Raw genomic sequence first — 112559 nt, forward strand, 5'->3', positions numbered from 1 at the left:
GCCAGCGTGTCTTTTCAAGCCTTGACCCAGGTTCGTAACAAGCTGGTTCAAGCGTATCAAGACATCATGCAGATGCCGGTTTAAGGACGAGATTGAGTCATGGCAGAAGCAGTCGCCGATAACGTACCGGCCAAGGCCACCCCGATAGACGGTAAACCGCCGCTGTTCGGTTTGTCCTTCCTGGAAAACCTGTCCCAGATGACCATGCTGCGTCAGGTTGGCCTGTTGGTAGGCCTGGCCGCCAGCGTGGCGATCGGCTTTGCCGTGGTGCTGTGGTCCCAGCAGCCCGATTACCGGCCGCTGTACGGCAGCCTGGCCGGGATGGACGCCAAGCAAGTCATGGACACCCTGGCCTCTGCCGACATTCCTTACACCGTCGAGCCCAACTCCGGTGCCTTGCTGGTCAAGGCCGATGACCTGTCTCGTGCTCGCCTGAAACTGGCTGCCGCCGGTGTCGCGCCGGGTGACGGCAACGTCGGCTTCGAGATCCTTGATAAAGAGCAAGGCCTGGGCACCAGCCAGTTCATGGAAGCGACCCGTTATCGTCGCGGCCTGGAAGGCGAGCTGGCCCGTACCATCTCCAGCCTGAACAATGTCAAGGGCGCCCGGGTGCACCTGGCGATTCCCAAAAGCTCGGTGTTCGTGCGCGACGAGCGCAAGCCCAGTGCTTCGGTACTGGTAGAGCTGTACTCCGGCCGCTCCCTGGAGCCAGGCCAGGTCATGGCCATCGTTAACTTGGTGGCTACCAGCGTCCCCGAATTGAGCAAGTCCCAAGTCACAGTGGTCGACCAGAAGGGCAACCTGCTCTCCGATCAAGTGGAAAACTCCGCGCTGACCATGGCCGGCAAGCAGTTCGACTACAGTCGTCGCCTGGAGGGCATGCTGACCCAGCGGGTGCACAACATCCTGCAGCCAGTGCTGGGCAACGATCGTTACAAGGCTGAGGTCTCGGCGGATGTCGACTTCAGCGCCGTTGAATCCACTTCCGAACAGTTCAACCCAGACCAGCCGGCCTTGCGCAGCGAGCAGTCGGTCAACGAGCAGCGCTCCAGCAGCAATGGTCCGCAAGGCGTTCCGGGTGCTCTGAGCAACCAGCCGCCTTCGCCGGCTTCGGCGCCGCAAACCACCGGTGGCGCTACCGCCGCCGCAGGCATGGTGCAGCCAGGTCAGCCGCTGTTGGACGCCAACGGTCAGCAGATCATGGATCCGGCTACCGGCCAGCCGATGCTGGCACCGTACCCGTCGGACAAGCGTCAACAATCCACCAAGAACTTCGAACTCGATCGTTCCATCAGCCACACCAAGCAACAGCAGGGGCGTCTCAATCGCCTGTCGGTAGCGGTGGTGGTGGATGATCAGGTCAAGGTCAACCCGGCCAACGGCGAAACCAGTCGCGCTCCTTGGAGCGCCGATGAATTGGCGCGCTTCACTCGCCTGGTGCAGGACGCAGTGGGCTTCGATGCCAGCCGTGGCGACAGTGTCAGCGTAATCAACGTGCCGTTCTCCGCCGAGCGTGGGGAAGTGATCGCCGACATTCCGTTCTACTCGCAGCCGTGGTTCTGGGACATCGTCAAGCAAGTGCTGGGCGTGTTGTTCATCCTGGTGCTGGTGTTCGGCGTGCTGCGCCCGGTGCTCAACAACATCACTGGCGGCGGCAAGAACAAGGAACTGGCAGGGCTGGGCAGCGACGTCGAGCTGGGCGGCATGGGCGGCCTGGACGGCGAGCTGGCCAACGACCGCGTCAGCCTGGGCGGTCCGCAAAGCATTCTGCTGCCGAGCCCGAGCGAGGGTTATGACGCTCAGTTGAACGCAATCAAGAGTCTGGTGGCTGAAGACCCGGGTCGTGTGGCTCAGGTCGTGAAAGAGTGGATTAACGCAGATGAGTGATAACCGAGCCGCTACCGCCAAACTGACCCGGGTTGACAAAGCCGCGATTCTGCTGCTGTCCCTGGGTTCCACCGATGCCGCGCAAGTGCTGCGCCACATGGGGCCCAAAGAGGTTCAGCGTGTGGGTGTGGCCATGGCGCAAATGGGCAACGTGCACCGTGAGCAGGTCGAGCAGGTGATGAGCGAGTTCGTCGACATTGTCGGCGATCAAACCAGTCTCGGCGTCGGTTCCGATGACTACGTGCGCAAAATGCTTACCCAGGCCCTGGGCGAAGACAAGGCCAATGGCCTGATCGACCGTATCCTCCTGGGCGGCAACACCAGTGGCCTCGACAGCCTGAAGTGGATGGAACCACGGGCCGTGGCCGACGTGATCCGTTACGAGCACCCGCAGATCCAGGCCATCGTGGTGGCTTACCTCGATCCGGATCAGGCCGGTGAAGTGCTGGGCAACTTCGACCACAAGGCGCGCCTGGACATCATTCTGCGGGTTTCCTCGCTCAATACTGTGCAGCCAGCGGCCCTGAAAGAGCTGAACCAGATTCTCGAGAAGCAATTCTCCGGCAACTCCAACGCGTCCCGTACCACCTTGGGCGGTATCAAGCGCGCAGCCGACATCATGAACTTCCTCGACAGCTCGATTGAAGGCCAGCTCATGGACTCGATCCGCGAAGTCGACGAAGACCTGTCTGGTCAGATCGAAGACCTGATGTTCGTGTTCAACAACCTGGCCGATGTCGATGACCGCGGTATCCAGGCCCTGTTGCGCGAAGTGTCTTCCGATGTCCTGGTTCTGGCCCTCAAGGGGTCGGACGAAGGGGTCAAGGAAAAGATCTTCAAGAACATGTCCAAGCGTGCGGCGGAGCTGCTGCGCGACGACCTGGAAGCCAAGGGCCCGGTTCGCGTCAGCGACGTGGAAACTGCGCAGAAGGAAATCCTCACTATTGCCCGCCGTATGGCCGAAGCCGGAGAGATTGTTCTCGGTGGGAAGGGCGGCGAAGAAATGATCTAAGGTCGCTTTATGTCGTCCAGCAGTGATGAGTCCCAAAGCGAACTGATTCGTGCCCGGGACGTCGAGGGTTTTGACGTCTGGGCGCTGCCCAGTTTCGATCCCGAGCCGCCCGAGCCTGAGCCGGAGCCTGAAGAGGTGCCGGAAGAAATCGAGGAAGTGCCGCTGGAAGAAGTCCAGCCACTGACCCTGGAAGAGCTCGAGAGCATTCGCCAGGAAGCCTATAACGAAGGTTTCGCCACCGGCGAGAAGGAAGGCTTCCACAGCACCACGCTCAAGGTTCGTCAGGAGGCTGAAGTCGCCCTGGTCGCCAAGTTGCAGGCGCTCGAACAGTTGATGGTCAATTTGTTCGAGCCCATCGCCGAGCAAGATACGCAGATCGAACAAACCCTGGTGGATCTGGTCAAGCACGTCACCCGGCAGGTGATCCAGCGTGAGCTGGTGATGGATTCCAGTCAGATCGAACACGTCATGCGCGAGGCCCTCAAACTATTGCCGCTGGGGGTTGGCAATGTACGTCTTTATGTCAATCCGCAGGACTTCGAGCAGGTCAAGAGCCTGCGCGAGCGGCACGAGGAAAGCTGGCGCATCGTCGAGGACGAGGCGCTGCTGCCCGGTGGTTGCCGGGTCGAGACCGAGCACAGCCGCATCGACGCCAGCATCGAAACCCGGATCACCCAGGCCTTGGATCAACTGTCCGATCAGTTGCATGAGCAGTCGCTGCACCCGGCGGCTGCGGACCTGAGCCTGGACCTCGGCCCAAGGACTCCGTCGGCGCCGGATGTCGACGCCGCAGAGTTCAGCGTTCCAGAGCAGGCCGAGCCTGCGGAACACCCCGATGCGCCTTGAACGCACCAGTTTCGGCAAGCGCCTGGAAGGTTACGCCGAGGCCGTCAAGCTGCCAGGTCAGCCGATTCTTGAAGGCCGCCTGCTGCGCATGGTCGGCCTTACTCTTGAAGCCGAGGGCCTGCGCGCCGCCATGGGCGCCCGCTGCCTGGTGATCAACGATGACAGCTATCACCCGGTTCAGGTCGAGGCGGAAGTCATGGGTTTTTCCGGGAGCAAGGTGTTCCTGATGCCAGTCGGTAGCGTGGCCGGGATCGCTCCTGGTGCTCGGGTTGTCCCTCTGGCTGATACCGGGCGCTTGCCCATGGGTATGGGCATGCTCGGGCGTGTGCTGGATGGCGCCGGACGCGCTCTGGATGGCAAGGGCGGCATGCGTGCCGAGGACTGGGTGCCGATGGACGGTCCTACCATCAACCCCCTCAAGCGCGACCCCATCAGCCAGCCGCTGGATGTGGGCATTCGCAGTATCAACGGTTTATTGACGGTAGGTCGCGGCCAGCGCCTCGGTCTGTTCGCTGGTACCGGCGTGGGCAAGAGTGTGCTGCTGGGCATGATGACTCGCTTCACCGAGGCCGACATCATCGTGGTCGGGCTGATCGGCGAGCGGGGCCGTGAGGTCAAGGAGTTCATCGAGCACATTCTCGGTGAAGAAGGTCTCAAGCGTTCAGTGGTGGTGGCTTCGCCAGCGGACGATGCGCCGTTGATGCGTTTGCGGGCGGCGATGTACTGCACGCGGATCGCCGAGTATTTTCGCGACAAGGGCAAGAACGTCCTGTTGCTGATGGATTCCCTGACCCGTTTCGCCCAGGCCCAGCGGGAAATCGCTCTGGCCATTGGCGAGCCGCCGGCCACCAAGGGTTACCCGCCTTCGGTGTTCGCCAAGCTGCCCAAGCTGGTGGAGCGGGCCGGTAATGCCGAGGCCGGTGGTGGCTCGATTACCGCGTTCTATACCGTGCTGTCCGAGGGTGACGATCAGCAGGACCCGATCGCCGACTCGGCTCGGGGCGTGCTCGACGGGCATATCGTGCTGTCCCGGCGCCTGGCCGAAGAAGGGCATTATCCCGCCATCGATATCGAGGCCTCCATCAGCCGGGTCATGCCGGCGGTGATCAGCCCCGACAACATGGCCCGGGCGCAATACTTCAAGCAGTTGTGGTCGCGTTATCAACAGGCTCGGGACTTGATCAGCGTTGGCGCTTACGTCGCCGGTGGCGATCGCGATACCGACACCGCAATCTCCCTGCAGCCGGCGATGGTTGCCTACCTTCGCCAGGGCCTTAACGACAACGTCAGCCTGGGTCATAGCCAGACCCACCTGGAAATGCTTTTCGCTCCAGCGACGGGGGGCTAACCGGCCATGGCCGACAGCCGTGCGGCGCGTCTGGCGCCGGTGGTGGACATGGCGGAAAACGCCGAGCGTACCGCTGCCCAGCGTCTGGAGTACTTTCACGGCCAGGTGCGTGTGGCCCAGAGCAAGCTCGGGGACCTGGAGCGTTTTCGTGGCGACTACCAGGAACAGTGGGTCGAGCGCGGCAAGCTCGGCGTCAGTGGTCACTGGTTGATGAACTACCAGTATTTTCTCAGTCAGCTGGATACCGCCGTGGCCCAGCAGCGGCAAAGCCTTGCCTGGCATCAGAACAACCTTGATCGCGCGCGCGAGGCCTGGCAGCAGGCTTATGCCCGGGTGGAAGGGCTGCGCAAGCTGGTGCAGCGTTACATTGATGAGGCTCGAGCGCTTGAGGACAAGCGCGAACAGAAGCTGCTGGATGAACTTTCCCAGCGTCTGCCCCGTCAGAACCCTTATTGAGAGCGCTCATTTTTCGTCTGCAGGTTGTTCGCCGGGTCAGTGGGTGCTAAACCTTTTGAACGTCGTCAATGACAAGGAAGCAGTCACATGTCGGTCGTTACAGAAATATCCCCGGACGGACAAAAACTCACGATTTCCATCAGGGGGCGCTTCGATTTCGGACGTCACCAGGAGTTTCGTGAATCCTATGAGCGCCTGAACCGGACGCCAGAGTCCATCGTGGTGGACCTCAAGGAGGCCACCTACCTCGACAGCTCGGCCCTGGGCATGCTGTTGCTGTTGCGTGATCACGCCGGTGGCGACAATGCCGATGTCCGGGTGATCAACAGCAACTCGGATGTGCGCAAGATCCTTGCCATCTCCAATTTCGACAAGCTTTTCGACATCAGTTGAGCGGTATGCGCTCGATGACCGAGCCCCTGTGTGTGCTGATCGCCGAAGATGGCGCGGCGGACCGCTTGCTGCTGTCTGGCATTATCCGGCGCCAGGGGCATCAGGTGCTGGCGGCCAGTAATGGGGCCGAGGCCCTGGCGTTGTTCGAGCAACAGCGTCCGCACATAGTGCTGATGGACGCGATGATGCCGGTGATGGATGGCTTTGAGGCCGCGCGACGGATCAAGACCCTGGCGGGCGAGACCCTGGTGCCGATCATCTTCCTCACCTCCCTGAGTGAAGGGGAGGCGCTGGCTCGCTGTCTGGAGGCAGGTGGCGACGACTTTCTGGCCAAGCCCTATAACCCGGTGATTCTGGGGGCCAAGATCAACGCCATGGACCGTTTGCGGCGCCTGCAGGAAACCGTGCTGGCGCAGCGGGACCAGATCACTCGTCACCACGATTACTTGCTCAACGAGCAGCGGGTGGCCAAGGCGGTGTTCGACAAGGTCGCCCATTCCGGTTGCCTGGATGCGCCGAACATCCGCTACCTGCAGTCGCCTTACGCGCTGTTCAATGGCGACTTGCTGCTGGCGGCCTACACCCCGGCGGGTGACATGCATGTGCTGTTGGGGGACTTCACCGGTCATGGCTTGCCAGCGGCGGTGGGGGCCATGCCCCTGGCCGAGGTGTTTTATGGCATGACCGCCAAGGGTTACGGGCTGCCGGAAACCCTGCGGGAGATGAATGCCAAGCTCAAGCGCATCCTGCCGGTGGATATGTTCTGTTGTGCGACCCTGCTGTGCCTGAGTAACCAGCGACGGTCAGTGGAAGTGTGGAATGGCGGCATGCCCGAGGGGTATCTGTATCGTCATGCCGGCAGTGCGCGTACGCCTCTGGTGGCGCGACATCTGCCCCTCGGGGTGCTGAGTGCCGAGGCTTTCGAAGATCGCACTGAAGTGTTCCCCATGGCGCCGGGGGATCGGGTATTCCTGCTGTCCGACGGGGTGATCGACACCTGCAACACCGCCGATGAGTTGTTTGGTGTGGAGCGGTTGCACCGGGTGTTTGCCGCCAACCGCGAGCAGGAGCGACTGTTCGAGGAGATTCAGCAGGCCCTGGAGGACTTTGGTGGCAGTGCCCGGGACGATGTGAGCATGGTCGAAGTCGGCTTGCCAGAATTTCCCAGGCTGGCGCCGCCGGCCCCGGTGTACTCCGACAGCGGCCAGTCCTGTCCGCTGGATTGGTCGGTGAGCTTCGAGTTCCGCGCCGCTACCCTCAAGCGCTTCAATCCTTTGCCGTATCTGTTGCAGTTGTTGCTGGAGGTGCACGGCCTGCGCTCCCAGAGCGGGGCTCTGTACAGCGTGCTGGCCGAACTCTATTCCAATGCCTTGGAGCACGGTGTGCTCAAGCTCGACTCCCGGCTTAAACGGGATGCCGAGGGCTTCAGCCGCTATTACCGCGAGCGATCCGTGAGGCTGGCGGAGCTAGAGGATGGCTTTGTGCGGGTGCATTTGCAGGTGCAGCCCCTGGAGACGGGAGGGCGCCTGATAGTGCGGATCGAAGACAGTGGCGAGGGCTTCGATGTCGCGGCAATCCTGGCTCGGCCCAACGATACCGAGCGTTTGTCGGGGCGCGGCGTGAGCCTGATCCGACAGATGAGCCGCCAGGCCGTGTGGGCGGACGATGGGCGCAGTGTCTGCGTGGAGTTTTCCTGGGAGGCTCTGGCATAATCCTGGGGTTCTTGATCAAGGAGTGAACAAGTGGCTGAGATACATCTGGACCACACGGTGCTCAACGCATTGCAGGAAGTCATGGAGGATGAATACCCCGTCCTGCTGGACACTTTCGTCTGCGACTCCGAGGAACGAGTGCGGCTGTTGCGCAAGTCCGAGGATGCTCTGCAGCTAGTGGCGACCGCCCACAGTCTCAAGGGCAGTAGCAGCAATATGGGGGCGATCCGCCTGGCTGAGCTCTGTCATGAGCTTGAGGTGCGGGCCGGACAGTCGGCCGTTGATGGCATTCGCCAGCTGGTGGGGGAGATCGATGGCGAGTTCGCCATTGTCCGGCGCTTGTGCGAGCAGGAATTGCAGCGCTTCCACTGCTGAGAAACGACCTTTTGTCAGCAGGTTGATAAAGCTGGCTCGACCTTTGCAGTCAAGTCTCTGAACTGTACCTTTGATCCCCGTGCAGCGGAGACTGTCCCATGGCTGTTACCCCTAATTCGCTTCTTCAGGCCATAGCTCAGGCCAACGCTAAGTCCAAGACTCAAGCGGCCCCTGCCAGCCCTCTGGCAAGCGTTGCCGAGCCTGGGGACAAGGCGTCCAGCTTCGCGCAGCTCTATGCCAAGGAGTCTCAGAGCAAGCCGCAGAACAAGTCGCCGGCCCTCGCCGACAACTCGCCCAAGCCCGTACGGGACAAGAGCGTCGACAACAGTCCGAAGAAGGATGTTGCCAGCGATCAGTCTGCCGCGCCGCAGCCGACGGTTGCCGATAGCGGCAAAACCTTGCCTGCCGATAAGCCGGTGAGCAGCGACAGCAAGCCCGCCACTGCCGCCAGTGATGACAGCAAGCCGGCCGATACCACGCAGGCCGACGCCTCGGTGGATCCGGCGCCGGTGGACCCGAGTCTGTTGCCGGCGATCCAGCCGCAACCTCAGGTTGCTGAAGTGCCGCCGCCGGTAGTGGCTGCGCAACCTCAGGTGGAAGTGCCCGTGGCGCCGCCCGCTGGGGTGGCAGCAGCGGTAGTGCCGACAGTGGCGCCTGTGGCGGAGCCGCCCAAGGAGGCCTTCGATCCTGAGGCTGATCCGCTGGATGCCTTGCCAGCGCTGCGTCTGGCCATGGAGCAAGGCGGGCATGTCTCGGCTTCCAGTCAGTCTCAGCCCAAGGCTGCACCTGCGAATGCCGATGCCGACGGTCAGTTGACGTCGGTGCAGAACTTCGCCAATGGCATGGCCGGCATGCTTGAGCAGCACACCAGCAAGAACAGCACCGAGCAGGGCGGCGAAAAGGCCTTCACTGGCCTGATTGCCGACGGCCTGAAAGACCTCAAGGGGGCTTCCAGCGATACCCGGGTGGATGATTTCGCCAATCGTCTGGCGGCCCTGACTCAGGCCGCGACGCCGAAGACCGCCAATGCGGTGCCGGTCAACCAGCCGCTGGCCATGCACCAGAGCGGTTGGACCGATGAAGTGGTCAATCGGGTGATGTACCTGTCCAGCGCCAACCTCAGGTCGGCGGACATTCAGTTGCAACCTGCGGAGCTGGGACGCCTGGATATTCGCGTACACATGATTCCTGATCAGCAGACCCAGGTGACCTTCATGAGTGCCCATGCCGGTGTCCGTGAAGCCCTGGAAGGGCAGATGCACCGTATGCGAGACATGTTCAACCAGCAGGGGTTGGGGCAGGTGGACGTCAACGTTTCCGACCAGTCTCGCGGCTGGCAGGGTCAGGAACAGGCGCAGCAGGAGCAGAACCGCAGGAGTGGTTCCAGCACCAGTGGCACGCGCCTGGACGGTGGCGACGAAGAGTTGCCCCATGGCGTGGCTGAAGTGGCTGCCCCGGTGCAGACCGTGATTGGCACCAGCGCTGTGGACTATTACGCCTGATTGAGTGACAGAGGGGGCGTGGCCGAGAGAGCTCGCCATGCCCCTTGCTTCTCCTTCCCCGCTGCTTATCCCCCCATTTCGGACAAATCTGGCATAACACTTGCTCTTGCCTTGCCGTGCGACTGTGAACCCCCGAATAGTGACGGATTATTGGCATGGCGAAGAGCGAAGCAGCAGAAAAACCCACCGCAGGGAAAAGCAAACTCAAGCTTATCCTCTTGATTGTTCTGGCGTTGTTGCTGGCCATCGGCTTGTCGGTCGGCGCCACCTGGTACTTCATGCACAGTGCTCAGAGCAAGCCTGCGCCGGTTGCGGAAACCGCCAGCAACGTCAAGCCCGCAGCGATCTACGAGCCCATGGCCCCGGCCTTCGTCGTCAACTTCACGCAGAACGGTCGTCAGCGCTACATGCAGGTGAGCATTACCCTGCTGGCGCGCAACCAGGCCGACCTGGATGCGCTGAAAGTGCACATGCCGGTGATCCGCAACAACCTGGTGATGCTGTTCTCAGGACAGAGTTTCGACACCCTGGCGACTCCGGTTGGCCAGGAAATGCTCCGCCAGAAGGCCACTGCCAGCGTCCAGGAAGTGGCGCAGAAAGAGGTGGGCAAAGTGGTGGTCGAGCAGTTGCTCTTTACTAACTTCGTACTGCAGTAGGAACACGACATGGCCGTGCAGGACCTGCTGTCCCAGGATGAGATCGATGCGCTGCTCCATGGCGTCGACGACGGTCTGGTACAGACCGAACACGCTGCCGAGCCCGGCAGTGTCAAAAGCTACGACCTGACCAGCCAGGATCGCATCGTCCGCGGACGCATGCCGACCCTGGAAATGATCAACGAGCGTTTCGCCCGCTATACCCGGATCAGCATGTTCAACATGCTGCGTCGTTCCGCCGATGTGGCGGTAGGTGGCGTGCAGGTCATGAAGTTTGGTGAGTACGTGCACTCGCTGTATGTGCCCACCAGCCTCAACCTGGTGAAGATCAAGCCGCTGCGTGGCACGGCGCTGTTCATTCTCGACGCCAAGCTGGTGTTCAAACTGGTGGACAACTTCTTCGGCGGCGACGGCCGCCACGCGAAGATCGAAGGGCGTGAATTCACGCCTACCGAGCTGCGGGTGGTGCGCATGGTGCTGGAGCAGGCCTTCGTCGATCTGAAGGAAGCCTGGCAGGCGATCATGCCGGTCAACTTCGAGTACATAAACTCGGAAGTGAACCCGGCCATGGCCAACATCGTCGGCCCCAGCGAAGCCATCGTGGTGTCGACCTTCCACATCGAACTCGATGGCGGTGGCGGCGACCTGCACGTGACCATGCCGTACTCGATGATCGAGCCAATCCGCGAAATGCTCGACGCCGGCTTCCAGTCTGACCTGGATGACCAGGACGAGCGCTGGAGCAAGGCACTGCGCGAGGACGTGCTGGATGTGGCAGTGCCGCTGAGCGCCACCGTGGCCCGTCGTCAGTTGCGCCTGCGGGACATCCTGCACATGCAGCCGGGCGATGTGATCCCGGTGGAACTGCCGGAAGACATGATCATGCGTGCCAACGGCGTACCGTCGTTCAAGGTCAAGCTGGGTTCCCACAAGGGCAACCTGGCGCTGCAAGTGATCGAGCCGATCGAGCGCCGTTGAGCGGCGCTCCAACCTGTTTGCTGTTCAATGAATTTTTGCCCGTCGAGGACCCAAGATGGCTGACGAAATTAACTCCCAGGACGACCAGGCACTGGCCGATGAATGGGCTGCTGCACTGGAAGAAACCGGTGATGCCGGCCAGGCCGATATCGACGCCTTGCTGGCCGCCGATGCAGGCGCCGCATCCGGCTCCGGGCGTTTGCAGATGGAAGAGTTCGGCAGCATGCCCAAGAGCCATGAGCCGGTCACGCTAGACGGTCCCAACCTGGACGTGATTCTCGATATCCCGGTATCGATCTCCATGGAAGTGGGTAGCACCGACATCAACATCCGCAACCTGCTGCAGCTCAACCAGGGGTCGGTGATCGAGCTTGATCGCCTGGCCGGCGAGCCGCTGGATGTGCTGGTCAACGGCACCCTGATCGCCCATGGCGAGGTGGTGGTGGTCAACGAGAAGTTCGGTATTCGCCTGACTGACGTGATCAGCCCCAGCGAACGCATCAAGAAGCTGCGCTAAGTGAACAAGCTGCTTGGCGTGGTCGTGCTCGGTTTGCCCCTGGGCGCCCTGGCTGCAGAGTCGGCGGCGACAGCTGCGGCTGCAGCCCCGGCAGTGGGCAGCGTCAGTGGGCAGTTGACCCAGCTGGTGCTGGGCCTGCTGCTGGTGATCGGGCTGATTTTCTTCCTCGCCTGGCTGCTGCGCCGGGTGCAGCAGGCCGGTCCCGCCGGGAAGGGACAGGTGATCGAGTTGATCGGCTCTCGGGCCCTGGGGCCGCGCGATCGCCTGGTGCTGGTGCAAGTGGGCAGCGAGCAGATTCTACTGGGCCTGACCCCGGGCACTATCACCCCGCTGCATGTACTCAAAGAACCGGTGCAGGTGCCCAGTGCCGAGCAGGCGACGCCCGAGTTTGCCCAGCGCCTGATGGAGCTGTTGGGCAAGGATCATAAGGATAAGAAGTAATGCCGTTGCGCATCATCTTGACGTTGGCACTGATGTTGGTGGCGCCGCTGGCGCTGGCGGCCGACCCGTTGTCGATCCCGGCGATTACCCTGGGCACCAATGCCGACGGTCAGCAGGAATACTCGGTCAGCCTGCAGATCCTGCTGATCATGACCGCGCTGAGTTTCATCCCGGCGTTCGTCATGCTGATGACCAGCTTCACCCGGATCATCATCGTTTTCTCGATCCTGCGTCAGGCCCTGGGTCTGCAGCAGACGCCGTCCAACCAGATCCTCACCGGCATGGCGCTGTTCCTCACCATGTTCATCATGGCTCCGGTGTTCGACCGGGTGAACCAGGATGCCTTGCAGCCTTACCTGGCGGAAAAACTCACGTCCCAGGAGGCAGTGGCCAAGGCCCAGGTGCCGATCAAGGACTTTATGCTGGCGCAGACTCGCAGCAGTGACCTGGAGTTGTTCATGCGCCTGTCCAAGCGCACCGACATTGCCAGCCCCGACCAGGCACCGCTGACCATCCTGGTGCCGGCCTTCGTCACCTCGGAGCTCAAGACGGCCTTCCAGATCGGCTTCATGATCTTTATCCCGTTCCTGATCATCGACCTGGTGGTGGCCAGTGTGCTGATGGCCATGGGCATGATGATGCTGTCACCGCTGATCATTTCCTTGCCGTTCAAGATCATGCTGTTTGTCCTGGTGGATGGCTGGGCCCTGATCATCGGCACCTTGGCGGGCAGTTTCGGCGGTGTTTAAAACCTTGTTTGCGGATGCTCGACAATGACTCCTGAAGTCGCGGTAGACCTGTTTCGCGAAGCCCTCTGGCTGACCACCCTGATGGTGGCAGTGCTGGTGGTGCCCAGCCTGCTGGTGGGCTTGATGGTGGCCATGTTCCAGGCGGCCACTCAGATCAACGAACAGACCCTGAGCTTTCTGCCGCGCTTGCTGGTGATGCTGGTGACCCTGATTGTCGCCGGTCCCTGGCTGGTGCAAACCTTCATGGAATACATCCGTCAGTTGTACGGCAGTATTCCTCAGCTGATCGGCTGAGCCGATGTCCCTGTTGGCGCTGACCGACACTCAGATCAGTACCTGGGTGGCGAGCTTCATGTTGCCGTTGTTCCGGGTCACTTCGCTGCTGATGGTGATGCCGATATTCGGTACCACTCTGGTGCCGCGTCGCGTGCGTTTGTATTTCGCCCTGGCGATTACCGTGGTCATAGTCCCGGGCCTGCCGCCCATGCCCGAAGTGCGTGCCTTGGATCTCAGCGGCCTGCTGCTGATTGCCGAGCAGATTCTGATCGGTGCGGTGCTGGGGTTTTCCCTGCAGCTGTTCTTCCAGTCCTTTGTGATCGCCGGGCAGATCGTGGCGATCCAGATGGGCATGGGCTTCGCTTCCATGGTCGACCCTACCAACGGCGTCTCGGTGGCGGTGATCGGGCAGTTTTTCACCATGCTGGTGACCCTGCTGTTCCTGGCCATGAACGGCCATCTGGTGGTCTTTGAAGTCCTTACCGAAAGCTTCACCACCCTGCCAGTGGGCGGTGGCCTGATGGTCAACCACTACTGGGAGCTGGCGGGCAAGCTCGGTTGGGTCATGGGAGCTGCGCTGTTGCTGGTACTGCCGGCGATCACCGCGCTGCTGGTGGTCAACATCGCCTTTGGCGTGATGACCCGAGCCGCCCCGCAATTGAATATCTTCTCCATCGGCTTTCCCCTGACGCTGGTGCTCGGCATGGGCATTGTCTGGGTCAGCCTGGCTGACATTCTCAATCAGTATCAACCGCTGGCCTCCGAGGCCCTGCAGTTTTTACGCGAACTGGCAAAGGCGCGTTGAGCCATGGCAGAAAGCGAGAGCGGTCAGGACAAGACAGAAGACCCCACGGAGAAACGCAAGAAGGACTCCCGGGAAAAGGGTGAGATTGCCCGTTCCAAGGAGCTCAATACCCTGGCCGTCATGTTGGCAGGGGCGGGCGGTCTGCTGGTGTATGGCGGTGGTCTGGCCCAGGACCTGCTGGAAATCATGCGTCTGAATTTCTCCTTGCCCCGGGAGGTGCTGCTCAGCCCGGGAGCCATGGGGCAGTACCTGCTGCACTCGGGCAAGATCGCCATCCTGGCGGTGCAGCCGGTGCTGCTGACCTTGCTGCTGGCGGCCATCATCGGGCCGATTTCCCTCGGGGGCTGGTTGTTCGCGGGCAAGAGTCTGGCGCCCAAGTTCAGTCGGATGAATCCGGCGAGTGGTCTTAAGCGGATGTTTTCCACCAATGCGTTGATCGAGCTGCTCAAGGCCCTGGCCAAATTCGGCCTGGTGCTGTTCGTGGCGCTTTCGGTGCTGTCGGCGGACATTGATGATCTGCTGCGTATTGCCCACGAACCGCTTGAACTGGCGATCATCCACAGCGTCCAGGTGGTGGGCTGGAGCACGTTGTGGATGGCGTGCGGGCTGATCCTGATCGCGGCGGTGGATGTACCGGTGCAGATTTACCAGGCCCATAAGAAGTTGTTGATGACCAAGCAGGAGGTGCGTGACGAGCACAAGGACCAGGAAGGTCGTCCTGAGGTCAAGCAGCGGATTCGCCAGACCCAGCGCGAGATGTCTCAGCGGCGGATGATGGCGGCAATCCCCGAGGCTGACGTGGTGATCACTAACCCGACTCACTACGCCGTTGCCCTCAAGTATGACGCCGAGAAGGGTGGGGCTCCGGTGTTGCTGGCCAAGGGCAGCGATTTCTTGGCCCTGAAAATCCGCGAGATTGCCGTGGCCCATGAAGTGATGCTGCTGGAGTCGCCGGCTTTGGCGCGTTCCATCTATTACTCCACTGAGCTTGAAGAAGAAATCCCTGCGGGCCTGTACCTGGCGGTGGCGCAGGTCCTGGCCTACGTCTATCAGATCCGCCAGCACCGCGCGGGCAAGGGCAAGCGTCCGGACCCGCTCAAGGACTTGCCGATTCCGGCGGATCTGCGGCGCGACACTGGCGGCAAGCAATCCTCGGGCGGCCCCATCGAGCCTCTGTAGCTGCAGGCATGCAGGGCCTGGCTTGCCAACGAGTGCGTCCTGCTTTCGTCAGAAAAATGGCTAATTGCCATTATTTCGCCTTGTAACCTTGTTTCTTGCAGCTGACCCAGGGCGCTTCGCCAGCCGACAATGGTGGTCCCGCGATCTTGTCCGCCGGTAGCCCGGTTCTTCCTGGTCAAGGATGGGATTGCGCCGCTTTGGCAAAGTTGGAAGGCTTCTTGCAGTAGCAGCCCCGAGCCGCTTCAGGCGTCAAAAGTTTGCTTTACGGAACGGGGTAAATCGGTGGATCGCTCTCAGTTAATCAACACGGCTCGCAGTAACCTGGCTGACCTCGGTCGAGGCAACCTGGGTGTACCGCTGCTGCTGTTGGTCATGCTGGCCATGATGATGCTGCCAGTGCCGGCGTTCCTGCTGGATGTGTTCTTCACCTTCAACATCGCCCTTTCGATTGTGGTCCTGCTGGTCTGCGTGTACGCCCTGCGACCACTGGATTTTGCGGTATTCCCCACCATTCTGCTGGTAGCCACCTTGTTGCGGTTGGCACTCAACGTGGCCTCGACCCGGGTGGTGATGCTCCACGGTCAGGAAGGCCATGCCGCCGCTGGTAAGGTGATCCAGGCCTTTGGTGAGGTGGTGATCGGCGGTAACTATGTCGTGGGTATCGTGGTCTTCGCGATCCTCATGATCATCAACTTCGTGGTGGTGACCAAGGGTGCCGGACGGATTTCCGAGGTGAGCGCGCGCTTCACCCTGGATGCCATGCCCGGCAAACAGATGGCCATCGACGCCGACCTCAACGCCGGCCTGATCGATCAGAATCAGGCCAAGCTGCGCCGTCTGGAAGTGGCCCAGGAGGCCGAGTTCTACGGCTCCATGGACGGTGCCAGCAAGTTCGTTCGCGGCGACGCCATCGCCGGCCTGCTGATCCTCTTCATCAACCTGATCGGCGGCATTGCGGTCGGTATCTTCCAGCACAACATGACCTTTGCCGACGCCGGCAAGGTCTATGCCTTGCTGACCATCGGTGACGGTTTGGTGGCGCAACTGCCATCGCTGCTGCTGTCCACCGCGGCTGCCATCATGGTGACTCGTGCTTCGGGTTCCGAAGATATGGGCAAGCAGATCAATCGGCAGATGTTCGCTTCGCCCAAGGCGCTGGCAGTGGCAGCGGGCCTGATGGCGGTGATGGGGCTGGTGCCGGGCATGCCGCACTTCTCCTTCCTCAGCCTGGCGGCAGTGGCCGGTGGTGCGGCTTATCTGCTCTGGAAGAAGCAGAACCAAGTCAAGGTCAAGGCTCAGGAAGAAATCCAGCGTCAGCAAGACTTGCTGCCTTCACCGGCTCGGGCCATGGAGACCAAGGAGCTGGGTTGGGACGATGTGACTCCAATCGACATGATCGGCCTGGAAGTTGGCTACCGCCTGATTCCTTTGGTGGATCGCAACCAGGGCGGGCAACTGTTGGCGCGGATCAAGGGTGTGCGCAAGAAGCTCTCCCAGGACCTGGGCTTCCTTATGCCCACGGTGCATATCCGTGACAACCTGGATCTGGCCCCCAGTGCCTATCGCCTGACCCTGATGGGGGTGATCCTGGCGGAGGCCGAGATCTATCCGGATCGTGAACTGGCGATCAACCCCGGGCAGGTCTACGGCACCCTCAACGGTATCTCGGCCCGTGACCCGGCCTTTGGCCTGGAGGCGGTGTGGATCGAAATCAGCCAGCGGCCTCAGGCGCAGTCCCTGGGCTACACCGTGGTGGACGCCAGTACCGTGGTCGCCACCCACTTGAACCAGATTCTGTACAAGCACTCCAGCGAGCTGATTGGTCACGAGGAGGTGCAGCAGTTGCTGCAAGTGCTGGCCAAGAGTTCGCCGAAGCTGGCGGAGGAGTTGGTGCCGGGCGTGCTGTCGTTGTCGCAGTTGCTCAAGGTGTTGCAGGCGCTGCTGGCCGAACAGGTGCCGGTACGGGACATCCGCAGCATTGCCGAGGCGATCGCCAACAATGCCGCCAAGAGTCAAGATACTGCCGCTTTGGTTGCCGCGGTTCGGGTCGGCTTGTCTCGCGCCATCGTCCAAAGCATTGTAGGTACTGAGTCTGAGCTGCCTGTGATTACCTTGGAGCCAAGGTTGGAACAAATTTTGCTCAGCAGTTTGCAGAAGGCAGGACAAGGCCAGGAAGAAGGCGTTCTGCTGGAGCCAAGCATGGCTGAAAAGCTGCAACGTTCGCTGATCGAAGCGGCGCAGCGTCAAGAGATGCAAGGTCAACCGGTGATTCTGTTGGTAGCGGGTCCGGTCCGCGCCATGCTCTCGCGGTTCGGGCGTCTCGCCGTTCCCGGGTTGCATGTGCTGGCGTACCAGGAAATTCCCGACAACAAGCAAGTGACCATCGTTGCGACAGTAGGGCCCAACGGCTGAGGTAGTGGGTTATGCAAGTTAAGCGTTTTTTCGCCGCCGATATGCGTCAGGCCATGAAACTGGTTCGTGATGAGTTGGGCGCTGAAGCCGCCATTATCGGCAACCGGCGGATTGCCGGGGGCGTCGAGTTGACGGCTGCCCTGGATTACAAGTTGTCAGCCTTGTCGCCGCGGGTTCCGAACATGGAACTTGAAGACGAGTTGCGCAAGACCCAGTCGCGTATCGTCACCGCCCAGGCCGAACTGAGCCTGCGGGGCGAGGGCGACAGTGCCTCGATCACCAATCGCCAGTTGTTCGCCGGTCTGCCGTTGACTGCCGCCGAGCCGCTGATCGAGCCGACCCTGACCGAACGTCCGCGTCCGGCCCCGGCTCCTGTTGCTCCGGCGCCCGATAACCGGGCCTTGGACTCCATGCGTTTCGAACTCAACGGTCTGCGTGAGCTGCTGGAAGTGCAGTTGGGCTCCCTGGCCTGGAGCCAGTTGCAGGGCAGCCGCCCGGAGCAGGCCAACCTCTGGCGTCGCCTGCAGCGCATCGGCCTGTCCGGCCCGCTGGCGCGCGACCTGCTGGCACTGATCAGCGAAATCGACGAGCCCCGCCAGGCCTGGCGCATGTTGCTGGCGCACCTGGCGCGGATGATCCAGACCCCGGAAGTCGAGCCACTCGAAGAGGGGGGCGTGATTGCCATGGTCGGTCCTGCCGGCATGGGCAAGACCACCACCCTGGCCAAGCTGGCAGCGCGCTATGTACTCAAGTACGGCGCACAGAACATTGCCCTGGTGAGCATGGACAGCTTCCGTATTGGCGCCCAGGAGCAGCTCAAGACCCTGGGGCGCATCCTTAATGTGTCGGTGACCCATGTCGATCCTGGTCAGTCCCTGGCTCAAGCCCTGGACCCGCTGCTGCGCAAACGCGTGGTGTTGATCGACACCGCCGGCCTGCAAGCCAGCGACCCGGCGTTGCGCATGCAACTGGAAAGCCTGGCCGGTCGTGGGATTCGGGCGAAGAATTACCTGGTGCTGGCCACCACCAGCCAGAAGCAGGTGCTGACGGCTGCCTACCACAGCTACAAACGCTGCGGTCTGGCCGGTTGCATCCTCACGAAACTGGATGAAACAGCTAGTCTTGGCGAGGTCTTGAGCCTGGCCATCAGTCACGAATTGCCAGTGGCCTATCTCACCGATGGCCCACGGATTCCCGACGATTTGCATCTGCCTCGCCGCCACCAGTTGGTGAGTCGTGCTGTCAGTGTGCAGATGCAGGAAGAACCCAGCGAAGAAGCCATGGCCGACATGTTCGCTGACCTCTATCACAGCCCGACCAAGCGGGTCGGCTGAGGTAGACATGAATAGATTGCAGTGTATCTACATCGATGGTCTGCCATGCATTGTTCCAATGGTGAACGCGCAGCCAGTTATGTGGCCCCGTCTAAGTAAGACAAGGTAAAGAAAGAACATGGGCAGCATGCATCCCGTACAGGTGATTGCGGTGACCGGCGGCAAAGGTGGCGTCGGCAAGACTAATGTGTCAGTGAACTTGTCCCTGGCTCTGGCTGAGCTCGGTCGGCGGGTCTTGCTGCTGGACGCCGATCTGGGACTGGCCAACGTCGATGTCCTACTGGGTCTGACCCCCAAACGCACCCTGGCGGATGTCATCGAAGGGCGCTGTGAGCTGCGCGACGTGCTGCTCCAGGGGCCTGGCGGCATTCGCATCGTTCCGGCCGCCTCGGGCACCCAAAGCATGGTGCACCTGAGTCCTGCCCAGCATGCGGGCCTGATCCAGGCCTTCAGCGACATCGGCGACAATCTCGATGTGCTGGTGATTGACACCGCTGCGGGCATTGGTGACTCGGTAGTCAGTTTCGTCCGCGCTGCCCAGGAAGTGTTGCTGGTGGTCTGCGACGAACCGACCTCCATCACCGACGCCTACGCGCTGATCAAGTTGCTCAACCGCGACTACGGCATGAACCGTTTCCGGGTCTTGGCCAACATGGCCCAGAGCCCTCAGGAAGGGCGCAACCTGTTTGCAAAATTGACCAAGGTCACGGATCGTTTCCTGGACGTGGCCTTACAATACGTCGGCGCAGTTCCCTACGACGAAAGCGTACGCAAGGCCGTGCAAAAGCAGCGTGCGGTCTATGAAGCCTTTCCTCGTTCGAAGTGTGCATTGGCGTTCAAGGCCATCGCGCAAAAAGTCGATACCTGGCCGTTGCCGGCGAACCCACGCGGGCATCTGGAGTTTTTTGTCGAGCGCCTAGTGCATCAAACAGCGGGACCGGTGCTATGACTGCCAGCGGCTACAACCTCTACAAGAAGTCGGCACGTGACAGCCAATACGAACTGATCGAGCGCTATGCGCCACTGGTCAAGCGTATTGCCTATCACCTGCTGGCGCGGTTGCCGGCCAGTGTTCAGGTGGAAGACCTGATTCAGGCCGGAATGATCGGTTTGCTCGAAGTGTCGACCAAGTACGACGCGAGCAAGGGGGCGAGTTTCGAAACCTACGCGGGTATCCGTATCCGCGGGGCGATGCTCGACGAGGTTCGCAAAGGCGATTGGGCACCGCGTTCGGTGCACCGTAATACGCGCATGGTCAGTGATGCCATTCGCGCAATTGAAGCTAAAACCGGTCGTGACGCTAAAGATCACGAAGTTGCGGCCGAACTTCAATTGAGTCTCGACGATTATTACGGGATTTTGAACGACACCTTGGGCAGCCGCCTGTTCAGTTTCGACGATCTGTTGCAGGACGGCGAACATGAAGGGCTGCATGAGGATGGCGCCAGTGCTCATCTCGAGCCGTCACGGGACCTGGAGGATGAACGCTTCCAGGCTGCGTTGGCGGATGCGATTGCCAATTTGCCGGAGCGCGAGCGACTGGTGTTGGCGCTGTACTACGACGAAGAGCTGAACCTCAAGGAAATCGGTGAGGTCCTGGGGGTCAGCGAGTCGCGGGTCAGCCAGTTACACAGCCAGTGCGCAGCCCGCTTGCGGGGGCGTTTGGGGGAGTGGCGAGCGCGCTGACAGGCAGTGTGGGGACACTGCGATCAGGACCGGTGAAGCAAGCGCTGCACCGGTCTTGCAGTATGTGCTCCATGCAGTCGTTGTGTGTTATGCCGAATTGATTGAATGGCGCGTTCAGGTGCTGGATGCGTTTAAGACTGCTTGGAGGTCGAATTGGACAAGAACATGAAAATCCTCATCGTTGATGACTTTTCAACGATGCGGCGGATCATAAAAAACCTGTTGCGTGATCTGGGTTTCACCAACACGGTCGAGGCCGACGATGGCACTACCGCCATTCCGGTACTCAACAGCGGGAGCATCGACTTTCTGGTAACGGACTGGAACATGCCGGGCATGACCGGTATCGACCTGCTGCGCCACGTGCGTGCCGATGAAAAACTCAAGCACCTGCCGGTATTGATGGTGACTGCTGAAGCCAAGCGCGAGCAGATCATCGAAGCGGCCCAGGCCGGCGTAAACGGCTATGTCGTCAAACCATTCACGGCTCAGGCGTTGAAAGAGAAGATCGAAAAGATCTTCGAACGCATCGGTTGATGTACGTAGCCATTCCGCCACGGGGGAGCTATGGAGCATAACGAATCTTCACTGGGCGACTTTGAGTCGACCCTGAAAAAACATGCGCTGGAACTGGTCGAAAGCCTTGAAAAGGGCAGGTTTGGCGAAGCGGTGCAATTGATCCATGAGCTCAATCAGACCCGTGACCGCGGCCTGTATCAGGAAGTGGGCAAGCTCACCCGCGAGCTGCATAGCGCGATCGTCAATTTCCAGATTGACCCGCACATGCCGCAAGCCGAGGAAGTTTCACAGATCACGGATGCCACTGAGCGCCTGTCCTATGTGGTCCGGCTCACGGAAGCCGCCGCCAACCGCACCATGGATCTGGTAGAGATCAGCACTCCGTTGGTCAATGGCCTGAGCACTGAAGCCCAGGCCTTGAGCGCAGACTGGGGGCGCTTTATGCGGCGCGAGGTCGGCGCTGAAGAGTTTCGCGAACTGGCACGCCGGGTCGACAGTTTCCTGACGCGTAGCGAGCAGGAAACCCGCACCGTCTCGGGCCACCTCAACGACATTCTGCTGGCGCAGGATTACCAGGACCTGACCGGTCAGGTGATCAAGCGTGTGACCCAGTTGGTCACGGAAGTCGAAAGCAATCTGCTCAAACTCGTCTTGATGGCCAGTCAGGTCGATCGTTTCGCCGGCATCGAACATGACCGTGAATCGATCCTCGCTGAAAAAGATCCGCAAAAACATCTCGCCAAGGGTGAAGGTCCGCAGATTCATGCCGATAAACGGGAAGACGTTATGTCCGGTCAGGACGATGTAGACGATTTGCTTTCCAGCCTTGGATTCTAGGAGCACCCATTAATGAGCTTCGGCGCCGATGAAGAGATCCTTCAGGATTTCCTGGTTGAGGCCGGCGAGATTCTAGAGCAACTGTCCGAACAACTGGTCGAGCTGGAAAGCCGGCCAGATGATGCGGACTTGCTCAATGCAATTTTTCGCGGTTTTCACACTGTTAAAGGGGGCGCCGGCTTCCTCCAGCTCAATGAGCTGGTGGAGTGCTGTCACATCGCCGAGAACGTCTTCGACATCCTGCGCAAGGGTGAGCGGCGGGTCGACTCGGAACTGATGGACGTGGTGCTTGAGGCTCTGGACGCGGTGAACGGCATGTTTGGCCAGGTCCGTGAGCGCACCGAAATTACTGCCGCGACACCTGAGCTGCTGGCCGCCTTGGCGCGCCTGGCTGAGCCTGCCGGTGCCGAACCTGCAGCGCCGGTGGTTGAAGAAGTGGCCGAAGCCGTTGTCGAGCCTGAAGCGCAGGCTCCGTCAGGGGACATCACCGATAACGAATTCGAACTCTTGCTCGACTCGCTGAATGCCGCCAAGGCCGACGCCGAAGTCGCACCTGCTGCCGCACCGGTGGCCGAGGGCGAGCCCGCCAGCGACGAGATCACCGATGCTGAGTTTGAGTCCCTGCTGGACCAACTGCATGGCAAGGGGCAGTTCGCACCCGATGCCGTAGCCACCGCAGCGCCTCCTGCTGCCGCTGGTGCTGCCGCGGCGGGCGACGAAATCACCGATGACGAATTCGAAGCCCTGCTGGACCAGTTGCATGGCAAGGGCAACTTTGCCGTGGACGCACTGGAGTCAGCAGTGGCCGCGGTGCCTGCCGCGCCGACGCCAAGCGCCGCCGCAGCCGGCAGCGACCTGATCACCGATCACGAATTCGAATCCCTGCTCGATGAGCTGCACGGCAAGGGCAAGTTCTCTGAAGCTCCGGGTGCGGCCAAACCGGCAGCGGCTGTTGCCGCGGCGCCGGCTGCTGCAACCAGCACCGCCGTCGCCAAGCCCGTGGCGAAGAAGCCCGAAGCCAAGGCCGAGGCGCCAAAACCGGCAGCGGCTGCAGCGCCGGCACCGGCTCGTGCCGCAGCTGCGCCACCAGCGGAAAAGCCTGCCAGCGAAGCAGAAACCACGGTGCGGGTCGATACCGCGCGCCTGGACGAAATCATGAACATGGTGGGCGAGCTGGTTCTGGTGCGTAACCGTCTGGTGCGCCTGGGGCTCAACAGCGGCGACGAAGCCATGTCCAAGGCCGTGTCGAACCTGGACGTGGTGACGGCCGACCTGCAGACCGCGGTGATGAAGACCCGCATGCAGCCGATCAAGAAGGTGTTCGGGCGCTTCCCGCGTCTGGTTCGCGACTTGGCCCGACAGCTCAAGAAAGAGATCAACCTGGAGCTGGTGGGGGAAGAAACCGACCTCGACAAGAACCTGGTCGAGGCCCTGGCCGATCCGCTGGTGCACTTGGTGCGCAACGCGGTGGACCATGGCATCGAGTCGCCGGAAGAGCGCGAAGCCTCGGGCAAGGCCCGTGGCGGCAAAGTGGTGCTGGCGGCGGAGCAGGAAGGTGACCACATCCTCCTGTCGATTTCCGACGACGGCAAGGGCATGGACCCCAACGTTCTGCGAGCCATTGCCGTCAAGCGCGGCGTGATGGACAAGGACGCGGCCGACCGCCTGAGCGACACCGAGTGCTACAACCTGATCTTCGCCCCGGGCTTCTCCACCAAGACCGAGATCTCCGACGTCTCCGGCCGTGGTGTGGGCATGGACGTGGTGAAGACCAAGATTTCCCAGCTCAATGGCTCGATCAACATCTACTCGACCAAGGGCCAGGGCTCGAAGATCGTCATCAAGGTGCCGTTGACCCTGGCGATCATGCCGACCCTGATGGTGATGCTGGGCAACCAGGCGTTCGCTTTCCCTCTGGTCAACGTCAACGAGATTTTCCACCTCGATCTGTCCCGCACCAATGTGGTGGATGGCCAGGAAGTGGTGATCGTGCGTGACAAGGCATTGCCCCTGTTCTACCTCAAGCGCTGGCTGGTCAGTTCCGCCGCTCATGAAGAGCAGCGTGAAGGCCACGTAGTGATCCTTTCGGTGGGCACCCAGCGGATCGGCTTTGTCGTCGATCAACTGGTAGGCCAGGAAGAAGTGGTCATCAAGCCCTTGGGCAAAATGCTTCAGGGAACCCCGGGCATGTCCGGCGCCACCATTACCGGTGACGGCCGCATCGCTCTGATTCTCGATGTTCCGAGCATGCTCAAGCGTTACGCCGCACGGCGTATTTGATTCGGCGGGGAGGGGCGGTTGGCCTCGCCCCACCTAACGGAGTGTTTATGGCAGTCAAAGTCCTGGTGGTGGACGATTCGGGTTTTTTCCGCCGCCGCGTCTCGGAAATTCTTTCAGCGGATTCGAATATCCAGGTCGTCGGTACGGCGACCAATGGTAAAGAGGCGATCGATCAGGCCCTGGCCCTCAAGCCGGACGTGATCACCATGGACTACGAGATGCCGATGATGGATGGCATCACCGCAGTGCGGCATATCATGCAGCGCTGCCCGACGCCGGTCCTGATGTTCTCTTCCCTGACCCACGAAGGCGCTCGAGTGACCCTCGATGCGCTGGATGCCGGGGCTGTGGATTTCCTGCCGAAGAATTTCGAAGACATCTCGCGCAATCCCGAGAAGGTCAAGCAACTGCTGTGCGAGAAAGTCCACAGCATTTCGCGCAGTAATCGCCGTTTCAGCAGCTACAGCGCCCCGGCGCCGCAACCGGCTGCACCGGCTCCGGCACCGTCGAATTTTGGCGGCAGTCGTCCGGCGCCTGCGCCTGCTCCAGTCCGTGCTCCGGCACCGGCTGCCGGCCCGGCATCGCCGGCGCCCAAGCGCAAGGCCTACAAGCTGGTGGCGATCGGTACTTCCACCGGTGGCCCGGTGGCGCTGCAGCGGGTCCTGACCCAACTGCCGGCCAACTTCCCGGCACCTATCGTGCTGATTCAGCATATGCCCGCGGCCTTCACCAAGGCCTTTGCCGAGCGTTTGGACAAGCTGTGCCGGATCAGCGTCAAGGAAGCGGAGGATGGCGACATCCTGCGTCCAGGCCTGGCGCTGCTGGCGCCGGGCGGCAAGCAGATGATGATCGATGGTCGTGGCGCGGTGAAGATTCTTCCTGGCGACGAGCGCCTGAACTACAAGCCGTGCGTGGACATCACCTTCGGCTCTGCAGCCAAATCCTACAGCGACAAAGTTCTGGCGGTGGTGCTGACCGGTATGGGCGCTGACGGTCGTGAAGGCGCGCGTCTGCTCAAGCAGGGCGGCAGCGCGGTTTGGGCCCAGGATGAAGCCAGCTGCGTGATCTACGGGATGCCCATGGCCATCGTCAAAGCCAATCTGGCGGACGCGGTGTACAGCCTGGACGACATCGGCCGGCATCTGGTCGAGGCCTGTCTCTGATGGATGTGCTCAGCCTTATCGGGATCATCATGGCGTTTGTCGCCATCATTGGCGGCAACTACCTGGAAGGGGGGCACCTGTCGGCCCTGGCCAATGGCCCGGCGGCACTGATCGTGCTCGGCGGGACCATCGGCGCGGCTTTGCTGCAGTCGCCTTTGAGTGCCTTCAAGCGAGCCATGCAGATCCTGGTGTGGATTCTGTTTCCGCCTCGGGTGGACCTGCCCGGGGGCATCGATCGGGTGGTCAACTGGAGCCTGACCGCACGCAAGGAGGGCCTGCTGGGCCTGGAAGGCGTGGCGGACGCCGAGCCTGACACCTATTCGCGCAAAGGCTTGCAGCTGTTGGTCGATGGTGCCGAACCGGAAGCCATTCGCAGCATCCTTGAGGTGGACTTCTACACTCAGGAGAGCCGCGATATTGAGGCTGCCAAGGTCTTCGAAAGCATGGGCGGTTATGCGCCGACCATCGGCATCATCGGTGCGGTGATGGGCCTGATCCACGTGATGGGCAACCTGGCGGACCCGTCGCAGTTGGGCAGTGGTATCGCCGTGGCCTTCGTCGCCACCATCTACGGGGTGGCCAGCGCCAACCTGGTGCTGTTGCCGATCGCGGCCAAGCTCAAGGCCATTGCCTTGCGCCAGTCCCGTTACCGGGAAATGTTGCTCGAAGGCATTCTGTCGATTGCCGAAGGCGAAAACCCTCGCTCCATCGAGTTGAAGCTGCAAGGCTTCATGGACTGATTATGGCTCGTCGTCGCCAGCAAGAAGAACACGTCAACCACGAACGCTGGTTGGTTTCCTACGCCGACTTCATCACCTTGCTGTTCGCGTTTTTCGTGGTCATGTACTCCATCTCCTCGATCAACGAGGGCAAGTACAAGGTGATTTCCGAAGCCTTGATCGGGGTCTTCACCGACTCCGATCGCAGTCTCAAGCCGATTCCCATCGGTGACGAGCGGCCCAAGACCGTGACCCCGGCCAAGCCGCTGGTCAAGGACAGCGAACAGACCGACGCCGGCATTTCCGGTGGCAGTGACCCGCTGAAAAGCATCGCCGATGACATCAGCGCCGCTTTTGGCGACCTGATCAGCTCCAACCAGATGACTGTGCGTGGCAATGAGTTGTGGGTGGAGATCGAACTCAACTCCAGCCTGTTGTTCGGCAGCGGCGATGCCATGCCCAGCGATCAGGCGTTCACCATCATCGACAAGGTGGCGAAGATCCTCAAACCCTTCGACAACCCGATTCATGTCGAAGGCTTCACCGACAACCTGCCGATCCAGACCGCGCAATACCCGACCAACTGGGAGTTGTCTTCGGCCCGTTCGGCGAGCATCGTGCGGATGCTGGCGATGCAGGGGGTGAACCCCGCGCGAATGGCTTCGGTGGGGTATGGCGAGTTCCAGCCGGTGGCCAACAATGCCACCGCCGAAGGCCGGGCACGCAATCGCCGGGTGGTGCTGGTGGTATCGCGCAACCTGGATGTGCGTCGCAGCCTGACCGGTACCGGAACCGCCAACGCGACACCGGATGCGGCACTCAAGCGTGCTGGCACACAAACTGCACCAACCCCAGTGAAAACGCCGGTACAGGGAAGCGCCGTCAATTCTCCGTCACCCGCTTTATAACTTAGCGCTATGTCTCGCCCCGCTGTGGCCGGGCGGGAGGAACAAACCGAATGAGAGTCTGGGCAGTTGCCAATCAAAAGGGTGGTGTCGGTAAAACCACCAGTTCCATCGCTTTAGCCGGTTTGCTGGCCGAGGCGGGCAAGCGCGTGGTCGTGGTCGATCTCGACCCCCACGGTTCCATGACCAGCTACTTCGGCTATGACCCGGACAGCCTGGAGCACAGCAGCTACGACCTGTTCCTGCACAAGGGCAATGTGCCCCAGGACCTGCCGGGCCAGTTGTTGCTGGGCACCAGCCATGAGCGCATTTCACTGTTGCCGTCGAGCACCGCCCTGGCCACCCTTGAGCGTCAGTCACCGGGGCAGAGTGGTTTGGGCCTGGTGATCGCCAAGAGCCTGGCACAGCTGTGGCAGGACTTCGATTACGCGGTGATCGACAGCCCGCCGCTGCTCGGTGTGTTGATGGTCAACGCCCTGGCGGCCAGCCAGCAGTTGGTGATCCCGGTGCAGACCGAGCACTTGGCGGTCAAGGGGCTGGAGCGCATGGTCAACACCCTGGCGATGGTCAATCGCTCGCGCAAGCAGCCGCTGCCGTTCACCATTGTGCCGACCCTGTTCGACCGCCGGACCCAGGCTTCCCTGGGCACTCTGCGCATCCTGCGGGACAAGTTTCCCGACGAAATCTGGCAGGGCTATATCCCGGTGGATACCCGCTTGCGGGATGCCAGCCGGGCAGGGGTCACCCCATCTCAGTTCGATGGCAAGAGCCGCGGTGTACTGGCCTACAAGGCCTTGCTCAAGCATCTGCTGGCCCAGCAACTCGTGGCGCAGGTGGCTTGACGTGAAGCGCTATTCAAGTCACTTGACCGCTCGGCCGATAACCCCTACAGATCACTGTATCGGGGTTTTTGCGTGGGCATCCTCATGAACCGTCCTCTGGATATCAAGAGCCGGCCTCAGCTGGCGCTGCAGTCGTACCTGGACGCTTTGCTGCAGGATGCTACTGAAGAGGAACAGCTACCGGAGCCTCCGGTCCAGGTTGCTCCGCCGGTCCCGCCGGTAATGTCCCCGGCTTCCAGCGAAGTGCTGGATGAGTTCCAGGCTGCAGTGTTGGAAGAGCAGGCGCGGGACGCACAGGCCCAGCACCAGGCGGCACCTGCTGTCCGGGATGCTGCACCTGTACCTGCGGTAATGGAGGCGCCGGAACCCTTGCCGAGTTCGATCTCGCCGGTGGTGCCGATGCTCCAGGCCCTGGTGCCGCCACTGGTGGAAGTTCATCTGCCGCCGAACAATACACCGCCTCCGGTTTCCGGTAGCGACCGTCCCAGCTGGGCGGCCGAACCTTTCGAGTGCCTGTTGTTCGATGTCGCCGGCCTGACCCTGGCAGTGCCGTTGGTGTGCCTGGGGTCGATCTATTCCCTGGCGGGGCAGGAACTGACACCGCTGTTCGGCCAGCCGGAATGGTTCCTCGGCATCCTGCCGAGCCAGGCCGGTAATCTGAAAGTCCTGGATACCGCTCGCTGGGTCATGCCGGATCGCTACCGTGATGATTTTCGCCAGGGCTTGCAGTATGTGATCTCGGTCCAGGGCTACGAGTGGGGGCTGGCAGTGCATCAGGTCAGTCGCTCCCTGCGCCTGGACCCCAACGAAATCAAGTGGCGCAGTCATCGTGGCCAGCGTCCGTGGCTGGCCGGCACGGTGATTGAGCATATGTGCGCCTTGCTTGACGTTGCTGAACTGGCCGAGTTGATTGCCACCGGTGGCGCCAAGCAGATGGCTATCAGTCAAGCGGCCCACAAGCCGAAGTAAACCAACAACAGGCTACGTCCGTCGGACGTGGCCACACAGAACACACGCCGTTTTCAACGGTTTTTTGAGGGGTCAGGGTATGAATAAGTCGTCGTCTGCACAGGGTTCCGAAGATCCGATCCTGCAATGGGTCACCTTCAAGCTGGATAACGAGTCCTACGGCATCAACGTGATGCGCGTCCAGGAAGTCCTGCGCTACACCGAGATCGCTCCGGTACCGGGTGCTCCCAGCTATGTGCTGGGGATCATCAACCTGCGGGGCAATGTGGTCACCGTGATCGACACCCGTCAGCGTTTCGGCCTGGTGCCGACCGAAGTCAACGACAACACCCGGATCGTCATCATCGAAGCCGACAAGCAAGTGGTCGGGATCATGGTCGACAGCGTGGCGGAAGTGGTTTACCTGCGTCAGTCGGAAGTCGAGACCGCGCCGAATGTCGGTAACGAAGAGTCGGCCAAGTTCATTCAGGGTGTCTGCAACAAGAACGGCGAACTGCTGATTCTGGTTGAACTGGACAAGATGATGAGCGAAGAGGAATGGTCGGAACTGGAGAGTATCTGATTGATCCTCGAGGTAGCGGTGATTGTCCTGGCGATCCTTTGGGTCGCCACTGTGGCGCTATTCCTGTCGTACACCCGCAATCAGCGGCAGATCGCTGCCCAGCAGGCCGAAGGCGATGCCGTGCGCGACCAGCGGATCAAGGAGCTGGCCAAGCGCGTCGATCATTACCAGAGCGGTACGGTGCGCATGGGCGAGGATCTGCACGAGCTGCGAGCGGTGGTGGCGCCGTTGCCGGACAAACTGGCCCAACTGGAGCAGCGTGACCCCTCCAGCCTGTCCTTCGCCCAGGCCGCGCGCCTGGTGGGCATGGGCGCCAGTGTCGACGAGCTGACCCAGTCCTGCGGCCTGACCCAGGCCGAGGCGGAGCTGGTCAGCAAGCTGCACAAAGGCTAGCCACAAGTCGCAAGCTTCCCGAGGGACGCTTGCGACTTAGCGCTTACCGCGGCTTCTCTTCAATAATCGTCACCGCGCTCGGTGATGTCTTTCTCCAGTTCCACCTGATGCGGATCATGCCCGGCCGGAAACTTGCCCTTGAGGTTCCAGGCGAAGGCGATGATTTCGGCGATGGTCCGGTACAGCTCCGGTGGAATGCTCTCGCCCAACTCCAGGCGCGCCAACAGCTTCACCAGCTCGGCGTTCTCATAGATCGGCACTTCATAGTCCCGGGCGATCTTCAGGATGGCTTCGGCCAGTTCATCGTCACCCTTGGCGGTCAGGGTCGGGGCTTGCTGGCCGTCGTACTTGAGGGCAATGGCCTGGCGTGGAGGAGGTGTGTGCTTCATGCGGTTTCGTCGACCCAGCGTTGTTCCAATCGGGTTTGCGGGCCCTGGGGCGGGATGCCCAGGTGGCAGTCCAGGTCACCGACATCCAGCCCTGAAGCCAGCAGGCGTTCGCGCAGGTTGCCCAGGTGGCTTTCGATCAGGCTCGCGGTGTAGGGGCGTTCGGCCCACAGCTGGCTGGACAGCCGACCTTGAATCAGTTGAGCCTGGACCTGCAGCGGGCCCAGGGGCTCCAGGTCGAAGGCCAGATCGAGCCGCCACAAGGCCTGCTTGGATTCTCGCTCTTCACGTTTTTGTTGCGGCTCAGGTTCCGGCGCTTCTTCGCGCTGCATTTTGACCTGCAAGGGCACGATGTCCTGCAGGTTGCGCATGGGAATTTCCAGCTGCCAGGTGGTCAGTTGCCGGCCATCGTCGGTCTGGCCGCTTTGTTCCAGGCTCGCCAGTTGATGGCTCTGCAGGCGTGATACCGCAGCGGCGGCCAGGCGCAGCAAGTGTTCCAGATCGCCTTCGCCCTCCAGGCTTTGCAGCAGCCGTGCCGGCAGCGGGAAGCCGCTGGGTGAGGTCTTGGCGCTGACCTGGCCGAGGGTGCCCAGGGCGCTGCGCACGAAGCTCGGCAGCGATTGCGCCAGGGTGTTGGCGGCGATGATCGCATTGAAGCTGCTGGAGGAGGGCAGCCCCGGGGTCAACTGGGCGATCAGGCGCAGCAGGTCGCCCTTCAGGTCTGGCGTCTGACCGGGATTGGTGCCGGCCAGCAGCTTGGCTTCCAGAAACAGGCCGCTGCCCAGCAGAGCCTGGGCCACGCCGCGCGAGGTGCTCAACTGCTGATGGTCCGGCAGACCGGCCAGCAAGCGCTCCACGGCGGCCCGCAGGTCGGCGGAGGAAGTGGCCAGTTCGCTGTCGGCGGGCAGGTTCTGCAGAAGGTTGATCAGTCCATTCAGGGAACCCTGGCGGCTTTGCTGGCTGGCCAGTTGTGCGGCGATGGCCAGTTGTTCCTGGCGGTTGCCCAGAGGGACGAAGTTCAGGGTCTGTGCATCCGCGACCTGGGCGCTGAGCAGGCTGCCGATACGCAGCGGCTGCGGGCTGTCGATGCTCAAGGTGGCGCCACTTTGCGCCGTGTTGAGCAGGCTCACCAGGGAACGGTAGATCGCCGGCTGATTGCTGCCCTGGGGCAGGAGTTGGGTAGTCAGCACCTTGCCCTGGAGCAGGGTGCCGGCGGGCAGTTGGCTGGTATCCAGGCGAGTCAGGGCGGCGACGCTGGAGGCAATGGCCTGCTGCACGGTGATCGCCAGGTTGCCGGCCGAAGGCTGGATCACCGCCAGGCTGGTGCCCTGGGGCAAGGGCTGGCTGCTGGTGGCTTGCACGGTGGTTTGCCGGCCGTTGTCCAGGGTCACCTTGAGCAACAGCTGGAAGGTCTGGTCGGTCTGCTTGAGCGACAGCACTTCAGCCTTGGCGCTCTGACCGGCGGCAATCAAGCCTTCCAGTGGCGGCACCAGCTTGAGCAGTTCGCCGCTGATCGGCTGAGGGCGCGAGGGGCCGGGAGCGGGCACCTGGGGCAGTGGCAGGATGTTTATTTCGCCAGTCATTCGGACACAACCTGTGGAAATTAGCCCTCTTGAGAGTAGGGCTTCGCATGTATAATGCCGCCCGTCTTTGGGGGAGTGGGGAAAACATTGCAAATGTTTGACGCAGCTCTCTAGAACAGGCCGCCAATGCATTTATCCTGCATCCCTTTAACGGCCGCTCCACTGCCGACTTGAACCCGTAAAGGCCCACCATCCCTTGACCAGCCCTCTTCTCGAAGCCGTAGCACTCGCCTGTGAGCGCGACTGGCGGATGCTGTTTGAACACTTGGAGTTGCGTCTGACCGGCGGAGACATGGTGCAGATCAGTGGCCCCAACGGCAGTGGCAAGACCAGCCTGCTGCGTTTGCTCGCCGGCCTGATGCAACCCACCAGCGGTCAGGTGCTGCTCAATGGCCAGCCCTTGCATGCCCAGCGCGCCGAACTGGCGCGCAACCTGCTGTGGATAGGCCATGCCGCCGGAATCAAGGATGTCCTGACCCCCGAGGAAAACCTCAACTGGCTCTGTGCCTTGCACCAGCCGGCAACGCGCGACGCTATCTGGCAGGCCCTGGCGGCCGTCGGCCTGCGCGGCTTCGAGGACGTTGCCTGTCACACCCTGTCCGCCGGCCAGCAGCGTCGTGTGGCCTTGGCCCGGTTGTATCTGGACGGCCCGCCGCTGTGGATCCTCGACGAACCCTTCACCGCCCTGGACAAACAGGGGGTGGCCCAGCTCGAGGAGCACCTGGCCAATCATTGTGAACGTGGTGGCATGGTGGTCCTGACCACTCACCACACGCTGACCCGTATGCCCTCCGGCTACCGCGATCTGGATCTGGGGCGGTGGGCGGCATGAGCGTCTTTGCCCAATTGCTGGCCCGTGAAGCGCGCTTGCTGTTCCGACGCCCGGCGGAGCTGGCCAATCCCCTGGTGTTCTTCGCCATCGTCGTTGCACTGTTCCCATTGGCCGTGGGACCTGAGACAAATCTGTTGCAAACCTTGTCTCCCGGGCTGGTCTGGGTAGCGGCCTTATTGTCCGTCCTGCTCTCGCTGGACGGGCTTTTTCGCAGTGATTTCGAGGACGGATCCCTTGAACAGTGGGTCCTTTCGTCGCACCCCCTGCCTCTTCTGGTTTTGGCCAAGGTACTGGCACACTGGGCCTTTTCCGGCCTGGCACTGGTATTGCTTGCACCCTTGCTGGCCTTGATGCTCGGCTTGCCTGCCGCCTGCCTGCCGGTGTTGCTGGCTTCATTGATGCTGGGCACTCCGGTGCTGAGCCTGCTGGGCGCAGTGGGCGCAGCACTGACGGTGGGGTTGAAGCGTGGAGGCCTGCTGCTGGCGTTACTGATCCTGCCTCTGTACATCCCGGTATTGATTCTCGGCAGTGGCGCCCTGCAGGCGGCACTGCAGGGCATGCCGGCGACAGGTTATCTGCTGTGGCTTGGGAGCCTGACCGCCCTGGCAGTAACCCTTACACCCTTTGCAATAGCTGCTGGCCTGAAGATCAGCGTCGGCGAATAATGAGGTCTGGTTGTTTTTTAACCAGTAAAGACCCTGGCTGTTCGTGAAAGCGAAGAGCAACCGTGATGGAAGCAATGAATGAACTGGACTTGGTTTCATAAGCTCGGCTCGCCTAAATGGTTTTACGGCATCAGCGGCAAGCTGCTGCCCTGGCTGAGCGTCGCCGCCGTGTTGCTGATCGGTATCGGCGTGGTCTGGGGCCTGGCCTTTGCGCCACCGGATTACCAGCAGGGCAACAGCTTTCGCATCATCTATATCCATGTGCCAATGGCGATGCTGGCCCAGTCCTGCTACGTCATGTTGGCCGTGTGCGGTGTGGTCGGGCTGGTGTGGAAAATGAAACTGGCCGATGTTGCCCTGCAATGCGCGGCGCCCATCGGGCATTCGATCACCTTCCTGGCCCTGGTAACCGGGGCGATCTGGGGCAAGCCGACCTGGGGTTCCTGGTGGGTCTGGGATGCGCGACTAACGTCGATGCTGATCCTGCTGTTTCTGTACGCAGGTCTGATTGCGCTCAATGCCGCCATCAGCAATCGTGACAGCGCCGCCAAGGCCTGCGCGGTGCTGGCGATTGTCGGCGTGGTGAATATCCCGATCATCAAATACTCGGTGGAGTGGTGGAATACCCTGCACCAGGGGGCGACTTTCACCCTCACCGAAAAGCCCGCCATGCCGGTGGAAATGTGGCTGCCGCTGCTGCTGACGTCCTTGGGTTTCTATTGTTTCTTTGGCGTGCTGCTGTTGCTGCGCATGCGCCTTGAGGTGCTCAAGCGCGAAGCCCGCACCAGTTGGGTCAAGGCCGAAGTCCAACGCAGCCTGGAGACCGCACAATGAGTTTTGCATCCTTCAGCGATTTTCTCGCCATGGGCCATCACGGCCTCTACGTCTGGTCGGCCTATGGCATTTGCCTGGTCGTCCTGGCTCGTGAGCTGGTGGCGCCGATCCTGGCGCGCAAGCGTTATCTGCAACAAGAGGCGCGTCGTCTGCGCCGGGAGAACGGTAAGTGAATCCGCTGCGTAAAAAGCGTCTTTTGATCATCCTGGCGATCCTGGTGGGCGTCGGCATTGCCGTCGGCCTGGCCCTCAGCGCGCTGAAGGAAAACATCAACCTGTTCTACACCCCGACCCAAATTGCCAATGGTGAAGCACCGCTGGACACGCGGATTCGCGCTGGCGGCATGGTCGAGGCCGGCTCCCTGCAACGTTCCGCCGACTCCCTGGACGTGAAATTCGTGGTCACCGACTTCAACAAGTCAGTGACCATCACCTACCGCGGCATTCTTCCGGACCTGTTCCGCGAAGGGCAGGGCATCGTCGCCCTGGGCAAGCTCAACGCCGATGGCGTGGTGGTGGCCGATGAAGTGCTGGCCAAGCACGACGAGAAATACATGCCGCCGGAAGTCACCAAGGCGTTGCAAGACAGCGGCCAGTCGGCACCGACACCAGCGAAAGAGGGTTAAGCCATGAGTTCCGCACTGTTCGTTCCCGAACTCGGTCATCTGGCGATGATCCTCGCCCTGTGCTTTGCCCTGGTCCAGGCCGTGGTGCCATTGCTGGGCGCCTGGCGCGGCGACCGCCTGTGGATGAGCCTGGCCCAGCCGGCCGCCTGGGGCCAGTTCGCTTTCCTGGTATTCGCCTTCGGCTGCCTGACCTACGCCTTCATGAGTGACGATTTCTCGGTGGCCTATGTCGCCAGCAACTCCAACAGCGCCTTGCCCTGGTACTACAAGTTCAGCGCGGTGTGGGGCGCCCACGAAGGTTCGCTGCTGCTCTGGGCGCTGATCCTCGGGGGCTGGACCTTCGCTGTGGCGGTGTTCTCGCGCCAGTTGCCACAAGTGATGCTGGCCCGGGTGCTGGCGGTGATGGGCATGATCAGCACCGGCTTCCTGCTGTTCCTGATCATGACCTCCAACCCGTTTTCACGAATCCTGCCCCAGGTGCCGGCGGACGGTCGTGACCTCAACCCGCTGTTGCAGGACGTCGGCCTGATCGTCCACCCGCCCATGCTGTACATGGGTTACGTCGGTTTCTCGGTGGCCTTTGCCTTTGCCATCGCCGCGCTGCTGGGCGGTCGCCTGGACGCTGCCTGGGCCCGCTGGTCGCGGCCCTGGACCATCGTCGCCTGGGCCTTCCTTGGCATCGGTATCACCCTGGGCTCCTGGTGGGCCTACTACGAACTGGGCTGGGGCGGCTGGTGGTTCTGGGACCCGGTGGAAAACGCTTCCTTCATGCCCTGGCTGGTGGGCACGGCCTTGATCCACTCCCTGGCAGTAACGGAAAAGCGCGGTGTATTCAAGAGCTGGACCGTGCTGCTGGCCATTGCCGCTTTTTCCCTGAGCCTGCTGGGAACCTTCCTGGTGCGCTCCGGGGTCCTGACTTCAGTGCACGCTTTCGCCTCGGACCCTGAGCGCGGCGTGTTCATCCTGATCTTCCTGCTGTTCGTGGTGGGGGGCTCCCTGACCCTGTTTGCCTTGCGAGCGCCGGTGGTCAAGAGCCATGTGGGCTTCAACCTGTGGTCCCGGGAAACCCTGCTGTTGGGCAACAACCTGGTGCTGGTGGTGGCGTCCTCGATGATCCTGCTGGGCACCCTGTATCCGCTGGTGCTGGATGCCCTGACCGGGGCCAAACTGTCGGTGGGCCCGCCGTATTTCAATGCGCTGTTCATTCCGCTGATGGCCCTGCTGATGGTGGTGATGGCGGTGGGCGTGCTGGTGCGCTGGAAAGACACCCCGGTGAAATGGCTGCTGGGCATGCTCGGTCCGGTGCTGCTGGGCAGCGTGGCCCTGGCCGTGGTGGCCGGCATTGCCTACGGCGACTTCAACTGGGCGGTGCTGGCGACCTTCTTGCTGGCGGCCTGGGTGCTGCTGGCCGGGGTGCGTGACATCTTCGACAAGACCCGCCACAAGGGCCTGATCAAGGGCCTGCCAAGCCTGACTCGCAGTTATTGGGGCATGCAGCTGGCGCACCTGGGCATTGCGATCTGCGCCCTGGGCGTGGTGCTGTCGAGCCAGAACAGCGCCGAGCGCGACCTGCGCCTGGAGCCAGGCGAGTCCATGGAACTGGCCGGTTATCAGTTCATCTTCGAAGGCGCCAAGCATTTCGAAGGGCCGAACTTCACTTCCGACAAGGGCACTGTGCGTGTGGTGCGCAACGGCAAGGAAGTGGCGGTGCTGCACCCGGAAAAACGCCTGTACACCGTACAGAGTTCGATGATGACCGAAGCCGGCATCGATGCCGGTTTCACCCGTGACCTGTATGTCGCCCTGGGCGAATCCCTGGGTGATGGCGCCTGGGCGGTGCGGGTACACGTCAAGCCGTTCGTGCGCTGGATCTGGTTCGGCGGCCTGCTCACCGGGTTCGGTGGCTTGCTGGCGGCGATGGATCGGCGTTATCGGGTCAAGGTTAAAAGCCGCGTGCGCGAAGCGCTGGGCATGACAGGAGCCGCCGCATGAGACGCTGGATGATGATGTTGCCCCTGGCGGTGTTCCTGGTGGTGGCGGTGTTCCTCTATCGCGGGTTGTATCTGGACCCGGCCGAGCTGCCGTCGGCGATGATCGGCAAGCCGTTCCCGGAGTTCTCCCTGCCGTCGGTGCAGGGCGACAAGACCCTGACCCGCGCGGACCTGCTGGGCAAGCCGGCTTTGGTCAACGTCTGGGGCACCTGGTGCATTTCCTGCCGGGTCGAGCATCCGGTGCTGAACAAGCTGGCCGAGAAGGGCGTGGTGATCTACGGCATCAACTACAAGGACGTCAATGCCGACGCCCTGAAGTGGCTGGCCGAGTTCCACAATCCCTACCTGTTGGATGTGCGTGACGAGGAGGGCTCCCTGGGGCTGAATCTGGGTGTCTACGGCGCTCCGGAAACCTTCTTCATCGATGCCAAGGGCATCATCCGTGACAAGTTCGTCGGGGTGATCGACGAAGTGGTGTGGCGCGAACAGCTGGCGGCCAAGTACCAGGCCCTGGTCGACGAGGCCAAGCCATGAAGCGCTGGTTAGCCGCCGCCATCCTGGGCCTGAGCATCGCTGGCGTGGCCCACGCTGCCATTGATACCTACCAGTTCGCCAATGACACCGACCGCGAAAGGTTTCGCGAGCTGACCAAGGAACTGCGCTGCCCCAAGTGCCAGAACCAGGACATCGCCGATTCCAATGCACCGATTGCCGCCGACCTGCGCAAGGAGATTTTCCGCATGCTCGGCGAGGGCAAGGACAATCAGCAGATCATCGACTTCATGGTGGATCGCTACGGTGACTTCGTGCGTTACAAGCCGGCCCTGACCGGCAAGACCGCCTTGCTCTGGTTCGGTCCTGCCGGCCTGTTGCTGGGTGGGCTGGTGATCATTGCCGTGATAGTCCGGCGTCGTCGCGTCGAGCGCAGCGACAGCCCGAACACGCTTTCCGTCGAAGAGCGTCAGCGCCTCGACCAACTGCTGGATAAAACCCCCCATGATTGATTTCTGGCTTGCAGCAGGTCTGCTGCTCCTGATCGCCCTGAGTTTCCTGTTGATCCCGGTATTGCGTGAGCGTCGTGCCCAACGTGAGGAGGATCGTACCGCGCTGAACGTGGCGCTTTATGAAGAGCGCGTGGCCGAGCTGCATGGCCAGCAAGCGCAAGGCGTGCTCAGTGCCGAGCAGATGGACGCGGGGCGTGCGGAAGCGGCCCGGGAACTCTTGGCGGACACCGAAGGCAGCGGCCCAGTGCGGACCTCGCGTCTGGGCAAACCGCTGCCGCTGCTGGCGGCGCTGCTGGTGCCGGTGCTGGGCTTGGGTCTGTACCTGCATTTTGGTGCCAGCGACAAGGTCGAGCTGACCCGGGAGTTCGCCCAGGCGCCGCAGTCCATGGAAGAAATGACCCGGCGCCTGGAGCGCGCAGTGGCGGCCCAGCCGGATTCTGCCGAGGGCCTGTACTTCCTTGGGCGTACCTACATGGCCCAGGACCGTCCAGCGGACGCGGCGAAGATCTTCGAGCGTACCGTGGCTCTGGCCGGACGCCAGCCCGAGCTGTTGGGGCAGTGGGCCCAGGCGCAGTACTTCGCCGATAACAAGCAATGGTCGGACAAGGTCCAGGGCTTGACCGATGAAGCGTTGAAGGCCGATCCCAACGAAGTCACCAGTCTCGGGTTGCTGGGTATCGCCGCTTTCGAAGGCGGGCGTTTCCAGGAGGCCATCGATTACTGGAAGCGCCTGCAGGCGCAACTGCCGCCGCAGGACAATTCCCGTGCCGCGCTGCAGGGAGGCATTGATCGCGCCAGCGAGAAACTGCTGGCAGCCGGTGGCAAGGTCGCGGCCGAGCCTGCGGTCAAGGCCAAGGGCGCCTTGCTCAAGGTCCGGGTCGATCTGGCTGCGGAGCTCAAGGCCAAGGTCCAGCCGGGTGACAGCGTATTCATCTTCGCCCGTGCCACCCAGGGCCCGCCCGCGCCGTTGGCGGCCAAGCGCCTGACCGTCGCCGACCTGCCGGCCACTGTGGAGCTGGGGGATAGCGACGCGATGATGCCGCAGTTGAAACTGTCGAACTTCCCTGAAGTCCAATTGGTTGCGCGCATTTCCCGTGCCGGCCAGCCAACGGCCGGCGAGTGGATCGGGCAGAGCCAGCCCCTGCCCAGCAGCACCACGGCCGCGCAACAGCTGACCATCGACAGTCCGGATCAATAATCAGAGAAGCCGCCATGACCGCCATCGCTCGTATCACCCTGTTGTCACTGGTCCTGGGGTTGAGTGCTTGTACGGTCCACCGGCCGGCGCCGACCTCCTCTGAACCCATCCCGCCTGCGGGGCCGAGCACGCGCCCGGCCCCGTCCACGGCTCCTGCGCCAGGCAAGCCCGGGGCGCCGATTCCCGCCGCCAAGCCCCTGCCACGCACCTCCGCCAGCTTTGCTCCGCCACCCGGCGGGCACAGCCACTGGGATGCGCGGCTGGGGGTCTATGTGCTGGATAACCAGAGCAACACCTTCTATCGCCAACGCACCTATTACCGTTGGAACAACGGCTGGAGCCGCTCCATCAGCCCCGACGGTCCTTGGGAAGACACCGACATCCATGGTGTACCCGCAGGGCTGGGGCGTCAGTTCCAGTAATTTCCAACACCATTGACTGACTGTACAGGCGCGGGCCAGAGCCGGCGCCGGCCTTGCCATGGTCAGCGGATTATTTAAGCCCTGCCCAGGCTGGCCGATACAGCGGGGTGTTCCTGAGTATCAGCCGTTGAGCGCCCGATGAAGAAAGACCTGAACAAACCCTATGTCGCGCCGATGGTGTTCTGGCTGGCCGTGGTCTGCGTCCTGTTGCTGTTGTACGGCCTGGGGCCGGCGGACGTGCCGGAGCTGATCTATCTGTCCCTGGCACCGGTGTACCTGCTGGTGGCCTTCGCTTTCATGTACTACTTCTTCTGCTGGAGCCTGATCTCGGTTTTCCGCTTGGGGGAGGTCGGCTGGAAGAAAGTCGACTACGGCTGGTTGCTGCTGGCTGCCCTGGCCCTGATCAGCGCCACCCAGGCGGTGCGGGTGGACTGGTTCCAGAGTGACTACCAGCTGGCACAAAGTGCCCGGGACGCAGCGCAGCGCAGAGTGCTGGCCGAGATCGACGACATGCTCGGCAGCGCTCACTGCAAGGCGGCGCTGGAGCTGCATGAGCCCCAGGATGCCGCCCAGGTCATCAGCCTGTGCGAACGCTTTGGCACATTGGAGCGTTCTGCCGATGGGCGTCTTTCGGCTTTGGCCGTGATCAAGGTGCAGCAGGCCCTGGGCGACCTTCGTGGTGAGTATTCAGCGCCTCTGGTGCAGCAATGGCTGCAGCGTCTGGGGGACACCTTCGGTGAGCTGGAGCACCAGCGGGCCGAGGTACACCGTCTGCATGGCCTGACCGAGGCCAGTCAGACCGAGAGGCTCTATGGCTACTGCGCACCTTTGCTGCTGGTGATCGCCCTGGCGCTGCGGGCGTCCAAGGTGACCGGCGAGGTACTGCTCAAGGCGCCGCGCCGGCGCAAGCTATGGCTGATCGTCAACCGGCGGGTAGTGATCGACGGCCTGGGCTTTGTCCGCGGTGCCCGCGCGCGCCTGGACGAAGCCCTGAGGAACTGGCGTGTGGCGCAATGGGGCGTGGTGCACCTGTCCTGCCCGTTCATTGCCGGAGCCAGCCCCCAGGACACCCCGGTCCCGGTGATCCCAGGTTTCTACGAGAACGAGTTCCAGCTCGCCAGTCTTGGCGAGTTCGACAGCAGTGAGTTCGTCCAGTGGGCCGCGATCCAGACCATCGACGTCCTGTATCTGGTGGGTGAAACCGACCTGAGCCTGATCGACCGGCTGCGGCGCTGGGGTGAGGCGGCGAATATCGAAGTGCTGGTGCGCGAGCGGATCTGAGGCCGGGGTTTCACAGACGCTCCAGCAACTGCTCCACATAATCCACGAACGCCCGGGCCTTGGCACTCACCAGGCGCCCGCCGGGAAACACAGCCCACAGCTGCTGCCGGGGCAGTTGCCAATCCGTGAGCACGGCCTTGACCGCACCCTTGGCCAGCTCCGGGGCAAACATCCATTGCGAGGCCATTGCCAGCCCCTGATGGGCCAGTACCGATTCGCGCAAGCCTTCTGCGGCATTCACTCGAACCCTGCCACTGACACTTACCCGTTGCTCGTCGTCGCCTTGGGAAAAGTGCCAGAGATTGCCGGGCCCCCGGCTATAGATCACCGCTTGATGCCCGGTCAATTCACCGGGATGCTGCGGCTCGCCGTGCTCGGCGAAGTACTCGGGAGTGGCCAGCAGCAGGCGCGGGCACTCGGCGATCTGGCGGGCGATGAGAGTCGAGTCGGCGAGGCTGCCCATGCGCAGGGCGACATCGACTCCCGCCTCCACCAGATTGATGGTGTGATCATCCATCACCACGTCGATCTGCAACTCGGGGTGCTGCTCCAGAAAGGGCCCCAGGTGAGGAATGATATGCAGGCGGGCGAAGGTCACCGCCGCACAGATGCGCAAGGTGCCACGCAACTGGGAGGCCGAGCCCCGGGCGGCATTTTCCGCTTCGCTGGCTTCCTCCAGGGTGCGTTTGGCCCGTTCGAAGAAGGCCAGGCCGGCTTCGGTGGGGCTCAGGCCGCGGGTGGAGCGCAGCAACAGCCGCACCTGCAGATAGGCCTCCAGTTGGGCGATGCTTTTCGATACGGCGGGCTGACCCAGGTTCAGACGCCGGGCGGCAGCGGAGAAGGAGCCGCTTTCCACCACATGTACAAAGGTTTCCATCGCGGCCAGGCGGTCCATCGGTTGTCCTTGCTGGGTTGAGAAGGGGTGAATCGGGGAGTGTGCGCCAAAACGTTCACCGAGTCCTGGGCGCACGGCCTAGGCGCTGGCCGCGCGGCGGTTGTCCGCCACCAGCAGGAAGCGCAGCAGGGCCAGCAGTGGAAACCCACTGCCCACCAGCACCACTCCCAGCCAGCCGCCGTGTTCGTACACCGCACTGGCAATCGACGAGCCGAAGGCGCCACCGATGAAGATGCTGGTCATGTACAGCGCGTTGAGGCGACTGCGACTGTGGGCGTCCAGGGCATACACCGCCCGTTGGCCGAGCACCATGTTCATCTGCACACAGAAATCCAGGACCACCCCGGTCACTGCCAGGCCGATGACGCTATAGGCGGGATGGATCAGTGTCGGGATAAAGCTCAGGGCTGCCAGGAGCATGGCCAGCAGCGAGGCGATGCGGGTATGGCCGGCATCCGCGAGACGTCCGCTGATGGGGGCGGCGATGGCGCCGATGGCGCCCACCAGGGCAAAGATCGCGATCTGGCTTTGTGACAGGCCGTGATGCCGTGCCAGTTCCAGGGGCGCGGCGGTCCAGAACAGGCTGAAGGTGGCGAACATGCAGCCCTGGTAGAAGGCTCGCTGGCGCAGGACCGGCTGCTGGCGCAGCAGGCCGCCCAGGGAGCGCAGCAGTTGGCCGTAGGTGGCGCTGTGGGCCGGCTGGCGCTTGGGTATGGTCAGCATCAATACCAGGCTGATGGCGGCCATCAGCACGGCGGCGGCGATGAACATTGCGCGCCAGCCGAAGAGATCGGTCACCACGCTGGACACCGGGCGGGCCAGGAGAATCCCCAGCAGCAGGCCGCCCATGATGCCGCCCACCACTCGTCCTCGGGACTCCTCCGGGGCCAGGTGCGCAGCCAGGGGAATGAGGATCTGTACCGACACCGAGCTGAAGCCGATCAGCAGCGATACCAGGAGGAAGGCGTTGGGCTGCTGGGTATACGCAGCCCCCAGCAGGCTGGCGATGGCCACCAGGGTGGTGATGATCATCAACCGACGGTTTTCCAGCAGGTCTCCCAGGGGCACCAGGAAGAACAGGCCCAGGGCATAGCCGATCTGGGTCAGGGACACGATCAGGCTGGCCAGGGAGCTGGACAGGCCCAGGTCCGGGGCGATCAGCTCGATGATCGGTTGTGCGTAGTAGATGTTGGCGACGATGGCGCCGCAGCAGAAGGCGAACAGCAGCACCATGCCTCGGGTCATTGTCACGTTGCTGGCGGGCAGCACCTGGGTCGTGGAAGTCATCAGGTTTCTCTTGGCGACGAAAGGATGGAACGAGGTTAAGAGACCGCGCAGTAACGCAGTAGAGAGGGCGGGGCGATAGCATTCATTCCTGTTGGGAATAAATCTCTGAGTCATGAGGCTCTGGAGATGGCCGGGGCGTGCCGCTGCCGAGGGCCGATGATACATTTACTTACATCTTGTTCGATAGCATGCTCATGTTCTTCACGGCCCTGGGGGCAGCCTGCTCAAGGCTGGCAACCCCGCGCTGAAGCTTGCGTTGCCAAATGTTGCTGCGCTGCGCTTGCAGTGGAAGTCGCTGAGGCCTTGGTTTAGGGTTTCCGGTCGTTCAGTGCGGTGGGAGTCCCTTATGGAAAAGTCAACGTTCAACCCAGCCAGTGTGTTCAATTCCCTGCAATACGGTTTCAGCCAGGCGGTGGAGGTGCGCGGCGGTCGACGCCTGCTGCTGTCCGGTCAGGTGGGGGTGGATGAGCAGGAGCGCACCGTAGGACCGGGCCTGCGGCAGCAGACCGAGCAGGCCTTCGACAATATCGAGAAGGTCCTGGCCGAGGCGGGAGGCCAACTGGCGGATGTGGTGATGTTGCGGATCTACATCGCCGAAGCGGCGCGGGATCAGCAGGAGCACATCAGCGCGGTATTGCTCGAGCGTTTTGCCAGCCAGCCACCGGCGTCCTCATGGATCATCGTCAGCGGGCTGTCGTTGCCGGAGTGGTTGATCGAAGTCGAGGCGGAGGCGGTGCTGGATGAGCGTTATCAGGCAGCCGAAGCCGCGCAGTTCAGTTCGGCGCGGGCTCTGTGACTCCCTGATCGGCGGCATAAAAAAAGCGACCTTCACGGTCGCTTTTTTTATCGGGCTACCAGCGTCACTTGGCGTTGGTATAGATCTGGTCGAAGACCCCGCCGTCGTTGAAATGGGTCTTCTGCACGCTGCGCCAGTCGCCGAAGGTCTTCTCCACCGACAGGAAGTCGACTTTCGGGAAGCGGTCGGTGTACTTGGCCAGGACTTTCGGGTCCCGTGGGCGCAGGTAGTTGTTGGCGGCGATTTCCTGGCCTTCCGGCGACCACAGGTACTTCAGGTACTCCTCGGCCGCAGCGCGGGTGCCTTTCTTCTCCACCACTTTGTCTACCACCGACACCGGCGGCTCGGCTTCAGCGGAGACGCTTGGGTAGATCACTTCGAACTGATCGCGGCCGAATTCGCGGGCGATCATTTCCGCTTCGTTCTCGAAGGTCACCAGCACGTCGCCGATCTGGTTGGTCATGAAGGTGGTGGTGGCGGCGCGGCCACCGGTGTCCAGTACCGGGGCCTGCTTGAAGAGTTTGCCGACGAAGTCCTTGGCCTTGTTCTCGTCGCCGCCGTTCTTCAGCACGTAGCCCCAGGCCGAGAGGTAGGTGTAGCGGCCGTTACCCGAGGTCTTGGGGTTGGGCACTATCACTTGCACGCCATCCTTGAGCAGGTCTGGCCAGTCTTTCAGGGCCTTGGGGTTGCCCTTGCGGACGATGAACACGGTGGCCGAAGTGAAGGGCGCACTGTTGTTCGGCAGGCGCGTTACCCAGTTGTCCGGCACCAGTTTGCCGTTGTCCGCCAGGGCGTTGATGTCGGTGGCCATGTTCATGGTGATGACATCCGCCGGCAGGCCGTCGATCACCGAGCGCGCCTGCTTGCTGGAGCCGCCGAAGGACATCTGCAGGGTGATGTTTTCGTTGTGCTCGGCTTTCCAGTGTTTCTGGAAGGCGGTGTTGTAGTCCTTGTAGAAGTCGCGCATCACGTCGTAGGACACGTTGAGCAGGGTCGGTGCGGCCTGGGCGACGCTGCCCAGGGCCAGGCCGGCGGCCAGAAGCGAGGCGCTGAAGAGTTTTTTCACTGCGCATTCCTTTTGTTCGAGAGTGAAGGCAATTTGCCGCCGACTATAGCCGGGGCGCTATATCTCTTTAAAGATTAAAAAGTACTTTGCTTATTCCATTTTCTTGAACAGCGCGTTGCCACAGCGAGAGCAGAAGGCTGCGGCCGGTTCGTGACTGTTCTTGCGGCACACCGGGCAGTCGTGCTTGAGCTGTTCGCCGCGCATGGCGCTGGCCAGCTCCGCGGTGAAGATCCCGGTAGGCACGGCAATGATCGAGTAACCGGTGATCATCACCATGGACGAAATAATCTGGCCGATCACGGTCTTGGGCACGATATCGCCATAGCCCACGGTGGTCAGGGTGACGATGGCCCAGTAGATGCCCTTGGGGATACTGGTAAAGCCATGTTCCGGGCCTTCCACCACGTACATCAGGGTGCCGAACACCGTGACCAGGGTGCAGACGCTGAGCAGGAACACCAGGATCTTCTGCTTGCTGCCGCGCAGGGCATCGAGCAGGTAATGGGCCTGTTTCAGGTAGGGCGACAGCTTGAGCACGCGGAAGATCCGCAGCATGCGGATGATACGAATGATCAACAGGTACTGGGCGTCGCTGTAGTACAGGGCGAGGATGCCGGGGACGATCGCCAGCAGGTCCACCAGGCCATAGAAGCTGAAGGCATAGCGCAGGGGTTTGGGGGAGCAATACAGGCGCAGTCCGTACTCGATGAGGAAGATCAGGGTGAAGCCCCATTCGATGTACGCCAGGACGTCGGCGTAGTTGCTGTGCACCTCGTCGATGCTGTCGAGAATCACGATCACCAGGCTGGCGAGGATGATCAGCAGCAGGGTCGTATCGAAGCGTCTTCCGGCCACCGTATCGGTCTGGAAGATCATCACGTAGAGGCGCTGGCGCCAGTTGTCGCGGTTAACCATGGGAATCGCCTGAATCAAAGATCAGCGAAGCCTAGGGGGAGTTGCCGGGGGAGCGCAAGGTGCGTGGTCCCCAGGCGCTGGCCCCAGGACCCGGGTGGCGACATGCATCAGCCAGCAGGCCAGGACGAAGGGGGCGGTGAGGGGCGCTAGCCCCAGGGCGACGATGCCCGGGGTAATCAGCAGCGCCAGGCACATTCCTGCCAGTGGCCGCCACGGACGTCGGGCCCCTTGGCCCAGGGCCAGTGCCACCAGTGCGCAGTTGTAGCCGCCCAGGCCCAGCAGGGCCCGGCCGGGCTCATGCAGCAGCAGTGTCAAGGCCAGGCCGCTGGCGGAACCGATCAGGGCCCAGGTCGCTGCGCGGCGGTTGGCCAGCAGCAGGCCGAGGAGAATCAACAATCCGGCCAGTGGCTGACCGAGGAACATGATCTGGCCCAGGCCCTGGAACAGTCCGCTCAGCAGGCTCCACAGGGACAGGTCGGGCAGCGCCTGGGGCATGGATTGCATGGGTTCCATCAGGCTCAGCAACAGCCAGCCCAGGCCCACGAAGGGCGCGGTGTAGGCCGGCAGGCTGGCGGGGCTGCGGGCCCGTTTCAGCCATTGCTGGGTGATGATCGCGCTGAGGCCGGCGGCGGCGATGATCAGCGGCGGCAGCAGCACCGACCAGGGCAGGTACAGGCTCAGCAGCAGGCCCAGGAGCACGCCGTTATAGCTGAAGAGTCCGGCTTGCCGGTCGGCCTTGGCATAGCCCCGTTGCTGGGCGGTGAGCAGGCCGGCCAGGGCACCCAGCAGGGCGCCCCCGAGCAGGGCCGGGGCGCTGATCAGGATCGCCAGCAGGCACAGCAGGCCGCACAGCGGGTGGCGCTGGAGGAAAATCTGACTGAAACCGTTGAGCAAGGCAGTGGCCCAGTCGGGGCAGAAGGCATTGAAAGACTGTGCAGGCATGACGAGAGTCGGCGAGTGCGGTGGTTGTCGTACCGCAGCGTTCGACCCCAGCGGCATCCTCCTTGGGAGGCTCGCTGCAGGTCGCGGGCGCTGCGGCGGGTCAGAGAAGGGTTTCGACGCGCAGGGAGTTGGTGGTTCCCGGCTGGCCGAACGGCACGCCGGTGGTGATCACCACGGTATCCCCGCGTTTGGCCAGGCCCTGGGCCTGGGCGATTTCCAGGGCCGTGGCACAGACCTCGTCCACCTGGCGCAAGCGGTCATTGACCACCGAGTGCACACCCCAGGCCAGGCTCAAGCGGCGCGCTGTCTGCAGGTTCGGCGTCAGGTTGAGGATAGGTACCGAAGGACGTTCCCGGGCGGCACGCAGGGTGGAACTGCCGGACTCGCTGTAGTTCACCAGCACCGCCACGGGCAGGATGCTGCACACCCGGCGGATCGCGCAGCTGATGGCGTCGGATACCGTGGCTTCGGCCTGGGGGCGGCTGACGTCCAGTTGAGTCTGGTAGTCGGGGCCGGTTTCCACCTGGCGAATGATCTTGCTCATCATCTGCACCGCTTCCAGCGGGTATTCCCCGGAGGCGGTTTCCGCCGAGAGCATCACCGCATCGCTGCCTTCGGCCACGGCATTGGCGACGTCGGTCACCTCGGCTCGGGTGGGCGCCGGGGAGAAACGCATGGACTCCAGCATCTGTGTGGCGACCACTACGGGTTTGCCCAGCTGACGGCAGGTGCTGATGATGTTCTTCTGGATCTGCGGCACGCTTTCCGCCGGGACTTCCACCCCCAGGTCACCTCTGGCCACCATGATCGCGTCGCTCAGTTCGGCGATTTCCCGCAGTTGGGCCACCGCGGAAGGCTTTTCGATCTTGGCCATCAGGTAGGCCTTGTCGCCAATCAGGGTACGGGCTTCACGGATGTCTTCCGGACGTTGCACGAAGGACAGCGCCACCCAATCCACGCCCAATTCCAGGCCGAAGCTCAGGTCGCGGCGGTCCTTGGCGGTCAGCGGGCTGAGGTCGAGCACTGCCTGGGGCACATTGACGCCCTTGCGGTCCGACAGTTCGCCGCCATTGAGCACGGTGGTCTCGATGGCGTCCGCGTGCTTGGCGATGACCCGCAGGCGCAGCTTGCCGTCGTCCAGCAGCAGGTCCATTCCGGGCTCCAGGGCCGCGATGATTTCCGGGTGCGGCAGGTTGACCCGCTGGGCGGTCCCCGGCGTCGGGTCCAGGTCCAGGCGCAGGGCCTGGCCGCGTACCAACTGCGCCTTGCCCTCGGCGAAGGTGCCAACCCGCAGTTTCGGTCCTTGCAGGTCCATGAGGATGCCCAGGGGGCAGTTCAGCTCGCGTTCGATCTGGCGAATCCACTCATATCGCTGAGCATGGTCGGCATGGCTGCCGTGGCTGAAGTTGAGTCGGAAGATGTTTACGCCGGCCTGCACCAGTTCGCGGATGTCCTCGATGCTGTCGGTGGCCGGCCCCAGGGTGGCGAGGATTTTGACTTTCTTGTCAGGCGTCATGTTTGGGGTTCTCGAGGATCAGGATGGCGCGGAAGTCGTTGACGTTGGTACGGGTCGGCTCGGTGACGATCAGGTCGCCCAGGGCTGCGAAGTAGCCATAGCCATTGTTGTTGTCCAGCTCGTCGCTGGCGCTCAGGCCCAGGGCCGCAGCCCGAGCGTAGCTGTCCGGGGTCATGATCGCCCCGGCATTGTCTTCGGAGCCGTCGATGCCGTCGGTATCGCCGGCCAGGGCGTAGATCCCGGGATGCCCCTTGAGGCTGTCGGTGAGGCTCAGGAGGAACTCGGCGTTGCGGCCGCCGCGACCTTTGCCGCGCACGGTAACCGTGGTTTCGCCACCGGAAAGGATTACGCAGGGCGCCGCCAGGGGCTGGCCGTGCAAGGCTACTTGGCGGGCGATGCCGGCGTGAACCTTGGCCACCTCCCGGGATTCGCCTTCCAGGTCGCCGAGGATCAGCGGGCTGTAGCCGGCCTGGCGGGCTTTGACCGCGGCGGCTTCCAGGGATTGCTGGGGGCGGGCGATCAACTGGAAGTGGCTGCGTTCCAGGCACGGGTCGCCGGGCTTGACGGTTTCCGAGTCGGGGTTCTGCAACCAGTTGCGTACTGCTGCGGGTACTTCAATGGCATAGCGCTTGAGAATCGCCAGGGCTTCGGCCGAGGTACTCGGATCGGCCACTGTGGGGCCGGAAGCGATGACCGTGGCCAGGTCGCCGGGGACGTCGGAAATGGCATAGGTGTAGACCGTGGCCGGCCAGCAGGCCTTGGCCAGGCGTCCGCCCTTGATCGCCGAGAGGTGCTTGCGCACGCAGTTCATCTCGCTGATGGTGGCGCCGGATTTCAGCAGGGCCTTGTTGATGGCTTGCTTGTCGGCCAGGGTGATGCCCGTGGCGGGCAGGGCCAGCAGCGCCGAACCGCCGCCGGACAGCAGGAAAATCACCCGATCCTGTTCTGACAGGTTGCTGACCAGCTCCAGTACCCGCTTGGCCACGGCCAGGCCGGCCGCGTCGGGCACCGGGTGAGCGGCCTCGACCACTTCGATCTTGGTGCACGGGGCGCCGTGGCCGTAGCGGGTAACCACCAGCCCGGAGACGTCGCCCTGCCAGCTGCGTTCCACGACTTGGGCCATGGCCGCCGCTGCCTTGCCGGCACCGATGACGATGACGCGGCCGCTGCGGTCGCTGGGGAGATGGGCTTCGAGAACCTGTTGCGGATGGGCGGCGTCGATGGCTGTGGCGAACAGCTCTCGGAGGAATTGTTGCGGATCGACCGACATGGCGGGCTCCCGGATTTCTTGTTATGGGGGGCTTGAAACGGGTGTAGCCGCCACCTCAGGCGGCGACAAGGTCAGCAGGGCCTGTCCCTGGCCCGCCGTGAGGCGTTTCCTGCAAACCTTGGCGCTGCTTGGGGTAGCGGCTACGGACGCTGCTTATTTCTTATCGCGGATCGAGAAGTTGGCCATGTGTTCCAGGCCCTTGATCAGGGCCGAGTGGTCCCAGTTGCCGCCACCAATAGCGGTGCAGGTGCTGAACACTTGCTGGGTATTGGCGGTGTTGGGCAGGTTGATCCCCAGCTCGCGGGCGCCACTGAGGGCCAGGTTCAGGTCCTTCTGGTGCAGGTTGATGCGGAAGCCTGGATCGAAGGTGCCCTTGATCATGCGTTCACCGTGCACTTCGAGGATCTTCGAGGAGGCAAAACCGCCCATCAGCGCTTCACGCACCTTGGCCGGATCGGCACCGTTCTTCGAGGCGAACAGCAGGGCTTCGGCCACGGCCTGGATGTTCAGGGCGACGATGATCTGGTTGGCCACCTTGGCGGTCTGACCGTCACCGTTGCCCCCCACCAGGGTGATGTTCTTGCCCATGCTCTGGAACAGCGGCAAGGCGCGCTCAAAGGCCTGGCTGTCGCCACCGACCATGATGCTCAGGGTCGCGGCCTTGGCCCCGACTTCACCGCCGGACACCGGTGCGTCCAGGTACTGCGCGCCTTTCTCGTTGATCTTGGCGGCGAAGGCCTTGGTCGCGGTGGGGGAGATGGAACTCATGTCGATGACGATCTTGCCCTTGCCGATCCCGGCGGCAACGCCGTCGGCACGCAGCAGCACGTCTTCGACCTGAGGGGTATCGGGCACCATGATGATGACGAATTCGGCTTCCTGGGCCACTTCTTTGGGCGAGGCCAGGGCCACCGCGCCGGCGGCGATCAGGTCGGCCGGGGCCTTGCCGTGGTGTTCCGAGAGCAGCAGGGAGTGACCGGCTTTTTGCAGGTTTGCCGCCATGGGATGACCCATGATGCCGGTGCCGATAAATCCGATTTTAGCCATGATAAAAATCCTCTATTCAACGGGACCTTGTAGGAGCTGGCTGGCCAGCGAAGGCGCAGCACGGCTTGCGGGCCTGTTCGCCGGCAAGCCGGCTCCTACAGGGGGGCGGTTTCAGATTGCGTTGTGGGTTTTCAGCCAGCCGAGGCCCGCTTCGGTGGTGGTCAGCGGCTTGTATTCGCAGCCGACCCAGCCCTGGTAGCCGATGCTGTCCAGGTGCTCGAAGAGGAAGCGATAGTTGATCTCGCCGGTGCCGGGTTCGTTGCGTCCTGGGTTGTCTGCCAGCTGGATGTGGTTGATCTGGTTGAGGTGGTTGGCCATGGTCCGCGCCAGGTCACCTTCCATGATTTGCATGTGATAGATGTCGTACTGCAGGAACAGGTTGGCACTGCCTACTTGTTCGCGGATCGACAGCGCCTGGGCGGTGTTGTTGAGGTAGAAGCCGGGAATGTCGCGGGTGTTGATGGCTTCCATCACCAGCTTGATGCCGACCGCCTGCAGTTTGTCGGCGGCGTATTTGAGGTTGGCGACGAAGGTCTTTTCCAGCAACGCGGCATCAGCCCCCTGGGGACGGATGCCGGCCAGGCAGTTGATCTGGGTGTTGCCCAGGACCTGGGCGTAGGCGATGGCCAGGTCGACGCCGGCACGGAATTCCTCGACCCGGTCGGGCAGGCAGGCGATTCCGCGCTCACCCTTGCCCCAGTCGCCGGCGGGCAGGTTGAACAGCACCTGGGTCAGGCCGTGGGCATCGAGTTGCGCCTTGATCTCGGCGGAGCTGAATTCGTAGGGGAACAGGTATTCGACGCCGCTGAAACCGGCATCGGCGGCGGCCTTGAAGCGAGCGAGGAAGTCCTGTTCGGTGAACAGCATGGACAGGTTGGCGGCAAAACGCGGCATGGTGGTCTCCTGTGAATCGGTGAAGCCTGTAGAGCGGGCGAAGGCTGCAGTCGAGCTGCCCCGGCAGTGCCTCTTGAAGAGGGTGCGGGGCAGATCCCGGCCAGGTTCTGCGAACCTGATGGCAGCCTGGGGGCGCGGCTACAGGGTTTAGTCGAGCAGGGAAATGGCGGTAGGGGCGTCGTTGCCCACCAGCGCCAGGTCTTCGAACTCGTTGACCGCGTTGATTTCGGTGCCCATGGAAATGTTGGTTACGCGCTCCAGGATGATCTCCACGACCACCGGTACCTTGAAGGTCTGGAGCATTTCCTGGGCCTGGCGCAGGGCCGGCTGGATGTCCTTGGGTTCGAACACCCGCAGGGCCTTGCAGCCCAGGCCTTCGGCGACCGCGACGTGGTCCACGCCGTAGCCGTTGAGCTCCGGCGCGTTGAGGTTGTCGAAGGACAGCTGCACGCAGTAGTCCATCTCGAAGCCGCGCTGGGCCTGGCGGATCAGCCCCAGGTAGGAGTTGTTCACCACCACGTGGATGTACGGCAGGTTGAACTGTGCCCCTACTGCCAGCTCTTCGATCATGAACTGGAAGTCGTAGTCGCCGGACAGGGCCACCACCTGGCGGTTCGGATCGGCCTTGACCACGCCGAGGGCGGCGGGGATGGTCCAGCCCAATGGGCCGGCCTGACCACAGTTGATCCAGTGGCGTGGCTTGTAGACGTGGAGGAATTGCGCACCGGCAATCTGCGACAGGCCGATGGTGCTGACGTAGCAGGTGTCCTTGCCGAAGACCTGGTTCATCTCTTCGTAGACCCGTTGCGGCTTGACCGGCACGTTGTCGAAGTGGGTCTTGCGATGCAGGCTGGCCTTGCGCTGCTGGCAGTCATGCAGCCAGGCGCTGCGATCTTTCAACTTACCGGCGGTCTGCCATTCACGAGCCACTTCCAGCAGTACGGTCAGGGCGCTGCCAGCGTCGGAGACGATGCCCAGGTCCGGAGTGAATACCCGGCCGATCTGGGTTGGCTCGATGTCCACGTGAATGAACTTGCGGCCTTCGGTGTAGACGTCCACCGAGCCGGTGTGGCGGTTGGCCCAGCGGTTGCCGATGCCCAGCACCGTGTCGGATTTGAGCAGGGTGGCGTTGCCGTAGCGATGAGAGGTCTGCAGGCCGACCATGCCCACCATCTGTGGGTGATCGTCAGGGATGGTGCCCCAGCCCATCAGGGTCGGGATCACTGGAATGCCGGTCAGTTCGGCGAACTCCACCAGCAGGTCGCTGGCATCGGCGTTGATCACACCGCCACCGGCTACCAGCAACGGGCGTTCGGCCTGGTCCAGCAGGGCCAGAACCTTTTCCGCCTGCAGCCGGGTGGCCGCCGGTTTGGCCAGGGGCAGTGGCTGGTAGGCGTCGATGTCGAATTCGATTTCCGCCATCTGCACGTCGAATGGCAGGTCGATCAACACCGGACCAGGACGGCCGGAGCGCATTTCATAGAAGGCTTTCTGGAAGGCGTAGGGCACCTGGCCCGGTTCCAGCACGGTGGTGGCCCACTTGGTCACCGGCTTGACGATGCTGGTGATGTCCACGGCCTGGAAGTCTTCCTTGTGCAGGCGGGCCCGGGGCGCCTGGCCGGTGATGCAGAGAATCGGGATCGAGTCGGCCGAGGCGCTGTACAGGCCGGTGACCATGTCGGTGCCGGCCGGGCCGGAAGTGCCGATGCACACGCCGATGTTGCCGGCCTTGGTGCGGGTGTAGCCCTCGGCCATGTGCGAGGCGCCTTCGACGTGGCGAGCGAGGACGTGATCGATGCCTCCGACCTTCTGCAGCGCGGAATACAGCGGGTTGATGGCGGCACCCGGGATGCCAAAAGCGGTATCGACCCCTTCACGGCGCATCACCAGAACGGCGGCTTCGATTGCTCTCATTTTGCTCATGGTTTTGTGCCTCTTGCGTTTTGTAATTGTATACAAGTGGTTTTGCGCAAAGTGTATTCACGGCGGATGGCGCAGGTCAATCCATTTTCTTGAACGGTAGGGACTTTCGATGGGGCCCTGTAAACCGGCGTCCTTTTGTCGCATGAGCTACCTTTCTCGAATTATTGTATACAAAAAATAAATTCATTGTGTTCTATTTGCTGCATCGGACTTCTCCTGCAAGAAGCTTCCACCAGGCTTTCCCAATAACAAGATAAGGACGGCACCCATGAGCGCTTTAACCTTGAAAGTCGCAGTCAACCTGGCCAATCAGGCCATCAATGCGGGGCGCAAGATCAATGCGGCCCCGCTGACCATCGCGGTGCTGGATGCCGGCGGGCATCTGGTGACCCTGCAACGGGAGGATGGCGCCAGCCTGTTGCGTCCGCAGATCGCCATCGGCAAGGCCTGGGGCGCGGTAGCCCTGGGCAAGGGCTCGCGCCTGCTGGCGCTGGATGCGCAGCAGCGCCCAGCGTTCATCGGTGCGTTGAATGGCCTGGGACAGGGCAGCGTGGTGCCCGCGCCGGGCGGGGTGTTGATTCGGGATCAGGCGGGGGCGGTGCTGGGAGCGATCGGCATCAGTGGCGATACCTCGGACATCGATGAGCAATGCGCGATCAGCGCGATCGAGGCTCAGGGCCTGGCGGCGGACGCCGGCGTCAGCGCTTAGCCCTTAACCTTGCGGGCCCGGCCCGGCCCGGCCCTGGCCTGTAGCCGCTGCCGAGTCCGCGAGGCTGCGAAAAGGTCCGCAGGACCTTGCCTGGTGTCTTGATATTCCTGTGCGCAGTTTGCAGCAACAACACAAATGCACGGGAAAGGGCCGAAGCGTGATCAGCGATCCAGTTCACAGCCTTTGAGCACCAGGCGGATGATGGTCTGCGCGGCAGCTTCGTAGTCGTCTTCGTCAAGTTTGCTCTTGCCGGTGACCACCGAGATCTGCCAGTCGAAGTCGGCGTAGGTCTGGGTCGCGGCCCAGATGCTGAACATCAGGTGGTTGGGGTCGAGCGGGGCGATCAGGCCGCGATCGATCCAGGTCTGGATGCATTCGATGTTGTGCTTGGCCTGGGCGTTGAGCTGTTCCACCTGGTCCGGGCTCAGGTGCGGCGCACCGTGCATGATTTCGCTGGCGAACACCTTGGAGGCAAAAGGCAGGTCGCGGGAGATGCGGATCTTCGAGCGGATGTAGCCGCTGAGCACTTCACTGGGTACGCCGTCGGCATTGAACGGAGTGGAAGCCTGGAGGATCGGTTCGATGATGCTTTCCAGCACCTCGCGGTAGAGGTTTTCCTTGGACTTGAAGTAGTAGTAGACGTTGGGCTTGGGCAACCCGGCCTTGGCGGCGATGTCGCTGGTCTTGGTCGCTGCAAAGCCCTTGTCGGCAAACTCTTCACTGGCGGCCCGCAGGATCAGTTCTTTATTGCGCTCGCGGATGGTGCTCATAAACCGGGGGATTCCTTGCCTGTTCGGGCGGTTGCGCATGGTAGCACCGGGGTCGCGAGGGGCTCAAGAATGCCCGTTGGCCGCGGTTTTCCTGCTTCTGACATCTCGCTTGTCCGGCCTTTGACGCGGTATGCTGCGCGCCTTATTTAACGCAGGGAAGCCTGGCCCATGGCAGGAAGCAGTTTGCTGGTTTTGATCGACGACATCGCCGCAGTTCTCGATGACGTAGCCTTGATGACCAAGATGGCGGCGAAGAAGACCGCCGGGGTATTGGGCGACGATCTGGCGCTCAATGCCCAGCAGGTTTCCGGGGTTCGCGCCGAGCGGGAAATTCCCGTGGTCTGGGCCGTGGCCAAGGGCTCGTTTCGCAACAAATTGATCCTGGTGCCGGCGGCGCTGGCCATCAGTGCCCTGGCGCCCTGGCTGGTGACGCCGTTGCTGATGATCGGCGGGGCCTACCTGTGTTTCGAAGGCTTCGAGAAGCTGGCGCACAAGTACCTGCCCCACGGCGACGATGCGGCCGAACATGAGCAGACCTTGCGGGCGCTGGCAGACCCTCAGGTGGATCTGGTGGCCTTTGAGAAGGACAAGATCAAGGGCGCGATTCGTACCGACTTCATCCTTTCCGCGGAAATCATCGCTATTACTCTGGGCACGGTGGCAGGCGCCTCCCTGAGCCAGCAGGTGGTGGTGCTCTCGGGGATTGCGATTGTCATGACCGTTGGCGTCTACGGTCTGGTGGGGGGCATCGTCAAGCTCGATGACCTGGGGTTGTGGCTGGCGCAGAAACCGGGCGCCCTGGCCAAACGCATCGGTGGTGCCATCCTGCGAGCGGCGCCGTGGATGATGAAGAGTCTGTCGGTGATCGGCACGGCGGCGATGTTCATGGTGGGCGGCGGCATCCTCACCCACGGCGTCCCTGCCGTGCACCATCTGATCGAGAGCCTGGCTGAGCGTAGTGCCACAGTCATGGGCCCGGTGTCGGTGATCATGCCGACCCTGCTCAATGCCGTGGCCGGGATCATTGCCGGTGGGCTGGTACTGCTGGCCGTGACGCTACTGGGCAAAGGCTGGCGGGCCTTGCGCGGCTGAGATCCGAGTCAGCCGGTTGCCGCTCTTGCGGTCGGCAACCGGTACAGCAGGTTACTCGGCGATCTGCAGTTTGCGCGATTCGGTGTACACGTAGCGCACCTTCTCGTATTCAAACGGCGAGTTCAGCTGGCCATAGCGAAAGCTGGTCTGGTAGCGCTTGTCGACACCACGCAGCGCCCAGATCTCGGGGTGATTGCTGCTGACTTCCGAGACGTTGAGGAAGTTGATCGCCGATTCGGCGGTGTAGTCCACCGCCAGCCCGGCCGTATCCCTCAGGTTCGACGGGCCGAGGATCGGCAGCACCAGATAGGCGCCGCCGGGCACGCCATAGAATCCGAGGGTCTGGCCGAAGTCTTCGCTATGGCGTTGCAGGCCCATCTTGGTGGCCGGGTCCCACAGGCCGGCAACGCCGATGGTGGTGTTGAGCAGCAGGCGCGCCGTGGTTTCCATCGACCGATGGCCCTTGAACTGCAACAGGCTGTTCATCAGGTTCGGGACGTCGCCGAGGTTATTGAAGAAGTTGCTGACCCCGCTGCGCAGGAAGCTCGGGGTCACATAGCGATAACCGTCCACCACCGGCAGGAACACCCACTGATCGAAGCGGTAGTTGAAGTGGTAGACCCGGCGGTTCCACGACTCCAGCGGGTCATAGATATTCAGTGCATTGAGGGTCGAACGCTCGAACTCGCGCTGGTCCAGCCCCGGGTTGAACTTGAGTTTCTTCAACGGCTCGGTGAAGCCTTCGGGGTCCTGAACTGTGGGGGCGTGGGCCTTGCTGTTGTCGGCTTGGGCATAGCCTGCGCAGAGCAACGCAGCGATAAGCAGGAGATGTTTAGCCACGGAAGAACTCCAGCATGGCGTCGCTGTTGACGCGGTAGTTGAGGTTGCCGCAATGCCCGCCATGGGGGTAGACGGTCAGGCGGTCGCCAAAGGTTTTGCGCAGGAAGCCCAGGTCGCCGGGGCCGAGGATCACGTCATCGGCGTTGTGCATCACGGCAATCTTCGGGCTGGCCTTGAGGTAGTCCTGCAGGGCGTAGAGGCTTACCTGGTCGATCAGTTGCAGCAGGCTGCCGCCGTCGGTGCGGGCGCGCCACATCGGGATCACCTGTTCGGTCAGGTAACAGTCGAAGTCGCACTGCAGGGCACGCTTGAGAAACGGGGTAAGGCTGGTGCCTTCGCGGATCGGGTACTTGGGCGGGGTGATCAGGCCGCGGCGGTTGATCAGGTCCGAGGTGAAGGCGATGTCCGCTGCCGAGAAGCGGAAGGAGGTACCGATCAGCATGGCCATCTGTTCGTTGGTCAGGTGTTGCTTGGACTGCTGGAAGTCGTAGAGCAGGGCGTCGTTGAGGTCGATGTAGCCCTTCTGCTGGAAGTAGCGGGTCAGCTTGCCCAGCACCAGTTCATAGAAGGTGGTGCTGTTGTTGATGCCCTTGACCTCGGTCTGTACCAGTTTGTCGAGGTTGGTGATCGAGGTGTAGAGGTTGACCGGCGGGTTGAGCAGCAGCACTTTCTTGAAGTTGAAGCTGCGTCGGGTCTCATCCAGTTTGCTGATGAACGCCGCGTCCAGGGCGCCGAGGCTGTAGCCGGTGAGGTAGAACTCGGTGATCGGCAGCTTGGGGTGCTGGGCCCGTACGGCCTGCATGACCCGGTACATGTCTTCGGCGTCTTCCTGGCTCACCCCGGGGGTGGCGAAGCGCGAGGCGGCAGTGATGAAGTCGAAGCTGGTGGGCGAGGATAGCTGCACCACATGGTAGCCGGCCTTGTAGTAGAGCTTCTTCAGGTACTCGTTGAGGCTGCTGTCGTAGCGCGCGCCGGTGCCGGCGATCAGGAAGATCAGTGGCGCGGCGTGGTCCTGGGTGGCGATGCGGTAGGTGAGCTTCTTCACCGCCCAGAAATTGTCCGGGAGGATGAACTCGCGCTCCGGCCGCAGGTTCAGGCTGTAGTCGGACTGACGGATGTCATCGTTGGCGGGCAGTTCCGGGCGCAGCTCCGGGGGGGTGGTGGCGATGGTGGCTTCAAAGGGGTTGGTCAACGGGTAGCCATAGCTGGCCGGGTCGACATCCACCGCCAGTGCGGACGCACTCAGGATAAGGCCGCCGAACAGGGCAGCGAGGCGCAAGGAACGAAGCATGACTGTATCCCTAGAAGGAAGGTACCGAATGAGGTTCGCAGGCTATGACCACCGCGCTGCTGCCGAAGTGCCATGGGTGGGCACAAATAACCCCGGCCACAGGCCTGCTGGGGGGTGATAGTAGCCGGACGATACACTTTGCCGCTATTTGCTGAACAGTTATCTGTGCGTCGTGCTTGCCAAGCGTCCGTGGGCGATTATGCTGGGCGCCGTTTTGATTGTTCGGAGTGTTTCATGTCCCGCCGCCTTCCCGTGATTGTGCTGCTCGTTGTCCTGCCGCTGTGGCTGGCCGCCAGTTATGGCCTGCGCTATGGCTTTATGGAGGATGCTCGGTGGGTGGGCGTCTGTGTTGATGAGGCCGGTCGCTGGGAGTGTTCGCTACGTTCCAGCCTGGGCTGGATGATCCACTTCAAGGTGCTGGGCTGGAGTGCCTTGGGCGCAGCGCTGCTGGGGTTTGTCGTGCCCGGTCGTGCCGGCTGGTGGCTGGCGGTGCTGGCCTTGCTGGCGGGCATTCCGGCCCTGGCCTTGTACAACACCACGCTGGCGGTGTTTGCGGTGGTGATTGCGGCCTTGCGCCTGGTGCGCGCCGCCAAGCCCTAGCCGCAGGCGAAACCTGCGGCTAGGGCTGTGTTCAGGCGATGCGGGCCCGCAGGCTGCGCCACAGCGCGGCCACCATCAGCAGGCTGACCAGGGCCCAGCCCCAGGCCTGCTGGTTGGCCAGGCCTTCCTGATACAGCTGCGGAGCGATGCCGGCACCCAGGATAAAGGTCAGCAAGGCGATTTCGCGGCGTGGCACGCGCACTGGGCGGCACAGGTAGACCAGCGCCGGCAGCAGCAGGGCCGCGCTCGGGAAGCTGCGGTAGCGCGGGTCGAACACCAGCTCCAGCATCATCACCGCGGCGGCGAATCCTGCCGTTGCCAGCAACCAGCCTGCACGCTTTTCCAGGGCATTGAAGGCCCGCAGACGCCAGCCTTCGCGAGGGCTCAAGGCCAGGGCGGCATGGGCCAGAATCAGCAGGTTCAGGCCCAGTAACAGTCCGGCCCAGCACCATTCGCCAGCGAAGCGGCTGGTGACCCGCGCCAGTTCGCCCCAGGTACCGATGGTGCACGCCGCCAGCGCGCCCAGCAGCGGCAAGAGCAGCGCAGCGCGTCGACTGCGAACCCGGCCACCCAGGATCAGGGTGCCGAGGAATATCACTGCGCCCGCCCCCAGCCATTGTGGCCAGTAAGGCAGGTTGGACACCGGGCCTGCGAGGATGCCCTTGTCCTGGCGATCGGCATCGAACAGCCCCCAGTAACCGCCGACTGCGCCCTCGCTGGCGCGTTTCCAGGGCTGATCGAAGGCTTCGATCAGGTTGTAGTGCCAGCCGTTGTGTTCCGCCAAGGCAACAAAGCCACGAATGAACTTGGCCTCGTTGACTCGACTCGGCAGCGCCGTTTCTCGCTGGCGGCCTTCGCTGGGCCAGCCGGTTTCACCGATCATCACGTCCTTGGGGGCAAAGCGGTTGCCGAATACCTGGCGTACCTCGGCCACGTGGTTCAGGGCCGCGTCGATGTTCGAGGGGGCGTCTTCCCAGTACGGCAGCAGGTGAATGGTGAGGAAGTCCACCGCTGGCGCGATCTCCGGGTGCTTGAGCCAGAATTCCCAGACATCGGCATAGGTGACCGGCTGCTTGACCCCAGCCTTGACCTTGAGGATCAGCCGCGCCAGTTGCGGGCCGGTGACTTCCTTGCGCAGCAGCGCCTCGTTGCCGACGATCACCGCGCTGACGACATCCGGGTTGGCATTGGCCGAGGCGATCAGCAGGTCGACTTCTTTCTCGGTGTCTACTGGGTTGCTATTGACCCACGCGCCGATCATCAGCTTCAGGCCGTGCTTGCGCGCCAGCTCGGGCAGGGCTTCGAGGCCGGTCATGGAATAGGTGCGGATGCATTCGAAGCGGGTGGCCAGCAATGCCAGGTCGGCGTCCATGCGTTCGGGGCGCAGTTTGAACGGCTGGTCGAAGGGCGATTGGTCCTTGTCGAACGGCGTATAGGAGGCGCATTGCAGTTTGTGGCTGGCGCTGGCGACGTCCGGCAGCGACACCGGCCGGCCAAGGCCGTACCAGTAGCTACCAAGGGCCAGCAGGCCGAGCAGGCAGGCGAACAGATAAGCGAGGGTGGGGAAGCGGGCTGTGGCGGGCATGGTCAGGCCGTAGTGGAACAAAGCGGGGCATCTTACCCGCATTTGTCCACAGCTTGGTGGCCTGCATGATTTTGACATGCAAAGTTTGGGCGGGCCCTGAGTCGAGGAGGTCGCAGCACCTGGTTACTGGCTATCTGATGTCGTTGCTGGTTGCCTTGAGGTCGCAGGCAGAGCAGGTCGCGGGCGGTGGCGGGTTGATGATCGAAGCATCAGTACTCCGCTGATGATCGAACGCGTTCGCGGTGAGGCGTGATGGGGGCGCTGAGCACCATAACCATACGTTGACGTGCCCGGCAGCCGCCCGGCACTGCACTTTTCGGGGAAGTAACGATGAAGATGCGACGACTCTTAGGCGCAGGTGCCGCACTGGTACTTGCCATCAGCTCCACTCTGGCCAGTGCCGACAGCAAAACCCTGAGCATCGGCTACGTCGACGGCTGGTCCGACAGCGTGGCGACTACCTATGTGGCGGCGGAGGTGATCAAGCAGAAGCTCGGTTACGACGTCAAACTGCAAGCGGTGGCGACCGGGATCATGTGGCAGGGCGTGGCCACCGGCAAGCTCGACGCCATGCTCTCGGCCTGGTTGCCGGTGACTCACGGCGAATACTGGACCAAGAACAAGGACAAGGTTGTCGACTACGGTCCCAACTTCAAGGACGCCAAGATCGGTCTGATCGTGCCGGAGTACGTCAAGGCCAAGACCATTGAGGACCTCAAGACCGATACCAGCTTCAAGAACAAGATTGTCGGCATCGACGCCGGTTCAGGGGTGATGCTCAAGACCGACCAGGCGATCAAGGACTACGGCCTGGACTACAAGCTGCAGGCCAGTTCCGGTGCGGCGATGATCGCCGAACTGACCCGGGCCGAGGATAAGCAGGAATCCATCGCCGTGACCGGCTGGGTACCGCACTGGATGTTCGCCAAGTGGAAACTGCGCTTCCTCGAAGATCCGAAAGGGGTGTATGGCGCCGCTGAAACCGTCAACAGCATCGGCAGCAAGGGCCTGGAGAAGAAGGCGCCAGAGGTGGCAGCGTTCCTGAAGAAGTTCCAGTGGGCGTCTAAGGATGAAATCGGCGAGGTCATGCTGGCCATTCAAGATGGCGCAAAACCGGATGTGGCAGCCAAGGACTGGGTGAGCAAGCACCCGGAGCGGGTTGCCGAGTGGACTGCTAAATAGCCGTCAGGCGTCTAGAACGAGGGTTGTGAGGCCGGCCGCTGAAATCAGCGGCCGGCCTTGTGTTTTTTTGGGGGGGAAGTTGGCGAGGTGGCTAATGTCGTTCTAATACTAAGGTCGTCTGGAACCTGCCTCACAGCCGCATAGAGTGGATTAGGTTCTACCTAAAATCTGTGCTGCGAGGATAAAAACAATGAACGACAGCATTTACCTCTCGATTCAAAACAGCCCGCGTTTCAAGGAGCTGGTCAGTAAGCGAGAGCGGTTCGCCTGGATTCTCTCGGCGATCATGCTTGGGCTTTACTCGGGCTTCATTCTGTTGATCGCTTACGGTCCGCAGATCCTGGGCGCCAAACTCAGTCCAACTTCATCCATCACCTGGGGCATTCCCATTGGTGTCGGCTTGATTGTCTCGGCCTTCATCCTGACCGGTATCTATGTGCGACGCGCCAACGGCGAGTTCGATGACCTGAACAATGCGATCCTGAAGGAGGCTCAGCAATGATCCGACGTCTATTCGCAGCACTCGGTCTTGCCGCTTTCGCTCCTGCCCTGTGGGCCGCAGACGCTTTGACTGGCGAAGTCCACAAGCAACCCCTCAACGTCTCGGCGATCGTGATGTTCGTGGTCTTCGTCGGGGCCACCCTGTGCATCACTTACTGGGCCTCCAAGCGCAACAAGTCGGCTGCCGACTATTACGCCGCGGGTGGCAAGATCACCGGCTTCCAGAATGGCCTGGCGATTGCCGGTGACTACATGTCGGCGGCGTCCTTCCTGGGGATTTCCGCGCTGGTGTTCACTTCCGGCTATGACGGCCTGATCTACTCCATCGGCTTCCTGGTGGGCTGGCCGATCATTCTGTTCCTGATCGCCGAGCGCCTGCGCAACCTGGGCAAGTACACCTTTGCCGACGTGGCGTCCTATCGCCTCGGGCAGACTCAGATCCGCACTCTGTCGGCCTGTGGTTCGCTGGTGGTGGTGGCGTTCTACCTGATCGCGCAGATGGTGGGTGCCGGCAAGCTGATCCAGCTGCTGTTCGGCCTCGACTACCATGTGGCGGTGATCCTGGTGGGGATCCTGATGTGCCTGTATGTGCTGTTCGGCGGCATGCTGGCCACCACTTGGGTACAGATCATCAAGGCAGTGCTGCTGCTGTCCGGTGCGTCCTTCATGGCGCTGATGGTGATGAAGCACGTCAACTTCGATTTCAACACCCTGTTCTCCGAGGCGATCAAGGTTCACCCCAAAGGTGAGGCGATCATGAGCCCTGGCGGTCTGGTGAAGGACCCGATCTCGGCATTCTCCCTGGGTCTGGCGCTGATGTTCGGTACTGCCGGCCTGCCGCATATCCTGATGCGCTTCTTCACCGTGAGCGATGCCAAGGAAGCCCGTAAGAGCGTGCTCTACGCCACTGGCTTCATCGGTTACTTCTACATCCTGACCTTCATCATCGGCTTTGGCGCGATCCTGCTGGTGAGCACCAATCCGGCCTTCAAGGATGCCGCAGGCGCCTTGCTGGGTGGCAACAACATGGCGGCGGTGCACCTGGCCAATGCGGTGGGCGGCAGCGTGTTCCTTGGCTTCATCTCGGCGGTGGCTTTCGCCACCATTCTGGCGGTAGTAGCGGGCCTGACCCTGGCAGGTGCTTCGGCGGTGTCCCATGACCTGTATGCCAGTGTGGTCAAGAAGGGCAAGGCCAACGAGAAGGATGAGATTCGCGTTTCCAAGATCACTACCGTGGCCTTGGGCGTGCTGGCCATCGGCCTGGGCATTCTCTTCGAGAGTCAGAACATTGCGTTCATGGTGGGCCTGGCGTTCTCCATCGCTGCCAGTTGCAACTTCCCGGTGCTGCTGCTTTCCATGTACTGGAAGAAGCTCACCACGCGTGGCGCCATGATTGGCGGCTGGTTGGGTCTGGTCAGTGCGGTGGCATTGATGGTTCTCGGTCCGACCATCTGGGTGCAGATCCTGCACCACGAGAAGGCAATCTTCCCGTACGAGTACCCGGCGCTGTTCTCGATGATCATTGCCTTTGTCGGTATCTGGTTCTTCTCCATCACTGACAAGTCGGCTTCGGCGGCCAATGAGCGGGCCTTGTTCTTCCCGCAGTTCGTGCGTTCGCAGACCGGCCTGGGCGCCAGTGGGGCGGTGTCGCACTAAGCTCGGCCTGTGTATCGGCTTCTATATAGAAGCTGTGTAATAGCAAAATGCCTCGATCGAAAGATCGGGGCATTTTTTTGTCTGCTCGCCCTGTTCAGATACCCTCGACTGCGGGCGCAGCGATAGTCGAGATGCAAGGAGCTGGCGTGCCAGCGAAGGCTTATTTGAGGGGGAGGCAGGGCTGCGGGGTTCTTCGCCGGCAAGTCGGTTCCGGCAGGGGGATAGGTGAGGGGAGGGGAGCAGAAACAAATACGACCTCTGTTAGAGGCCGTATCCGGTGCAGCTAAGACGTGTGCGCAAGGCAGGTCTTACTTGCGGTCTTCCAGCTTGGTGATGTCGCGCGATTCGTAGCCGGTGTACAGCTGACGAGGACGGCCGATCTTGTAAGGGCTGGAGAGCATTTCTTTCCAGTGGGAGATCCAGCCGACGGTCCGCGCCAGGGCGAAGATCACGGTGAACATGCTGGTTGGAATGCCGATCGCCTTGAGGATGATCCCCGAGTAGAAGTCGACGTTCGGGTACAGGGAGCGTTCGATGAAGTACGGATCGGTCAGGGCGATCTCTTCCAGGCGCATGGCCAGTTCGAGCTGAGGATCGTTGTTTATGCCCAGTTCTTTCAGGACTTCGTCGCAGGTCTGCTTCATTACGGTGGCGCGCGGGTCGCGGTTTTTATACACGCGGTGACCGAAGCCCATGAGTTTGAACGGATCGTTCTTGTCCTTGGCCTTGGCGATGAACTTGTCGATGTTCGATACATCGCCAATTTCGTCGAGCATGGTCAGTACGGCTTCGTTGGCACCGCCGTGGGCAGGGCCCCAGAGCGCGGCGATACCGGCAGCGATACAGGCGAACGGGTTGGCACCCGAGGAGCCGGCAAGGCGTACGGTGGAAGTCGAGGCGTTCTGTTCGTGGTCGGCGTGGAGGATGAAGATCCGGTCCATCGCCTTGGCCAGTACCGGGCTGATCGGTTTGATCTCGCACGGGGTGTTGAACATCATGTGCAGGAAGTTTTCCGCGTACGACAGGTCGTTGCGCGGATACATCATCGGCTGGCCCATGGAGTACTTGTAAACCATCGCTGCCAGGGTCGGCATCTTGGCGACCAGGCGCACGGCGGAAATTTCGCGGTGCTGCGGGTTATTGATGTCCAGGGAGTCGTGGTAGAACGCCGAGAGTGCACCCACTACGCCGCACATTACCGCCATTGGGTGGGCGTCGCGGCGGAAACCGTTGAAGAAGCTCTTCAGCTGCTCGTGAACCATGGTGTGGTTTTTCACGGTGCTGACGAACTGGGCCTTCTGTTCGGCGGTAGGCAATTCACCGTTGAGCAGCAGGTAGCAGGTTTCCAGGTAGTCCGACTTTTCAGCCAGCTGTTCGATCGGGTAGCCGCGGTGCAGCAGAATGCCGTTGTCGCCGTCGATATAGGTGATTTTCGACTCGCAGGAGGCGGTCGACATGAAACCCGGGTCAAAAGTGAAGCGGCCCGTGGCCGTCAGGCCCCGAACATCAATTACATCGGGACCAACGGTGCCGGTTAAAATGGGCAGCTCGACGGGGGCTGCGCCCTCGATGATCAACTGCGCTTTTTTGTCAGCCATGTGGCCTCCTATTTATGCTTGAAATCATCAGACAGACCCCCCACGCAGGGCCCGCACCACTATAGTGAGATAAATCTGAATGTCAATTTGCCTAAAGTCTTGTCCCAGAAGGCTTTGGGAGGGATTTTTTAGCGAAATTCAGCGCCATTTACGCCTTTTATAAGGCTAACGCAATCAGCTATTAGGGGAAGGTGTTTGCGTTGTCATTAGTAGCCTAACTGTCTATACTCGGCCACCGACCTCCGTAGGCTTCTGGGCCCGCTTTATTGGGGGTCGCACTCCCTGGGTAGTGGTTACCTGACCAGTGCACTCCCCAACAACTTTGCCCTGATTGTTAGGGGCTCTTCAGTGTGAAAAAAGCCGTGAATAGCCAACGACCTGTAAACCTAGACCTAAGGACCATCAAACTCCCCATCACCGGCGTTACGTCGTTTCTTCACCGTGTTTCCGGCATCATCCTCTTCCTGGGCATCGGCATCATGCTTTATGCATTGAGCAAATCCCTGGGCTCCGAGGAAGGCTATGCCGAGGTGAAGGCGTGCTTGACCAGTCCGCTGGCCAAATTCGTTGCGTGGGGCCTCCTGTCCGCCTTGCTGTATCACTTGGTGGCCGGTGTACGCCATCTGATTATGGACATGGGCATCGGTGAGACGCTGGAAGGCGGCAAGCTGGGCTCGAAAATCGTTATCGCCGTATCCGTGGTGGTAATCGTTCTGGCGGGAGTTTGGATATGGTAACCAGCGTTACGAACCTGTCGCGTTCGGGCCTTTATGACTGGATGGCACAGCGTGTGTCTGCGGTCGTTCTCGCGGCTTATTTCATTTTCCTGATCGGATACCTCGTAGCGAATCCGGGCATTGACTACACCCAGTGGCATGGCCTGTTCGCAAACAACTGGATGCGTATCTTCAGTCTGCTGGCCATGGTGGCCCTGGGCGCTCACGCCTGGGTCGGCATGTGGACCATCTCGACTGACTACCTGACGCCGATGGCGCTGGGCAAGTCGGCGACAGCAGTGCGTTTCCTTTTCCAGGCAGTATGCGGCGTTGCAATGTTCGCTTACTTCGTCTGGGGTGTGCAGATTCTCTGGGGTATCTGATTCATGGCTAACATTCCAACCATTTCTTTCGACGCCATCATCATTGGCGGCGGCGGCGCCGGCATGCGTGCCGCACTGCAGCTGGCCCAGGGCGGCCACAAGACTGCTGTGATCACCAAGGTGTTCCCGACCCGTTCGCACACTGTGTCTGCCCAAGGCGGCATCACTTGCGCGATCGCTTCGGCGGACCCGAACGATGACTGGCGCTGGCACATGTACGATACCGTCAAGGGTTCCGACTACATCGGTGACCAGGACGCTATCGAATACATGTGTCAGGAAGGTCCGGCTGCGGTCTTCGAGCTGGACCACATGGGTCTGCCGTTCTCTCGTACTGAAACCGGTCGTATCTATCAGCGTCCTTTCGGTGGTCAATCCAAGGATTACGGCAAGGGCGGCCAGGCTGCTCGTACCTGTGCTGCGTCCGACCGTACCGGTCACGCACTGCTGCACACCCTCTATCAGGGCAACCTGAAAGCCGGCACCACGTTCCTTAACGAGTGGTACGCGGTCGATCTGGTGAAGAACCAGGACGGCGCTTTTGTCGGCGTGATCGCGATCTGCATCGAAACCGGCGAAACCACCTACATCCGCTCCAAGGCCACCGTTCTGGCTACCGGCGGTGCAGGTCGTATCTACGCTTCCACCACCAACGCCCTGATCAACACCGGTGACGGTGTAGGCATGGCGCTGCGTGCCGGCGTTCCGGTGCAAGACATCGAAATGTGGCAGTTCCACCCGACCGGTATCGCCGGCGCTGGTGTACTGGTGACTGAAGGCTGCCGCGGTGAAGGCGGTTACCTGATCAACAAGCACGGCGAGCGTTTCATGGAGCGTTATGCTCCGAACGCCAAAGACCTGGCAGGTCGCGACGTTGTTGCGCGCTCCATGGTCAAGGAAATCATCGCCGGCAACGGCTGTGGCCCGAATGGCGACCACGTGATGCTCAAGCTTGATCACCTGGGCGAAGAAGTACTGCACAGCCGCCTGCCTGGCATCTGCGAGCTGTCCAAGACCTTTGCCCACGTTGACCCGGTGGTTGCTCCGGTTCCGGTCGTTCCAACCTGCCACTACATGATGGGTGGCGTTGCCACCAACATTCATGGTCAGGCGATCACTCAGAATGCTGCTGGCGAAGACACCATCATCCCTGGTCTGTTCGCAGTGGGTGAAGTGGCTTGCGTATCGGTACACGGCGCCAACCGTCTGGGCGGCAACTCGCTGCTGGACCTGGTGGTGTTCGGTCGTGCAGCTGGCCTGCACCTGGAAAAAGCGCTGACCGACGGTATCGAATACCGCGATGCCAGCGACACCGACGTCGACGTTGCCCTGAACCGCCTGGCCAAGCTCAACGAGCGCACCACCGGTGAAGACGTTGCAACCCTGCGCCGCGAGCTGCAGAACTGCATGCAGAACTACTTCGGTGTATTCCGTACCGGCGAGTACATGCAGAAGGGTATTGCTCAGCTGGCTGAGCTGCGCGAGCGTATCGCCAACGTCAAGATCAACGACAAGTCTCAAGCTTTCAACACTGCGCGTATCGAAGCACTTGAGCTGCAGAACCTGCTGGAAGTGGCTGAAGCCACTGCCATCGCTGCCGAAGTGCGTAAAGAGTCCCGCGGCGCTCACGCCCGTGAAGACTTCGAAGACCGTGACGACGAAAACTGGCTGTGCCACACCCTGTACTTCCCGGGTGAGAAGCGCGTTGCCAAGCGTGCGGTCAACTTCTCGCCGAAGACTGTTCCGACTTTTGAACCAAAAGTCCGGACTTACTAAAGGGTGATCGATATGTTGCAAGTTGAAGTTTATCGTTACAACCCTGACACCGACTCGGCTCCGAAAACCCAGGTTTTCCAGGTCGACACCGGTGGCAAGGACTTGATGGTGCTGGACGTGCTGGCGCTGATCAAAGAGCAGGACGAGGGGTTCTCCTATCGTCGTTCCTGCCGTGAAGGCGTTTGCGGTTCCGATGGCATGAACATCAACGGCAAGAACGGCCTGGCGTGCATCACGCCGCTGTCCGCCGTGGTCAAGAAGAACAAGCTGGTTGTTCGTCCGCTGCCAGGTCTGCCGGTTATCCGTGACCTGGTCGTCGATATGAGCATCTTCTACAAGCAATACGAGAAGGTGAAGCCATTCCTGCAGAACGACACGCCGGCTCCGGCCATCGAGCGTCTGCAGTCCCCGGAAGAGCGCGAAAAGCTCGACGGTCTGTACGAGTGCATCCTGTGCGCTTGCTGCTCGACCTCTTGCCCGTCCTTCTGGTGGAACCCGGACAAGTTCCTGGGCCCGGCTGCTCTGCTGCAAGCCTATCGCTTCCTGGCAGACAGCCGTGACACCAAGACATCCGAGCGTCTGGCTTCCCTGGACGACCCGTTCAGCGTATTCCGCTGCCGGGGGATCATGAACTGCGTCAACGTTTGTCCGAAGGGCCTGAACCCGACTAAGGCCATCGGTCACATTCGTAACATGTTGCTGCAGAGTGGCGTGTGATTCAGCTGTTGTACCCGTAGGACCGCTGTACCCGTAAAAGCCAAGGCGCGGGCTTCAACCCGCGTCATGGCTCTAACCTGAGCAGCAGCTCACAAAGTGGCTGCTTTTATTTTTGAAGAAATGAGACAAGCAGGGGCATCCGGGCTGGTACCCGGACTATCAGCGTGATCCTAAGTGGCTTGTTTTGGTCGCTGCATTCGGACTTCTGCAAGCTTGCTCGGTGTCTTCGCCGGTGGTGTTCCCCTAACCGAGGGTGACCAAGCATGCAAGAAAGCGTGATGCAGCGCATGTGGAACAGCGCCTACCTATCCGGTAGTAACGCTGCCTATGTGGAAGAGCTCTACGAGCTCTACCTGCACGACCCTAACGCTGTGCCAGAAGAGTGGCGCACTTACTTTCAGAAGTTGCCTACCGACGGCAGCACTGCCATCGATGTTTCGCACTCGACAATCCGCGATCATTTCGTCTTGCTGGCAAAGAACCAGCGCCGCGCCCAACCGGTATCCGCCGGCAGCGTGAGCAGTGAGCACGAGAAGAAGCAAGTTGAAGTGCTGCGATTGATCCAGGCCTATCGGATGCGTGGCCACCAGGCAGCCCAGCTGGACCCGCTGGGGCTGTGGCAGCGTCCTGCACCTGCAGACCTGTCGATCAATCATTACGGCTTGACCAATGCCGATCTTGATACGACCTTCCGTGCCGGCGACCTGTTCATCGGCAAAGAGGAAGCGAGCCTACGCGAAATTCACGAAGCGTTGCAGCAGACATATTGCCGCACCATCGGCGCTGAATTCACGCACATCACCGATTCCGAACAGCGTCAGTGGTTCCAGCAGCGTCTGGAAAGCGTACGCGGCCGTCCGACCTATTCCGCCGACATCAAGAGCCACTTGCTCGAGCGCGTCACCGCCGGCGAAGGCCTGGAAAAATACCTGGGTACCAAATACCCGGGCACCAAGCGTTTCGGTCTGGAAGGTGGTGAAAGCCTGATTCCAATGCTCGACGAGCTGATCCAGCGTTCCGGTTCCTACGGCACCAAGGAAGTCGTGATCGGCATGGCTCACCGTGGCCGTCTCAACGTCCTGGTCAACACCTTCGGCAAGAACCCGCGCGAGCTGTTCGACGAGTTCGAGGGCAAGAAGAAGGTCGAGCTGGGCTCCGGTGACGTTAAGTATCACCAGGGCTTCTCGTCCAACGTGATGACCGCCGGCGGTGAAGTTCACCTGGCCATGGCGTTCAACCCGTCCCACCTGGAAATCGTTTCTCCAGTGGTCGAGGGTTCGGTGCGCGCCCGTCAGGATCGTCGCAACGACCAGACCGGCGACAAGGTTCTGCCGATCTCGATCCACGGTGACGCGGCGTTTGCCGGTCAGGGCGTGGTGATGGAAACCTTCCAGATGTCCCAGACCCGCGGTTTCCGTACCGGCGGCACTGTGCACATCGTGATCAACAACCAGGTAGGTTTCACCATCAGCAACCCGCTGGACTCGCGCTCCACCGAGTACGCTACCGACGTTGCTAAGATGATCCAGGCGCCGATCCTCCATGTGAATGGTGATGATCCGGAAGCCGTGTTGTTCGTGACCCAGCTGGCCATCGACTACCGCATGCAGTACAAGCGCGACGTGGTGATCGACCTGGTCTGCTACCGTCGTCGCGGCCACAACGAGGCCGACGAGCCAAGCGGCACCCAGCCACTGATGTATCAGCAGATCACCAAACAGCGCACCACCCGTGAGCTGTATGCCGATCGCCTGATCCAGAGCGGTGTGCTCGACGCAGAGCGTGTTCAGGCGAAAGTCGATGAGTACCGCAATGCGCTGGACAACGGTCTGCACGTAGTGAAGAGCCTGGTCAAGGAACCGAACAAAGAGTTGTTCGTGGACTGGCGTCCATACCTGGGCCACACCTGGACCGCACGTCACGACACCACCTTCGATCTCAAGACCCTGCAGGAACTGTCCGCCAAGTTGCTGGAGCTGCCGGAAGGCTTCGTGGTTCAGCGTCAGGTTGCGAAGATCTACGAAGACCGTCAGAAGATGCAAGCCGGCGGCCTGCCGATCAACTGGGGTTACGCTGAAACCATGGCGTACGCGACCCTGGCGTTCGAAGGTCACCCGATCCGCATGACCGGCCAGGACATCGGCCGCGGCACCTTCTCGCACCGCCACGCCGTTCTGCACAACCAGAAAGATGCCAGCACTTATGTGCCGCTCAAGCATCTGTTCGAAGGTCAGCCGCGCTTTGACCTGTACGACTCCTTCCTGTCGGAAGAGGCGGTACTGGCATTCGAATACGGCTACTCGACCACCACGCCGAACGCGCTGGTGATCTGGGAAGCCCAGTTCGGCGACTTCGCCAACGGTGCACAAGTGGTGATCGACCAGTTCATCACCAGCGGCGAGCACAAGTGGGGCCGTCTCTGCGGTCTGACCATGCTGCTGCCTCACGGTTACGAAGGTCAGGGCCCTGAGCACTCCTCGGCGCGTCTGGAGCGTTACCTGCAACTGTGTGCCGAGCACAACATTCAGGTGTGCATGCCGACCACTCCGGCACAGATCTACCACTTGCTGCGCCGTCAGGTGATCCGTCCTCTGCGCAAACCACTGGTGGTTCTGACTCCGAAGTCGCTGCTGCGCCACAAGCTGGCCATCTCGACTCTGGAAGATCTGGCCGAAGGTTCGTTCCAGACCGTGATTCCGGAAATCGACGTACTGGACCCGAAAAAGGTCGAGCGCCTGATTCTGTGTAGCGGCAAGGTCTACTACGACCTGTTGGAAAAACGCCGTGCCGAAGGTCGTGAAGACATCGCCGTCGTGCGTATTGAGCAGCTGTATCCGTTCCCTGAGGACGATCTGAACGAAGTCCTGGCTCCGTACACCAACCTCAAGCATGTGGTTTGGTGTCAGGAAGAGCCGATGAACCAGGGCGCCTGGTACTGCAGCCAGCACCACATGCGTCGCATCGTAGGCAATCACGACAAGTCGCTCGTACTCGAGTACGCGGGCCGTGACGCCTCTGCTGCGCCAGCTTGTGGCTACGCGTCGATGCACGCCGAGCAGCAGGAAAAACTGCTGCAAGATGCCTTCACTGTTTAACGCCTTCGCGCACCTGAAACCGAATTTAAGGAACCACTGATAATGGCTATCGAGATCAAAGCCCCCACTTTCCCGGAATCGGTTGCCGATGGCACCGTTGCCACCTGGCACAAGCAACCGGGCGAAGCCGTCAAGCGCGACGAGCTGATCGTCGACATCGAGACCGACAAGGTTGTGCTGGAAGTGCTGGCCACCGCTGATGGCGTGCTGGGCGCTATCGTCAAGAACGAAGGCGACACCGTTCTGTCCGACGAAGTTCTGGGCTCCATCGTTGAAGGCGGTGCTGCTACCGCTGCTCCTGCTGCCGCCGCTGCTCCGGCCGCTGCCGCTGCTGCCCCGGCTGCCGCTGACGGCGAAGACGATCCAATCGCCGCTCCTGCCGCGCGCAAGCTGGCTGAAGAGAACGGCATCAACATCGCCTCCGTTGCCGGTACCGGCAAAGGCGGTCGTGTGACCAAGGAAGACGTAGTGGCTGCCGTTGCCGCCAAGAAAGCCGCTCCGGCTGCCGCGCCTGCCAAGGCTCCGGCTCCAGCCGCTGCTGCTCCAGTCTTCGCTGCCGGCGATCGCGTCGAGAAGCGCGTACCTATGACCCGCCTGCGGGCCAAGGTTGCCGAGCGTCTGGTTGAAGCCCAGTCGAACATGGCCATGCTGACCACCTTCAACGAAGTCGACATGACCGAAGTCATGGCTCTGCGTTCGAAGTACAAGGACCTGTTCGAGAAGTCCCACAATGGCGTGCGCCTGGGCTTCATGTCGTTCTTCGTCAAGGCCGCCACCGAAGCGCTGAAGCGCTTCCCGGCAGTCAACGCTTCGATCGACGGTTCCGACATCGTCTACCACGGCTACGCCGACATCGGTGTTGCGGTGTCCAGCGACCGTGGCCTGGTGGTTCCGGTCCTGCGTAACGCCGAGCTGATGAGCCTGGCCGAAATCGAAGGCGGCATCGCCACCTTCGGCAAGAAGGCCCGCGACGGCAAGCTGTCGATGGAAGAGATGACCGGTGGTACTTTCACCATCACCAACGGTGGTACTTTCGGCTCGATGATGTCGACCCCGATCGTCAACCCACCGCAAGCCGCTATCCTGGGCATGCACAACATCCTGCAACGTCCTATGGCGATCAACGGTCAGGTAGTAATCCGTCCGATGATGTACCTGGCGCTGTCCTACGATCACCGTCTGATCGACGGTAAAGAAGCTGTGACGTTCCTGGTGACCATCAAGAACCTGCTGGAAGACCCGGCGCGTCTGCTCCTGGACATCTAAAAAGCAGTTGCAAGCTGCAAGCGACAAGTTCCGAGCCCTTAAGGCGAGGGGCTTCAAGCTTGCGGCTTGCGGCTTCTAGCTTGCCGTTAAAAGGAACCTTTTTATGACTCAGAAATTCGACGTAGTAGTGATTGGCGCGGGCCCAGGCGGTTATGTAGCTGCAATCAAGGCAGCACAGCTTGGTCTGACGACTGCTTGCATCGAGAAGTACACCGATAAAGAGGGCAAGCTGGCCCTCGGCGGTACTTGCCTGAACGTCGGTTGCATTCCTTCCAAGGCGCTGCTGGACAGCTCCTGGAAATTCCATGAGGCCCAGGACGGTTTCGCCATCCACGGTATCAGCCACGCTGGCGTGACCATGGACGTACCGGCCATGGTCGGTCGCAAGGCCAACATCGTCAAAGGCCTGACCAGCGGTGTTGCCACCCTGTTCAAAGCCAACGGCGTCACTTCGATCCAAGGCCACGGCAAACTGCTGGCAGGCAAGAAAGTCGAAGTCACCAAGCCGGACGGTTCGGTTGAAGTCATCGAAGCTGAAAACGTGATCCTGGCTCCAGGTTCGCGTCCAATCGACATTCCACCGGCCCCGGTCGATCAGAATGTCATCGTCGACTCCACCGGCGCGCTGGAATTCCAGGCCGTACCAAAACGTCTGGGCGTGATCGGCGCTGGCGTTATTGGTCTGGAACTGGGCTCGGTCTGGTCGCGTCTGGGCGCGCAAGTGACTGTCCTGGAAGCCCTGGACACCTTCCTGATGGCAGCTGACACCGCTGTTTCCAAGGAAGCGCTGAAAACCCTGACCAAGCAGGGTCTGGACATCAAGCTGGGCGCTCGCGTGACCGGCTCCAAGGTCAACGGCGAAGAAGTCGTGGTGACCTACACCGACGCCAACGGCGAACAGACCATCACTTTCGACAAGCTGATTGTCGCCGTTGGTCGCCGTCCGGTGACCACCGATCTGCTGGCTGCCGACTGTGGCGTGACCCTCGACGAGCGCGGTTTCGTGCACGTTGACGATCACTGCGCTACTACCGTACCGGGCGTCTACGCCATTGGTGACGTGGTGCGCGGCATGATGCTGGCTCACAAGGCCTCGGAAGAGGGCATCATGGTTGCCGAGCGCATCAAGGGCCACAAGGCCCAGATGAACTATGACCTGATCCCTTCGGTTATCTATACTCACCCGGAAATTGCATGGGTCGGTAAAACCGAGCAGGCCTTGAAAGCTGAAGGCGTTGAAGTTAACGTCGGCACCTTTCCGTTTGCCGCCAGCGGCCGTGCCATGGCAGCCAACGACACCGGTGGTTTCGTCAAAGTCATCGCCGATGCCAAGACTGACCGCGTATTGGGCGTCCACGTGATTGGCCCAAGCGCTGCGGAACTGGTTCAGCAAGGTGCAATCGGCATGGAATTCGGCACCAGCGCCGAAGACCTGGGCATGATGGTTTTCTCTCATCCGACCCTGTCCGAAGCCCTGCACGAAGCAGCTCTGGCTGTGAATGGCACTGCCATCCACATTGCCAACCGCAAGAAACGCTAAGCAATAATAAGAAACCACGGCGGTTGGCCCGTCGTGAGCCTTGTGCGCAAGACTCACCGCGGAATATCCGCTGGACTCGACCTCTTGAGGTAGCGCCACACACTGGATCGGGGCCCAGGCTCCGGGTTCAGGTGTGGCGCTGGTTTGAGAGTAGCGGTCACAGGTGGTGCGGCACTCAATCTTGAGCGCAGCGCCGAATGCGCAGTACCTAACGAAGACGGTAAAAAGCATGAATCTTCACGAGTATCAGGGTAAGCAGCTGTTCGCTGAATACGGCCTGCCAGTATCCAAAGGCTACGCGGTAGACACCCCGGAAGAAGCAGCAGAAGCTTGCGACAAAATCGGCGGCTCCGAGTGGGTTGTCAAAGCCCAGGTTCACGCCGGTGGTCGCGGTAAAGCGGGTGGCGTTAAGCTGGTTCGCAGCAAAGAAGACGCTAAGGCATTCGCTCAGCAGTGGTTGGGCAAGCGTCTGGTGACCTATCAGACTGACGCCAATGGCCAGCCTGTCACCAAGATCCTGGTTGAATCGTGCACTGATATCGCTAAAGAGCTGTACCTGGGCGCTGTCGTTGACCGTTCGAGCCGTCGCATCGTGTTCATGGCTTCCACCGAAGGTGGCGTGGACATCGAGAAAATCGCTCACGACACTCCAGAAAAAATTCTGAAAGCCACTATCGACCCACTGGTTGGCGCTCAGCCATTCCAGGGTCGCGAGCTGGCTTTCCAGCTGGGTCTGGAAGGCAAGCAAGTTGCCCAGTTCGCCAAGATCTTCGTGGGTCTGGCCAAACTGTTCCAGGATCACGATCTGGCCCTGCTGGAAGTGAACCCGCTGGTGATCAAGGCTGACGGCGATCTGCACTGCCTGGACGCCAAGATCAACATCGACGCCAACGCCATGTACCGTCAGCCTAAGCTGAAGACCTTCCACGATCCGTCGCAGGACGATCCGCGCGAAGCACACGCTGCCAAGTTCGAACTGAACTACGTAGCCCTGGAAGGCAACATTGGCTGCATGGTCAACGGTGCCGGCCTGGCCATGGGTACCATGGACATCGTCAACCTGCACGGCGGTAAGCCAGCCAACTTCCTCGACGTGGGCGGTGGTGCTACCAAAGAGCGCGTGACCGAAGCTTTCAAGATCATCCTGTCCGACACCAACGTCGCTGCAGTACTGGTCAACATCTTCGGCGGCATCGTTCGCTGCGACATGATTGCCGAAGGCATCATCGGCGCTGTGAAAGAAGTCGGCGTGAAAATCCCGGTTGTTGTTCGCCTTGAAGGCAACAACGCTGAACTGGGCGCTAAAGTACTGGCAGAAAGCGGCTTGAACATCATCGCTGCTACCAGCCTGACCGACGCTGCTCAACAAGTTGTCAAAGCTGCGGAGGGCAAATAATGAGCGTCCTGATCAATAAAGACACCAAAGTTATCTGCCAGGGTATTACCGGTTCGCAAGGTAGTTTCCACACCCAGCAAGCCATCGAATACGGCACCCAGATGGTGGGTGGCGTAACTCCAGGCAAAGGCGGTACCGAGCACCTGGGTCTGCCAGTGTTCAACACCGTGAAAGACGCTGTAGCTGCCACTGGCGCCACCGCCAGCGTGATCTACGTTCCAGCTCCTTTCTGCAAGGACTCGATCCTGGAAGCAGCTTTCGGCGGCATCAAGCTGATCGTCTGCATCACCGAAGGCATTCCTACCCTGGACATGCTGGACGCTAAAGTTAAGTGCGACGAGCTGGGTGTTACCCTGATCGGCCCTAACTGCCCTGGCGTGATCACTCCAGGCGAATGCAAGATCGGCATCATGCCAGGTCACATTCACTTGCCAGGCAAGGTCGGTATCGTTTCCCGTTCCGGCACCCTGACTTACGAAGCCGTTAAGCAGACCACTGACGCCGGTTTCGGTCAGTCCACCTGCGTCGGCATCGGTGGTGACCCGATCCCAGGCTCCAACTTCATCGACATCCTGAAGCTGTTCCAGGAAGACCCGAAGACCGAAGCGATCGTGATGATCGGCGAGATCGGCGGTTCGGCTGAAGAAGAGGCGGCTGCCTACATCAAGGCTCACGTGACCAAGCCGGTTGTTTCCTACATCGCTGGTGTGACTGCTCCTCCGGGCAAGCGCATGGGCCATGCTGGCGCAATCATCTCTGGCGGCAAAGGCACTGCAGACGAGAAATTCGCTGCGCTGCAAGACGCAGGCGTGAAAACCGTGCGTTCGCTGGCAGACATCGGCAAGGCCCTGGCCGAGCTGACCGGTTGGGCTGTCAAGTAAGCCTCGCGCTTAACTGACGCTTCAACCACAAAGGCCACCTTCGGGTGGCCTTTGTGCTTTCTGCCCCAGCAGCCGACTTGCCGGCGTAGAGGCCTTCAGTTCAGTTGCTGCCCTGGGGGAGGGCTTCGCTGGCAAGCCAGCTCCTATACAAGCCGCGCTTACCTAATTCGGCTTCTATACGATTCGGCTCCCAGCATGCTGGCTGGTGTGCGGGGATAGGATTAAGCCCGATGGAAATATAATTTCGAAAATGCGACATCCCAATGTCGCATATCAGAAAATTCTCATTGCGCCGGTGCGTTCGTCTTGCAGATTCGGTAGGCTAGCCGCCTCTTTTTGCGTCTGCTGCCCACAAGGTAACTGCGCGCTAAACGGGTCAGTCTTATACGGATTGACAGCATTTCCCTCACCCATAAGGGAAATCCCTCTCTAAATTCCGATTCAGTAGTGTGGTATTTCCTTAATGAAAGTGTTGAAAGGCCAGGACATTCTGGCACTCGGCTTCATGACTTTTGCCCTGTTCGTCGGGGCTGGCAACATCATCTTCCCTCCTATCGTCGGTTTGCAGTCCGGACCCCATGTCTGGATGGCGGCGCTAGGCTTTCTGATCACGGCGGTCGGCCTGCCAGTGATCACCGTGGTTGCCCTGGCCAAGGTCGGTGGCGCCATGGATGCCCTGAGCAGCCCCATCGGTAAAGTCGCTGGCGGTCTGTTGGCGGCGGTCTGCTACCTGGCGGTTGGCCCGCTGTTCGCCACGCCGCGTACGGCTACTGTGTCCTTTGAAGTGGGCCTGGCGCCACTGACGGGCGAGAGCCCGCTGGCGCTGTTCCTCTACAGTTCGGCCTACTTCCTGCTGGTGTTCTTCATCTCCCTGTATCCGGGCCGCTTGTTGGATACCGTTGGCCGTTTCCTGGCGCCGTTGAAGATCATCGCGCTGGCGGTTCTGGGGATTGCAGCGGTCGCGCTGCCAGCGGGTACTGTTGGCGAGGCCACGCCCGAATATGTGGCAGCGCCGTTTTCTCAAGGTTTCATCAATGGTTACCTGACCATGGATACCTTGGGCGCTCTGGTGTTCGGTATCGTTATCGTCAACGCCATTCGCTCGCGAGGAGTCGAGTCGCCTCAACTGATCACCCGTTACGCGGTGATCGCCGGCCTGATCGCCGGGGTTGGTCTGGCGCTGGTCTATGTCAGTCTGTTCCGTCTCGGTTCGGGCAGCCATGAAGTGGCCGCCGGGGCCACCAATGGCGCGGCGGTGCTGCATGCCTATGTCCAACACACATTTGGCTCCCTGGGCAGCGGCTTCCTCGCGGTACTGATCTCCCTGGCTTGCCTGGTGACCGCCGTGGGCCTGACCTGTGCCTGCGCCGAGTATTTCAGCCGCGTAACACCGTTGTCCTATAAGACTCTGGTGGTGATCCTCGCGGTCTTCTCGCTGTTGGTGTCCAACCTTGGCCTGACCAAGCTGATCGCCTTCTCGATCCCGGTACTGACTGCCATCTATCCACCGTGCATTGCCCTGGTGGCCCTGAGCTTCTGCAAGGACTTCTGGCAGGACCAGCGGCGTATCGTTGGCCCGGTGATGCTGGTGTCTTTTGTGTTCGGTCTGATCGATGCGCTCAAGGGGGCCGGCCTGGCCGATGGTTTGCCTAGCCAGCTGGCCCACTTGCCGTTGAGCGAGCAAGGCCTGGCCTGGCTGGTGCCTTCGGTGATCGTCCTGGCGGTTGCGGTGGTTTTCGACCGTATTCTGGGCAAGCCGGCCCAAGCCCTGGCTTGATCTGCCGCTGATGGCTCTGGATCGCCACAAGCGATCCATGAGCGCCAAGGAAAATGCCTCGTATCCATCGATACGGGGCATTTTTTATGGGGCTTGGGCGGTGTCTTTTTCCTCGGCGTGGCGTCGAAGCAGTGTCCTTGTCTTTTGCCAACGCCTTACAGGAATTTGCATGTCGTTTGTCCAAGCCAACCTGATTCATCTACTGGCCGCTCTGTGGTTCGTCGTCTGCTGGGGCGGCTATACCCGCTATGCCACCTGGAAGGGCCGGGACACGGCATGCCTGGCCAGCGTCCTGCACCTGTACCGCGAGGACTGGATGCGTCGCATGCTGCTGCGGGACAACCGTATCGCCGACGCCAGTGTGATCGGCAACCTGGAGCGCAACGCTTCGTTCTTCGCTTCCAGTACCCTGATCATCCTGGCAGGCATCCTCACAGTGCTCGGTGCATCGGAGCGCGCGGTGTCGCTGCTGGCGGACATTCCGCTGGTGCAGCAGGCGTCCCAGGGCATGTCGGAGATCAAGTTGCTGTGCCTGGCGCTGGTGTTCGTATATGCCTTTTTCACCTTCAGCTGGTGCATGCGCCAGTACAACTTTGCGGCGGTGCTGGTGGGGTCGGCGCCGATGATCGGCGAGCGACATGTCTCCGAGCAGGAGCGCAAGGCGTTTGCTTTGCGGGCAGCCCGGGTGATTTCCATGGCGGCCAACCAGTTCAACTTCGGGCTGCGTTCCTACTATTTCGGCATGACCATGCTGGCCTGGTTCGTCAGCCCCTGGTTGTTCATGCTGATGAGTGCAGGCGTGGTGTTTGTCCTGTACCGGCGGGAGTTTCATTCCGACGTACTTGACGTCATGGTCTATACCCCGACTGAACAGCCTTTGGCCGATAGCCCCAAAGACGCAGTCTGAGCGGGGAGGGCTGATCGATTGATCTGTTGCCCGGTTAAAAGGAGTTGGCCAATGAGTAAGCTGCGTGCCCTGATGTGCCTGTGCCTTTCATTCATTTTGTTGTCCGGTTGCCGGGTGCAAACCCTGTATCTGAATGGCGACGCCCGTGGCCAGGTGGTGGATGCATTGAGCGGCATGCCGATCGCCGGGGCCAGGGGCACCTTGTGTGGGGCGCAGTTCCTGACTGGCGAGGACGGACGCTTCCAGGTCGAGCAGGCAACCGACTGGGAACTGGTGATGGTGCTGGCCGGCCGCGCGCCCCAGGACACCCCGCACCCTTGCTACATGAGTATCACCGCGGTCGATTACCAGACTCGCCAGTGGTTGGCACCCTTTACCGCCCACTACGACTTTCCCATCAGGCTATTGCCCGTATCCAGTTCCTTGCACTATGCGTTGGAGTCTTCAGCCAGTGGAGTGTCTGGACACCCGTTGCAGGCAGAGCCGCTCCAGGATGAGTTGTTCCTGGAGTCAGGGTATTGAGCTTCAGTGCTTAGTTACCTATTCGACAACTAAACACCGTTGTATTGAGCTGCTGTTTTGCAGACAAGAAAAAGCCCGCACTTGGCGGGCTTTTTGGTGTTGCGCTAAAACCGACTTAGTTGGTTTTAGGTGCTGCTTCCTTGGCGCTTTCTTCAGCAGCGGCCTTGTTGGATTCAGCCTGATCTTTGGCGGCTTCGGCGTTTTCTTTCGCTGCCTCGTTCACCTTATCCTGAGCTTCGTTCATTTTTTGTTGAGCTTGCTCAGCATGTTGGTTGGCATCTTGAGCTTTGTCCTCGGATTTTTTGTCGCAGGCAGCCAGACCGAGGGAAGCGGTCAGCATCAGGGCAATAGCTAAAGTCTTACGCATGGGGTGTTTCTCCTTAGTGAAGATATCTACTGGCCTTTCGATCATGGCCTTGTGATTTAAGTTCCTTGAGGCTCACAGATATATTAAGTATTCGTTTCACGGAACTTTTGTCTGCTTCATTCAATGCACATTCCTGACAATAACAAGAGGCATAAGCCATGGTGCAGAACCCAATTTTCGAGCGTGCGACGCGCTTTCTTTCCGCTCTGCGCCACTGTCAGGTGCTGGATATCAGGGTACACAGCGCCTCGGTGGAAGGCATGACTCTGACCTTGCCCTACAGCCCGCAGATTGTCGGTGACCCGCAAACCGGGATCATTCATGGCGGCGCCCTGACCACGCTGATGGACAGCGCCTGCGGCATGGCCACGCTTTGTGTGCTGCCGGAGTTCGAAGTGTGTCCGACCCTGGACCTGCGCATAGACTATATGCATCCGGCGATGCCTCATCATGACGTGCACGGCTTTGCCCAGTGTTACCGGGTCACCACTGACGTGATCTTCACCCGTGGCTTTGCCTATCAGGACGATCCCGAACGCCCCGTAGCCCACGTGGTCGGTACCTTCATGCGCATGGGCAAGGGGCTCAAGGGCAGTCGTGGGTTTGCCGGCTCCATCAAGGGAGAGCGGGCATGAGCGGGGGTCTTGCAGGGTTATTGGAGCAGGCTCGTCAGCAGGGCGATTACGCCGCGTTGCTGGAGCAGATTCCCTACGCCAGATTGATCGGCATCGAGTGCACGCCGCTGGGGGATGAGCTGCTGTTTCGCCTGCCGGCCAATAAGGACAATATCGGCAATCCTCTGCTGCCGGCCCTGCACGGTGGGGTGATTGCCGGTTTCATGGAGCTGGCGGCAGCCCTGCATTTGCTGATTCTCACCGGCTCGCCCGGCGTGCCGAAGATCATCGATTTTTCCCTCGACTACCTGCGTGCCGGACAGTTTCGTGACACCTTCGCTCGCTGCCAGGTGTGGCGGCAGGGGAGGAGGGTGGCCAACGTCGCCATCACGGCCTGGCAGAGCACCGCCGACGAGCCAATTGCTACCGCCCGGGCACATTTCAAGATTGAAGAGAGTCTCGCCCCTTGAAATCCAGTCAGCTACCCCCACTTCCATGTCATCCCGCCGCTCTCCGCTTCCGGAGCGCGACCACAGCCATCTGATTGGAGTTTGATGACCATGAGTGTGGAAACTCAAAAGGAAACCCTGGGCTTCCAGACCGAGGTGAAGCAACTGCTGCACCTCATGATCCATTCGTTGTATTCCAACAAGGAAATCTTCCTTCGCGAATTGATCTCGAACGCCTCTGACGCCGTCGACAAATTGCGTTTCGAAGCCCTGTCCAAGCCTGAGTTGCTGGAAGGTGGCGCCGAACTGAAAATCCGTGTGAGCTTCGACAAGGACGCGAAAACCGTCACCCTCGAAGACAACGGTATCGGCATGAGCCGTGAAGATGTCATCACTCACCTGGGGACCATCGCCAAGTCCGGCACCGCCGATTTCATGAAGAACCTCACCGGCGACCAGAAGAAGGACTCGCACCTGATCGGTCAGTTCGGCGTGGGTTTCTACTCCGCGTTCATCGTTGCCGACCAGGTCGAAGTGTTCAGCCGTCGTGCCGGCCTGCCGGCCAGCGAAGGCGTGCACTGGTCGTCCAAGGGCGAAGGCGAGTTCGAAGTGGCGACCCTCGACAAGGCCGAGCGCGGTACCCGCATCGTCCTGCACCTCAAATCCGGTGAAGACGAGTTCGCCGATGGCTGGCGCCTGCGCAACATCATCAAGAAGTACTCCGACCACATCGCGCTGCCGATCGAGTTGCCCAAAGAAGCCGCTGCCGCCGAAGGCGAAGAGAAACCGGCGTTGGAGTGGGAAACCGTCAACCGTGCCAGTGCCCTGTGGACCCGTCCGCGTACCGAGATCAAGGACGAGGAATACCAGGAGTTCTACAAGCACATCGCCCATGACTTCGAGAACCCGCTGAGCTGGAGCCACAACAAGGTCGAAGGCAAGCTGGAATACAGCTCGCTGCTCTACGTGCCGGCCCGTGCACCGTTCGACCTGTACCAGCGTGAAGCGCCGAAGGGCCTCAAGCTCTACGTGCAGCGCGTGTTCGTCATGGATCAGGCTGAGTCCTTCCTGCCGCTGTACCTGCGCTTCATCAAGGGCGTGGTGGATTCCAACGACCTGTCGCTGAACGTCTCGCGGGAAATCCTGCAGAAAGACCCGATCATCGACTCGATGAAATCGGCACTGACCAAGCGCGTCCTCGACATGCTGGAAAAACTGGCGAAGAACGAGCCAGAGCAATACAAGGGCTTCTGGAAGAACTTTGGCCAGGTGATGAAGGAAGGCCCGGCCGAAGACTTCGCCAACAAGGAAAAGATCGCTGGCCTGCTGCGCTTCGCTTCCACTCAGGGCGACGACGGCGAGCAGACAGTATCCCTGGCCGACTACCTGGCTCGCGCCAAGGAAGGTCAGGACAAGATCTACTTCCTCACCGGCGAATCCTACGCTCAGGTGAAGAACAGCCCGCACCTGGAAGTCTTCCGCAAGAAAGGCATCGAAGTGCTGCTGCTCACCGACCGTATCGACGAGTGGCTGATGAGCTACCTCAACGAATTCGATGGCAAGAGCTTTGTCGACGTGGCGCGTGGTGACTTGGACCTGGGCAACCTGGACTCGGAAGAGGACAAGAAGGCTGCCGAGGAAGTCGCCAAGACCAAGGAAGGCCTGGTGGAGCGGATCAAGACCGCCCTGGGCGAGAGCGTCAGCGAAGTGCGGGTTTCCCACCGCCTGACCGACTCCCCGGCGATCCTGGCCATCGGCGAGCAGGACCTGGGGCTGCAAATGCGCCAGATCCTTGAAGCCAGCGGGCAGAAGGTTCCGGATTCCAAGCCGATCTTCGAGTTCAACCCGACTCACCCGCTGATCGAGAAACTCGACGGTGAGCAGAGCGAAGAGCGCTTTGGCGACCTGTCGCACATCCTCTTCGATCAGGCGGCCCTGGCGGCCGGTGACAGCTTGAAAGACCCGGCGGCCTATGTGCGCCGACTGAACAAGCTGCTGGTTGAACTGTCGGTTTAACCACGTTGCAAGAAAAACCCGCTTCGGCGGGTTTTTTCATTCTGGTGTCCCTCTACTGGAGAAGCTGAGTCATGAGTCAAATCACAGTGCGTTCCGTGGTCTATCAGATCGATGGCCAGCCCTATGAAGGTCGACTGGCCTTCGATGCCGCCCATCAAGGCGCGCGCCCGGGGTTGCTGATGGCGCCGAACTGGATGGGCGTCAGCGCCGGCGCGGAGAAGATCGCCGAGGCGGTGGCGGCCAAGGGCTACGTGGTACTGATCGCTGATCTGTATGGCCAGTCGCTGCGTCCCAGCGATGCCAGTGAGGCCGGGGCCGCGATGATGCCGCTCAAGGATGACCGGGCGTTGTTGCGCAAGCGCATGCAGGCGGCCTTTGCGGCCTTGCAGAGTCAGGGCGAAGCAGCGGTGGACACTTCCAGGCTGGCCACCTTCGGTTTCTGCTTTGGCGGCTGCTGCGCCCTGGAGCTGGCCCGCAGTGGCGCGCCAGTGAAGGCGGCGGTGTCGTTCCACGGCACCCTGGACACCCCCAACCCTAGCGACGCGAACAATATCAAGGGTTCGGTACTGGTACTGCACGGTGCGGCGGACCCGTTAGTGGCCAAGGAGCAACTGCCGGCCTTCGAGGCGGAAATGGATGCGGCGGGTGTGGACTGGCAACTGGTCAGCTATGGCGGTGCGGTGCATTCCTTCACCGATACCCACGCCAATGTACCGGGCAAGATGATGTACGACGCCAAGACCTCGGCGCGGGCCTTCGCCACCATGCATTACCTGCTGGACGAAGTTTTCTGCGGCTGACCCGCCGCCTCTGATTCCGGAGCTGGCTTGCCAGCGAAGGCATCAGTGAGAGCAACGCCAGACTCACGGGCCTGTTCGCCGGCAAGCCGGCTCCTAGCGATCAGTGGCGGGCGGGTGGCAATTCGATGCGCTCGCTTTCTCCTGGCACCTGCGGCCAATCCCCGGCTGCCCAGCGTTGGCGCGCCTCCTCGATACGCGCCGGATCGCTGGCCACGAAGTTCCAATTGATCCGGCGCGGACCGTCCAGGGGCGCGCCGCCGATCAGCACTGCGTGACAATCGCTTTCGGCGAACAGCGTGGCGTTCTCCCCCTCCGGCAATACCACTAGCGCGTGCACGGGCAAAGGCTCGCCGTCCAGTTGTGCCTCGCCGTCCAGTACATACAGCGCGCGCTGCGGGTGCTCGGTGGGAATCAGCAGGCTGGTGGCGGTCTGCAGTCGCAGTTCGGCGTACAGGGTGGGGGAGAGTACCGGCACCGGCGATTCCAGGCAGAAGCCGCTGCCGGCGATCATGCGGATGCTCACCCCCAGGTTGTCGCTCACCGGCAGGCTGCTGGCCGGGTGATGGCTGTAATGCCCCGGGCCTTGCTCCTGCTCTTGGGGCGAGGCCAGCCAGACCTGCAGGCCGTGCATGGCGAACCCCTGGGCCAGCAAGGGGGCTGGCGTGCGTTCGACATGGGCGATGGCGCTGCCGGCGGTCATCCAGCTGACGTCTCCGGCCTCCACGATCTGGTCGGAGCCCAGGCTGTCCTTGTGCTGGATCTGCCCGGCGAACAGGTAGGTCAGGGTGGACAGGCCGATATGCGGATGTTGGCGGATATTCATGCCCTTGCCCGGCGGGTAGCGGGTTTCCAGCATATGGTCGAAGAACACGAAAGGCCCGACACTGCGGCACTGGGCCGAAGGCAGGGGGCGCAGGATGGGCTGGCCTTCAACGTCCTCGGCACGGGGACGGATCACGAGGGGTGAGTTCATGGCGGATTCCAGGCTGATCGGGTTATGCCTGGGAGCATAACCCGCGTGTGCCAGCCTTGCCGCTATTGGCTGAAGGCGCCTTCGGAGAGGTGGGTCTCGATGCTGACTTCGCTGGTGGTCATCAGCTTGTGGATCGGGCAACGGTCGGCCACCCGGTGCAGCTCATCACGTTGGGCATCGGTGAGCACGCCCTTGAGGGTCAGCTTTACATGCAGGGCGTATTTGCCTTGCGGTTCCTGGCTGTTGTCGTGCTTGAGCTCCACCGTGACCCCGGTCAGCGGGATGTTCTTCTTCTGCGCATAGAGCTTCAGGGTCAGGGCCTTGCAGGCCCCCAGGGCGGCATCGAAGTAGTCATGGGGCTCGGGGGCGGTGCCTTCGCCACCGGCGTACTGGGGCAGGTCGGTGAACAACTGGTGGTCATCCACCTGGATGCTGTGGCGGAAACCTTCGCTGGACTCGGTATTGACGGTAATGGTCATGGCAAACCTCAGGCAGTGATGAATATCGGATCAGGCTGTAAAGGTGCTGAAGTTATAGAGCATGGTGAGGCACAGGCGTTCCCCTTTTTTCTGAACCTGCTGCTGGGGTGCAGGGTCTACCCGGCTGCAACCCTTTGGAGACGCTGCGGTGTACTGGAATCATTTATACGGAACCTGCCTTGGAGCGTTGCTGATGCTGCTGCCCGGCGTGGCGGCCCAGGCACGGGATTACCGCTACAGCGATGCTCACTTGCATTACGTGGACTTCTTCCAGGAATCCGCGGGCATGGATGCGTTGCTCAAGGCCATGGCTGACAACCGTATTGAACAGGTGATGATTTCCGGCATTCCGGTGGCCAAGAAATGGCACGAGGATGAACCCAAGCGTCCACGCTATTACGCCGGTGATGATGCTGATGCCTATTGGTACAGCGCCACCGACGTGCTGGTGGCGGCTGCGGTTAAGCAACTGCCCCCTGAGCAGCGTCGGCGTTTTCATCCCTTCCTGTCCGGTTTCAATCCCAATGACAAGAACTCCGCGGCGCATATCCAGCGCATGCTCGACCTTGATCCGGGGCTGTGGCAGGGCATCGGTGAGGTCTTCACCCGCCATGACGACCTCACGGCCTTGACTGCCGGAGACACGCCACGGGCCAACAACGAGGCGATGACCAAGGTCTATCACCTGGCTGCGGAGAACGATCTGCCGGTCATGCTGCATTCCAACATCACCTCCAAGCGCGAACGCAACCCGCTGTACCTGGCAGAAATCGAAGAGCCGCTGCGCAATCACCCCCATACGCGCTTTATTTGGGCCCACGCTGGCACCAGCGCCGAGATCCATCGTCACCAGACACGCCTGGAATTCTTGCTGCCGACCCTGACGCGGCTGCTGGAGAGCTACCCCAATCTGTACATCGACCTGTCCTGGAGCCTGCTCACGCCCTATCTGCTGGATGAGCAGGGCAACCCCAGCCAGGCCTGGCTGCAGCTGGTGGAGCGCTTCCCGGAGCGCTTCATGCTCGGTTCGGATGTGGTCGGGCGCTTCAACAAGCTGGGGCGCGAGCTGCACAGCTTCGATGTCTTCCTCGATGCCTTGCCGGAGGAGGTGGCGCGCAAGGTGGCCCATGACAATTTCCTCGCCATCCTTCCCGCCAAAAGTCGCCCTTAGCAGGCCCCAGTCTGTCATCAGCCTGTCACGCCTGCTTCATAAGCTCGCGCCATCTCAATCAAGGAGCGCGATATGCACCTCACTCGTTTAAGCGCATTGGCGGCGCTGATGATCTTCACTGGCCTGGCCAGTGCCGAAGTCCGTGTTGAAGGACCGGTGGAATACGGCGTGTTCGAAGGGCCCAAGGCCGAGCTGCAATCGGGGGAGCGGGTGCTGCGCCGCAGCAACGAGAAGATCCAGCAAACCTCGGTGGTGCCCGCCAAGCTGGGGACCAAGTTCGGTATGCGTTACCAGTTGCTGGGCAAGGTGGCCGAGGATCAGCCCCTGACCCTGCTCTACCTGACTCCGGGCATCCGTACCCCGGACGGGGCGCGCCACGACAAGTTCGAGATCACCCAGAAACTGGTGCCCAATGCACCTCAGGATGTGATGGCCTACGAATTCACGGAGAACCATGAAGTGGTGCCCGGCGAATGGCACTTCATGGTCTTTCAGGGCGACCGTTTGTTGGCAGAACAGCGATTTTCTGTGCGCTGAATCGTTTTACGCCCAAGTATTGGAGTGCTAGGGCGTTTTGATATCACGTTTTTGTCTTACGCAATTTTCCAACGGCCCGATACCGTCTAAGAGCACCCTGCTGCAAGTTCTTGCAGCGCTCTAGGAAGGAGCCAGAGGAATGAGCCTTAGAAGTCTCAATATCGCGCCGCGCGCAGGCCTGGGTTTCGGCTTGCTGGCGCTGATGGTGTTTGCCCTCGGGGCATTCGCCCTGATGCAGATGGCCAATATGCGCCAGCAGTCCGATGAAGTGGAAAGCAATTGGCTGCCCAGCGTCATGTTCGTCGGTGACATGAGTCAGGACCTGCTGCGCATCCGTGCCCTGACCCTGCGTCTGCTGATCAATCGCGACCCGCAAGCGATTGTCCAGAACGAAAAAAAGATCAACGACATCAAGACTGGCCTGGGGGTTGCCCAGGGGCGCTATGAGTCATTGATCGTGCTGCCCCAGGAACGGGTCCTGTTCGATCGTTTCAAGGCCATTGAGAAGCAGTACCTGCAGCGCCAGGCTCAGGTCATGGCCTTTTCCAGCCAGAACCAGCTGGAAGAGGCGATCAAGGTGGTCAATGGCGAGATGAATCAATTGGCCGATGACATGGCGGCGACCCTGCATGAACTGGTCGAGTTGAACAAGCAGAGCGCGACCCAGGCCACGGACCTGGCCCAGGCCGTGTTCAGCAAGTCGCGGGTCTGGGTGGTGGGCATGATCGCGGTGGCGGCGCTGGTGACCATTGGCCTGGCATTGTTGCTGACCCGCAGCATCGTCCTGCCCCTGGCCCAGTCCCTGAGTGTCGCCGAGGTGGTGGCCGGCGGCGACCTGACGGGTGACATCACGGTGGTTGGCAAGGATGAACCGGCGCGACTGTTGCAGGCGCTCAAGGCCATGCAGCACAGCCTGCGGGAAACCATCCGGCGCATTTCCGACTCTTCCAGCCAGTTGGCCTCCGCCTCGGAAGAGCTCAGTTGCGTGACCGAGGATGCGACCCGGGGCCTGCATCAGCAGAGCCTGGAAATCGAGCAGGCGGCCACTGCGGTGAATCAGATGACCGCCGCGGTGGAGGAGGTGGCCAGCAATGCCGTGGCCACCTCCGAAGCCTCTCGGGAGTCGGACCGGATCGCCCAGCATGGGCGTGAGCAGGTGCATCAGACGGTGCTCTCCATCGAGTTGCTGGCCGAGGATGTGACGACCAATGCCAGCCAGGTGGAAGACCTGGCACAGAAGGTCTATGGCATCAGCAAGGTGCTGGATGTGATCCGCTCCATCGCCGAACAGACCAACCTGCTGGCACTGAACGCGGCCATCGAGGCTGCGCGAGCCGGGGATGCCGGGCGCGGGTTTGCCGTGGTGGCGGACGAAGTGCGGGCCCTGGCCCATCGGACTCAGCAGTCGACCCAGGAAATCGAGCAGATGATTGGCGGGATCCAGCAAGGCACCGACCAGGCGGTCAGTTCCATGCAGCACAGCAACAGCCGGGCCCGCTCGACCCTGGAAGTGGCCAAGGCGGCAGGTCAGGCACTGGAGGAAATCGCTTCGGCCTTCACCCTGATCAACGAGCGCAATATCGTGATTGCCAGTGCCTCGGAGCAGCAGGCCGCGGTGGCGCGGGAAGTGGATCGCAATCTGATGAACATCCGCGATCTGGCGCTGCAGACCTCGGCGGGGGCCAACCAGACCAGCGCCGCCAGCCAGGAGCTGTCACGGCTGGCGATAGATCTGAACACCATGGTGGCGCGCTTCTCGGTGTGAGGCGCTTTCGCTGGCAAGCAGGCTCGTGCAGGTTGCTTGGGCGTCGGCTTACCGGCGAACGCCAGGCGAAAAAAAGCCCCGAACCAGTCGGGGGCTTTTTCATTCGGCGAAGCGGCGGGGCTTACTTGCCCTGCCAGCGTTTCAGCACCAGGGTAGCGTTGGTGCCACCGAAGCCGAAGCTGTTGCTCATCACGGTGTTGATGGTGGCGTCTTCGCGAGTCTTGGTCAGGATCGGCATGTCGGCCACTTCCGGGTCCAGCTCGTCGATGTTGGCCGAACCGGCCATGAAGTTGCCTTCCATCATCAGCATGCAGTAGATCGCTTCGTGAACGCCGGCGGCGCCCAGGGAGTGACCCGACAGGCTCTTGGTGGAACTGATGGCTGGAGCCTTGTCGCCGAACACTTCACGCACGCCCTTCATCTCGGCAACGTCGCCGACCGGAGTCGAGGTGCCGTGGGTGTTCAGGTAGTCGATCGGTGCGTCGACGGTGGACATGGCCATCTGCATGCAGCGGATTGCGCCTTCGCCGCTTGGAGCCACCATGTCGTAGCCATCGGAAGTGGCGCCGTAGCCGACGATTTCCGCGTAGATCTTCGCGCCACGGGCCAGAGCGTGTTCCAGCTCCTCGACCACCACCATGCCGCCACCGCCGGCGATGACGAAACCGTCACGCTTGGCGTCATAGGCGCGGGAGGCCTTTTCCGGGGTTTCGTTGTACTGGGTGGACAGGGCGCCCATGGCGTCGAACAGGAACGACTGGGTCCAGTGCTCTTCTTCACCGCCACCGGCGAAGACGATGTCCTGCTTGCCCATCTGGATCTGTTCCATGGCGGTACCGATGCAGTGAGCACTGGTGGCGCAGGCAGAAGCGATGGAGTAGTTCAGGCCCTTGATCTTGAACGGCGTGGCCAGGCAGGCGGAAACGGTGCTGCTCATGGTCCGCGTTACACGGTACGGGCCAACGCGCTTGACGCCTTTCTCGCGCAGGATGTCCAGCGCTTCCATCTGGTTCAGGGTCGAAGCGCCGCCGGAGCCGGCGATCAGGCCGGTGCGGGGGTTGGACACTTGCTCTTCGCTCAGGCCGGAGTCGGCGATGGCGTCTTTCATGGCCAGGTAGGCGTAAGCCGCTGCGTGGCCGACGAAGCGATAGATCTTGCGATCGATCAGTTCTTCAAGATTCAGGTCAATGGAGCCGGAAACCTGGCTACGCAGACCCATTTCGGCATATTCCGGGTTGAAGCGGATGCCAGGGCGACTTGCACGCAGGTTAGCGGAGACGGTCTCTTTGTCATTGCCCAGGCACGAAACAATGCCCAGACCAGTGATAACGACGCGGCGCATGCGGATAACCCTTAGAAGTTGTCAGTTGAGGTAAACACGCCGACCCGGAGGCCTTCGGCGGTATAGATTTCGCGGCCGTCAACGCTGACCGAACCATCGGCGATGGCCATGTTCAGCTTGCCCTTGAGCACGCGCTTGATGTGAATGTTATAGGTGACTTTTTTCGCAGTCGGCAGTACCTGGCCGAAGAATTTCACTTCCCCCGAACCCAGGGCGCGGCCGCGGCCCGGCAGGCCTTGCCAGCCGAGGAAAAAACCGACCAGTTGCCACATGGCATCCAGGCCCAGGCAGCCCGGCATTACCGGATCGCCTTCGAAGTGGCAAGCGAAGAACCACAGGTCTGGAGTGATATCCAGCTCAGCGACCAATTCACCTTTACCGTACTTGCCACCCTCTTCGCTGATATGGGTGATGCGATCCACCATCAGCATGTTGGGGGCGGGCAGTTGCGCGTTACCTGGGCCGAACAGCTCACCGCGACTGCAGCGCAGCAGGTCTTCCCGAGTAAAGGCGTTTTGTTTGGTCATGCGAGCTCCTCAATAGTCCCGTGCGGCAGGGTTGGGCAATCTTCCCGGCCGATCGAAGCGTTCATGCCTCGAGCCGGCAGCCTACTCATAGACTATTGCGTTGTAGTGAAAGTCACAGCGCAAAGGGCATGAATGTACACTTGTGCACTGAAATTTTTTTTGAGGGCCTTTTCGGGGCCCGTCGGGTGCCTAAGACTGCCGCACTTTCGCCCGTCACGCCAGTCGCACCTGTTGGAAAATAGCCTGTTACTGCACCCAACGTTGGAGAATTTGCTGCAGATCAGCCCGCTTGAACGGCTTGGCCAGGTAGTCGTTCATGCCCGCCGCCAGGCAGGCCTCACGGTCGCCCTGCAAGGCGTTGGCGGTCAGGGCGATGATCGGTAAATCAGCGCAGCCGGGCAGTTGGCGGATCTGCCGGGTGGCTTCGTAGCCGTCGACCAGTGGCAGTCGGCAGTCCATCAGAATGGCCTCGAAAATCAGGCTTTCGGCGCTGCGTACCGCCTGGGCGCCGTCGGTGACGATGCTGACGGTGAAGCCCAGGCTGCGCAACATGGCCTGGATCACGGTCTGGTTCACCGGGTTGTCCTCCACCAGTAGCACGTTGCGGCCTTCGCCCTGGTGAGCGGCCGTGTTCACTCGCGGCGCCAGCACGGGCAGGCTTTGCTGAAACAGCGCCAGGGGGATTTCCAGGGTGAACACCGAGCCCTGGCCTTCCTCGCTCTGGGCCCGCAGGGTGCCGCCCATGCGTTCAGCCAGGGTCCGGGCGATAGGCAGGCCGAGGCCCGTGCCGCCGTAGCGTCGGGAAATCGAGCTGTCGGCCTGCTGGAATGCATCGAACATCAGCTCCAGGCTGGCCGGGCTGATGCCGATCCCGCTGTCGCGCACCGAGCAGGTGAACCACAGGAGTTCGTGATCCAGGGCCTGCCACTGGGGTTCGATGGTGACGCTGCCTTGTTCGGTGAACTTCAGCGCGTTGCCGATCAGGTTGACCAGGATCTGGCGGATTCGCGTCGGGTCGCCCTTGACCTGCAGCGACTCCATGCCCGGCGGCAGCCGCAGTTGCAGGTCCAGGCCTCGTTGCAATGCGCTGTGCTGGAAGGCCTGGGCGCAGCTGCTGATCAACTCGGCGAGGTTGAACGGAATGTGTTCCAGCTCCAGGGCCGAGCGTTCGATGCGCGAGAAGTCGAGGATGTCATTGATCACCTTCAGCAGGTGCTCGGTGGACTCCGAGGCCAATGCCGCGTACTCGCTCTGCTCTTGGGTCATCTCGGTGGTTTCCAGCAATTGCAGCATCCCCAGTACGCCGTTCATCGGGGTACGCAGCTCATGGCTCATCATCGCCAGGAAGTCCGATTTGGCCTTGTTCGCCCGCTCGGCATCTTCCCGGGTCTGGATCAGTTGTGACATTGCCTGTTGCTGCTCACGGCTGGCCAGTTCCAGGCCGGCGGCGAGGTTGTTGATATGTCGCGCCAGATTGCCCAGCTCGCCGTCGTCGACAATCGGCAGTGGCGTCTTGAAGTCGCCTTCCTGAATCGCCTTCACCGCGTGGCCCATGGCGCTGATGGGTTGCGCCAGGCCGGCCGCCAGGCGTCGGGCCAGGAAGAAGGTGAAGAGCAGGGCGAACAGGGCGAGAATCCCGGCCTTGAGGAGGATTTCCTGTTGACGCTGGCTGAAGGCGTCATTGGACATGCCGACAATAACCCGCCCCAGGTAACCGTCGCCCTGGGGGCTCAGGCTGGCGGGATCATTCTGCAGAAAGTCGTTGTGCACCTGAATGCGCTGCAAGCGCACCGGCGCCTGGAAGACCTTGATCTGCTGGGCATGGTTGTGACTGGCGGACGGCTGCTCGACATACACCAGGATGTTGTTGGCACTGTCCTGGACTTCCAGAAAGTGCACATGAGGCGTGGCCAGAGTGGCTTGCAACAGGCTTTCCAGGCCCTCGTTGTTGCCGGAGATCACCCCGTACTCAGTGGCCGGGGCCAACTGGTTGGCGATCAGTTGGCCGGTATGGTTCAACTCCTGGCGCAGATCCTGGAGGCGCACGAAGGTGAAAAAGCTGATCAGCAGCAGAGTCAGGAGCAGGGCCGGGCCCAGGCTGATGAGCTGAGTGCGGGTCTGGATATCCCACCGGCGACGCAATGTCATGGGCGTTTCTCTCCTTCACTCAACTGGTGCGCGACGGCTTGCGGGTCGATTTCCTCGATGCCCAGGGAGCGTGCCACCTGTGGATTGCTCAGTACTTTGAAGGCCGCCGGGTACAGCTCCCTGGGCCAGTGGGCTGGTGCCTGATCCAGCAGGCTGTCCAGGGTCTGCAGCCAGTCCTGCTGGTCGCTGTAGGTGCTGGCCAGGCTGCCGGCCCTGACGAAGCCGGCATTGGGCCCGATCAGCGCCTGTTGCCGGGCGTAGCTGCTCAGCAGCAGGTTCTTCACGGTTTTCGGGTTGTACAGCTTGGGGTCGTCCAGGCCCAGCAGCACCTGGCTGTTGCGCAACAGGTTCTGCAGCGGGCGGCTGTCATTGGTGCTGTCCCAGGGTTCGGCGACGATTTCCATGTCCATGGATTGCGCTGCGTCGCGCAGTTCCTTGAGCAGGAACTGGCTGTCCTCGCTGTACAGCACGCCGACCCGGCGTACCTGGGGCAGCACCTTGTGGATCAGCCGCAGTTGGCGGCTCAAGGGCGGGTCGCTCCAGAGCAGGCTGAGTTTGGGGTGAGGCGCGCCTTGCAGGCGCTGCTGGGCCTGCAGGCGGCTGATCCGCAGGACCAGGGTGGCCGGCCCTTGCGGGTCTTGCAGGCGCCAGTCGAGGCTTTGCGGGTCCAGCAGGATCAGGCGCGTGGCTGCGGGCAGTTGGCTCGGTGCCGGCAGTTGTGCCAAAGGCACGAAGCGCACCTGGTCCTGAGGCCGCTGGGTGGCCAGTTCCTCGGTGAAGGTGCGCACGCTGTCGCTGCCTTCACTGGCGGTCAGCAACACGTCGGCTGCTCGCAGCGGAGTCGCCAGCAGCATGCCCAGGAGGATCAGGCAGATACCGAGACAGCGATGAATGCCCAGGGCCTTCCAGGGCCCGCGCTGGCCCATGCTAGAACTCCAGCTCGGCACTGAGGTAGGCCACGTGCCGTGAGTCGTAGAGGTTGTCGGCGAAGGTGGTGGGCTCATGGTCAAGCCGCTGTTGCAGCGTGCCTGCCAGTTCCAGGCTGGCCTTGCCCAGGACCAGGCGCTTGGCGATGCGGGTGTCGATGCGCTGGAAGCGGTAGCCGTTGAGGGCGTTGTCACCATAGTAGAAGAGGGCGCTGGACCAGCCCTGGCCCCAATTGCGCAGCCAGCCGGCAGAACCGCTGTTGCTGGCGGTCAGGTGCTGGTCCAGGCGATTGCTGGCTTGCGCGTGGACATAGGCGTAGGTCAGGCGCAGGCGGTCGGCGCGGCTCAGTTGCCAGTCCAGCTGGCCCTCGGTGCCGGAGAAGCGCGCCGAGTTGTTGTTGCTGGCGATGTACTGGTTGTTGCGCAGCGGTTCGCTGATCATTCCGCTGATTTCGTCGTAGAACAGCTTGATGTCCAGATTCAGTGCCTGGTCGCTGAAATAGCCGTTGTAGCCCAGCTCCCGAGAGCGCATGTGCTCTTGGTCAAGATTGCCGGGGCCACGGGTCCTGACGAAGTACTGGGCGCTGTTCTGGCCGTAGACCGGAGCGCTCAGGCCGGTGACCCGGTAGCTCCAGTTGACGTTGTTCTCGAACATGTCCGCAGAGCGGATGGCTTCCGAATACACCGCGCGCAGCCCGTGGCGCGGGTTGATCAGGTAGTTGACGGCGATCCGTGGCGTCAGCGAGTTGCCGGTCAGCTGGGTGTCTTCGTACATAGCCCCGCCCTGGATCAGCCAGTGCTCGCTGGCCCGCCACTCCAACTGGCCGAACAGGCGCCAGGTGGTGTCGTCGAGGGTGCCGTTGAAGTAGGTTTCGGAGTCGGCCCGGTCGTAACGATAGTTCATGCCGCTGACCAGCCGCAGGTTATCTCTGAGGCTCAGGGTGTCCTGCAACTCCAGGTCGTAGCGGGTCTCCCGGGCGCTCTGGTCGATATTGCCGCAGACGGTTTGCTTGCCGCCGGCGCTCCACTGGGTGAGGACCTGCTGGGCTATGGCCTGCTCGGCGGGAGATCCCGGGGGCGGGGTACCGGCATCGCTGAAACCTTTGATGCCGCGCGCCAGGCGCTCGGCGTAATTCGGATTGATTTGCCACAGGCGGGTCAGCTCGGGGCTGAAGGAGATCGCCGCGTCACAGGCGCGCCAAGTCTGCTGGCGATCCCAGTGTTGGGCCGAGCCCTGGACATAAAGGCTGTGCTGCGGGTTGAGTTCCAGGTTCCAGCGCAGTGACCCGGCGTAGTCCTTGGCCACCACGTCGGAGTTGTTGCCCTGTTGGGACACGCCATAGAACACCGGCTTGTAGGTATAAGGCCGCTGGTTGGTGCCTTCCTTGGCATTCAATTGCCAATCGATGCTCTGCTGTTCATTGAGCATCTGGCTCACCGACAGACTGACGCGATTCAAGCGCCTGCTGTCGCGGTAGTCCGAACCGTCGAGGCGGCTGTCGAAGCCATCGTCTTCCTGCCCCGACAACGACAGCCGCAGGTCGCCGCTTTCCCAGCCGGTGCCCTGGCTGGCGTACCAGTCGTTGATGCCGCGCTGGCCCCTGGTCACCTTGAAGCGCGTGCCGTGGCTGTTGGCGGGTGAGCGGGTAATGATGTTGACCACCGCCATCAGCGCGTTGGCGCCGTAGCTGACGGTGTTGGGGCCGCGAAACACTTCGATGCGCTCGATGTCTTCCATGGCTACCGGAATATCGCTCCAGTCCACCGTGGCCAGACCTGCGCGATACACCGAGCGCCCATCGATCAGTACCTGCATGCGCCGGGCTTCGCTGGCGTTGGTGCCGTGGTAGTTGACCGTGGCCTGATTGCCGCTGATGGCGCCGACCATCATCCCCGGCACCAGGCGCAGCAGTTCGCTGATGTCCCGCGCGCCGCTGGCCTTGATCAGTTCATTGTCGAGCACCGTCATGCTGCCGGGGACGGCGGCTGGGGATTGCTTCAGGCGCGTGGCGGTGAGGACCTCGGGCAGGGCGCTGCCATCCATGAACAAATCGTCGGCCAGCGCTGGATAGCCGAACAACATGCCCAGCAGCAGTGACAGACGAAGAGGTGAGGGGCCAATGGACACGGCACAGCCTTGAATCTTGAAAGATGGCGCGCATGTTAACCGAGACAGTCGAGTTTTCCAGTCGATAAGCCCGACATTCCCCGAATGAGTCCACCCGTTCCCGACAGATCGTCTGAATGGCCGCTGGGGCTGGTGGTGGGGAAACCGCCCCGTATAATGCCGCCATCGCCACTGCTATGGATAAACGGATTGCATATGACACAACAGCGCCCTATTGCGGTCCTGGGAGGCGGAAGTTTTGGTACCGCCGTGGCCAATCTGCTGGCCGAGAACGGTCACCCGGTGCGGCAGTGGATGCGTGACCCCGAACAGGCCGAGGCCATTCGGGTCAATCGCGAGAATCCGCGCTATCTCAAGGGCATCAAGATTCATCCGGCGGTGGAGCCGGTCACCGATCTGCTGGCCACCCTGAATGACAGTGACCTGTGCTTTGTCGCCTTGCCTTCCAGCGCCCTGCGCTCGGTACTGGCCCCCCACGCGCAACTGTTGAGCGGCAAGATGCTGGTCAGTCTGACCAAGGGCATCGAGGCCCAGACCTTCAAGCTGATGAGCGAGATCCTCGAGGATATCGCCCCGCAAGCGCGGATCGGCGTGCTCTCTGGGCCTAATCTGGCCCGCGAAGTGGCCGAGCACGCCCTGACCGCCACCGTGGTCGCCAGCGAAGACGAAGAACTGTGCCAGCAGGTCCAGGCTGTGTTGCATGGCCGGACGTTCCGCGTCTATGCCAGTGCCGACCGCTTTGGCGTGGAGCTGGGCGGAGCGCTGAAGAACGTCTACGCGATCATCGCCGGCATGGCGGTGGCCCTGGGCATGGGGGAAAACACCAAGAGCATGCTGATTACTCGCGCGCTGGCGGAAATGACCCGCTTTGCCGTGAGCCAGGGTGCCAATCCTATGACCTTTCTCGGTCTGGCGGGTGTCGGTGACCTGATCGTCACCTGTTCCTCGCCCAAGAGCCGCAACTATCAGGTGGGCTTTGCCCTGGGCCAGGGCCTGAGCCTGGAAGAGGCGGTGACGCGTCTTGGCGAAGTGGCGGAGGGCGTTAACACCCTCAAGGTGCTCAAGGTCAAGGCTCAGGAGTTGGGGGTCTACATGCCGCTGGTAGCCGGGCTGCACGCGATCCTGTTCGAAGGGCGTACGCTGAATCAGGTGATCGAGCTCTTGATGCGCGGCGAGCCGAAAACCGACGTCGATTTTATCTCCACCAGCGGATTCAACTGAGTAGCACAGGAGCCAGACATGAACGATACGAATTCCGAAGCCAAATACGAATCCATCCTCCTGCGCGTGCTGTGGATGCTGGTGTTCGTGATGGTGTGGCAGGTGGCGCAGTTTCTCCTTGGTGCCCTGGTCCTGGTGCAGCTTGTTTATCGGTTGATCTACGGCGCTCCCAATGCCGGCCTGATGAACTTCGGTGACAGCCTGAGTCAGTTCCTGGCTCAGATCGGCCGTTTCGGCAGCTTCCATACCGAACAGAAACCCTGGCCGTTCTCGGATTGGCCAACCCCACGAGCACCTGAAGGGGAGGCTCCCCATAGCGTGCCGCCAGCGCCCCATCCGGTGCGCGATGAGGAGCCTAAGCTGTGAAACTGTGGGTCCTGCGCCATGGCCAGGCCGAATCCCACGCGCCCACCGATGCCCAACGCAATCTCACCGCCCACGGCCGTGAGGAAGTGCTGGGCAGCGCCGCGCAACTGATTGGCCAGCCCATCAGCGCAATCATCGCCAGCCCTTATGTACGAGCCCAGCAAACGGCCCAGCTGGTACGTGAGGCCCTGGGGTTCGAAGCAGAGATCCGTACCGTGTCCTGGCTGACGCCGGAGGCCAATCCGCTGCTGGTGCTGCAGCAACTGGACGGTGCGGACAATCTGCTGCTGGTCAGCCATCAACCCCTGGTGGGTAGCCTGATCGGCCTGTTGCAGCATGGCCATCTGCGTGATCCCCAGCCCATGAACACAGCCAGCCTGGCGGAGCTGGAAGGCGACTGGCCTCTGGCGGGGCTGATGACCCTTAACGGTGTCAAGCACCCTTGATGCTGGCGGCGGCCAGGGAATCCCCTGGCCGTCATGACCTTTTGCCCCCGCTCGGTATCGGGTCGTGATCCGCTACATTTCTTAACTTGCAGCGCTCCTTTGTGCGTGGAATAGTCAGCCAAGCAAGTGCTTGGTTGGTGTCGCGAACAGAATAAAAACAAAGGAGCGAGTCATGGCTGCTGCTTTTCGTTTGCCGCTGCAAGTGTTCTACGAGCGCGAAGCTCGTCATCCCCAGCAACGTTTCCTGGTGCAGCCCAGCGCCGGAGGGCAGGTGCAGGCGTTGAGCTGGTTCGACGTCGGCCAGCAGGCCCGTCGTGCCGCCCAGTGGCTGCGGGAACGGCAGCTGGCTCCTGGCAGCCACATTGCAATCATTGGCAAGAACTCCGCGCACTGGATCATCAGCGACCTGGCGATCTGGATGGCGGGGCATGTGTCGGTGCCGCTGTATCCCAACCTCACAGCCGATTCGGTGGCCCAGGTGCTGGAGCACTCCGAGTCGGCCCTGGCATTCATCGGCAAGCTTGATGACTGGCCGGGCATGGCCCCGGGGTTGAAGCCCGGGTTGCCCACCATCCGTCTGCCGCTGGGCCCCGAGGGGCATTTCGATTTCGACTGGGAACAGGTGCAGCGTAGCGAGCCCCTGGCGGATAGCCCTTGCCCGCCTGCGGATCAACTGGCCACCATCATCTACACCTCCGGCACCACCGGCCTGCCCAAGGGCGTGATGCACAGTTTCGGCAACCTGGGCTTTGCCGCCAGCCACGGCGTCGGGCTTTTCGGCCTGGGCCCCGAGGATCGGTTGCTGTCCTACCTGCCGTTGTGTCATGTGGCCGAACGCATGTTCGTCGAGATGGCGGCGATCTACACCGGGCAGACTGTGTTCTTTGCCGAAAGCCTCGACACTTTCCTGGTTGACCTGCAGCGGGCCCGGCCCACTGCACTGTTTGGCGTGCCGCGGATCTGGACCAAGTTCCAGATGGGGGTGTACAGCAAGGTGCCGGCCAAGCGTCTGGATTTTCTTTTGGGCCTGCCTTTTATCAGCAGGCGCGTCGGTCACAAGGTGCTGGCCGGATTGGGGCTCGACGCATTGCGCGTGGCCTTGTCGGGCGCGGCGCCGGTACCCCAGACCCTGTTGCATTGGTATCGCCGCCTGGGCCTGGACGTGCTGGAGGTCTACGGCATGACCGAAAGCTGCGGTTATTCCCATATCGGGCGGTCCGGGGAGCATGTTCCGGGCTGGATCGGCCGGCCCTGTCCGGAGGTCGAAGTGCGTATCGATGAGGCAGGGGAGGTCCAGGTGCGCAGCGGGGCCACCATGCTGGGGTATTACAAGGACCCGCAGAAAACGGCGGAAACCATCACCGAGGATGGTTTTTTGCGCACGGGGGACAAGGGGGAGCAGGATGCTGCCGGCAATTTGCGCCTGACTGGCCGGCTCAAGGAAATCTTCAAGACCAGCAAGGGCAAGTATGTGGCCCCGGCCCCCATCGAGAATCGCCTGGCGGTGCATGCCCATATCGAGCAGGTGTGTGTGGTGGGCGATGGCTTGAGCGCGCCCCTGGGGTTGTGTGTGCTTTCGGCGGCCGGCTTGCAGGCTGCTGGCGGCAGCTCCCGGGAAGGTCTGCACAGCAGCCTGGAAAGTCTCCTGGTTCAGGTCAACGGCAGTCTGGACAAACACGAGCGTTTGCATCGGCTAGTGGTGGTCAAGGACAACTGGGCCGTGGAGAACGGCTTTCTGACCCCGACCCTGAAGATCAAACGCAATGTGATCGAAGCCACCTATGGCGGGAGTTTTCAAACCTGGAGCGAGCGTGGCGAAGCCGTGCTGTGGCAGGATTGATCGACAAGAACAACCCGAGAGAAGGAAGCGGCGATGAGTCTGTGGCGTACCACTCCGAACATCGAACAACTGAACGCAATCCAGAAGAACACCATCGGCGAAGTGCTGGATATTCGCTTCGAGTCCTACGACGAGGAGTCGTTGACGGCGAGCATGGTCATCGACCATCGCACCCACCAGCCCTATGGCCTGTTGCATGGCGGCGCGTCGGTGGTGCTGGCGGAAAGCGTCGGCTCCATGGCCAGCTATCTGTGCATCGATGCCAGCCAGTTCTATTGCGTGGGCCTGGAGATCAACGCCAACCACCTGCGGGGCTTGCGCAGCGGTCGGGTGACAGCGGTAGCCAGGGCCATTCATATCGGACGAACTACCCATGTCTGGGACATCCGCTTGAGCAGTGATGAAGGCAAGGCCAGTTGCGTCTCGCGCCTGACCATGGCCGTGGTGCCACTGGGACAGAAACCGCCGGTGGCTTGAAACAACGGGTCATAGGCTGAGCCCGGGTGTCAGCATTCCTGTCCGTTACGGTCATTGCCCTGGTACGGGGCCTTGCGGACAATCGTTGTTGGTTTGGTGGATGGATGAGTCGGTATGTCGCAACAGGTTTTTTTCGCTCACGCCAATGGGTTTCCCTCCGGGACTTACGGCAAGTTGTTCGCTGCCCTGGCGCCTGAGTTCCAGGTCAGCCATTTGCAGCAGCACGCCCATGACCCGCGTTTTCCGGTGGACGATAACTGGCGCAGCCTGGTGGACGAATTGATTCACCACCTGCAACAGCAGGCCCAGCCGGTATGGGGCGTCGGACATTCATTGGGCGGGGTGTTGCACTTGCATGCGGCCTTGCGTTGTCCGGAACTGTATCGGGGCGTGGTCATGCTCGATTCCCCGGTGCTGACCCGGGCCGATCAATGGGTGATCCGCGCCGCCAAGCGGTTTGGTTTCATCGACCGCTTGACTCCCGCCGGGCGCACCCTGGGACGTCGTGAGGAATTTGCCGATATCGAAGCGGCCCGCAGCTACTTCTCGCGCAAGACCCTGTTTCGCGCGTTCGATCCGGACTGTCTGGACGCGTATTTGCAGCATGGCCTGCAGCAAGTGGGCGACCGCCTGCGGTTGCGCTTCGATCCGGCTACCGAGATCAGCATCTATCGCGGCGTGCCCCACACCAGCCCTGGCAGCGCCCGCCAGCTAAAGGTGCCCCTGGCGGTGGTGCGGGGGCAGCAGAGTCGGGTGGTGATGCGTCATCACACCAGTGCAGTGGGGCGCATGCCCCATGGGGAATCGCTGACCATGCCCGGCGGCCACATGTTTCCTCTTGAGCGGCCCACTGCCACGGCGGCCTTGCTCAAGGAGCTGTTCAGCCGCTGGGACGATCGCCAGCAACGGAGTTGTGCATGAGCCATACCGTCGAGGAAGTGCGCCTGAGTCTGCGCCACATCGAACTGGCGGCTCATCTGTTCGGGCCCGAGGACGGTTTACCGGTCATCGCCCTGCACGGCTGGCTGGACAACGCCAACAGCTTTGCCCGGCTGGCGCCCAAGCTCAAAGGTCTGCGTATCGTTGCCCTGGACCTGGCCGGCCATGGTCATTCCGGGCATCGCCCCCTGGGGGCCGGCTATGCCTTGTGGGACTACGTGTACGACGTGCTGCAAGTCGCTGAACAGCTGGGCTGGAAGCGTTTCGCCCTGATGGGCCATTCCCTGGGGGCGATCGTATCCCTGGTGCTGGCGGCCGCGCTGCCGGAGCGGGTCAGCCACCTGGCCTTGATCGACGGGGTCATTCCACCGACCGCCAAAGGCGAGGACGCCGCCGAACGCCTGGGCATGGCCCTGCAGGCGCAAATCAACCTGCAGGACAAGAGCAAACCGGTCTATCGCACTCTGGAACGGGCCATCGAAGCACGGATGAAGGGACTGGTCGCGGTCAGTCGCGAGGCTGCCGAACTGCTGGCCCAGCGTGGCCTGATGCCGGTTGCCGGTGGCTACACCTGGCGCAGTGACAGTCGCCTGACCCTAGCCTCGCCGCTGCGGCTGACCGAGGAACAGGCCATGTCCTTCGTCCAGCGTGTCAGTTGTCCAACTCAACTGGTGGTTGCGGCCGATGGCATGTTGGCCAGGCATGAAGCGCTGTTGCAGCGTCTACCCTTTAGCCGTGAGCAGCTGCCAGGCGGCCACCATCTGCATCTCGACGATGAGACCGGTGCCCGCTTTGTCGCAGACTGTTTCAATCGGTTTTTCGCCGTTCCTTGACTTGACGGGGTCAACTGTCGAGGCTGGGCGGGTTGAAATGGGAGACAACCATGATAGATCTGTACACCGCTGCGACCCCCAATGGCCACAAGGTTTCCATCCTGCTCGAAGAGCTCGGCCTGCCCTATACCGTGCACGCCCTGAGTTTCGACAAGCGGGAGCAAAAGGCGCCAGCGTTTCTGAAGATCAATCCCAATGGACGTATTCCGGCCATCGTCGATCGCGACAATGGTGATTTCCCCGTATTCGAATCTGGCGCGATCCTGGTGTACCTGGCCGAGCGCAGTGGCCAGTTGCTGCCCGCCGACCCCAAGGGCCGCTCCATCGTCATGCAATGGCTGATGTTCCAGATGGGCGGGGTGGGGCCCATGCAGGGCCAGGCCAACGTATTCTTCCGTTATTTCCCGGAAAAGCTCCAGGGCGCCATCGACCGCTACCAGCATGAAACCCGGCGCCTGTACGAGGTGCTCGATACTCGTCTGCAGCAGGTCGAATACCTGGCCGGGGACTACAGCATTGCCGACATCGCCACTTTCCCCTGGGTGCGCGGTCATGAATGGTCCGGTGTCTCGGTACAGGGATTGCCGGCCCTGCAACGCTGGATGGCGGCCCTGGAGGCCCGGCCTGCGGTCCAGCGCGGCTTGCAGGTTCCGCAGCGCAATGATGACGCCAGCGTCGTCAAAGGCGCCCAGGCCATGCTTATCCGATGAGAGTGTTCATGCGTTCAATCAGTGCTTTGAGCTTGGCCTTGTTAAGCTCGCTGGCGCTTGCCGCCGATCTGCCGGGCAGTCATGACCTGCCTTTGGTTCCCCGTCTGACCGACGCACAAATCGTCGACTACCGCCCCGAAGTGGAGCAGGAGCGCGTCTACCCCTTGGGGTCGGTCCGCAGGATCAGCGGCCAGCTGCGTTTTGACGGACAGGTCAATGCCAGGGGCAAACTCACCGCCATTACCTACCAATTACCCGCCGAGCGCACCTCCAACGAGGCCTTCACCCTGGCCCGGGAGGCCCTGCAGAAGCAGGGGGCCGAGCTGTTGTTCTGGTGCCAGGCCAGGGATTGCGGCGAGAGCAGCCTGTGGGCCAATCAAGTGTTCGGCAACGCCAAGCTGTACGGCGCCGATGAGCAGCAGGCCTATCTGCTGTTGCGCCTGGCGGAGCCCCAGGAGAACACCCTGGTGGCCTTGTATAGCATCACCCGGGGTAATCGCCGGGCCTACCTCCATGTGGAACAGTTTGATGCTGCAGCGCCTCTGGGCGATCTGCTGCCCACCTCGGCGACCTTGCTACGGCAGCTGAAGGACACGGGAAAACTGGATCTGCCAAAACTCGCGGACCCCCAGCCCGTCTGGCTCAATCTGCTCTCTCGTGGCTTGAATCTGGACACCACGATGCGGATCAGCCTGTCCGGCAAGCAGGCTGAAGCCTGGCGCCAGGCCCTGATCAGCCAGGGCGTGCTGGCCACGCGCATGGAGACCGGCAACACCGAAGTGACCGGCTTGCACGTCGAACGGCTGCGTTAAGCTGTTTCAGGCGGCCCGCATTCGCGGGTTCGCCTACTCTTCTCTGATTCTTCTTGCGCGAGACATTTCATGCCCAATAACGATCGCCTGCTGGTGCAGATCCTGCTCCTGGTGTTGTTCGGTGCCAGCTTCTGGGTGATGGCGCCTTTCTGGTCGGCGCTGTTCTGGGGCGCGGTGCTGGCCTTTGCCAGTTGGCCTCTGATGCGATTGCTGACCCGTTGGCTCAATGGCCGCGAATCCCTGGCCGCAGCGCTGCTGACCCTGGGCTGGATGGTCCTGGTGGCGGCGCCCCTGGTCTGGCTGGGCCTCAATCTGGCGGACCATGTGCGCGATGCCACGGCCTTTATCAAGGACGTACAGGTGGACGGGCTGCCCGAGGCTCCCGCCTGGCTCGGTGGCTTGCCATTGGTCGGAGAGCGCTTGGTGGCGTTGTGGGACAGCATCGACCAGCAGGGCGCGGCCCTGATGCTGGCGGTCAAGCCGTACCTGGGGCAGGTCGGCAACTGGTTGCTGGCCCGCAGTGCGCAGATTGGCGGGGGCATTCTTGAGCTGACCCTGAGTATTGTCTTCGTGTTTTTCTTCTACCGCGACGGTCCGCGCCTGGCGCTGTTCGTGCACAAGCTGCTGGAACGCCTGATCGGTGACCGGGCCGGGTATTACATCGAACTGGTGGCCGGCACGGTGCAACGGGTGGTCAACGGAGTCATAGGTACCGCAGCGGCCCAAGGCGTGCTGGCGCTGATCGGATTCCTGATTGCCGGCGTTCCCGGGGCGCTGGTGCTGGGTATCGTCACCTTCCTGCTCAGCCTGATTCCCATGGGACCGCCCCTGGTATGGATTCCGGCCACGGCCTGGCTGGCCTGGAAGGGCGAATACGGCATGGCGGTGTTCCTGGGAATCTGGGGCACCTTCATCATCAGCGGCGTCGACAACGTGCTCAAGCCGTATCTGATCAGTCGCGGCGGCAATCTGCCCCTGGTGATCGTGCTGCTGGGCGTGTTCGGCGGCCTGATCGCCTTTGGCTTTATCGGCCTGTTTATCGGGCCGACCCTGCTGGCGGTGGCCTACAGCCTGCTGCTGGACTGGAGTGCCAGCCAGGCCCGTGCCCAGGAACCGCGCTGACGTGCGGATTGCCGCTCCCCGAGGGAGCGGCAAGGGGCCAACAGACGGCGACGTTGACGCTGCTGCCGGGGTTCAACTGATACTGCTTGCTGAGGTTGGCGATCATCTTGCCCAGGGCTTCGGCGATGTTGGCCTGCTGGTTCTGGGCGTCGCTGTCCTGGGTACTTGAGTTTAGTACCCGTCGCTACACAAGGCGCTCAGGGGCGGGGCAGGTGCAACACTGCAGTCAGGCCGCCGCCCGGGGTTTCGTCCAGCAGCAATTGCCCACCCATGCGCTCCGCCGCCTCGCGGGCGATGGTCATGCCCAGGCCGACGCCGCCGGAGTTGCGGTTGCGTGAGCCTTCGAGGCGGAAGAAGGGCTCGAACACGGCCTCACGCTTGTCGGCGGCAATCCCCGGCCCGTGATCGATGACCCGGATCAGCAACTGCTCACGGTTGTCTTCCAGGGTCAGGGTGGCCTGCCCGGCATAGCGCAAGGCGTTGTCCAGCAGGTTGTTGAGGCAGGACTGCAGGGCCATCGGCTGCACCAGCAGGGGCGCGCAATGGCCTTGGGCCTGGACGTCGGCGCCCTGGTCCTGGGCGTTCTCGCACAGCGACTCCACCAGCGCCTGCACATCCATCCATTGCGCCGCCTCGCTGGTGCGCTGTTCATGCAGATAGCTGAGGGTGGCATCGAGCATCTTGATCATGTCGTCCAGGTCCTGGCGCATCTGCCCTTGCAGCTTGCTGTCCTCGATCTGTTCCAGGCGCAGCTTGAGGCGTGACAGTGGCGTGCGCAGGTCATGGGACACGGCGCCGAGCATGCGCCCCCGCTGCTGAACCTGTTCCTGTATGCGTTTTTGCATCTGGTTGAAGGCGCTGGCCGCTTGTCGCGCTTCCCGGGGGCCGACTTCTTCCAGGGGCGGGCTGTCGAGATTTTCACTCAGGCGTTCCGCGGCATCGCTGAGGCGCTGGATGGGGCGCGATAGCAGCTTGGCGCCGTACCAGGCGGCGATGATCAAGGAAATGAACTGGAAAGTCAGGGGCACCAGCGGGCCACCGAACCAGGGCCGTGGCGGGCGTCTCGGGAAATGCGGTGGCTGAACTGGAGGCTGGCCATTGTTGAACGTCGCCGAATGGGGCGGCGGCGGTGGGGGCGGTGGTCCGTAATGGTGAAACCAGAAGAACGCCAGCAGGTGGGCGAGTACGATCGCGATCAGCAGGACGCCGAACAGGCGGCCGAACAGCGTATCGAAACGCCCACGCATCAGCCGATATCTCGGGCGTCGAACAGGTAGCCCTCTCCGCGCACGGTCTTGATCAACTGCGGCGATTTCGGATCATCCCCGAGCTTCTGCCGCAGACGCGAGACCAGCAGGTCGATGCTGCGATCAAAGGCTTCGATGGAGCGTCCGCGGGCGGCGTCCAGCAGTTGTTCGCGGCTCAACACCCGGCGCGGGCGTTCGATGAATACCCACAGCAGGCGGAACTCGGCATTGGACAGCGGCACCACCAGCCCATCGGCCGAGATCAGTTGGCGCAGGACGCTGTTCAGGCGCCAGCTGTCGAAGCGGATATTGGCTCGCTGTTCGCTGCGATCATCACGGACCCGGCGCAGGATGGTCTGGATTCGCGCCACCAGCTCTCGGGGTTCGAAGGGCTTGGCCATGTAGTCGTCGGCACCCAGTTCCAGGCCGATGATGCGGTCGGTGGGTTCGCAGCGGGCGGTGAGCATGAGGATCGGAATATCCGATTCGGTGCGCAGCCAGCGGCACAGGGACAGGCCGTCCTCCCCGGGCAGCATCAGATCCAGTACCACCACGTCAAAGTGTTCGGCCTGCAGGGCCTGGCGCATTGCTGTTCCGTCGGTGACGCCACTGGCATGGATGTTGAAGCGCGCCAGGTAGTCGATCAGCAGTTCGCGGATCGGTGCGTCGTCGTCGACGATCAGGGCCCGGGTGTTCCAGCGCTTGTCATCGGCATTGACTGCTGCTTTGGAGTCGTTGAGAGGGGCTGGAGTGTTGTGCATGGGGCGTTCATCTGCCAGGTAGGCTTGCCGCCACTAGAAGGTGACGGCGGGGTTGTGGCTTCAGCATAGGCGTCCGGCCCGGGGGCTGGAAGTGCTGTTCGAGGGTATTGCGGCTGGGGAGGGTAGCGTCGGGGATTGTTGCTGACGTGTCGTCAGTGTATCCGGCTTGATACAAAGTCCGCGTCTCCCGGGGGATTTGTCGGCCGGATCGGCATTCGCGACCACCGTTGAGGATGTTTTACCTTTCATCGGGTCCCGGAGCGCCACGGCTTGCGCTACAATCCGCGCCGATTTCGACTTGCCTGAGAGCCCCTTCATGTCCGCCTGCCAGACTCCTATCATCGTCGCCCTGGATTTCCCCACCCGTGACGCCGCACTGAAACTGGCCGATCAACTGGACCCGAAACTGTGCCGGGTCAAAGTCGGCAAGGAACTGTTCACCAGCTGTGCCGCCGAGATTGTCGGGACCTTGCGTGACAAGGGTTTCGAAGTGTTCCTGGACCTGAAGTTCCACGACATTCCCAACACCACCGCCATGGCGGTCAAGGCTGCTGCGGAAATGGGCGTGTGGATGGTCAACGTGCATTGCTCCGGCGGCCTGCGCATGATGGCTGCCTGCCGCGAGGTGCTGGATCAGCGCACAGGTCCCAAACCGCTGTTGATCGGCGTCACCGTGCTCACCAGCATGGAGCGTGAAGACCTGGCCGGTATCGGCCTGGACATCGAGCCCCAGGAGCAGGTCCTGCGCCTGGCCGCCCTGGCGCAGAAGGCCGGCATGGACGGCCTGGTGTGCTCGGCCCTGGAAGCCCAGGCACTGAAGAGCGCCCATCCGACTCTGCAACTGGTGACCCCGGGGATTCGTCCGGCGGGCAGCGCCCAGGACGACCAGCGGCGGATTCTCACCCCGCGTCAGGCTCTGGACGCAGGCTCCGATTACCTGGTGATTGGTCGTCCCATCAGCCAGGCGGCCGATCCGGCCAAGGCCCTGGCCGACGTAGTGGCCGAACTGGCTCTGTAACACGCCTCCTCTCGCAGGAGCCGGCTTGCCGGCTCCTGCAGGTCAGACCTTCAGTACCAGCTTGCCGAAGTTCTCGCCGCTGAACAGCTTGGTCAGCGTTTCCGGAAAGGTCTCCAGGCCTTCGACAATATCCTCCTTGCTCTTGAGTTGCCCCTTGGCCATCCAGCCGGCCATTTCCTGTCCGGCGGCGGCGAACTGCGAGGCGTAGTCCATCACCACGAACCCCTCCATGCGCGCACGGTTGACCAGCAGCGACAGGTAGTTGGCCGGTCCCTTGACAGCTTCCTTGTTGTTGTACTGGCTGATGGCGCCACAGATCACCACCCGGGCCTTGAGGTTCAGGCGGCTGAGCACGGCATCGAGAATGTCGCCGCCGACGTTGTCGAAATACACATCGACGCCTTTGGGGCACTCACGCTTGAGCCCGGCGTGCACGTCTTCGCTCTTGTAGTCGATGGCGCCGTCAAAACCCAGTTCGTCGATGAGGAACTTGCACTTGTCCTGGCCGCCGGCGATGCCCACCACCCGGCAGCCTTTGATCTTGGCGATCTGCCCGGCGATGCTGCCCACCGCGCCTGCCGCACCGGACAGCACCACGGTGTCACCGGCCTTGGGCGCGCCGACATCCAGCAGGGCGAAATAGGCCGTCATGCCGGTCATGCCCAGGGCTGAAAGGTAGCGCGGCAGAGGGGCCAGCTTGGGGTCGACCTTGTAGAAGCCCCGGGGCTCGCCCAGGAAATAGTCCTGCACACCCAGGGCACCATTGACGTAGTCGCCGACTGCGAATCCCGGGTTGTTCGAGGCAATCACCTGGCCCACCCCAAGGGCGCGCATGACCTCGCCAATCGCCACCGGAGGGATATAGGACTTGCCTTCATTCATCCAGCCGCGCATCGCCGGGTCCAGGGACAGGTATTGGTTCTTCACTAGAATCTGCCCCGCTGCCGGTTCGCCGACGGCGACCTGCTGGTAGGTAAAGGTCTCGCGGGTGGCTGCCCCGACGGGACGTTTGGCAAGCAGGAACTGGCGATTGGTCAGGGTGGTCATGACAGGCACTCAAGGGGTGAATGAAGCTCTAGTTGATAGACCCTCAAGGACGTTGTCGCAAGGTTTGCCAGTCCAGCGAATGGGAGCCAATCCAGTGTGGTGATGTAGAGAGGGGGGCGTTCATCACCAGCAGGCATAAGACCTCAACCGGCCTTTTGATAGTGCTGACGCGACCATGGCCGGCTGTGGCTAGATTGGATTGGGTAGCTGACCCGTACTTGATCGAGGATCTTTGCAATGAGCATGACGTTTTCCGGCCAGGTGGCCCTGGTAACCGGCGCAGCCAACGGTATCGGCCGGGCGACTGCCCAGGCGTTCGCCGCAGAAGGTTTGAAAGTGGTGGTGGCGGATCTGGATGTGCTCGGAGGCGAAGAGACGGTGGCGCTTATCCAGGCGGCTGGAGGCGAGGCGCTGTTCGTGTCTTGCAACGTCACCCGGGAGGCGGATGTGCAGAACCTCATGGCCCGGACAATCGAGGCTTATGGCCGTCTGGACTATGCCTTCAACAATGCCGGGATCGAGATCGAGAAGGGGCGGTTGGCGGAAGGCTCCCTGGATGAGTTCGACGCCATCATGGGGGTCAACGTCAAAGGGGTCTGGTTGTGCATGAAGTACCAGCTGCCGCTGCTGCTTGCCCAGGGCGGCGGCGCGATCGTCAACACCGCTTCTGTGGCTGGCCTGGGCGCCGCTCCGAAGATGAGCATCTATGCGGCGTCCAAGCATGCCGTGATCGGCCTGACCAAGTCAGCGGCCATCGAGTACGCCAAAAAGAAGATTCGGGTGAATGCCGTCTGCCCGGCAGTGATCGATACCGACATGTTCCGCCGTGCCTATGAGGCTGACCCGAAGAAGGCCGAATTTGCCGCGGCGATGCACCCGGTGGGGCGTATCGGCAAAGTCGAGGAGATTGCCAGTGCGGTGCTCTATCTGTGCAGTGATGGCGCCGCTTTCACCACTGGACACGCCTTGACCGTCGACGGCGGCGCCACGGCCATCTGACTGCAGGCTCGGGCCTTGGCGCAACAGCCCGCCGGGGCCCGATGGAATCGACCTCCAGTGTCCTGAAAACGACCTCGGCGTAGCTTTTTGCCATTATTCCGACGTCAGAGACTTGTGCGCCGGTACACGCCGTTGCGACCCTTCGCAAAGACAAAATGGCCTGATTGCCATTGGGGATTGGAAGGGGACTGCGCACCATGACTTCGGCCGCGAGTGGACGTTTTGCCAACCTGGGCATGGCAAAGAAACTGGGTATCGGTTTTGCCCTGGTGTTGCTCTTGACGGCCCTGGTGGCCGGCATCGGCGTTTGGTCCCTGCAAACCGTCAGCCAGCGTTTCGATGGCCTCAAGCAGATGTCCCAGCTCAACAGTGGCGTGCTCAAGGTGCGACTGCTGGAGCAGGACTATGCCTTGCACGGCGACAGCAAGACAGTGGACAGCCTGCATGAAAGCCTGGATGCACTGTTGCTCCTGGCCCAGCAGCTCAAGGGGCAGTCGACCGCCAACCAGTCAGTGATGGGGGAGGTCGAACTGGCGCTGGCGGACTACCGCAAGGCCTTCGATGAATTCGTCGAGCTCACCCAGGCCAAGGACCTGGCCCTGGAAATGGCCAGTTGGTCGGTGTCCAGTGTGGCCAACAACCTTGATGTGCTGCAGGCCGGTCTGGCGGATGACGGCGCCTATACGCTCAAGGATTCCCAGGGCAAGGAGGGCGCGGAGTTCATCGAACAGGCCAATCAGATCAGCCAGGTTTCGCGCCTGATGCTGCAAGCCATGAACGAAGCTCGGGTGCGCCTGGACCAGAATCGCAAGGGAGATGAGCAAGGCAGGGCCGAGCAGGGCAATATCGAGCAGGCCGAGCAGGCCCTGGCTCAAGCCGAGCAGTTGAAGAGCGCAGTCAAGGATGGCGGCTACCAGACGGTGCTCAACGAGGTCGCTGGGCACATCGGCAACTTCAGCGAAAAACTCAACGAATACACCGGCCTGTTGGCTCAGGAGAAGCAGGTCTATCAGACGTTGCATGAGCGCGCCGCCCAGGTGATGGCACGGGTCGACCAGGCTTATGCCGCTGAAGATCTGTCGATGCAGGGGGAGCTGGAGAAAAACACCCTGCTGATCATCGGCTCCTCGGCCTTGGCATTGCTGGTGGGGCTGCTGGCGGCCTTGAGCATCACTCGCCTGATCGTTCGTCCGCTACGCAGCGTGATGCATGTGGCCCAGCAGATCGCGGCGGGGGACCTGAGCGCCACGGTGGTGGTCACCCGGTGTGACGAGATCGGCCAGTTGATGCAGGCGATGCAGCAGATGGGCAGTGGCCTGAGCGGTATCGTCAGTGGCCTGCAGGCCGGGATCGAGCAACTGGCCAGTTCGGCCCAGTCACTGTCCTCGGTGACCGAGCAGACCAACCTTGAAGTCAGTACCCAGAAGGAAGAAACCGAACAGGTGGCCACCGCGATGAATCAGATGACCGCCACGGTGCACGATGTGGCGCGCAATGCCGAGCAAGCGGCCCAGGCCGCCCAGGCGGCGGATGACAAGGTGGAGAGTGGCCAGCAGGTCGTGCGCCAGAGCATGCAGCGCATCGAGCAGTTGGCGGATTCCGCGACCCGGGCCAGCAGCGGCATCGAGAGCCTGAGCGCAGAGATCGACAACATCGGCAGCGTGCTGGATGTCATCAAGAGCGTTGCCGAGCAGACCAACCTGCTGGCCCTCAATGCCGCCATCGAGGCGGCAAGGGCGGGGGAGCAGGGCAGGGGCTTTGCGGTGGTGGCCGATGAAGTTCGGGCCTTGGCCAAACGTACCCAGCAGTCCACCGAGGAGATCGCGCGTCTGGTGACGGCATTGCATGCCGCTGCCGACTCTTCCGTGCAGCAGATCCAGAGCAGCGGCGAGCTGGTGAAGCTGGCGGTCAGCGATGCCCTGCAGACTGAAAGTGCCCTGGGCAGTATTGCCGCGGCGGTGTCGTTGATTCAGCAGATGAACCAGCAGATTGCCGCTGCCGCCGAACAGCAGAGTTCGGTGGCTGAAGAGATCAATCGCAGTGTCACCAGCATTCGTGCCAGTGCCGACCAGTCTTCCCTGGCCATGCAAGGCAATGCTGCGTCGAGCATAGAGCTGGCGCAGTTGGGTGTGGAGTTGAAGGGGATGGTGGGGCATTTCCGCTTGTAGCGGCGAAGAGGGCGCTGTTGCATCGAACCCCTGCCCGGCGCTGGATGCGCCAGGCAGGGGTTTTCATATCAGTCGTAGATGGCTTTCTTCTTCCAGTCGGCGTCGGCTTCCACGGTCTTCAGGCCTTGGGTCAGCTCGTTGTCCTCGTCTGGCGCGGGCTCCAGGGTCGACAGCACCATGGCGTTGGCACGGGCCAGGAGCTTATCCAGGTATTCCAGCTGTTCCTTGTAGACCGCCGGGTCCGGTTGCTTGCGCAGGTATTGCACGCCGCGTTCGAAGGCCAGGCGGGCCTGGCCCGGCTGGTTCTGTTGCAGGGCGTATTGGCCCAGGTTGTTGAAGAACTCGATATGCAGCAACACCAGGATATGGCGGATCTCCTTGATCCA

At 61.7% G+C, this 112559-nt stretch carries 111 protein-coding genes and 2 pseudogenes (2 of these 113 only partly in view); 84 read left to right on the top strand and 29 right to left on the bottom strand.

Annotated features, from left to right (window positions below):
• The 32 genes from fliE to PQT43_RS05105 form a co-directional block, all read left to right on the top strand.
• Window positions 1-84, top strand: partial view of a flagellar hook-basal body complex protein FliE gene (fliE, locus tag PQT43_RS04950; protein WP_102864025.1) — the final stretch only. It extends 243 nt beyond the left edge of the window; 84 of the gene's 327 nt are visible here — the last part of the coding sequence; the start codon falls outside the window, past its left edge; its stop codon occupies window positions 82-84.
• 15 nt (window positions 85-99) lie between these two features.
• On the top strand, window positions 100-1887 hold the full coding sequence (gene fliF, locus PQT43_RS04955) for a flagellar basal-body MS-ring/collar protein FliF (protein ID WP_253084438.1): 1788 nt from the start codon (window positions 100-102) through the stop codon (window positions 1885-1887).
• Entirely contained in the window at window positions 1880-2899 is a 1020-nt protein-coding gene (gene fliG, locus PQT43_RS04960; RefSeq protein ID WP_011059975.1) for a flagellar motor switch protein FliG, read from the top strand. Before fliF ends, fliG begins: the two co-directional genes overlap by 8 nt.
• A gap of 9 nt (window positions 2900-2908) precedes the next feature.
• Complete coding sequence (gene fliH, locus PQT43_RS04965; RefSeq protein WP_272753565.1) at window positions 2909-3745, top strand: flagellar assembly protein FliH; 837 nt, start codon at window positions 2909-2911, stop codon at window positions 3743-3745.
• Entirely contained in the window at window positions 3735-5093 is a 1359-nt protein-coding gene (gene fliI / locus PQT43_RS04970) for a flagellar protein export ATPase FliI (protein WP_272753566.1), read from the top strand. Before fliH ends, fliI begins: the two co-directional genes overlap by 11 nt.
• Window positions 5094-5099: 6 nt before the next feature.
• A complete protein-coding gene (gene fliJ, locus PQT43_RS04975) occupies window positions 5100-5549 on the top strand; it encodes a flagellar export protein FliJ (RefSeq protein WP_102864021.1) in 450 nt (149 codons plus the stop codon).
• 87 nt (window positions 5550-5636) lie between these two features.
• Window positions 5637-5942, top strand: a complete 306-nt coding sequence (locus tag PQT43_RS04980; protein WP_011059979.1) for an STAS domain-containing protein — start codon at window positions 5637-5639, stop codon at window positions 5940-5942.
• Window positions 5943-5947: 5 nt separating this feature from the next.
• Complete coding sequence (locus tag PQT43_RS04985; RefSeq protein ID WP_110652164.1) at window positions 5948-7654, top strand: ATP-binding SpoIIE family protein phosphatase; 1707 nt, start codon at window positions 5948-5950, stop codon at window positions 7652-7654.
• A gap of 30 nt (window positions 7655-7684) precedes the next feature.
• Entirely contained in the window at window positions 7685-8029 is a 345-nt protein-coding gene (locus PQT43_RS04990) for an Hpt domain-containing protein (RefSeq protein WP_102864019.1), read from the top strand.
• A gap of 98 nt (window positions 8030-8127) precedes the next feature.
• A complete protein-coding gene (locus PQT43_RS04995) occupies window positions 8128-9531 on the top strand; it encodes a flagellar hook-length control protein FliK (protein ID WP_272753567.1) in 1404 nt (467 codons plus the stop codon).
• Window positions 9532-9686: 155 nt separating this feature from the next.
• Window positions 9687-10187, top strand: coding sequence for a flagellar basal body-associated protein FliL (gene fliL / locus PQT43_RS05000; protein ID WP_102864017.1), 501 nt, complete (start codon window positions 9687-9689; stop codon window positions 10185-10187).
• 9 nt (window positions 10188-10196) lie between these two features.
• Window positions 10197-11165, top strand: a complete 969-nt coding sequence (gene fliM / locus PQT43_RS05005) for a flagellar motor switch protein FliM (RefSeq protein WP_011059984.1) — start codon at window positions 10197-10199, stop codon at window positions 11163-11165.
• A gap of 55 nt (window positions 11166-11220) precedes the next feature.
• Window positions 11221-11682 (top strand): flagellar motor switch protein FliN, encoded by a 462-nt coding sequence (fliN, locus tag PQT43_RS05010; protein WP_102864016.1) that lies wholly within the window; start codon window positions 11221-11223, stop codon window positions 11680-11682.
• The gene (gene fliO, locus PQT43_RS05015) at window positions 11683-12123 is read left to right on the top strand and encodes a flagellar biosynthetic protein FliO (RefSeq protein WP_102878864.1); all 441 of its coding nucleotides are present in this window, start codon (window positions 11683-11685) and stop codon (window positions 12121-12123) included.
• On the top strand, window positions 12123-12872 hold the full coding sequence (gene fliP, locus PQT43_RS05020) for a flagellar type III secretion system pore protein FliP (RefSeq protein WP_102864014.1): 750 nt from the start codon (window positions 12123-12125) through the stop codon (window positions 12870-12872). Before fliO ends, fliP begins: the two co-directional genes overlap by 1 nt.
• Before the next feature lie 24 nt (window positions 12873-12896).
• Complete coding sequence (gene fliQ / locus PQT43_RS05025) at window positions 12897-13166, top strand: flagellar biosynthesis protein FliQ (RefSeq protein WP_102864013.1); 270 nt, start codon at window positions 12897-12899, stop codon at window positions 13164-13166.
• Between the two features lie 4 nt (window positions 13167-13170).
• Entirely contained in the window at window positions 13171-13953 is a 783-nt protein-coding gene (gene fliR, locus PQT43_RS05030; RefSeq protein WP_102878865.1) for a flagellar biosynthetic protein FliR, read from the top strand.
• A gap of 3 nt (window positions 13954-13956) precedes the next feature.
• A complete protein-coding gene (flhB, locus tag PQT43_RS05035; protein WP_102864011.1) occupies window positions 13957-15132 on the top strand; it encodes a flagellar biosynthesis protein FlhB in 1176 nt (391 codons plus the stop codon).
• A gap of 282 nt (window positions 15133-15414) precedes the next feature.
• On the top strand, window positions 15415-17544 hold the full coding sequence (gene flhA / locus PQT43_RS05040; RefSeq protein ID WP_253084443.1) for a flagellar biosynthesis protein FlhA: 2130 nt from the start codon (window positions 15415-15417) through the stop codon (window positions 17542-17544).
• Window positions 17545-17555: 11 nt separating this feature from the next.
• Complete coding sequence (gene flhF, locus PQT43_RS05045; protein ID WP_102864009.1) at window positions 17556-18878, top strand: flagellar biosynthesis protein FlhF; 1323 nt, start codon at window positions 17556-17558, stop codon at window positions 18876-18878.
• Between the two features lie 118 nt (window positions 18879-18996).
• Window positions 18997-19827 (top strand): flagellar synthesis regulator FleN, encoded by an 831-nt coding sequence (fleN, locus tag PQT43_RS05050; RefSeq protein ID WP_016963180.1) that lies wholly within the window; start codon window positions 18997-18999, stop codon window positions 19825-19827.
• Window positions 19824-20564 carry an RNA polymerase sigma factor FliA gene (fliA, locus tag PQT43_RS05055; RefSeq protein WP_011060003.1) on the top strand — a complete coding sequence of 247 codons (741 nt, stop codon included), beginning with the start codon at window positions 19824-19826 and terminating at the stop codon, window positions 20562-20564. Before fleN ends, fliA begins: the two co-directional genes overlap by 4 nt.
• A gap of 165 nt (window positions 20565-20729) precedes the next feature.
• Window positions 20730-21101 (top strand): chemotaxis response regulator CheY, encoded by a 372-nt coding sequence (locus tag PQT43_RS05060; RefSeq protein ID WP_003183998.1) that lies wholly within the window; start codon window positions 20730-20732, stop codon window positions 21099-21101.
• Window positions 21102-21131: 30 nt separating this feature from the next.
• A complete protein-coding gene (locus tag PQT43_RS05065) occupies window positions 21132-21920 on the top strand; it encodes a protein phosphatase CheZ (RefSeq protein WP_102864008.1) in 789 nt (262 codons plus the stop codon).
• A gap of 12 nt (window positions 21921-21932) precedes the next feature.
• A complete protein-coding gene (locus tag PQT43_RS05070; protein WP_272753568.1) occupies window positions 21933-24200 on the top strand; it encodes a chemotaxis protein CheA in 2268 nt (755 codons plus the stop codon).
• Between the two features lie 47 nt (window positions 24201-24247).
• Entirely contained in the window at window positions 24248-25363 is a 1116-nt protein-coding gene (locus PQT43_RS05075; protein ID WP_267269594.1) for a protein-glutamate methylesterase/protein-glutamine glutaminase, read from the top strand.
• The gene (locus tag PQT43_RS05080) at window positions 25363-26103 is read left to right on the top strand and encodes a flagellar motor protein (RefSeq protein ID WP_102864005.1); all 741 of its coding nucleotides are present in this window, start codon (window positions 25363-25365) and stop codon (window positions 26101-26103) included. Before PQT43_RS05075 ends, PQT43_RS05080 begins: the two co-directional genes overlap by 1 nt.
• The gene (motD, locus tag PQT43_RS05085; protein WP_371826159.1) at window positions 26103-26990 is read left to right on the top strand and encodes a flagellar motor protein MotD; all 888 of its coding nucleotides are present in this window, start codon (window positions 26103-26105) and stop codon (window positions 26988-26990) included. Before PQT43_RS05080 ends, motD begins: the two co-directional genes overlap by 1 nt.
• A gap of 50 nt (window positions 26991-27040) precedes the next feature.
• Window positions 27041-27829, top strand: coding sequence for a ParA family protein (locus tag PQT43_RS05090; RefSeq protein ID WP_102864003.1), 789 nt, complete (start codon window positions 27041-27043; stop codon window positions 27827-27829).
• A gap of 84 nt (window positions 27830-27913) precedes the next feature.
• Entirely contained in the window at window positions 27914-28798 is an 885-nt protein-coding gene (locus PQT43_RS05095) for a CheW domain-containing protein (protein ID WP_272753569.1), read from the top strand.
• Window positions 28799-28877: 79 nt separating this feature from the next.
• Complete coding sequence (locus PQT43_RS05100) at window positions 28878-29360, top strand: chemotaxis protein CheW (protein ID WP_011060011.1); 483 nt, start codon at window positions 28878-28880, stop codon at window positions 29358-29360.
• Window positions 29361-29753, top strand: a complete 393-nt coding sequence (locus tag PQT43_RS05105) for a DUF2802 domain-containing protein (protein ID WP_102864001.1) — start codon at window positions 29361-29363, stop codon at window positions 29751-29753.
• 59 nt (window positions 29754-29812) lie between these two features.
• On the opposite strand, the gene PQT43_RS05110 is transcribed toward PQT43_RS05105, so the two are convergent.
• Together PQT43_RS05110 and fliK are read right to left on the bottom strand one after the other, a co-directional pair.
• The gene (locus PQT43_RS05110) at window positions 29813-30142 is read right to left on the bottom strand and encodes an EscU/YscU/HrcU family type III secretion system export apparatus switch protein (RefSeq protein ID WP_102878869.1); all 330 of its coding nucleotides are present in this window, start codon (window positions 30140-30142) and stop codon (window positions 29813-29815) included.
• A complete protein-coding gene (gene fliK, locus PQT43_RS05115; protein ID WP_253084445.1) occupies window positions 30139-31722 on the bottom strand; it encodes a flagellar hook-length control protein FliK in 1584 nt (527 codons plus the stop codon). Before fliK ends, PQT43_RS05110 begins: the two co-directional genes overlap by 4 nt.
• Before the next feature lie 196 nt (window positions 31723-31918).
• Between fliK and ccmA the strand changes: the two genes are divergently transcribed.
• From ccmA to PQT43_RS05170, 11 genes are all read left to right on the top strand, one after another.
• On the top strand, window positions 31919-32554 hold the full coding sequence (gene ccmA, locus PQT43_RS05120) for a cytochrome c biogenesis heme-transporting ATPase CcmA (RefSeq protein ID WP_102878871.1): 636 nt from the start codon (window positions 31919-31921) through the stop codon (window positions 32552-32554).
• A complete protein-coding gene (gene ccmB / locus PQT43_RS05125) occupies window positions 32551-33219 on the top strand; it encodes a heme exporter protein CcmB (RefSeq protein ID WP_102864110.1) in 669 nt (222 codons plus the stop codon). Before ccmA ends, ccmB begins: the two co-directional genes overlap by 4 nt.
• A gap of 78 nt (window positions 33220-33297) precedes the next feature.
• A complete protein-coding gene (locus tag PQT43_RS05130) occupies window positions 33298-34053 on the top strand; it encodes a heme ABC transporter permease (protein ID WP_102863997.1) in 756 nt (251 codons plus the stop codon).
• Complete coding sequence (gene ccmD, locus PQT43_RS05135; protein ID WP_011060018.1) at window positions 34050-34226, top strand: heme exporter protein CcmD; 177 nt, start codon at window positions 34050-34052, stop codon at window positions 34224-34226. The genes PQT43_RS05130 and ccmD overlap by 4 nt, the downstream gene beginning before the upstream one ends.
• Complete coding sequence (gene ccmE, locus PQT43_RS05140) at window positions 34223-34678, top strand: cytochrome c maturation protein CcmE (protein ID WP_102863996.1); 456 nt, start codon at window positions 34223-34225, stop codon at window positions 34676-34678. The genes ccmD and ccmE overlap by 4 nt, the downstream gene beginning before the upstream one ends.
• Window positions 34679-34681: 3 nt before the next feature.
• A complete protein-coding gene (locus tag PQT43_RS05145) occupies window positions 34682-36670 on the top strand; it encodes a heme lyase CcmF/NrfE family subunit (protein WP_267269595.1) in 1989 nt (662 codons plus the stop codon).
• A complete protein-coding gene (locus PQT43_RS05150) occupies window positions 36667-37203 on the top strand; it encodes a DsbE family thiol:disulfide interchange protein (RefSeq protein WP_060838164.1) in 537 nt (178 codons plus the stop codon). The genes PQT43_RS05145 and PQT43_RS05150 overlap by 4 nt, the downstream gene beginning before the upstream one ends.
• Complete coding sequence (locus PQT43_RS05155) at window positions 37200-37673, top strand: cytochrome c-type biogenesis protein (protein WP_102863994.1); 474 nt, start codon at window positions 37200-37202, stop codon at window positions 37671-37673. Before PQT43_RS05150 ends, PQT43_RS05155 begins: the two co-directional genes overlap by 4 nt.
• Window positions 37666-38871: a c-type cytochrome biogenesis protein CcmI gene (ccmI, locus tag PQT43_RS05160; RefSeq protein WP_102863993.1), complete on the top strand. Its 1206-nt coding sequence runs from the start codon at window positions 37666-37668 to the stop codon at window positions 38869-38871. The genes PQT43_RS05155 and ccmI overlap by 8 nt, the downstream gene beginning before the upstream one ends.
• A 14-nt stretch (window positions 38872-38885) precedes the next feature.
• The gene (locus PQT43_RS05165) at window positions 38886-39293 is read left to right on the top strand and encodes a hypothetical protein (RefSeq protein WP_102863992.1); all 408 of its coding nucleotides are present in this window, start codon (window positions 38886-38888) and stop codon (window positions 39291-39293) included.
• 138 nt (window positions 39294-39431) lie between these two features.
• Window positions 39432-40574: a hypothetical protein gene (locus tag PQT43_RS05170; RefSeq protein WP_253084448.1), complete on the top strand. Its 1143-nt coding sequence runs from the start codon at window positions 39432-39434 to the stop codon at window positions 40572-40574.
• A 10-nt stretch (window positions 40575-40584) separates the two neighbouring features.
• On the opposite strand, the gene PQT43_RS05175 is transcribed toward PQT43_RS05170, so the two are convergent.
• Window positions 40585-41469: a LysR family transcriptional regulator gene (locus PQT43_RS05175; RefSeq protein ID WP_102863990.1), complete on the bottom strand. Its 885-nt coding sequence runs from the start codon at window positions 41467-41469 to the stop codon at window positions 40585-40587.
• Between the two features lie 78 nt (window positions 41470-41547).
• Window positions 41548-42756, bottom strand: coding sequence for an MFS transporter (locus tag PQT43_RS05180; protein ID WP_110595169.1), 1209 nt, complete (start codon window positions 42754-42756; stop codon window positions 41548-41550).
• 346 nt (window positions 42757-43102) lie between these two features.
• On the opposite strand from PQT43_RS05180, the gene PQT43_RS05185 reads away from it, so the two are divergent.
• Window positions 43103-43552, top strand: a complete 450-nt coding sequence (locus PQT43_RS05185) for a RidA family protein (protein WP_102863988.1) — start codon at window positions 43103-43105, stop codon at window positions 43550-43552.
• Between the two features lie 64 nt (window positions 43553-43616).
• On the opposite strand, the gene PQT43_RS05190 is transcribed toward PQT43_RS05185, so the two are convergent.
• From PQT43_RS05190 to gcl, 8 genes are all read right to left on the bottom strand, one after another.
• Window positions 43617-44618, bottom strand: coding sequence for a sulfate ABC transporter substrate-binding protein (locus PQT43_RS05190; protein ID WP_058433729.1), 1002 nt, complete (start codon window positions 44616-44618; stop codon window positions 43617-43619).
• Window positions 44619-44708: 90 nt separating this feature from the next.
• Window positions 44709-45533: an ion transporter gene (locus PQT43_RS05195; protein ID WP_102878876.1), complete on the bottom strand. Its 825-nt coding sequence runs from the start codon at window positions 45531-45533 to the stop codon at window positions 44709-44711.
• Window positions 45534-45554: 21 nt separating this feature from the next.
• Entirely contained in the window at window positions 45555-46475 is a 921-nt protein-coding gene (locus PQT43_RS05200) for an urea transporter (RefSeq protein ID WP_267269596.1), read from the bottom strand.
• A 100-nt stretch (window positions 46476-46575) separates the two neighbouring features.
• On the bottom strand, window positions 46576-47991 hold the full coding sequence (gene pyk / locus PQT43_RS05205; protein WP_253084450.1) for a pyruvate kinase: 1416 nt from the start codon (window positions 47989-47991) through the stop codon (window positions 46576-46578).
• Window positions 47981-49261, bottom strand: coding sequence for a glycerate kinase type-2 family protein (locus tag PQT43_RS05210; protein ID WP_267269597.1), 1281 nt, complete (start codon window positions 49259-49261; stop codon window positions 47981-47983). Before PQT43_RS05210 ends, pyk begins: the two co-directional genes overlap by 11 nt.
• A 153-nt stretch (window positions 49262-49414) precedes the next feature.
• Window positions 49415-50308, bottom strand: coding sequence for a 2-hydroxy-3-oxopropionate reductase (locus tag PQT43_RS05215; RefSeq protein ID WP_102878880.1), 894 nt, complete (start codon window positions 50306-50308; stop codon window positions 49415-49417).
• 111 nt (window positions 50309-50419) lie between these two features.
• The gene (gene hyi / locus PQT43_RS05220; RefSeq protein ID WP_110595172.1) at window positions 50420-51202 is read right to left on the bottom strand and encodes a hydroxypyruvate isomerase; all 783 of its coding nucleotides are present in this window, start codon (window positions 51200-51202) and stop codon (window positions 50420-50422) included.
• A 147-nt stretch (window positions 51203-51349) separates the two neighbouring features.
• Window positions 51350-53125, bottom strand: coding sequence for a glyoxylate carboligase (gene gcl, locus PQT43_RS05225; RefSeq protein WP_102863981.1), 1776 nt, complete (start codon window positions 53123-53125; stop codon window positions 51350-51352).
• A gap of 268 nt (window positions 53126-53393) precedes the next feature.
• Between gcl and PQT43_RS05230 the strand changes: the two genes are divergently transcribed.
• On the top strand, window positions 53394-53834 hold the full coding sequence (locus PQT43_RS05230) for a GlcG/HbpS family heme-binding protein (protein WP_102863980.1): 441 nt from the start codon (window positions 53394-53396) through the stop codon (window positions 53832-53834).
• Between the two features lie 161 nt (window positions 53835-53995).
• Here PQT43_RS05230 and PQT43_RS05235 read toward each other — a convergent pair whose 3' ends face one another.
• Window positions 53996-54604, bottom strand: coding sequence for a TetR/AcrR family transcriptional regulator (locus PQT43_RS05235; RefSeq protein ID WP_102863979.1), 609 nt, complete (start codon window positions 54602-54604; stop codon window positions 53996-53998).
• 168 nt (window positions 54605-54772) lie between these two features.
• On the opposite strand from PQT43_RS05235, the gene PQT43_RS05240 reads away from it, so the two are divergent.
• The gene (locus PQT43_RS05240) at window positions 54773-55696 is read left to right on the top strand and encodes a DUF808 domain-containing protein (protein WP_253084452.1); all 924 of its coding nucleotides are present in this window, start codon (window positions 54773-54775) and stop codon (window positions 55694-55696) included.
• Window positions 55697-55747: 51 nt separating this feature from the next.
• Here PQT43_RS05240 and PQT43_RS05245 read toward each other — a convergent pair whose 3' ends face one another.
• Together PQT43_RS05245 and PQT43_RS05250 are read right to left on the bottom strand one after the other, a co-directional pair.
• On the bottom strand, window positions 55748-56536 hold the full coding sequence (locus PQT43_RS05245; RefSeq protein WP_272753570.1) for an MlaA family lipoprotein: 789 nt from the start codon (window positions 56534-56536) through the stop codon (window positions 55748-55750).
• Window positions 56529-57827, bottom strand: a complete 1299-nt coding sequence (locus PQT43_RS05250) for a serine/threonine protein kinase (protein ID WP_102863976.1) — start codon at window positions 57825-57827, stop codon at window positions 56529-56531. The genes PQT43_RS05245 and PQT43_RS05250 overlap by 8 nt, the downstream gene beginning before the upstream one ends.
• Window positions 57828-58061: 234 nt before the next feature.
• On the opposite strand from PQT43_RS05250, the gene PQT43_RS05255 reads away from it, so the two are divergent.
• Window positions 58062-58427: a hypothetical protein gene (locus PQT43_RS05255; RefSeq protein WP_102863975.1), complete on the top strand. Its 366-nt coding sequence runs from the start codon at window positions 58062-58064 to the stop codon at window positions 58425-58427.
• Between the two features lie 31 nt (window positions 58428-58458).
• Here the strand turns inward: PQT43_RS05255 and PQT43_RS05260 are convergent, their stop codons facing one another.
• Complete coding sequence (locus PQT43_RS05260; RefSeq protein ID WP_272753571.1) at window positions 58459-60012, bottom strand: glycoside hydrolase family 17 protein; 1554 nt, start codon at window positions 60010-60012, stop codon at window positions 58459-58461.
• Window positions 60013-60342: 330 nt separating this feature from the next.
• Between PQT43_RS05260 and PQT43_RS05265 the strand changes: the two genes are divergently transcribed.
• From PQT43_RS05265 to PQT43_RS05275, 3 genes are all read left to right on the top strand, one after another.
• The gene (locus tag PQT43_RS05265; RefSeq protein ID WP_102863974.1) at window positions 60343-61194 is read left to right on the top strand and encodes a glycine betaine ABC transporter substrate-binding protein; all 852 of its coding nucleotides are present in this window, start codon (window positions 60343-60345) and stop codon (window positions 61192-61194) included.
• A gap of 190 nt (window positions 61195-61384) precedes the next feature.
• Complete coding sequence (locus PQT43_RS05270; protein ID WP_102863973.1) at window positions 61385-61696, top strand: DUF485 domain-containing protein; 312 nt, start codon at window positions 61385-61387, stop codon at window positions 61694-61696.
• The gene (locus PQT43_RS05275; protein ID WP_102878885.1) at window positions 61693-63351 is read left to right on the top strand and encodes a cation acetate symporter; all 1659 of its coding nucleotides are present in this window, start codon (window positions 61693-61695) and stop codon (window positions 63349-63351) included. The genes PQT43_RS05270 and PQT43_RS05275 overlap by 4 nt, the downstream gene beginning before the upstream one ends.
• Window positions 63352-63659: 308 nt before the next feature.
• Here PQT43_RS05275 and gltA read toward each other — a convergent pair whose 3' ends face one another.
• The gene (gene gltA, locus PQT43_RS05280) at window positions 63660-64949 is read right to left on the bottom strand and encodes a citrate synthase (RefSeq protein WP_011060047.1); all 1290 of its coding nucleotides are present in this window, start codon (window positions 64947-64949) and stop codon (window positions 63660-63662) included.
• Window positions 64950-65299: 350 nt separating this feature from the next.
• On the opposite strand from gltA, the gene sdhC reads away from it, so the two are divergent.
• From sdhC to PQT43_RS05340, 12 genes are all read left to right on the top strand, one after another.
• Entirely contained in the window at window positions 65300-65686 is a 387-nt protein-coding gene (sdhC, locus tag PQT43_RS05285) for a succinate dehydrogenase, cytochrome b556 subunit (RefSeq protein ID WP_015634665.1), read from the top strand.
• Window positions 65680-66048: a succinate dehydrogenase, hydrophobic membrane anchor protein gene (gene sdhD / locus PQT43_RS05290; RefSeq protein ID WP_011060049.1), complete on the top strand. Its 369-nt coding sequence runs from the start codon at window positions 65680-65682 to the stop codon at window positions 66046-66048. The genes sdhC and sdhD overlap by 7 nt, the downstream gene beginning before the upstream one ends.
• Before the next feature lie 3 nt (window positions 66049-66051).
• Window positions 66052-67824 carry a succinate dehydrogenase flavoprotein subunit gene (gene sdhA / locus PQT43_RS05295; RefSeq protein ID WP_102878886.1) on the top strand — a complete coding sequence of 591 codons (1773 nt, stop codon included), beginning with the start codon at window positions 66052-66054 and terminating at the stop codon, window positions 67822-67824.
• 12 nt (window positions 67825-67836) lie between these two features.
• Complete coding sequence (locus tag PQT43_RS05300) at window positions 67837-68541, top strand: succinate dehydrogenase iron-sulfur subunit (RefSeq protein WP_011060051.1); 705 nt, start codon at window positions 67837-67839, stop codon at window positions 68539-68541.
• A 263-nt stretch (window positions 68542-68804) separates the two neighbouring features.
• Window positions 68805-71636: a 2-oxoglutarate dehydrogenase E1 component gene (locus tag PQT43_RS05305; protein WP_102863970.1), complete on the top strand. Its 2832-nt coding sequence runs from the start codon at window positions 68805-68807 to the stop codon at window positions 71634-71636.
• A gap of 42 nt (window positions 71637-71678) precedes the next feature.
• A complete protein-coding gene (gene odhB / locus PQT43_RS05310; RefSeq protein ID WP_102878887.1) occupies window positions 71679-72902 on the top strand; it encodes a 2-oxoglutarate dehydrogenase complex dihydrolipoyllysine-residue succinyltransferase in 1224 nt (407 codons plus the stop codon).
• A gap of 103 nt (window positions 72903-73005) precedes the next feature.
• Window positions 73006-74442 carry a dihydrolipoyl dehydrogenase gene (gene lpdA / locus PQT43_RS05315; protein ID WP_102863968.1) on the top strand — a complete coding sequence of 479 codons (1437 nt, stop codon included), beginning with the start codon at window positions 73006-73008 and terminating at the stop codon, window positions 74440-74442.
• Between the two features lie 229 nt (window positions 74443-74671).
• The gene (gene sucC / locus PQT43_RS05320) at window positions 74672-75838 is read left to right on the top strand and encodes an ADP-forming succinate--CoA ligase subunit beta (RefSeq protein ID WP_009047768.1); all 1167 of its coding nucleotides are present in this window, start codon (window positions 74672-74674) and stop codon (window positions 75836-75838) included.
• Window positions 75838-76719: a succinate--CoA ligase subunit alpha gene (sucD, locus tag PQT43_RS05325; protein WP_068587916.1), complete on the top strand. Its 882-nt coding sequence runs from the start codon at window positions 75838-75840 to the stop codon at window positions 76717-76719. Before sucC ends, sucD begins: the two co-directional genes overlap by 1 nt.
• Window positions 76720-77182: 463 nt before the next feature.
• The gene (brnQ, locus tag PQT43_RS05330) at window positions 77183-78496 is read left to right on the top strand and encodes a branched-chain amino acid transport system II carrier protein (RefSeq protein ID WP_102878889.1); all 1314 of its coding nucleotides are present in this window, start codon (window positions 77183-77185) and stop codon (window positions 78494-78496) included.
• 169 nt (window positions 78497-78665) lie between these two features.
• Entirely contained in the window at window positions 78666-79403 is a 738-nt protein-coding gene (locus PQT43_RS05335) for a DUF599 domain-containing protein (protein ID WP_102878890.1), read from the top strand.
• Between the two features lie 51 nt (window positions 79404-79454).
• Window positions 79455-79925 carry a hypothetical protein gene (locus tag PQT43_RS05340; RefSeq protein ID WP_123392163.1) on the top strand — a complete coding sequence of 157 codons (471 nt, stop codon included), beginning with the start codon at window positions 79455-79457 and terminating at the stop codon, window positions 79923-79925.
• Between the two features lie 115 nt (window positions 79926-80040).
• Here the strand turns inward: PQT43_RS05340 and PQT43_RS05345 are convergent, their stop codons facing one another.
• The gene (locus tag PQT43_RS05345) at window positions 80041-80292 is read right to left on the bottom strand and encodes a hypothetical protein (RefSeq protein WP_016968094.1); all 252 of its coding nucleotides are present in this window, start codon (window positions 80290-80292) and stop codon (window positions 80041-80043) included.
• 158 nt (window positions 80293-80450) lie between these two features.
• On the opposite strand from PQT43_RS05345, the gene PQT43_RS05350 reads away from it, so the two are divergent.
• The 4 genes from PQT43_RS05350 to PQT43_RS05365 all read left to right on the top strand — a co-directional run bounded on the left by PQT43_RS05350 (window position 80451) and on the right by PQT43_RS05365 (window position 84171).
• On the top strand, window positions 80451-80927 hold the full coding sequence (locus PQT43_RS05350) for a PaaI family thioesterase (protein WP_102863964.1): 477 nt from the start codon (window positions 80451-80453) through the stop codon (window positions 80925-80927).
• Entirely contained in the window at window positions 80924-81376 is a 453-nt protein-coding gene (locus PQT43_RS05355; RefSeq protein WP_102878892.1) for a PaaI family thioesterase, read from the top strand. Before PQT43_RS05350 ends, PQT43_RS05355 begins: the two co-directional genes overlap by 4 nt.
• Window positions 81377-81466: 90 nt before the next feature.
• Window positions 81467-83371 carry a molecular chaperone HtpG gene (gene htpG / locus PQT43_RS05360; protein ID WP_102879089.1) on the top strand — a complete coding sequence of 635 codons (1905 nt, stop codon included), beginning with the start codon at window positions 81467-81469 and terminating at the stop codon, window positions 83369-83371.
• Window positions 83372-83442: 71 nt separating this feature from the next.
• On the top strand, window positions 83443-84171 hold the full coding sequence (locus tag PQT43_RS05365) for a dienelactone hydrolase family protein (RefSeq protein ID WP_110595178.1): 729 nt from the start codon (window positions 83443-83445) through the stop codon (window positions 84169-84171).
• Window positions 84172-84271: 100 nt separating this feature from the next.
• Here PQT43_RS05365 and PQT43_RS05370 read toward each other — a convergent pair whose 3' ends face one another.
• A complete protein-coding gene (locus tag PQT43_RS05370) occupies window positions 84272-85144 on the bottom strand; it encodes a pirin family protein (RefSeq protein WP_110595179.1) in 873 nt (290 codons plus the stop codon).
• 62 nt (window positions 85145-85206) lie between these two features.
• A complete protein-coding gene (locus PQT43_RS05375; RefSeq protein ID WP_102878895.1) occupies window positions 85207-85623 on the bottom strand; it encodes an OsmC family protein in 417 nt (138 codons plus the stop codon).
• A gap of 193 nt (window positions 85624-85816) precedes the next feature.
• Between PQT43_RS05375 and PQT43_RS05380 the strand changes: the two genes are divergently transcribed.
• The 4 genes and pseudogenes from PQT43_RS05380 (at window position 85817) to PQT43_RS31325 (ending at window position 89096) form a co-directional block, all read left to right on the top strand.
• A complete protein-coding gene (locus tag PQT43_RS05380) occupies window positions 85817-86794 on the top strand; it encodes an amidohydrolase family protein (RefSeq protein ID WP_272753572.1) in 978 nt (325 codons plus the stop codon).
• 72 nt (window positions 86795-86866) lie between these two features.
• Entirely contained in the window at window positions 86867-87331 is a 465-nt protein-coding gene (locus PQT43_RS05385; protein ID WP_102863958.1) for a DUF3859 domain-containing protein, read from the top strand.
• A 139-nt stretch (window positions 87332-87470) separates the two neighbouring features.
• Window positions 87471-88241, top strand: a pseudogene (locus PQT43_RS31320) (MCP four helix bundle domain-containing protein); the annotation flags it as partial.
• Entirely contained in the window at window positions 88233-89096 is an 864-nt protein-coding gene (locus tag PQT43_RS31325) for a methyl-accepting chemotaxis protein (RefSeq protein WP_410897042.1), read from the top strand. The pseudogene PQT43_RS31320 and the gene PQT43_RS31325, both read left to right, overlap by 9 nt.
• 121 nt (window positions 89097-89217) lie before the next feature.
• On the opposite strand, the gene fabB is transcribed toward PQT43_RS31325, so the two are convergent.
• From fabB to PQT43_RS05415, 5 genes are all read right to left on the bottom strand, one after another.
• The gene (fabB, locus tag PQT43_RS05395; protein ID WP_047302756.1) at window positions 89218-90438 is read right to left on the bottom strand and encodes a beta-ketoacyl-ACP synthase I; all 1221 of its coding nucleotides are present in this window, start codon (window positions 90436-90438) and stop codon (window positions 89218-89220) included.
• 11 nt (window positions 90439-90449) lie between these two features.
• Window positions 90450-90965 (bottom strand): 3-hydroxyacyl-[acyl-carrier-protein] dehydratase FabA, encoded by a 516-nt coding sequence (gene fabA, locus PQT43_RS05400; RefSeq protein WP_011060067.1) that lies wholly within the window; start codon window positions 90963-90965, stop codon window positions 90450-90452.
• Window positions 90966-91211: 246 nt separating this feature from the next.
• Complete coding sequence (locus PQT43_RS05405; protein WP_102878898.1) at window positions 91212-93113, bottom strand: ATP-binding protein; 1902 nt, start codon at window positions 93111-93113, stop codon at window positions 91212-91214.
• Window positions 93110-94039 carry an ABC transporter substrate-binding protein gene (locus PQT43_RS05410; protein WP_272753574.1) on the bottom strand — a complete coding sequence of 310 codons (930 nt, stop codon included), beginning with the start codon at window positions 94037-94039 and terminating at the stop codon, window positions 93110-93112. Before PQT43_RS05410 ends, PQT43_RS05405 begins: the two co-directional genes overlap by 4 nt.
• 1 nt (window position 94040) lies before the next feature.
• Complete coding sequence (locus PQT43_RS05415) at window positions 94041-96167, bottom strand: TonB-dependent receptor plug domain-containing protein (protein WP_272753575.1); 2127 nt, start codon at window positions 96165-96167, stop codon at window positions 94041-94043.
• A gap of 195 nt (window positions 96168-96362) precedes the next feature.
• On the opposite strand from PQT43_RS05415, the gene PQT43_RS05420 reads away from it, so the two are divergent.
• The 10 genes from PQT43_RS05420 (at window position 96363) to PQT43_RS05465 (ending at window position 104933) form a co-directional block, all read left to right on the top strand.
• Window positions 96363-97388 (top strand): NAD(P)H-dependent glycerol-3-phosphate dehydrogenase, encoded by a 1026-nt coding sequence (locus tag PQT43_RS05420; RefSeq protein ID WP_102878901.1) that lies wholly within the window; start codon window positions 96363-96365, stop codon window positions 97386-97388.
• Window positions 97389-97406: 18 nt separating this feature from the next.
• Entirely contained in the window at window positions 97407-97754 is a 348-nt protein-coding gene (locus tag PQT43_RS05425) for a DUF4389 domain-containing protein (RefSeq protein WP_102863952.1), read from the top strand.
• Entirely contained in the window at window positions 97751-98200 is a 450-nt protein-coding gene (sixA, locus tag PQT43_RS05430) for a phosphohistidine phosphatase SixA (protein ID WP_213664948.1), read from the top strand. Before PQT43_RS05425 ends, sixA begins: the two co-directional genes overlap by 4 nt.
• A gap of 172 nt (window positions 98201-98372) precedes the next feature.
• Window positions 98373-100040, top strand: a complete 1668-nt coding sequence (locus PQT43_RS05435; RefSeq protein WP_267269604.1) for an AMP-binding protein — start codon at window positions 98373-98375, stop codon at window positions 100038-100040.
• A 33-nt stretch (window positions 100041-100073) separates the two neighbouring features.
• Window positions 100074-100517, top strand: a complete 444-nt coding sequence (locus PQT43_RS05440) for a hotdog fold thioesterase (RefSeq protein ID WP_102863949.1) — start codon at window positions 100074-100076, stop codon at window positions 100515-100517.
• 114 nt (window positions 100518-100631) lie between these two features.
• Entirely contained in the window at window positions 100632-101438 is an 807-nt protein-coding gene (locus PQT43_RS05445; RefSeq protein ID WP_102863948.1) for an alpha/beta fold hydrolase, read from the top strand.
• Complete coding sequence (locus tag PQT43_RS05450) at window positions 101435-102289, top strand: alpha/beta hydrolase (RefSeq protein WP_272753576.1); 855 nt, start codon at window positions 101435-101437, stop codon at window positions 102287-102289. The genes PQT43_RS05445 and PQT43_RS05450 overlap by 4 nt, the downstream gene beginning before the upstream one ends.
• Window positions 102290-102339: 50 nt before the next feature.
• The gene (locus tag PQT43_RS05455) at window positions 102340-102999 is read left to right on the top strand and encodes a glutathione S-transferase family protein (RefSeq protein WP_102878906.1); all 660 of its coding nucleotides are present in this window, start codon (window positions 102340-102342) and stop codon (window positions 102997-102999) included.
• An 8-nt stretch (window positions 103000-103007) separates the two neighbouring features.
• Window positions 103008-103811, top strand: a complete 804-nt coding sequence (locus tag PQT43_RS05460; RefSeq protein WP_180988369.1) for a DUF4892 domain-containing protein — start codon at window positions 103008-103010, stop codon at window positions 103809-103811.
• 69 nt (window positions 103812-103880) lie between these two features.
• Window positions 103881-104933, top strand: coding sequence for an AI-2E family transporter (locus tag PQT43_RS05465; RefSeq protein ID WP_102863944.1), 1053 nt, complete (start codon window positions 103881-103883; stop codon window positions 104931-104933).
• A 197-nt stretch (window positions 104934-105130) separates the two neighbouring features.
• On the opposite strand, the gene PQT43_RS05470 is transcribed toward PQT43_RS05465, so the two are convergent.
• Together PQT43_RS05470 and PQT43_RS05475 are read right to left on the bottom strand one after the other, a co-directional pair.
• Window positions 105131-106180, bottom strand: a complete 1050-nt coding sequence (locus PQT43_RS05470) for a sensor histidine kinase (RefSeq protein ID WP_102878908.1) — start codon at window positions 106178-106180, stop codon at window positions 105131-105133.
• A complete protein-coding gene (locus PQT43_RS05475) occupies window positions 106180-106941 on the bottom strand; it encodes a response regulator (protein WP_272753577.1) in 762 nt (253 codons plus the stop codon). Before PQT43_RS05475 ends, PQT43_RS05470 begins: the two co-directional genes overlap by 1 nt.
• A 316-nt stretch (window positions 106942-107257) precedes the next feature.
• Here PQT43_RS05475 and pyrF point away from each other — a divergent pair, with 316 nt between their 5' ends.
• Window positions 107258-107959, top strand: a complete 702-nt coding sequence (pyrF, locus tag PQT43_RS05480) for an orotidine-5'-phosphate decarboxylase (protein WP_162884117.1) — start codon at window positions 107258-107260, stop codon at window positions 107957-107959.
• A 42-nt stretch (window positions 107960-108001) separates the two neighbouring features.
• Here pyrF and PQT43_RS05485 read toward each other — a convergent pair whose 3' ends face one another.
• Window positions 108002-109006, bottom strand: a complete 1005-nt coding sequence (locus PQT43_RS05485; RefSeq protein WP_110595188.1) for an NADP-dependent oxidoreductase — start codon at window positions 109004-109006, stop codon at window positions 108002-108004.
• 237 nt (window positions 109007-109243) lie between these two features.
• On the opposite strand from PQT43_RS05485, the gene PQT43_RS05490 reads away from it, so the two are divergent.
• The 3 genes and pseudogenes from PQT43_RS05490 to PQT43_RS31335 all read left to right on the top strand — a co-directional run bounded on the left by PQT43_RS05490 (window position 109244) and on the right by PQT43_RS31335 (window position 112173).
• Window positions 109244-110005: an SDR family oxidoreductase gene (locus tag PQT43_RS05490; protein WP_102863940.1), complete on the top strand. Its 762-nt coding sequence runs from the start codon at window positions 109244-109246 to the stop codon at window positions 110003-110005.
• Window positions 110006-111087: 1082 nt separating this feature from the next.
• Window positions 111088-111312, top strand: a pseudogene (locus PQT43_RS31330) (HAMP domain-containing protein); the annotation flags it as partial.
• Window positions 111310-112173, top strand: a complete 864-nt coding sequence (locus tag PQT43_RS31335; RefSeq protein ID WP_371826160.1) for a methyl-accepting chemotaxis protein — start codon at window positions 111310-111312, stop codon at window positions 112171-112173. The pseudogene PQT43_RS31330 and the gene PQT43_RS31335, both read left to right, overlap by 3 nt.
• Before the next feature lie 68 nt (window positions 112174-112241).
• Here the strand turns inward: PQT43_RS31335 and PQT43_RS05500 are convergent, their stop codons facing one another.
• Window positions 112242-112559, bottom strand: partial view of a hypothetical protein gene (locus PQT43_RS05500; protein WP_170001250.1) — the final stretch only. 441 nt of this gene lie beyond the right edge of the window; the window shows 318 of its 759 coding nt (coding positions 442-759); the start codon falls outside the window, past its right edge; it ends in the stop codon at window positions 112242-112244.

This window comes from Pseudomonas sp. BLCC-B112 (genome assembly GCF_028550695.1).
In the GTDB taxonomy this organism is placed as follows: Bacteria; Pseudomonadota; Gammaproteobacteria; order Pseudomonadales; family Pseudomonadaceae; genus Aquipseudomonas; species Aquipseudomonas danubii.

Bases quoted from the DNA above. Each gene is read 5' to 3' on its own strand.
- fliF (WP_253084438.1), top strand. From the start codon at position 100: ATGGCAGAAGCAGTCGCCGATAACGTACCGGCCAAGGCCACCCCGATA.
- fliG (WP_011059975.1), top strand. From the start codon at position 1,880: ATGAGTGATAACCGAGCCGCTACCGCCAAACTGACCCGGGTTGACAAA.
- fliH (WP_272753565.1), top strand. From the start codon at position 2,909: ATGTCGTCCAGCAGTGATGAGTCCCAAAGCGAACTGATTCGTGCCCGG.
- fliI (WP_272753566.1), top strand. From the start codon at position 3,735: ATGCGCCTTGAACGCACCAGTTTCGGCAAGCGCCTGGAAGGTTACGCC.
- fliJ (WP_102864021.1), top strand. From the start codon at position 5,100: ATGGCCGACAGCCGTGCGGCGCGTCTGGCGCCGGTGGTGGACATGGCG.
- PQT43_RS04980 (WP_011059979.1), top strand. From the start codon at position 5,637: ATGTCGGTCGTTACAGAAATATCCCCGGACGGACAAAAACTCACGATT.
- PQT43_RS04985 (WP_110652164.1), top strand. From the start codon at position 5,948: ATGCGCTCGATGACCGAGCCCCTGTGTGTGCTGATCGCCGAAGATGGC.
- PQT43_RS04995 (WP_272753567.1), top strand. From the start codon at position 8,128: ATGGCTGTTACCCCTAATTCGCTTCTTCAGGCCATAGCTCAGGCCAAC.
- fliL (WP_102864017.1), top strand. From the start codon at position 9,687: ATGGCGAAGAGCGAAGCAGCAGAAAAACCCACCGCAGGGAAAAGCAAA.
- fliM (WP_011059984.1), top strand. From the start codon at position 10,197: ATGGCCGTGCAGGACCTGCTGTCCCAGGATGAGATCGATGCGCTGCTC.
- fliN (WP_102864016.1), top strand. From the start codon at position 11,221: ATGGCTGACGAAATTAACTCCCAGGACGACCAGGCACTGGCCGATGAA.
- fliP (WP_102864014.1), top strand. From the start codon at position 12,123: ATGCCGTTGCGCATCATCTTGACGTTGGCACTGATGTTGGTGGCGCCG.
- fliQ (WP_102864013.1), top strand. From the start codon at position 12,897: ATGACTCCTGAAGTCGCGGTAGACCTGTTTCGCGAAGCCCTCTGGCTG.
- fliR (WP_102878865.1), top strand. From the start codon at position 13,171: ATGTCCCTGTTGGCGCTGACCGACACTCAGATCAGTACCTGGGTGGCG.
- flhB (WP_102864011.1), top strand. From the start codon at position 13,957: ATGGCAGAAAGCGAGAGCGGTCAGGACAAGACAGAAGACCCCACGGAG.
- flhF (WP_102864009.1), top strand. From the start codon at position 17,556: ATGCAAGTTAAGCGTTTTTTCGCCGCCGATATGCGTCAGGCCATGAAA.
- fleN (WP_016963180.1), top strand. From the start codon at position 18,997: ATGGGCAGCATGCATCCCGTACAGGTGATTGCGGTGACCGGCGGCAAA.
- fliA (WP_011060003.1), top strand. From the start codon at position 19,824: ATGACTGCCAGCGGCTACAACCTCTACAAGAAGTCGGCACGTGACAGC.
- PQT43_RS05060 (WP_003183998.1), top strand. From the start codon at position 20,730: ATGAAAATCCTCATCGTTGATGACTTTTCAACGATGCGGCGGATCATA.
- PQT43_RS05065 (WP_102864008.1), top strand. From the start codon at position 21,132: ATGGAGCATAACGAATCTTCACTGGGCGACTTTGAGTCGACCCTGAAA.
- PQT43_RS05070 (WP_272753568.1), top strand. From the start codon at position 21,933: ATGAGCTTCGGCGCCGATGAAGAGATCCTTCAGGATTTCCTGGTTGAG.
- PQT43_RS05075 (WP_267269594.1), top strand. From the start codon at position 24,248: ATGGCAGTCAAAGTCCTGGTGGTGGACGATTCGGGTTTTTTCCGCCGC.
- PQT43_RS05080 (WP_102864005.1), top strand. From the start codon at position 25,363: ATGGATGTGCTCAGCCTTATCGGGATCATCATGGCGTTTGTCGCCATC.
- PQT43_RS05090 (WP_102864003.1), top strand. From the start codon at position 27,041: ATGAGAGTCTGGGCAGTTGCCAATCAAAAGGGTGGTGTCGGTAAAACC.
- PQT43_RS05095 (WP_272753569.1), top strand. From the start codon at position 27,914: ATGAACCGTCCTCTGGATATCAAGAGCCGGCCTCAGCTGGCGCTGCAG.
- PQT43_RS05100 (WP_011060011.1), top strand. From the start codon at position 28,878: ATGAATAAGTCGTCGTCTGCACAGGGTTCCGAAGATCCGATCCTGCAA.
- PQT43_RS05110 (WP_102878869.1), bottom strand. From the start codon at position 30,142: ATGAAGCACACACCTCCTCCACGCCAGGCCATTGCCCTCAAGTACGAC.
- fliK (WP_253084445.1), bottom strand. From the start codon at position 31,722: ATGACTGGCGAAATAAACATCCTGCCACTGCCCCAGGTGCCCGCTCCC.
- ccmB (WP_102864110.1), top strand. From the start codon at position 32,551: ATGAGCGTCTTTGCCCAATTGCTGGCCCGTGAAGCGCGCTTGCTGTTC.
- PQT43_RS05130 (WP_102863997.1), top strand. From the start codon at position 33,298: ATGAACTGGACTTGGTTTCATAAGCTCGGCTCGCCTAAATGGTTTTAC.
- ccmD (WP_011060018.1), top strand. From the start codon at position 34,050: ATGAGTTTTGCATCCTTCAGCGATTTTCTCGCCATGGGCCATCACGGC.
- PQT43_RS05145 (WP_267269595.1), top strand. From the start codon at position 34,682: ATGAGTTCCGCACTGTTCGTTCCCGAACTCGGTCATCTGGCGATGATC.
- PQT43_RS05150 (WP_060838164.1), top strand. From the start codon at position 36,667: ATGAGACGCTGGATGATGATGTTGCCCCTGGCGGTGTTCCTGGTGGTG.
- PQT43_RS05155 (WP_102863994.1), top strand. From the start codon at position 37,200: ATGAAGCGCTGGTTAGCCGCCGCCATCCTGGGCCTGAGCATCGCTGGC.
- ccmI (WP_102863993.1), top strand. From the start codon at position 37,666: ATGATTGATTTCTGGCTTGCAGCAGGTCTGCTGCTCCTGATCGCCCTG.
- PQT43_RS05165 (WP_102863992.1), top strand. From the start codon at position 38,886: ATGACCGCCATCGCTCGTATCACCCTGTTGTCACTGGTCCTGGGGTTG.
- PQT43_RS05170 (WP_253084448.1), top strand. From the start codon at position 39,432: ATGAAGAAAGACCTGAACAAACCCTATGTCGCGCCGATGGTGTTCTGG.
- PQT43_RS05175 (WP_102863990.1), bottom strand. From the start codon at position 41,469: ATGGACCGCCTGGCCGCGATGGAAACCTTTGTACATGTGGTGGAAAGC.
- PQT43_RS05180 (WP_110595169.1), bottom strand. From the start codon at position 42,756: ATGACTTCCACGACCCAGGTGCTGCCCGCCAGCAACGTGACAATGACC.
- PQT43_RS05185 (WP_102863988.1), top strand. From the start codon at position 43,103: ATGGAAAAGTCAACGTTCAACCCAGCCAGTGTGTTCAATTCCCTGCAA.
- PQT43_RS05195 (WP_102878876.1), bottom strand. From the start codon at position 45,533: ATGGTTAACCGCGACAACTGGCGCCAGCGCCTCTACGTGATGATCTTC.
- PQT43_RS05200 (WP_267269596.1), bottom strand. From the start codon at position 46,475: ATGCCTGCACAGTCTTTCAATGCCTTCTGCCCCGACTGGGCCACTGCC.
- pyk (WP_253084450.1), bottom strand. From the start codon at position 47,991: ATGACGCCTGACAAGAAAGTCAAAATCCTCGCCACCCTGGGGCCGGCC.
- PQT43_RS05210 (WP_267269597.1), bottom strand. From the start codon at position 49,261: ATGTCGGTCGATCCGCAACAATTCCTCCGAGAGCTGTTCGCCACAGCC.
- PQT43_RS05215 (WP_102878880.1), bottom strand. From the start codon at position 50,308: ATGGCTAAAATCGGATTTATCGGCACCGGCATCATGGGTCATCCCATG.
- hyi (WP_110595172.1), bottom strand. From the start codon at position 51,202: ATGCCGCGTTTTGCCGCCAACCTGTCCATGCTGTTCACCGAACAGGAC.
- gcl (WP_102863981.1), bottom strand. From the start codon at position 53,125: ATGAGCAAAATGAGAGCAATCGAAGCCGCCGTTCTGGTGATGCGCCGT.
- PQT43_RS05230 (WP_102863980.1), top strand. From the start codon at position 53,394: ATGAGCGCTTTAACCTTGAAAGTCGCAGTCAACCTGGCCAATCAGGCC.
- PQT43_RS05235 (WP_102863979.1), bottom strand. From the start codon at position 54,604: ATGAGCACCATCCGCGAGCGCAATAAAGAACTGATCCTGCGGGCCGCC.
- PQT43_RS05240 (WP_253084452.1), top strand. From the start codon at position 54,773: ATGGCAGGAAGCAGTTTGCTGGTTTTGATCGACGACATCGCCGCAGTT.
- PQT43_RS05250 (WP_102863976.1), bottom strand. From the start codon at position 57,827: ATGCTTCGTTCCTTGCGCCTCGCTGCCCTGTTCGGCGGCCTTATCCTG.
- PQT43_RS05255 (WP_102863975.1), top strand. From the start codon at position 58,062: ATGTCCCGCCGCCTTCCCGTGATTGTGCTGCTCGTTGTCCTGCCGCTG.
- PQT43_RS05260 (WP_272753571.1), bottom strand. From the start codon at position 60,012: ATGCCCGCCACAGCCCGCTTCCCCACCCTCGCTTATCTGTTCGCCTGC.
- PQT43_RS05265 (WP_102863974.1), top strand. From the start codon at position 60,343: ATGAAGATGCGACGACTCTTAGGCGCAGGTGCCGCACTGGTACTTGCC.
- PQT43_RS05270 (WP_102863973.1), top strand. From the start codon at position 61,385: ATGAACGACAGCATTTACCTCTCGATTCAAAACAGCCCGCGTTTCAAG.
- PQT43_RS05275 (WP_102878885.1), top strand. From the start codon at position 61,693: ATGATCCGACGTCTATTCGCAGCACTCGGTCTTGCCGCTTTCGCTCCT.
- gltA (WP_011060047.1), bottom strand. From the start codon at position 64,949: ATGGCTGACAAAAAAGCGCAGTTGATCATCGAGGGCGCAGCCCCCGTC.
- sdhD (WP_011060049.1), top strand. From the start codon at position 65,680: ATGGTAACCAGCGTTACGAACCTGTCGCGTTCGGGCCTTTATGACTGG.
- sdhA (WP_102878886.1), top strand. From the start codon at position 66,052: ATGGCTAACATTCCAACCATTTCTTTCGACGCCATCATCATTGGCGGC.
- PQT43_RS05300 (WP_011060051.1), top strand. From the start codon at position 67,837: ATGTTGCAAGTTGAAGTTTATCGTTACAACCCTGACACCGACTCGGCT.
- PQT43_RS05305 (WP_102863970.1), top strand. From the start codon at position 68,805: ATGCAAGAAAGCGTGATGCAGCGCATGTGGAACAGCGCCTACCTATCC.
- odhB (WP_102878887.1), top strand. From the start codon at position 71,679: ATGGCTATCGAGATCAAAGCCCCCACTTTCCCGGAATCGGTTGCCGAT.
- lpdA (WP_102863968.1), top strand. From the start codon at position 73,006: ATGACTCAGAAATTCGACGTAGTAGTGATTGGCGCGGGCCCAGGCGGT.
- sucC (WP_009047768.1), top strand. From the start codon at position 74,672: ATGAATCTTCACGAGTATCAGGGTAAGCAGCTGTTCGCTGAATACGGC.
- sucD (WP_068587916.1), top strand. From the start codon at position 75,838: ATGAGCGTCCTGATCAATAAAGACACCAAAGTTATCTGCCAGGGTATT.
- brnQ (WP_102878889.1), top strand. From the start codon at position 77,183: ATGAAAGTGTTGAAAGGCCAGGACATTCTGGCACTCGGCTTCATGACT.
- PQT43_RS05335 (WP_102878890.1), top strand. From the start codon at position 78,666: ATGTCGTTTGTCCAAGCCAACCTGATTCATCTACTGGCCGCTCTGTGG.
- PQT43_RS05340 (WP_123392163.1), top strand. From the start codon at position 79,455: ATGAGTAAGCTGCGTGCCCTGATGTGCCTGTGCCTTTCATTCATTTTG.
- PQT43_RS05345 (WP_016968094.1), bottom strand. From the start codon at position 80,292: ATGCGTAAGACTTTAGCTATTGCCCTGATGCTGACCGCTTCCCTCGGT.
- PQT43_RS05350 (WP_102863964.1), top strand. From the start codon at position 80,451: ATGGTGCAGAACCCAATTTTCGAGCGTGCGACGCGCTTTCTTTCCGCT.
- PQT43_RS05355 (WP_102878892.1), top strand. From the start codon at position 80,924: ATGAGCGGGGGTCTTGCAGGGTTATTGGAGCAGGCTCGTCAGCAGGGC.
- htpG (WP_102879089.1), top strand. From the start codon at position 81,467: ATGAGTGTGGAAACTCAAAAGGAAACCCTGGGCTTCCAGACCGAGGTG.
- PQT43_RS05365 (WP_110595178.1), top strand. From the start codon at position 83,443: ATGAGTCAAATCACAGTGCGTTCCGTGGTCTATCAGATCGATGGCCAG.
- PQT43_RS05370 (WP_110595179.1), bottom strand. From the start codon at position 85,144: ATGAACTCACCCCTCGTGATCCGTCCCCGTGCCGAGGACGTTGAAGGC.
- PQT43_RS05375 (WP_102878895.1), bottom strand. From the start codon at position 85,623: ATGACCATTACCGTCAATACCGAGTCCAGCGAAGGTTTCCGCCACAGC.
- PQT43_RS05380 (WP_272753572.1), top strand. From the start codon at position 85,817: ATGCTGCTGCCCGGCGTGGCGGCCCAGGCACGGGATTACCGCTACAGC.
- PQT43_RS05385 (WP_102863958.1), top strand. From the start codon at position 86,867: ATGCACCTCACTCGTTTAAGCGCATTGGCGGCGCTGATGATCTTCACT.
- PQT43_RS31325 (WP_410897042.1), top strand. From the start codon at position 88,233: ATGCAGCACAGCCTGCGGGAAACCATCCGGCGCATTTCCGACTCTTCC.
- fabB (WP_047302756.1), bottom strand. From the start codon at position 90,438: ATGCGCCGCGTCGTTATCACTGGTCTGGGCATTGTTTCGTGCCTGGGC.
- fabA (WP_011060067.1), bottom strand. From the start codon at position 90,965: ATGACCAAACAAAACGCCTTTACTCGGGAAGACCTGCTGCGCTGCAGT.
- PQT43_RS05405 (WP_102878898.1), bottom strand. From the start codon at position 93,113: ATGACATTGCGTCGCCGGTGGGATATCCAGACCCGCACTCAGCTCATC.
- PQT43_RS05410 (WP_272753574.1), bottom strand. From the start codon at position 94,039: ATGGGCCAGCGCGGGCCCTGGAAGGCCCTGGGCATTCATCGCTGTCTC.
- PQT43_RS05420 (WP_102878901.1), top strand. From the start codon at position 96,363: ATGACACAACAGCGCCCTATTGCGGTCCTGGGAGGCGGAAGTTTTGGT.
- PQT43_RS05425 (WP_102863952.1), top strand. From the start codon at position 97,407: ATGAACGATACGAATTCCGAAGCCAAATACGAATCCATCCTCCTGCGC.
- PQT43_RS05435 (WP_267269604.1), top strand. From the start codon at position 98,373: ATGGCTGCTGCTTTTCGTTTGCCGCTGCAAGTGTTCTACGAGCGCGAA.
- PQT43_RS05440 (WP_102863949.1), top strand. From the start codon at position 100,074: ATGAGTCTGTGGCGTACCACTCCGAACATCGAACAACTGAACGCAATC.
- PQT43_RS05445 (WP_102863948.1), top strand. From the start codon at position 100,632: ATGTCGCAACAGGTTTTTTTCGCTCACGCCAATGGGTTTCCCTCCGGG.
- PQT43_RS05450 (WP_272753576.1), top strand. From the start codon at position 101,435: ATGAGCCATACCGTCGAGGAAGTGCGCCTGAGTCTGCGCCACATCGAA.
- PQT43_RS05455 (WP_102878906.1), top strand. From the start codon at position 102,340: ATGATAGATCTGTACACCGCTGCGACCCCCAATGGCCACAAGGTTTCC.
- PQT43_RS05460 (WP_180988369.1), top strand. From the start codon at position 103,008: ATGCGTTCAATCAGTGCTTTGAGCTTGGCCTTGTTAAGCTCGCTGGCG.
- PQT43_RS05465 (WP_102863944.1), top strand. From the start codon at position 103,881: ATGCCCAATAACGATCGCCTGCTGGTGCAGATCCTGCTCCTGGTGTTG.
- PQT43_RS05470 (WP_102878908.1), bottom strand. From the start codon at position 106,180: ATGCGTGGGCGTTTCGATACGCTGTTCGGCCGCCTGTTCGGCGTCCTG.
- PQT43_RS05475 (WP_272753577.1), bottom strand. From the start codon at position 106,941: ATGCACAACACTCCAGCCCCTCTCAACGACTCCAAAGCAGCAGTCAAT.
- pyrF (WP_162884117.1), top strand. From the start codon at position 107,258: ATGTCCGCCTGCCAGACTCCTATCATCGTCGCCCTGGATTTCCCCACC.
- PQT43_RS05485 (WP_110595188.1), bottom strand. From the start codon at position 109,006: ATGACCACCCTGACCAATCGCCAGTTCCTGCTTGCCAAACGTCCCGTC.
- PQT43_RS05490 (WP_102863940.1), top strand. From the start codon at position 109,244: ATGAGCATGACGTTTTCCGGCCAGGTGGCCCTGGTAACCGGCGCAGCC.
- PQT43_RS31335 (WP_371826160.1), top strand. From the start codon at position 111,310: ATGGGCAGTGGCCTGAGCGGTATCGTCAGTGGCCTGCAGGCCGGGATC.